The sequence below is a fragment of the Streptomyces scabiei 87.22 genome, assembly GCF_000091305.1.
Taxonomy (GTDB): domain Bacteria; phylum Actinomycetota; class Actinomycetes; order Streptomycetales; family Streptomycetaceae; genus Streptomyces; species Streptomyces scabiei.
The window spans coordinates 57672-173014 of record NC_013929.1 but is presented as its reverse complement, the minus strand read 5'-3'; the positions used below and the strand labels follow the sequence as shown (position 1 = coordinate 173014).

Below are 115343 nucleotides of genomic sequence, written 5' to 3'. Positions count from 1 at the left end.
CGGGACACCGCACGACTACGAGGTGCGGATCGTCGACGCGCGTACCGGCGACGAAGCGGAGCCCGGCGACATCGGCGAGATCTGGCTGCGGGGCCCCAGCCTCGCCCGGCAGTACTGGAACGACCCGGCGGCGACGGAACACGCCTTCCTGGCGAGTGGGTTCGTTCGCACCGGCGACCTGGGGACCGTGCTCGAGGGCGAGCTGTATGTGGCGGGCCGGCTCCAGGAGGTGCTGACCGTGGGCGGCCGGCACCTCCACCCGCAGGACGTCGAGCGTGAGCTGCGGGCGCGGTACCCCGAACTGGCCTCCGCCGGGGCCGCGTTCACCGTGCCGACGGCGGGTCTCGTCCCCGCGCAGGCGCTGGTCGTCACGCACGAGGTCCTCGGCCGCCCGGCCGAGGAGTGCCTGCGCGCTCTGGCCGACGGGATCCGGCAGACGGTGGTCCGGAAGTTCGGGGTCCCCGTCAGCGGTGTATGCCTGCTGCGGCGCGGCGGGGTGCGGCGCACCACGAGCGGGAAGATCCAGCGCGTGGTGATGCGACGGCTGTTCCTGGACGAGGAACTGAAGGTGCTGTACGCCGACCACGAGCCGGGCGTGGCGGAGGTGCTGCGCGAGCGACGCCGGAAGCGGGCCGCCTCCTGACGGCGGCCACCCACGGGTCGAGGCGCCGACCGGGGAGATTCCCGGTCGGCGCCTCGTCGGCTCGGGCGCCCGGCCGATCCGGACGCCCCGGCGGCTCAGTCCACCCCCACCGCTTCGGCGTACCACCCGGGCGCGGGTCTCCGCGTCGCGCGCAGCATCGTCTCCAGCTCCTGGAGAACGTCCCGGGAGCGGGTGGCGGCGGCGGGCACGATGTCCTGCATCAGGAAGTAGCCGTGCACCAGACCCGGCCCCGGCACATGACGGACCGGCACCCCGGCGACGGCCAGTTTGTCGGCCAGTTCGACGCCCTCGTCGTGGAGCGGGTCGAACTCGGCCGTAGCGACCACCGTCGGCGGCAGGTGCCGCAGGTCAGCGCTGAGCAGGTCGATCGCGGGATCGAGACGCCGCTCCAGGTCGGGGACGTACAGGTCGTAGTGGTACGCCATGTCGTCGACGGACAGCAGATAGCCCTCGGCGTGTTCGCCGGCCGCGGCGAACAGCAGCCGCGGGTCCACCGGCGGGTACAGCAGCAGCTGGGCGGCGAACCTCAGTTCGCCGGAGTCGCGCGCGTCCAGTGCCACACCGATCGCCAGGCTGGCGCCCGCGCTGTCACCGGCGAGCACGTGCTCGCGTCCGGGGAAGGCGCGACCGGCCCAGCGCGCCGCGGCGACGGCGTCGAGGAGGGGGGTGGGATAGGGGAACTCCGGTGCCCGGCGGTAGTCGGCCGAGACGACCACCGCACCCAGCGACGCGGCCACGATGCGGCAGACCTGGTCGTGGCTGTCGATGTCGCCCAGCGCCCAGCCGCCGCCGTGCAGATAGGTGACCAGCCGCCCCTCGTCCGTCCCCGGTGTGTAGACCCGGCACCGGAACGTCACCCCGTCCGCGGCGTCGACCGTCCGGTCGACGGCGGTGACGGCGTCGCGGGGGCCCCCGCGACGCCGGGGCTGGCCGGTCGCGTTGGCGAGATACCGCTCGCGGGCCTCGGCGACCCCGAGGTCACGGACCGGAACCGGAGGGCCGTCGGCGCGTTGCCAGGCGATCAGGTTGCGGAGTATGCGGTCCAATGGCATAGCAGCCCTCCCCAGGACTGGCTCGATGCGAAATTACGGCGCATACGAATGCCGCCGGAAATTGGTCAGCGGCAGCGGGATCTCACTGTACTCGACAGTCACGTATTTGTGCGGATGTGAGAAATGCATATACGGCGGTGAATCTCGCACATTGCGGCGGGTTGATCCGCGCCCGTAACCTGGCCGGGAAATTCGTTGGCGGGACAAGCCGCTCGAGTATCCGCGCGACTCAGCACAACAGAGAAGGAATTTGCCATGATTGTTCTGGGGTGCAACGGGTTCACCCGGGGCGCAGAACTCTTCGCCGAGCAGTATGGCGCGGTCGGCACCGAAAAGCATTACGTTCTCGGCCATGACGCGGGTGCCGCGCTGCTGATCGACGGCAAACTGGTGGCTGCCGTCGAGGAAGAGCGGCTCAACCGGGAGAAGAAGACCTCCGACTTCCCCGCCGACGCGGTGAAGTGGTGCCTCGAAAAAGCGGGGATCGAGTTCTCCGACGTCGATCTCATCGCCATACCGTGGAAATTCTCCGACCAGGTCTTCGACGCGATGATGGCCGAACTGGCCGGGGCTCCGCTGAAGCCGGCGGACAAGGTCCTCCGGCTGAGCCACCTCGGCGCGCTGTTCGACGGGGCGCTCGGCCCGGACGCGATCCTCGCCGACTTCGCCGCACGCACCGGGTTCACCCCGGATCCGGACAAGGTGGTGTTCGTGCAGCACCACCTCGCGCACGCGATGACCGGCTACTACATGGCGGGGCAGAAGGACACCGCGTTCCTGATCAGTGACGGCCGCGCCGAACTGTTCTCCTCCCTGATCGGTGAGATCCGCGACGGCCGCATCCGGGTCTTCGACGAGTCGACGATCAGCGCGAACGACTCGCTCGGCAACCTCTTCGCCTCCATCACCCGGTACCTGGGCTTCGTGCCCAACAACGACGAGTACAAGGTCATGGGCCTTTCCGGGTTCGCCGAGCCGCCCTCACCGAACCCGTTCCTCGAACACATCGTCCAGCTGCACGAGGACGGGCGCTACACCCTCTGCCGGCCGCACGACCCGGAGAACGGCCGCGCCTTCGACGACCTGTTCGCGAAGTACTTCGGACCCTACGAGGACACCGTCGAGTACAAGGCCAACCTGGCCGCCGCGGCCCAGGAGATGCTCACGGTCGTCACCAGCCACCAGCTCCGCGCGCTGGAGGCCCGCACCGAGCTGAACCACCTGCTGTTCGAGGGCGGCCTCGCGCTGAACTGCGTGAACAACACCAAGCTGCTCGAAAGTTCGCGCTTCGAGGACATGTCGGTCAGCTTCGGTGCCAGTGACACCGGAGTCGTCATCGGCGCCGCCGTCCACGCCTGGGCCAACCACCCGGACACCAGCGCCGAGGTGAAGTTCGCCGGCTCGGTCACCCCCTACCTCGGGCCGGAGTACGACAGCGACACCATCGAGCAGTCCCTGCGCGAGTTCACCGGGCGGGTGCGGTGGACCCGGCTGGCCGAGGACGAGGTCGTCGACCAGGTGGCGAAGCTGCTCACGGAGAAGGTCGTGATCGGCTGGTTCCAGGGCCGGCTGGAACACGGTCCGCGCGCCCTCGGACACCGCAGCATCCTGGCCAACCCCAAGTTCCCGGACATCAAGGACGTCATCAACACGCGGGTCAAGCACCGCGAGCCGTTCCGGCCGTTCGCGCCGATCGTGCTGGAGTCGGACGCCCCGAAGATCTTCGAGATGGGCCGCAAGAAGCGTTCGCCGTACATGACGTTCGTCTTCCCGGTGCGGCCGGAGTACCACGACATCATCCCCGGCGCCACGCACGTGGACGGCACCTCCCGGGTGCAGACGCTCACCGACGAGGACGCGCCGCTGCTGACGTCGCTGCTTCGCCGGTTCACCACGCTGACCGACGTGCCCTGCCTGATCAACACCTCGTTCAACGTGGCGGGCGAGCCCATCGTGTGCTCGCCGGCCGACGCGGTGAACTGCTTCCTGGGCACGGAGATCGACTACCTGGTGCTCGGCAACTACCTCGTCACGAAGACGGACCGGTCCGCTTGACGTCTGTGGCCCTCGCTCCGGGACACCGGTGAGCGGCGTCCCGGAGCCGGGGAGGAGAAGGGAGCCATTGGGTGAGTACCGTTCACGAGACGACCGTGGACCTCGCGACGGTCGTGCGCGACCTTGAACAGCTGGCCGCGGAGCTGCGCGCCCCGCGGCTGCGGCGCATCCCCCCGGAGATCAGCGCGGCCTGCGACGCACTGTCCTGCGCCGCCGTCCTGCTGCGCAGCCGGCAGCACGTCCCCGGCGGCGACGCGATGCGCGGCGAACTCCTCTTCGACGCGATCGCGTTGGCCCGCAGCACCGTCGAGGCGACGAAGGTCGCGTGCCGTGAGCGCGCGGGGGCCCGCGTGCGAGGTTCCGGCGCGTGACCGGGACGGTGACGGCGGTCAGCCGCGACAGCGGGCACGCGTTCAGCAAACCGAACCGGGAGAGCATCACCCTGCTGGCCGGCCTGGGCGTGGCGGGCGACGCCCACGCCGGTCGGACGGTCAAGCACCGGGTGCGGGTCGAGCAGGATCCCACCCGGCCGAACCTGCGCCAGGTCCACCTGATGCCCGAGGAGGCTCTTGAGGAGTGGGGCGCCGCGGGGTTCCGGGTGGTGCCCGGAGCGTTGGGGGAGAACATCACCACCCGCGGCATCCACCTGCTCGGCCTGCCCGTCGGCACCGTCCTGCGGATCGGCCATGACGCGGTGCTGGAGGTGACCGGCCTGCGCACGCCCTGCAAGCAGATCGACGACTTCCAGGACGGCCTGCTGAAACACGTCGTCGGCCGGGACGACGCCGGTGCCGTCACGCACAAGGCGGGAATCATGAGCGTCGTACGGGCGGCCGGTGTGGTGCGCGCCGGTGACGCGATCGAGGTGGAACTCCCCCCGGAGCCCCATCTGCCGCTCGGCCGAGTCTGATCGCCAGGCCGCGGCCCCCTCGCCCGACCGCCCGTGTGCCGCCCACACGGGCGGTCGGCATGTCCGCGACCCGGCGTCGGCGGGCCCCCAGAAAGCATCCAGATTCTGGCCAGTCGCAGATGTGAGGCTGTGCCGGGCTTCCGGTCGCTCCTGAGCCGCCATCCCAGGCCAGGGTGCGCAGAGCCGCACGCCCCAGACCGACGAACCGGAGTTGACGGATGTCACAGGAGATTGTGCCGCCCAAGGCCGTGCCGGTGAGCACGGCAGCTCCCGTATGGGACCCGGAGACTCTCCGACAGGAGGTCGCCCGGCTGCTGGACATGGACCTGCGCCCCGAGCACGACGACGTGAACCTCTTCGAACTCGGCCTGCACTCCATGCAGCTCATGGTTCTCACCAACAAGCTCAACCGCGCCGGTGCCCGGGTCGACTTCCGGCGGCTGTCCGAGGAGCCCCGGCTCTCGGCGTGGTACGCGCTGCTGGCGAACACGGCCGCAGGCGCGCCCGCGCCGGAGCCGGCGGACCGCCGGGCCGCCCGGGACGGCGTCCTCGACACCGGGGAAGCCTTCGCGCTCACCGCGGTGCAGCAGGCGTACTGGATCGGACGGAGCGACGACCAGGCGCTGGGCGGCGTGGGGTGCCACGCGTACCTCGAGATCGACGCCCGGGACGTCGACGCCGGCCGGCTGGAGCGGGCCGTGCGAGCCCTGCTGGATCTGCACCCCATGCTGCGCGCCAGGTTCGAGGCCGACGGGACGCAGCGGGTGCTGGCCCGGTCCCCCTGGCCCGGCCTGACCGTGCACGACTTCGGCGGCCTGTCCGCGGAGGCAGCCGCCCCCGCCCTGGAGGAGCTGCGCGGCCGGCTCTCGCACCGCCGCCTGGACGTGGGTGCCGGTGAGGTGCTGGACCTCCAGCTCAGCCGGCTGCCCGGCGCCGGACACCGGCTGCACCTCAATGTCGACCTGCTCGTCGCCGATGTGCACAGCATCCGGCTGCTGCTCGCCGACCTGGCCGCGCTGTACGAGGACCCCACGTCGGTGAGCGGGCCGGCGTACACGTTCCAGCGGTATCTCGCCGAACGCGCCGAGACCCGGCGGAGCGAGCGCGAGACGGCGCGCGCCTACTGGCAGCGGCGGCTGCCGGAGCTGCCCGGCGGTCCCCGGCTGCCGCTCGCCGTCGAGCCCGCCGCCCTCCCGGTCACCCGCTTCGTGCGGCGCACCCACGAACTGGCACCCGGCGAGTGGCGCGCCCTGCGGCAGCGGGCCGCTCGGGCCGGTGTCACCCCCGCCGTCCTGCTCGCCACGGCCTTCTCCGAGGTCCTCGCCCGCTTCAGCGGCGAGGACCGGTTCCTGCTCAACCTGCCCCTCTTCGACCGCGATCTCGAGGCGCACCCCCAGATCGGGCGCATCGTCGCCGACTTCACCAGCCTGGTCCTGCTGGAGGTCGACCTCATTCGCGGGGACGACTTCGCCGAGCGCGCCCGAGCCGTGCAGCGGCAGCTCCACGAGGACGTGGCGCATGCCGCGTACACCGGTGTGGACGTGCTGCGCGACTTCGTCCGCGCCGACGGGGACGCGCCCCGCAGCGCGCCCGTCGTCTTCGCCTGCAACCTCGACGCCCCGCTGGTCCCGGACGCCTGCGCCGCCCGGTTCGGGGAGCTGACCTGGATGCTCTCCCAGACCCCGCAGGTCTGGCTCGACCACCAGGTCTACGCCACCCGGGACGGGGGGCTGCTGCTGGCCTGGGACACCGTCGACGACCTGTTCCCCGCGGAGATGCCGGCCGCGATGATGACGGCCTACACGACGCTGCTGCGCGACCTGGCCGGCGACGGCCCCGTCGAGGTGGATCTCACCCTGCCCGTCGCCCAGCGGCGCCGCCGCGACGAGGTGAACTCCGAGGTCCGCGAGCACAGCGGTCGCCTGCTGCACACGGCCTTCTTCGAGCGCGCCGGACAGCGCGCGGCCGAGCCCGCGCTGCTGTGGCAGGACGACGGGCGGCTCACCCACGGCGAACTGGCCGAGCGGGCCCTGCGTATCGCGGGCTCCCTCGCCCGGCGAGGCGTCGGGCCGGGCACGTCCGTGGTGGTCACCGCGCCCAAGGGCCCGGACCAGATCGCCGCGGTCCTCGGCGTCCTCGCCGCGGGAGCCGCCTACGTACCCGTCGGCGTCGACCAGCCGGCCGCCCGCCGCACCCGCATCCTGGAGCTCAGCGGCGCCCGGCTCGTCCTGGACGGCACCGGGCTGCCCCGGTCGCCGGGGGGCGCCGCCGAGGTGCTCACCCTCGACGAGGCGCTGGCCGGCGAACCGCTCGACGCACCGGTGCCCGCCGCTCCGGACGACACCTCGTACGTCATCTTCACCTCCGGTTCCACCGGCACGCCCAAGGGCGTCGAGGTGAGTCACCGGGCCGCGGTCAACACCGTCGAGGACATCGACGAGCGGTTCGGCATCGGCGCCGGCGACCGGGTGCTGGCCGTCTCCGCCCTGGACTTCGATCTCTCGGTGTGGGACATCTTCGGGCTGCTGTCCGAGGGGGGTGCCCTGGTCCTGGTGGACGAGTCCGACCGGCGGGACGCGAGCCGGTGGCTGGCCCTGTGCGCCCGGCACGGGGTGACGGTCTGGAACAGCGTTCCCGCGCTGCTCGACATGGCGCTCACCGCGGCGGACGGGAACGCGCTGCCCGCCTCGCTGCGGCTGGCCCTGCTGTCGGGCGACTGGATCGGCCTCGACCTGCCCGGACGGCTGGACGCCGCGACGCACGGGCGATGTCGCCTCGTCGGGCTCGGCGGCGCCACCGAGGCCGCGATCTGGTCCAACGCGTACGAGGTCACCGAGGTACCCGCGCACTGGGTGTCCGTCCCCTACGGAAAGCCGCTGCGCAACCAGAGGTTCCGTGTCGTCGACGGCCGGGGCCGCGAGTGCCCCGACTGGGTACCGGGCGAGCTGTGGATCGGCGGCGACGGTGTGGCCCTCGGGTACCGCGGGGACGCCGCCCTGACGACGGAACGGTTCCCCGTGGTGGCGGGGGAACGCTGGTACCGCACCGGCGACCTGGGCCGCTACTGGCCCGACGGGAACCTGGAGTTCCTGGGGCGGCTGGACCACCAGGTGAAGATCAACGGCTTCCGGGTCGAACTCGGCGAGATCGAGGCCGCTCTGCAGTCGCATCCCGAGGTCTCCTCGGCGGTCGTCGTCACCGTCGGCGACCGCCGCCGCGAACTGGTCGCCGCGGTCGTGGAGCGCGCCCCGCACGACGCGGGCCAGGACAGTGGCGCCGAGGACGCCGGCCCGTCGCCGCACGCGGACAGCGGACCCGCGCCCGAGGCCGACCCGCTCGAACAAGGGCTCGTCGAGGCGGTACTGGCCGAGGTGATCGCTCCCCTGGTGACGCCCGCCACGGCCCCGGCCGGGACCCTGCCGGTGCGCGCCGAACAGCGCCCCGTCCTGGACGCCTGGCTCGACCGGCTCGCCCGGCAGGAGGTCGTCCGGCGTGACGGCGCCGCGGTCCGTCCGGGCGCGCGCTGGGCCGAGGTGCGCGCCCCGGGGCGGTTCGGGGAACTGCGGGAGCGGACGGCCGGCAGCCACCTGGAGCCGGTGGCGAACGCGCTGGCCTGGGCGGCGCCCATGCTGACCGCCGTCCTGACCGGCGAGGCCCACGCCTCGGTGCTGCTGGACGACCCGGTGCTGTCGCCGGAGGGCCTGGCCGACGCGATGCCGGCGACCCGGGACTGCCTCGCGGCCATCGCGGCCGCCCTGCGGGCCGACGCCGCGGACGCCGCGCAGCCTCTGACGGTCGGCGAGTGGGACGCGATGAGCGGGCTCGGTGCCGGACGGCTGCTCGCAGCTCTCCCACCCGGCTCCGTCGACTACACACTGCTCGGCTCGTCCCCCACGCTCCTGGCGGCGGCCGACGCTCGGCTCGCGGACTCCGGCCACCGGGTGCGCACCGTGCACCAGGGCGGTGCCGCTCTGCCCGCCGCGCACCTGCACGCCTACGACGCGGTGGTGGCTGCGAACGTCCTGCACCGCATGCCGAGTCCGGAGACCGCCGCGGCCACCATGGCGCTGCTGCTCAGGCCCGGAGGCCGGCTCCATGTGCTCGAACGCACCCACCTCACCCCGCTGGCCCTCCTGATCGCCCTGCCGCTGGAGGCGGAGGCCGGCCGGCTCCGGCCCGGCGGCCCGGGTGGGTCCTGGCTGCGCTCCGGTCAGCGGTGGGCGCGGGCCTGCGTCGCTGCCGGGCTGGTCAACGCGCGCGTGGAGCGCGCCGAGGCCACCGGAGAGGTCCTGCTCACCGCGGAACGGCCCCGCACGGCCCGCGGGGCCGACGTGGAGGACCTCCGCCGCTGGCTGGCCGACCGGGTGCCGGCCCACATGGTGCCGGGACACTTCGCGGCGCTGCCCGTGCTGCCGCTGAGTGCCAACGGGAAGGTCGACCGGCGCGCCCTGCAGAGCCTCCTCGCCGCGCTGACCGACTCGCCGCGGGAGTCCGCCGAGCCGCCGCGGGGGGCCATGGAGCAGACCGTCGCCGACCTGTGGACCAAGCTGCTCCCGGTCGCCTCGGTGGGCCGCGACGAGAACTTCTTCGCGCTCGGCGGGGACAGCCTCCTCGCCACCCGGCTGGTGACAGAGGTGCACCGGGCCCTCGGCGTCGAACTGCCCATGCGGGACGTGATGCGGGCGCCGACCGTCGCCGCCCTGGGCGCGCTGATCGAGGGGCTGCTCGGCGCGGCCCAGGACAGGGAGCCGGGGGACGAGGCCCTGGCCGGTGACTTCGAGGAGGGTGTGCTGTGACCGTCGGTGAGCTGATCAGCGAGTTCGAGCTGGCCGGGATCCAGCTCTGGCGGGAGGGGCGGCAGCTGCGCTTCCGGGCGCCGCGCGGTGCCATGACGGACGAGCGGCTCGCGGCCCTGCGCGGCAGCAAGGAGCAGCTCCTGTCCGAGCTGCCCGACCGGGTCCCGTCCGGAGCGGCGGGCGGCGCGGCCCCGGGCGCGCCGGCGAGCGCGTGGGTGGCGGAGCCGGAGGCCCGCCACGAGCCCTTCCCGCTGACCGACATCCAGTCCGCCTACCTGCTCGGCCGGGACGCGGCCTTCGACTACGGCGGCGTCTCCTGTCACATCTACCTGGAGTTCCGGCGCCCCGCCGACCTGGACCCGGACCGGCTGCAGCAGGCCTGGGACAGCCTGGTCGAGCGCCACGACATGCTCCGCTCGGTCATCGCGCAGGACGGCACCCAGCGCATCGCGCCGGCCCTCGCCGACACCCGTATCCGGGTCACCGACCTGCGGGAGGCTTCCGCCGAAGCCGTGGGCGAGGCGACGGCCGCCGTCCGCGAGGAGCTGTCCCACCGGGTGCACCCGGCGGGCGAACGCCCCATGTACGAGGTGCGGCTGACACGGTTGGCGGACCACAGCCTGCTGCACCTGTCGATGGACTTCATGACGCTGGACTGGATCAGCATCCAGTTGCTGCTCACCGAACTGGACCGCCGCTACGAGCGGCCCGGATGCCCGCTCCCGCCCATCGACGCCACCTTCCGCGACTACGTCGCAGCGGAACGCCGGCTGCGCGACACCGAGCGCTATGCGCGCGACCGCGCCTACTGGCGGGGCCGGGTCGACGAGCTGCCCGCCGGACCTGCCCTTCCTCTGGCCGACGGTCACACCCCCGCCGACACGCCGCCCCGGTTCCGCCGCCTGGCCGCCTCGCTGACCGAGGACGCGTGGAAGGCGCTGAAGGCCAGAGCGGCCGCGCACGGCATCACCGCGGCCAACGCCGTGCTCGCCGCGTACGCCGAGACGATCGGCCGCTGGAGCGCGGGCGAGCGGTTCAGCCTGGGGCTCACCGTCCTGAACCGCATGCCGCTGCACCCTCATGCGGACCGGCTGCTCGGTGACTTCACCTCGGTGAGCCTGCTCGCGGTGGACCAGTCGGGGCGGGCCGCCTTCGCCGACCGGGCCCGTGGCCTCGGCGAGCGGCTGTTCGAAGACCTCGACCACCGGTTGTGCGGCGGTGTCGAGGTGCTGCGCGAACTCGCCCGGCGGCGCGGTCGCGAAGCCGCCCTGATGCCCGTGGTGTTCACCGGTGGTATCGGCGTCGTGGGCCGGGCCCTGGGGGAGGGGGCCGAGAGGCTCCGGCCGGTGTACGGGATCAGCCAGACGCCGCAGGTGTGGATCGACTGCCAGGCCACCGACCAGTTCGGCGGCCTGGAGGTCAACTGGGACGTCAGGGAAGGCGTGTTCCCCGACGGCCTGGTGGACGAGATGTTCGCGGCGTTCGCCGGACTGCTGCGCCGACTGGCGGAGCAGGACGGGCCCTGGGCCGCGGCCGATCCGCTGGGCCTGCCCGCGGCGCAGCGGGCGCGTCGGGCCGCGGTCAACGCCACCGCGGCCGCCGAGCCCGGCGGGCTGCTGCACGAGCCGCTGGTGGCGTACGCCAGGCACAACCCCGGCCGGACGGCGGTCATCGACGCCACCGGTTCGATGACGTACGGGGAGTGGCTCGGCCGCGCAGCCCGGGTGGCAACGGAGCTGCGGACCGCGGGTTGCCACCCTGGGGACTTCGTCGCCGTCCTGATGGACAAGGGCCGCGATCAGGTGGTCGGCGTCCTGGGCGCCCTGCTCGCGGGCGGGGTGTACGTGCCGGTGGACGTCGCGCAGCCTCAGGTGCGCCGGGACCGGATCCTCACCGGCTGCGGGGCGCGGTACGCGGTGGTCCGCGACCCCGACCTGGCCCGGACGCTGCCGGCCGGCTGCCGCCCGGTCGACGTGTCCGGTGCCGCGCCGCTGCCGTCGTCGGAGACTCCCGTCGAGCATCCGGTGGCGCCCGGCGACCTCGCCTACGTGATCCACACCTCGGGCTCCACCGGTGAACCCAAGGGCGTGATGATCAGCCACCGGGCCGCCGCGAACACCGTCCACGACATCAACCAGCGCTTCGCGGTGGGGGACACCGACCGCGTCCTCGGCCTCGCCGCGCTCGGCTTCGACCTGTCGGTGTACGACCTGTTCGGGCCGACGGCGCTCGGCGCGGCCCTGGTACTGCCCGACCCGGCCCGCCGCGGCGATCCCTCCCACTGGGCGGACCTGGTGGAACGGCACGGGGTGACGCTGTGGAATTCGGTGCCCGCCCAGTTGCAGATGCTCGCCCACTATCTGGACGCCGAGCCGCGCGGGCTGGACCGGCTGCGCCTCGCGCTGCTGTCCGGTGACTGGATCCCGCTGGCGCTGCCCGCCCACGCCGGGCGCCATCTGCCGGGCGCCGAACTGGTGAGCCTCGGCGGGGCGACCGAGGCCGCGATCTGGTCGATCCACCACCGCATCCGCCGCGTCGAGCCGCACTGGCGCAGCATCCCGTACGGCACCCCGCTCGCCAACCAGGGGTTCCGGGTCCTGGACGGCGCGCTGCGCGACCGCCCCGACCTGGTCGCCGGCGAGCTGTACATCACCGGCGTCGGGCTGGCGGAGGGCTACCTCAACGACCCGGAGCGCACTGCCGAGCGCTTCCCGCGGCACCCGGAGACCGGGGAGCGCCTGTACCGCACCGGCGACCTCGGACGCTATCTGCCGGACGGCGAGATCGAGTTCCTGGGCCGAGCCGACCAGCAGGTCAAGATCCGGGGGCACCGCATCGAACTCGGCGAGATCGACGCGGTCCTCGGCGAGCACCCGGCGGTCGGTTCCAGCGCCGTCCTGGTGGAGGGCACCGAGGCACTGGAGCGCTCGCTGGTCGCCTTCGTGGAGCCGGCGGTCCGCACCGGAGGTACCGACTCCACGGTGGCGCGCGCCGTCGCGGCGGAGGCCGCCGCGGTGAACGCCGGGTACGGGCAGGGGCCCGCGCCGGACCCGGGGCGGATCGCCGGGTACGTGGACCGGCTGAACCACGCCTTCGTGCTCTCCATGGCCGAGGCCCTGGCCCCGTCCGGCCTCTTCGCGGGCGAGGAGGCCCGCTCGGAGGCGGAAATGGCGCGCCGGCTGGAGGTCGACGAGCGTCACCACGGGCTGCTCCGCCGCTGGCTGCACGCCCTGGAGCGGGCCGGCCTCGTCCGGCGCGAGGGAACCGAGGGCACCTGGCGCGGTGCCGCCGCGCCCGAGCGCGCCGAGGTGGAGCGGGCCTGGGCGGACCTCGCCGCCCACGCTCCCGCCGAAGTCTGTCCGCCCCCGCTGCTCGCGTACTTCCGCGCTCACTCCGACGTCCTGCCCGCCCTGCTGCGCGGCGAGGAGGAGGCGGTACGGCTGTTCTTCCCCGGCGGCAGCCAGGACATCGCACGTGCCTGGTACGCCGACAACCTGGCCGCAGGACGCCTGCTCGAGACGCTCGCGGCCGCTGTCCGCGGCGTGGCGAGCGAGGTGCGGGACCGGCCGCTGCGGGTGCTGGAGGTGGGGGGCGGCATCGGGGCGGCCACCGGACCGGTGCTGGAGGCGCTGGGCGACCGGCCGGTGGAGTACCTGTTCACGGACGTTTCGGAGTACTTCCTCACCGACGCGCGGCAGCGGTTCGGCTCCCGGCCCGGGACGAGCTTCGGCCTGTTCGACATGGACCGGGACCCCCGGGAGCAGGGCCTGCTGCCCAACTCCTTCGACGTGGTGCTGAGCGCGGGAGCGCTGAACAACGCCCGGGACACCGCGCGGGTCATCGACCGGCTGCGGACGCTGCTCGCCCCGCGGGGCTGGCTGTGCCTGCTGGAGATGACCCGGGAGCACCCGGAGATCACGGCCACCCAGGCGTTCATGATGGAGGAGCCCGAGGACCTCCGGCGCGAACGGGGGAACCTGTTCGTCCACGAGGAGGAGTGGCGGCGGCTGCTGGTCGAGGCGGGCGCTGAGGACGTACTGAGCCTGCCCGGCCCCGACGACCCGTTCGCCGCGCTCGGCCAGGGCGTGTTCGCCGCCTCCTTCAAACAGGACCGCGCCGAGCTCGATGCCGAGGAGGTCGGCCGGTGGGTGGCCGAGCGCCTGCCCGTCCACATGGTCCCCGCGCACATCCAGGTGGTGGACGCGCTGCCGCTGACCTCCAACGGCAAGGTCGACCGCAAGCGGCTGCTCGGCTGGGTGCCGCGGCGCGGTGAACGCGCGGCCGAGCGGACGGCCGAGCCGCCGCGCCCCGGAGTGGAACGGCGCGTGGCCGAGCTGTGGGCCGAGTTGCTCGGTGGTGAACTCCCCGACCGGGAGCGGGGGTTCTTCGACGCGGGCGGCGACTCGCTGCTCGCGGCGCGGCTGGTGGGGCGGGTGCGTGCATGCGTGCCGGAGGCGGCCGACGTCTCCTTCGACGTTCTGCTGCGGGCGCTGCTGCACACCCCGACGGTGGCCGGCCTGGCCGGCCGGCTGACGGCCCCCGCGGGTTCCGGCGGCGGGACCCCGGCCCGGTCGGCCGCGGGCGCGGTCCGGCGGTCCGCGCTGGTCGACCTGGGCGGCGGCGGGTCCGGTCCGCTGCGGCTGCTGGTGCACGAGGGGCTGGGCACCCTCGTGCCGTACCGGCCGCTGATCAAGGAGCTCACGGCCGACAGCTCCCTGCTGGGGCTCGCCGTGCCGGACAGCGACGGCTATCTCGAACTGGCCCCGCACCGGCTCGTCGAGGACCTCGGCGCCGCGTACGCCCGCGAGGTGCTCGCCGCCGGGCATCGCGAGGTCGAGGTGGTGGGCTACTGCTCCGGGGGGCTCATCGCCGCCGAACTGGCCCGCGCGCTCGGCGAGGGCGGGGTCGTGGTCCGCGGGCTGACCGTGGTGTCCAGCTACCGCATCCCGTACCGGCTGGACGACGAGCTCATGGTCGACTATGCCTTCGCCCGCGTCATGGGCGGTGACCTGGACGCCCTCGGGTGGCCCGCAGACGAGGGCGAGATGGGCCGGGCGCTCGCCGCGGCGCTGGCCCGCTCGCCGAAGGCGCTCGCACCAGGGGCCTTCGAACTGCTCGACGGGGACGAAGGGCTGGACGCCGTGGCGCACCGCTTCCGGCTGCTGGCCCGGCGCTCCCGGGACGAGCGGCGCGCGGAGCTGCACCGGGCGCTCGCCCGCACCGAGGCGGGCCTGGGCGACGTCGGCCAGGTGGCGGCGCTGCACCGGGTGTTCTCGCACACGGTCGAGGCGGTCACGGCCTACGATCCGCTGCCCTACGCCGGCGACATCACCTTCCTGCGCCCGCTCGCGCCGACCCACTTCATCCCCGGCTTCCAGGACGACATGACGGGCTTCTGGCGGGAGATGTGCCTCGGCGAGCTGACGGTCGTCGACGTGCCCGGGGACCACTTCACCTGCGTCCAGCCGCCGTACGTGGCGCGGACCGCCGCGGCGCTGACCCGGCGGACGGGAGCCGGGCGGTGAACGGCGCGGGGTGCGGCCCGCTGCGCGTCGTGGTGTGCGGCACCCGCTTCGGGCAGGTGTACCTGTCGGCGCTGCGCCGGTGCCCCGAGCGTTACCGCCTCGTCGGCGTGGTGGCCCGCGGCGGGGCCCGGTCGGTCGCGCTCGCCGAGGAGTACGGCGTCCCGCTGTACTCCTCGGTCGACCAGTTGCCCGGGGACGTGGACGTCGCCTGCGTGGTGGTCTCCAGCTCGGTCGGCGGCGGCCAGGGCGCGGAGCTGGCCCGGCAGCTGATGGAGCGCGGGGTGCATGTCCTGCAGGAACACCCGGTGCACCCGGCCGAGTTGGCGGACTGTCTGCGCACGGCGCGCGGCACCGGGACGCAGTACCTGCTGAACACCTTCTACCCGCACATCGAGCCCGTGCGGCGGTTCGTCGCCGCGGCGCGGCGGCTGGTGGAGCTGCGGACGCCGGTGTTCGTGGACGCGATGAGCGCCGTCCAGGTCTCCTTCGACCTGCTGGACATCCTCGGTGAGATCTTCGGCGGGGTGCGGCCCTGGTCCCTGGGCCCGGTCTGCGCGGCCGGTGACCGTCCGCTCACCTCCGTGGACGCCACGGTCGCCGGCGTCCCGCTGACCCTTCGGGTGGAGAACCGGATGGAGCCCGGTGACGACAGCACGAGTCTGTTCCTGCACCGCGTCACCGTCGGCACCGACGCCGGGAACCTGACGCTGGTCAACACCCACGGCCCCGTGGTCTGGAGCCCGGTGCAGCGGACCGCGCCGGACCCGGTGGGCAGATTCGTGCCCGGCCCGGGCGCCAGCGCCGAGCTGCTGGGACCGGACGGCGCGCCGTCCTGGAAGGCGGTGCTGGAGGAGGCCTGGCCGGCGGGGGTGGTGCACGCCCTGGACGAGCTGGCGGCGCGGATCGCCGAGGGCGCCGACCCGCTGCGCGGGACCCAGCGCCATCTGACGGTGGCTCACGCCTGGCAGGAGCTCACCGGCGCGCTCGGCTATCCGCAGGTCGCCGTCCCCCGGCCGGGACCCGCGGTGACTGCGGCCGACCTGCTCCCCGCCGTGGGGTGACAGGGATCTGGGCCCCGAGTACAGTTATCGTACGCGTACAAATACTGCGTACGACAAACATGGAGGAGCAGTGAAAGAGAAGGGTCCGGACCGGGGACGAGTGCTCCTCGCGGTGGCCTTGGCGCAGTTCACGGTGACGATGGTGATGTCGATCGTCAACGTGGCGCTCCCCGCCATTCGCAGCGGCCTGGGATTCGCGCCGGAACAGCTCTCGTGGGTCATCAACGCCTACGCGCTGGTGTTCGGCGGGCTGCTGCTGCTGGGCGGCCGGGCAGCCGACGTGTACGGCCAGCGGCGACTGCTGGTCCTCGGCGCCGTGGTCTTCGCCGCAGCGTCGCTCGGCGGGGCACTGGCCCAGAACCCGACGCAGATGATCGTCGCCCGGGTGGGGCAGGGCCTGGGCGCCGCCGCCATGGCGCCGGCCGCACTCGCGGTGCTCACCACCACCCAGCGGGAGGGCCCCGAACGCACCAGGGCACTCGGTGTGTACGCCGCCGTGTCGGCCGTCGGCGGGGCGGTGGGCGTGCTCGCCGGCGGGCTGCTCACCGAGTACGGCGGCTGGCGCTGGGTCATGTTCGTCAACGTGCCGCTGGCCCTGGCCGTCGCCTGGCTGGCAAGGCGGCACGTGCCCGCGGGTGCCGCCGCGGGGACGCGCCGGCTCGATGTCCTCGGGGGCGTGCTCGGCACCGGGGGCATCGGACTGCTCGTCCTCGGCGTCGTACGCACCAACGAGTACGCCTGGAGCTCGGCGACGACCCTCGGCACCCTCGCGGGGGCGGCGGTGCTGCTCCTCGCCTTCGTCCTGGCCGAGACCCGGTCGCGGGTGACCGACCCGCTGGTCCGGCTGGGGCTGCTGGCCCGGCGTGGCATCGGCGGTGCCAATCTCTTCCTGCTGCTGGTGTGCGCGGGGCAGTTCGCGGGCTTCTACTTCGTCTCGCTCTACCTCCAGCAGGTGCTCGGGCTGAAGCCGGTCACCACCGGTGCGGCGTTCCTGCCGTTCTGCGCCGGAATGATCGCCGGCAGCGCTGTCTCGACCAGGCTGCTCGGTGCGCTGTCGGCCAAGGCCCTGCTGGTACCGGGCGCCCTCGTGGCGGCCGCCGGATTCGGCTGGTTCGCCCTGATCAGCCCCACTGGCAGCGTCCTGGCCGACATCCTCGGACCGTCCCTGGTCGCGGGTTTCGGCATCGGGGTGTGCTTCGTGCCGCCGACCGGCGCGGCCACCCAGGGGCTGCCGCCCCACGAGGCGGGCATGGCATCGGCGCTGCTCAACAGCGCCCGGCAGATCGGCGGCGCGCTCGGCCTGGCCGTGCTGGTGACCGTTCAGGTCCAGCACACCCGCGGCGCTCTCCGCTCGGGCGAGTCACCCGAGGAGGCCATGACCAGCGGGTTCGGGCTGGGGCTCGGCCTGGCCGGGGCGATTTTGGCCGTGGCCGCGCTGGTGGCCGCCGTCGTCCTGCCCGGCCGCTCCCGCGAGGGCGCGCCGGCCGAGCCGTCCGGTCAGGCCGGTCTCCCTGCGACGGAGGTGCGGCGATGACCACCCGGGCGGAATCCGCCGGGCGTCCGCTCACCGGGCTGCTGCGTCCGCACCGGCTCGGCCTGACCGCCGTCCTGCTGCTGCAGATCGTCAGCGCCCTCGGGGGCCTCGCCCCGCTCGTCGCCGTCGTCGAGTTGGGGCGTGCGCTGCTGCTGCCCGGCCCGGTGGACAAAGACCATGTATGGACGGTCGTGACCGTCGGGGCGGTCGGACTGCTCGTCCGCGTTCTGTTCGGAGCCCTGTCCTCGGGCATCGGACACCTCATCGACGGCGAGCTGCAGCTGTCCGTGAGGCGGCTGCTCGCCGAGCACCTCGGCCGGGTGCCGCTGGGCTGGTACGCACGGCGCAGCTCCGGCGAACTCGGCCAGGTGGTGCAGAACGACGTGGCCGCTCTGCACCCGCTGACCGCGCACACCCCCGGGGAGATCACCTCCGCGGTCGTGGTGCCGCTGGTGTCCCTGGTCTACCTGTTCGTCGTCGACTGGCGGCTCACCCTGATCGCCCTGGTCCCGGTGGTGCTCGGCCTGGTGCTGAACCTCATGCTCATGTCCGACAGCCGCAGTCGTGACCAGCTGGCCCTGGACGCGGCCATGGGCCGGATCGCCGGCTCCGCCGTCGAGTTCGTCGAGGGCATCTCCGTGGTGAAGGCATTCGGCGGAGCCGGCCGGGCACACCGTGCCTTCATCAAGGCGGCCGACGACTTCGCCGACTACTTCCTCGGCTGGGTGAGCGGCGTGGCCGCCCTGGGTGCCCTGGCCTCCCTGGCGCTGTCCCCCACGTTCGTCCTGGTCGTCATCCTCACCGGCGGGACGGCACTGATCACCGCTGACGCCATGCCGCCCGCCGACCTGCTGCCGTTCCTGCTGCTGGGGCTCGGCCTGACCGCCCCGATCGCCGCGCTCGGACACGGCCTGGACGACGTACAGGCAGCCCGGCGGGCGGCCGGCCGGATCCAGGAGCTGCTGCGGGTCGCTCCCCAGCCCGAGCCGGCCACGCCCGTGCCACCGCGCGGTCACCGGGTGGAGCTGCGCGACGTCGTCTTCTCCTACGAGCCCGGACGCGAGGTCCTGCGAGGCGTCGACCTCGTCCTCGAACCCGGCACGGTCACCGCCCTGGTGGGGCCCTCCGGGAGCGGCAAGTCCACCCTGGCCCAGCTGCTGCCGCGGTTCTTCGACCCGACGCGCGGCAGCGTGTCGCTCGGCGGCGTCGACCTGCGCGACATCGGGTCACGGGACCTGTACCGCCTGGTCTCCTTCGTCCTGCAGGACGTCCGGCTGCTGCGCACGAGCGTTGCCGAGAACATCGCCCTCGCGGTCCCGCACGCCGACCGCGACGACATCGTCCGCGCGGCAGGACTGGCCCGCATCCACGACCGGATCCTCGAACTGCCCCGCGGCTACGACTCCGTGATCGGCGAGGAGGTGGGGCTGTCCGGCGGCGAGGCCCAGCGGATCTCCATCGCCCGGGCCCTGCTCTCCGACGCCCCGGTGCTGGTGCTCGACGAGGCCACCGCCTTCGCCGACCCCAGTACGGAGTACGACGTGCGGTGCGCCCTCGACACGCTCAGGGAGAACCGCACCCAGCTCGTCATCGCCCACCGCCTGGAGACCGTCGCCGAGGCGGACAAGGTCCTCGTCCTCCAGGACGGCATCGTGGTGGAGCAGGGAACGCCCGCCGAACTCCTGGCACAGGACGGGAAGTTCGCGGCGATGTGGGAGGCACAGCGGACATGGCCCGACAGCGCGCCGCCGGCCCGGGAAGCGGCCGCGGAAGGAGGAGAGTACCGATGATCTCCCTGTTGCTGAGGGTCCTCGGCGACGAGCACGCCGGCCCGCTGCGCCGCACGCTCTCCCTGATGACCGTGGCCGCGGTGGCCGAGGGTCTGGCGTACGCGCTGCTGGTCCCCATCCTGCGCGCCCTCTTCGGCAGTGAACCGCAGCACGCCTGGGGATGGCTGGGCGCCTTCGCCGCCGCGGCGAGCGTCTGCGCCCTGCTGCGTTACCGCGCGGACGTGTCGGGCTTCCGCGCCGGTGCCGCGCTCTCCCGCGGACTGCACCACCGGCTCGGCGACCATCTGGCCCGGCTGCCCCTGGGCTGGTTCACCCCGCGCCGCGTGGGCGACGTGACCGTCCTCGCCAGCCGCAGTGTGCTGCAGGTGATGGCCGTCCCGGCCCACCGCCTGCAGCCGCTCATCTCCGCCGGGGTGCTCCCGCTCACCGTCGTCATCGTGATGCTGTGCTACGACTGGCGGCTCGGCGTGGCCGCGGTGGTGGCCAAGCCCGTCGTCGCGGCCGCGCTGATCTGGACCGGCCGGGCCACGGCGGCCCACGACGCGGAGCGCGCGCGACGGGGCGACGAGGCGGCGGGACGCGTCGTCGAGTACCTGCGTGCCCAGCCCGTACTGCGCGTGGGCGGCCGGACCAGCGAGCGGTTCCGGCTGCTGGACGACGCCCTCGACGGCCAGCGACGCGCGGTACGGCGTTCCGCGCTGTCGGCGCTGCCCGGCGTGCTGGGGCTGTCCTTCACCGTGCAGGCGGTGTTCACCGCGCTGCTGGTGCTGGGCACCTGGCTCGCCCTCGGCGGCCGGATCGAGCCGGCCGAGGTGCTCGCGCTGCTGGTGCTGGCCGCCCGCTGCGTGGACCCGCTGCTGTCGCTCTCCGACCTCAGCGGCCAGATGCGGGCCTCCCGAGGGGAGTTGGAGCGGCTGGACACCGTGCTGCGCGAACCGCCCCTGGCGGAGCCCGGGAAGCCGGTCGAGCCCCGCGGCAGCGGTCTCGTCCTCGACTCGGTGGTCCTCCGCCGAGGAGGCCGCACCGTGCTCGACGGAGTCTCCCTGACCGTGCCCGAGGGCAAGCGGGTGGCGGTGGTCGGCCCCTCGGGGGCGGGAAAGAGCACCCTCCTGCAGCTTCTTGCGCGCTTCCACGACGTGGACGCGGGCGCCGTACGGCTCGGCGGCGTGGACGTGCGCGACATCGGCACCGAGGACCTGATGAGTCGTGTCTCCGTGGTCTTCCAGGACGTCTACCTCTTCGACGGCACCATCGAGGAGAACGTGCGTCTGGGCCGCCCCGATGCCGATGAAGCCGACGTCCTCGCCGCCGCCGAGGCCGCCCGCCTGGACGAGGTCGTGGCCAGGCTTCCGGACGGCTGGGCGACCAGGGTGGGCGAGGGCGGTGCCGTCCTGTCCGGCGGGGAGCGTCAACGCGTCTCCATCGCCCGGGCCATGCTGAAGGACGCCCCCGTCGTCCTGCTGGACGAGGCGACCTCGGGCCTCGACCCGGAGAACGAGCAAGCCGTCCAGGACGGCCTCGACCGCCTGCTGGCGGGTCGGACCGTGGTCGTGGTCGCCCACCGGCTGCGCACCGTCCGAGAGACCGACCTGATCGCCTTCCTGGACGGCGGACGGATCGTCGAACAGGGCACCCACGAGGAGCTGTTGCGCCGAGGCGGCCGCTACGCCCAGTTCTGGCAGGTTTCCCTGACCCCCGTACCGAGCGAGTGAGGCGGAGATGTCGACCGACCCCCTGATACCCCACCGCACCGGGACGGCGGTACGCCGTCCGGTGCCCCGCCGGTGTGCCCGAGCTCAGGTGCTGTGCTTCCCGCACGCCGGCGGTGCCGCGAGCCACTACCGGGCGTGGGCCGCGGACGCCCCCTGGGACGTGGAGTTCGCGGTGATCCAGTACCCGGGACGCGAGGACCGGTACGACGAACCGGCCCCCACGGACATGTCCGAGCTGGTCGGCCCGATCACCGCCGAACTCCTCGCCGACCGGCACGAAGGCGCGCACCTGCGCACCGTGCTCTTCGGGCACAGCATGGGAGCCGCCGTGGCGTACGAGGTCGCCCGGGGACTGACCGCCGCCGGCCGACCACCTGCCGCCCTGGTGGTGTCCGGCCGGCCCGCTCCGCCGCTGTCCCGGCCGGGCACCGTGCATCTCGGCAGCGACGACGACCTGTTGGCCGACCTCCACCGGCTCGGCGGCACCAGCAGCCGCGTCCTGGACGACGCGTCCCTGATGGCCGCCGTCCTGCCCACCATCCGCCGTGACTACCAGCTCATCGAGACCTACGGGCCGCTGCCCGGCGTGCCGTTGCGCGCCCCGGTCACCGTCCTGCGCGGCGACCGGGACCCCGAGGTCGACGAGCGCGAGGCCGCGGCGTGGCGCGAGGCCACCGAGGGCCCCTGCGAACTGCACGCCCTGCCGGGGGACCACTTCTATCTGGAGGCGCACCGCCTGCAGATCCTCGACCACGTCGTGGCCCGGGCCCGCGGGACAGCGGACGTCACGCCCCAGCGGTGGCCCAGCATGCCGTGAGCCGTAGGGCCGCGGCACACCGCGACCAGCCCGGGACCCGATCACGGCCCGGCCGACCCATCCCAGCGGACCTTAGGGGGACCCCGATGAGCAAAGACCTTGTGAGACCGCCCGCCGAGATGATCCGGCGGTACCGGGAACGCGGGTACTGGACGGACGAGACACTCGGCGAGTGGCCGTACCGGACCCCCGACCACAGCGCCCGGATCGCCGTGGTCACCCCGGACCGCTCCCTGACCTTCGGCGCACTCGACCTGGCCGCCGACCGTACGGCCGCGGGACTGCGGGCCCGCGGACTGCGGGCCGGCGAGCGCGTGGTCGTGCAACTGCCCAACTCGCCCGAGCTGGTGGTGCTCTCGCTGGCGCTGTTCCGGCTGGGTGCTGTGCCGGTGTTCGCGCTCCCCGCCCACCGGGAGGCGGAGATCACCCACCTGGTGGACACGGCCGAGGCCACCGTCTACGTCTGTCCGTCGGAGACCGTGGACGGTGACTACGCCCGGCTCGCCAAGGAGGTCGCGGCCCGCTGCGGCACCCTGCGGGAGGTGCTGGTCGCGGGTGGCGGCGGTGCGTTCACGCCCCTCGACGAGGTGGACGCGGAGCCTGTCGAACTGCCCGCGCCCGACCCGCTCGACGTGGCACTGTTCCTGCTCTCCGGCGGCACCACGGGCCGGCCCAAGCTGATCCCCCGTACCCACGCCGACTACACGTACCAGTTGCGGGAGAGCGCACGGCTGTGCGGCTTCGGCCCGGACAGCCGCTACCTGGCGGCGCTGCCCATGGCGCACAACTTCGCGCTGGCCTGTCCGGGCGTGCTCGGCGTGCTGCGGCTCGGCGGAACAGCCGTACTGGCACCGGTCCCGACACCGGACGTGTGCTTTCCGCTGGTCGAGCAGGCCCGGGCCACGGCCTCCTCCCTGGTTCCGCCGCTGCTGCGCCTGTGGCTGGAGGCCGCGGAGTGGAACGACTGCGACCTCTCGTCCCTGGGGCTGCTCCAGGTGGGCGGTGCGAAGCTGGACCCCGACACCGCGCGGCGGGTGCCCGCCACGCTCGGCTGCAGGCTGCAGCAGGTCTACGGAATGGCCGAGGGCCTGCTCAACTTCACCCGCCTGGACGACCCTTCGGACGTCGTGTGCAACACCCAGGGACGCCCGATGTCGCCGGCCGACGAGATCCTCGTGCTGCGCCGGGACGGCCGGCCCGCCGCCCCGGGCGAGCCGGGCGAGCTGCTCACCCGCGGCCCCTACACCCTGCGCGGCTACTACCGGGCGTCCGACCACAACAGGACGAGTTTCACCGAGGACGGCTACTTCCGCACCGGTGACCTGGTGACCCGCACCACGGACGGGAACCTGGAAGTGGTGGGCCGGGTCAACGACGTGGTCAACCGGGGCGGCGAGAAGGTGCCTGCGCTGGAGCTGGAGGAGCATCTGCTCGCCGACGACCGCATCAGGGCCGCCGCGGTCATCGCGCTGCCCGACGAGCTGATGGGGGAGAGCACGTGCGCGTGCGTCGTGCCCCACGACCCGGGTGATCCGCCGACGCTCCGCGAGGTACAGGCGGCCCTGAGGACGCGCGGGATCGCCGCCTACAAGCTGCCCGACCGCCTGGTGGTGCGGGCGAGGCTGCCGCTGACGGGCGTGGGCAAGGTCGACAAGAAGGCGCTGCGCGCCCAGGTGCTCGACGAGGGACCGGTCGGCTGAACCGCCGCTGTCCGTGGCCCGCCGCGGGCGGCGGCGGGCCACGGACGCGCTGCCGGGTCAGGCGCGGGCGATCAGGCCGTCAACCACCGCTTCGAGGCCCTGGTGATGGGTGTCTCGGGCGGTGAGCTCGGCCCACCGGTCGGCCAGGGACGCCAGCCGCGGGAAGGTCTCCGCCGGCAGGGTGGCGAGTGTCTGGTCCCGGTACGAGGGCCGGGCGCTCTCGGCCTGGTGGCGTGCTCGGGTCACACGGATCATCAGCTCACCCACCGTGTAGTACCAGACGGTGCGGTACGCGTCGACCGCCTCCTCGGGGGTGAGGCCGCAGTCGACGGCGGCGTCCACGATCGCCTCGACGATCCACAGCGCGGAGGCGGCCATGAGGTTGTCCGTGGCGAGCACCTCGACGATCCAGGGGCAGTCGGCGAGCACGTCGTGCAGGAGCTGTCCCGCCGCGATCATCCGCTCCCGCGGATCCTCGGGCAGCTCGGGGTGCGGGATGTTCTGGGCGTGCGCCTCCAGCAGGAGCAGCAGGAGCTCGTCCTTGTCATGCACGTGGTGATAGATCGCCATCGGGGTGCTGCTGAGCTCTTTGGCCAGGCGCCTCATCGACAGGCTGTCGGCACCCTCCTCCGCCAGCAGGCGCTGTGCGGCCGCGATGATCGCTTCCTGTGACAGCCGGGGGGGACGGCCGGTTCTGCCGACGCGTTTGGTTCGAGACTCCATCCGTCCCTCTTCCTTCACGACTTGATGAGCGATTCCGCGGACGTCATGGCCCGACGGAAGATGGTGATCTGGTCGGGAAGAGAGCCCGGACCCCATGGCACGGTGGCCCCGCCCGGCGCCGGAAGGAGGCCGGGCCGCCGGGGACCGCATCGGACACCGTGCGCGTGGACCGCTGTCGGCTGCCCTGATGTCCGCAACCCGGTGATGTGCTCGAAACACGCCACAACTTGCGCGGTTACCCCTGAGGTTTTGTTGAAACCACACCGTATCACCAGATCTCCTCACGATATCGGGGCCCGATACCGGCCCGTCGCCTGCAGCGAGCGGACGCTCACAGCGCCGAGATCTCGTTCAGCAGGTCGTCCAGGCCGAGGGATCCCTGCGACAGCGCCGCCATGTGCCAGGCCTTGAGGTCGAAAGCCGCACCGTGCCGGGCGCGGGCCGCCTCCCGGCCCTGGAGCCAGACCCGCTCGCCGAGCTTGTAGCCGATGGCCTGGCCTGCCATGCCCAGGTAGCGGATGATTTCGCTCTCGACGTAGTCGGCAGGACGGCTGCTGTGGCCGGCCAGGAACTCCTCGGCCAGTTCGGGGGTCCAGCGCTCCGTGGGGTGGAAGGGGGAGTCGGCCGGTATCCCCAGTTCCAGGTGCATCCCGATGTCGATGACGACGCGGATGGCGCGGTGCATCTGGGCGTCCAGGTAGCCCAGCCGCCGTTCGGCGGAGGACAGAAAGCCCAGCTCGTCCATGAGGCGTTCGGCGTACAGGGCCCAGCCCTCGGCGTTGGCACTGACGACGCCCACGGTGGTCTGGTACCGGGAGAGGCTGTCGGCGACGTGCGCCCACTGGGCCAGCTGCAGGTGATGGCCAGGTACGCCCTCGTGGTACCACGTGGTGACCAGGTCGTAGGCGGGGAAGCGGGTCTCGCCCATCGTCGGCAGCCAGGTGCGGCCGGGGCGGGAGAAGTCCAGCGACGGCTCGGTGTAGTAGGGGGCTGCGGCGCTGCCCGGCGGAGCGATGCACGACTCCACCCGGCGGATCCGTTCGGCCAGCTCGAAGTGGGTGCCGTCCAGGGCGTCGATGGCCTCGTCCATCAGGGACTGGAGCCACTGCCGGGTCTCCTCGACCCCTTCGACGGCCTCGCCGTGCCGGTCGCACCAGGACAGCGCCCGCCACGGATCCCTGGTGCCCGGCAGCACCTTCTCGGCCTCCTTCCGCATCTCGGTGAGCAGCCGGTGGAACTCCGCCCAGCCGTAGGCGTACGCCTCCTTCAGGTCGAGGTCGGTGCCGTTGTGGTAGCGCGCGAGGAGGCCGTAGCGTTCGGGGCCGACGATGTCCGGGGTGCCCTCGACGGCCGGGGCGTAGCTGTCCCTTAACCAGGTGCGCAACTCCACCAGCGCGCCGGTGGCGATGCGGGCGGCCGCGGTCAGTTCGGCGCGCAGTCGCTCGGGACCCGGGTCGGTGAACCGTGCGAACCAGCTACGGTCCGCGCCTATCCATTCGGTCAACTGGCCAATGACAGCGGCGACTTGGCGGGGTCCTGCAGGAAGGCCGCGTCGGCGGCCGGTGTCCAGGGCGGCCCGGTAGCCCCGCAGCGCGTCCGGTACGGCGCGCAGCCGCCGGGCGATCGCCGCCCAGTCCTCGTCGGTGTCGGTGGGGTTGAGCGTGAAGGCGGTGCGGACCTCGTGCAGCGGTGAGCTGATGTTGCTGACCGTGCGCAGCCCCTCGCCTGCCTCGTGCACGGCGAGTTCGGCGGTGAGCCGCTCGCGCAGCAGGCGGGCGCAGCGGCGCTCGACCGCGCTGTCCGCGCCGGGCGTTGCCTCGGCCTCGGTGAGCTGCTTCAGGGTGGCGCGGGCGAGGCCGGCCACCGCATCCTGGCCCGCAGGTGAGAAGTCGGGGAGCTGGCCGGAACTCGCGGTGACGCCGATATACGTCCCCATGATGGGGTCGAGGTCCACGAGAGCGTCCACATAGGCGTCCGCGATCTGGCGGGGCAGCCGACTTGCCTCGGGAATGGTGGAGTTGGACATGCGGACCATCCTGTATGGGTCAGTCCGCCTTGTCACCACCGAATGCGAGGACGCTCCTCGGTGCCGAAGGCGGGCTGGCCGGCGGGCCGATCGATGGCCTTGCGGAGAGTAGTATTATACGCGTATACTGACCGCGTGCGGAAGTGTCACGGGGGATGTGTCACTGGCCTTGCCGTAGGCTCCTCATGAGCTGCGACGGTGGGAGTGTCGTCCCCCGTCACCCCGCCGTCGCTTTCTTGACTTCTTATTCGACGCCTGCCCATTCTTTGAGCGCTGACCGTTGGCTGCTGGCTGGTTCTGAGCGGTTGTTGAACGTGGCGTGATTGAATGCAATATTGTTGCCGACTGCTCGGTCGGTGTGGTGGACTCGTCGACAGAGCGATCATTGATACGGGGGAAATAATGCATGGTCGGATTTCAGTGATAGTGGGATGCTCTTCTCGCGGGGTTGAGCGGATCGACTCCATGTCTTCTGCCGCCCGTTGAGGGCGATGATCATGTCGTGCGTTGTGCGACCACAACGCTGTCCGCTGTCTGTCTGAACCCTGTGTATCGGTATGTGCGGGTGACGCTGCGTCCCCATTGATCCGGGATGTTCATCGCTGTCACCCTGTCATGCCTGTTTCTCGTAGGCCTGCTCCACCTGCCCGGCTTTCCGTGAGGCGAGGACTGCGGCCGTCGGCGAGCTCACCCCTGCTCGGCCGGACGTGGCGTCGCCCTGTACTCGGAGGAAGTGACATGAAGGCCCATTACCGCACTGCCGTGGTGCACACCTCCCGTGAACCGCTGGACATCGCCGTGGGGTTCGCCGCCTCAGGCCTCTTCGACACGACCATGGTCCACGAGACCGCGGGCGAGTGGTCCATAGCCGGCGGAGTCGCCGCCGAGGTGATAGTCGATTCCGAAAGCATCAGGTGCACGAGAGACGGTGTCACCAGAGCGGAACCCTGGTCCGGCGACCCGCTCACCTCGGTGAAGAACTTCCTGGCCGACCTGCCGATCCATGATTGGACGGCGTACGGCTGGTGTGCGTTCGAGCTCTCCCACGCCATCGCCGGAATGGCGGGAGAAGAGGGAACGCTTCTTCACCTCGTGGTCCCACGGACAGAGCTTCGACTGGCCGACTCCCGGGTCTACCTGCGCAGCCTCGACAGCGACGCGCTGGCCGCCGCCGAGAACATGGTGGCCCGGATCGCGGCGGAGTCCACGCCGACCGAATTACCGACCGTTCCGGCCGACCTCGAAATCGGTGCGGACGCCTATCGTCGGAGTGTCGCGTCGCTCGTCGCGGAAATCCGTGCGGGCAAGCTGCAGAAGGCCATCCTTTCCCGGGAGATACCCGTAGCCGCCCAGATCGACTTCCCGGCGAGCTATCACAAGGGACGCCTGGAGAACACGCCCGCCCGATCCTTCCTTTTCGACATGGGCGGGCTGCGCTGCTTCGGGTTCAGCCCGGAGACCGTCGTAGAGGTCTCCGCCGACGGCCGCGTGTCCAGCCAGCCGCTCGCCGGCACGCGAGCTCTGACCGGGGATCCCCAGTTGGACCAGAAGCTCCGGGACGACCTTCTCGCGGACCCCAAGGAACTGCACGAACACGCCATTTCAGTGAAGGTTGCGGTCGACGAACTGATCGGCCCGTGCGAGCCGGAGTCGGTCGTCGTCCAGGAGTACATGTCGATCAAGGAGCGTGGTTCGGTCCAGCACCTGGCCTCCCGTGTGGTGGGGCAGCTGCCCCAGGGCGCCAGTTGCTGGGACGCCTTCGCCGCCGTCTTCCCGGCCGTCACGGCCTCCGGAGTGCCCAAGGAGTCCGCCTACCAGGCCATCAGCCGGTACGAGCGGAACCGGCGCGGCCCCTACGCGGGTGCCGTGCTGAAAGTCGGCGAGGACGGTGCCATGGACGCCGCCCTGGTGCTGCGCAGTGTCTACGCGCAAAGTAGCCGGACCTGGTTGCGGGCCGGCGCCGGCATCGTCGAGCGCTCCACACCGGATCGTGAACTCGAGGAGACGCGGGAGAAGCTGCGGTGTGTCGCCGCGTCGTTGGTGGGGTGCGCCGACCGCGCCGGAACCACGGCCCTCCGCACGGACGCCGTCCGTTCCGGAGCACGTGGCTGATCGAGCGATATCTCTGCTGGCGAGGAGCGGACCGATGGCTGGAGGCGACAGCACGATGCTGACGGTGAGGGAATGTCTCTCTGTTCAGTTACTGGGCCCCGTGCGTGCCTGGAGAGGCGACACGGAGGTCGTCCTGGGTCCGCCGAAGCAGCGTGCCGTCCTCGCGCTGCTGGCCGACCGGGCCGGTGACGTGGTGAGTATCGAGCACATCATCGACGCGGTCTGGGGAAGCGATGTCCCGCAGACCGCCGCCAACGGTGTGCACACCTATGTGGCCGGGCTGCGCCGGGTCCTGGATCCCGGCCGCAGCAGGCGGGGCAGCAGCTCCGTGCTGGTCTCCGCGGCCGGGGGCTACTGCTTGCGCGTCAGCCCCGACGTGGTGGACCTCACCCGGTTCACCCGGTGCCACGCACAGGCCCGCCGGGCCCGCGCGGAAGGCGATCTCAACGGGGCCCTGAAGCTGTACCAGGAATGCCTGTCCCTGTGGCGCGGCGAGGCGTACGGGGGCATCCCGGGGCCGCACGCGGCCATGGAACGCACTCGGCTGCAGGACCTGCGGATGACGGTCGTCGAGGAATGGGCGTCGGACATGCTGCGGGCGGGACGCCAGGGCGAGGTCGTGGCAGACCTGTCCGCGGCGGTGGCCGAGGAGCCGTTGCGGGAGAAGCTGCGCTGGCTGCTGATGCTCGCCCTGTACCGCTGCGACAGGCAGGCTCACGCGCTGGCCGTCTACACGGAGACGCAGCGGCTGCTCAGCCGGGAACTGGGCATCGAGCCGGGCGCGGAGCTGGCGAACCTGCACCAGGACATCCTGGCCGGACGCGAGGTCGCCGCCTGCCGGGACGAGTCCCGGGCTCCGGTCGCCGCCCTGGTGGGCAGCGCGCCGCACGATCGTCCACGCCCCGCGCAACTGCCGCCGGTGGCGAGGGGCTTCGTAGGCCGTGGGACGGAACTGAGCGACCTTGAGGAGCTGTTGTCCGAAGACGTGTCGCGCTCCGGCGCCGCCATGACCGTGGCCGTCGTGGACGGCCTGGCGGGCGTGGGCAAGACGGAGTTCGCCTTGCAGCTGGCCCACAGGCTCACCGACCGTTTCCCGGACGGCCAGCTGTTCGTCGATCTCGGCAGCACGGGCCTGCGGGGCAAGCGGCTCACGGCGTCGGAGGCGCTCGGCCAACTGCTGAGCAGTCTCGGCGTCGACGATGACCGGATGCCCGGCGATCCGGCCGGGCGGATCAGCCTCTACCGCAGTCTGCTGCACGGGCGGCGGATGCTGGTGGTGCTCGACGACGCGCTCAGCGCCGAACAGGCCCGCTCGCTGATCCCCGGCGGCCCGTCGATCGTGCTCGTCACCAGTCGGCATCGGCTCACCGGACTCGTGATCCGGGACGGGGCCCACCCGATCACGCTCGGTCCGCTGTCCGAGCGCGAGTCGACGGAGCTGTTGACCTACCTGGGCGGGGACCGGCTCCGGCACGAGAGGGCGGCCACGACACGCATGGCGCGCATCTGCGAGGGGCTCCCGCTGGCCCTGCGCAGCGTGGTCGAGGCACTGATCGCGGCACATGACGTCCCGACGACCACGGCTGTCAGCCGCTACGCCGACAGGCGCCGACTACTGGACCACCTCACCGTGGAGGGCGACGCGGCCGCGAACGTGCGCACGGTGTTCGAGGCGTCCTACCGGGCGCTGCCCGAGGAGGCAGCCCGCATGTTCCGCTACTTGGGCCTGTCCTCCGTCGGCCCGATCACCCTGCAACAGGCCGCACTTCTGGCCGACACGAGCCTGACGACCACTCGGCGCCTGCTCGACGTACTCGCCGACCGGCATCTGCTGGAGCGGACCTCCCAGGGCTGCTACCGGTTCCACGGCCTGATCGGAATCTACGCCGCCGAGTGCGCCGAGTACGAGCCGAAGAGCCACCGTGACCTCGCACTTATCCGACTGCGTGAATGGGAGGACGACTTCGTCTCGCGCCGCGTGGCGGCACTGGAGCAGAACAAGACGCCCCAGGTGACGATGGTCTGACCGGCCCCGTGACGGAAGAGGCGGGGCCTGGTCCCCCGTCCCCTCCCCGCGCGGTCGAGCGAATCCCGGCTGCCGCACCCCACCGGCCGGCCCCGGCGGGCGCGGCAGCCGGCCCTCGTCAGGCCGGTCCGGCCAGTCGGAAGCCGCCGTCCGCCGAACGGCGCACCGATACTCGGGAGCGCAGCAGCGCGGTCTCCTCCCAGGCCGGCGCCGCGATGCCGGGGCGGCGGACGGCGTCGAAGGGGAGCGCGTCACCGGCGCCGCACAACTCACCTTCGTGGCCCACCTCCTGAGCGCGGCCATTGCGGTCCAGGACGCGCGCCCGGACGTGCGGCACCGCGGTGCCGAGTGCGCCCGGCGACTCCGCGTCGCCCGTCGGCCGGACCTCTCGGGAGGTCCAGGGCAACGCGCCGTCGATGGGGGCGAAATCGGCGCGCAGCCGCGTACCCGGCAGTGCCGCGAAGTGCCGGGCGACCAGTGCATCCGGCACCGGGCCGCCGAGGAGCTGCACGAGCCGTGGCCGGATGGGGAGCGTCGCCACGACGGCGTCGTACTCCTCGGGACTGAACACGGCGGCGCACAGCATCCCGTCGCGTGCCACCGGCGCCCCGGTGTCCGGCAGCGCGCGCAGCGAGCCCCCACATGCGAACGCCCACCACATCGCGGACACGGCGCGCGGGTCGGCCGGAGGGCCGGCCACGAAGACCCGGTGCGGCGCGGGGCCCGCCGCCCGGATCCGCTGTGCGGTGGCGAGCCGCCAGGCCCGGTGGTCGGTCAGGTAGCCGACGGGTCCGTCGGGCCCGCCGCCGGAGAGCATCAAGTAGGCGGCTTCCCTGGGGTGGGACAGGGGGAGCGCCGACTCCCGCCGGTGAGCGGCGGCGAGTCGCGTGGTCCCCTGGTCGTCGAGGGGCAGCGCTGCGAACCGCCGCGGCCACGCGCCCCGGGTGGAACGGCTGCACAGGACGGTGGAGGCGCCGCTGATGGAGGCGATCGCGCGCAGTTGCGCCCGGTTGTGGCCGTGCGCGGCCGGCACGCACACCCCTCCCGCCTTCAGGACGGCCAACTGCGCCACCAGTGCCTGCTGTGAGGTTCCCCCGTCATGCGGGAGCCGCTGATCAGCTGGTCAGCAGGGGTTGACGGGTGTTCAGATTCGTTGGTTCGGCCGTCGCCTGCTCGGCGTAGTACTTCTCCTCGAACTCGATCGGGCTGAGGAAGCCGAGCCGTTCCTGGATGCGGCGGGAGTTATAGAAGCCGTCGATGTACTCGAAGAGCGCGAGATTCGCCTCGGCCCTCGTGGTGAAGGTGCGGCCACGGAGGCCCTCGGTTTTGATGAGCATCCAGAGGTTCTCCGCGAGGGCGTTGTCGTACGAGTCCCCGACGGAGCCCATGGACGCCTCAACTCCCGCCCGCATCAGCCGGGTTGTGAGCTTGATGGACGTGTACTGACAGCCGTGGTCGGCGTGGTGGATGAGCTTGCCCGGCTCGACCTCGCGGGACGCGAGCGCGTACTCCAGCGTGGTCAGGACCAGGTCGGCGTCCGCGCGGGCGGAGGTCTCCCACGCGACCACCCGCCGGGAGAATGCGTCCCGGATCGCGGAGAGCCACAACGGTCCCTCGCCGGTGGAGACCATCGTGAGGTCGGTGACCCACAACCGGTTCGGCGCCGGTGCGGTGAAGTCCCGGTTGACCAGGTCCGGGGCGAGGCTGGCCTTGGGATCGCGGCGCGTGAAGCCCTTCCGCCGCGGGCTGATCCCCGCGATGTCGGCCTCGCGCATCAGGCGCTCGACCCGCTTGCGGCCCACGCGTGTGCCCTCGCGTCTGAGGACGGCGTGCACGCGCGGCGATCCGTAATTGCCGCCGGACTCCGCGTGGATCTCCTTGATCCGCTCGGCCAGTTCGACGTCGCGGCGTCGCCGTTCGCACGGTTCCTTCTCCGCGCGGCGCCAGCGGTAGTAGGTGGAGGAGGGGATGTGCAGTTCCCGCAGGACGCACTCGACTCCCAGGCGGGGATGCTCGTCAACGAGCGCCGTCACCTGGGCCGGGTCGGGTCGAGTTGCGCCGCGAAAAAAGCCGAGGCCGTCCGCAGGACGTCGTTGGCCCGCTTGAGCTGGGCGTTCTCCTTGCGCAGGGCCGCGAGCTCGGCGCGTTCGTCGGTGGTGAGACGGTCGTCGCGTTCGCCGGCGTCCGCCTCGGCCTGGCGGATCCAGCCGCGCAGGGCCTCGGGGTGCACGCCGAGGTCGACGGCCAGCTTCTTGATCTGCGGCTTCGGCTCGGTGGTGCGGTACATCCGTACCGCACGCTCACGCAACTCGAGCGAGTATTTCCGGGGTGCAGCCATGGTCACAGGTCCTCTCATGAGTCCCATCTGACCCGCTGTCAACTTCCTCCGCATCTCGGGGGAACCTCACTGGTGGTCGTCACAGTGGATGATTACGGGATCGCCGAGCTGGACTCCAGCGTGGATCAGCACCGACGCCAGCTGCGTGGCCCGTAGTTCGGCCTTGGCGAAACTCAGTTCGCCGCGGGCGTCCTGTATGGCGACCGCGTCGGGACGGCGTCGGGCCGCCCGGGTGAACAGGGCGTCCAGGGTGTCCTCCGATGACGAAAGCGGCCCCCCGACCACAGTATGGCGCGTGCCGGGGCCGGAGGCATGCGCCATGCCGAGGGCGGGTGCGGGGCGAGGTATCCGTACGGCGCGCACGTGGCTTGGCGTCATGGCGCGGTCAGTGGTCACGGGGCTTCCTCCCAGTTGGCATGGGACCAGCCTGGTCGTACCGTCTGGGGAAGTTCTTGATGAACGTCCCCCTCCTCGGATGGCGGCCACGAGGCAGCGGCGCGGTCCTGCAACAGGGGGTGCCGGAACGCGGCCGGGTGCCTACGCCCACCTTTCGGAGGGCCACGGCCTGTGGTGACCGATTCGCGCGTGCTGCCATCGAACGGCCGGCGATCGCGTGCAACGAGTGCGTTGCACGGAGGTGCCCGCGGTGCCCGCCTTCGGGTTACCCAGACGAGAACTCTGGTCTCGCAGCGCTGCAGCTCGTCGGCCCATCCTCGGGTTTGGGCTTGATCCGCTTTGACGGACATTCGAGATCAGGGGTTCTGCCCCGGGAGGATGTCCATCATGGAGAGCATGGGGAAGAAGAAGCCTCGGCCTCGCCGTTCGTTCACGCCGGAGTTCAAGGCGGAGATCGTCGAGCTGTGCCGGCGTGGTGACCGCTCGGTCGGTCAGATCGCCAAGGACTTCGACCTGACGGAGACCGCGGTGCGGCTGTGGGTCAGCCAGGCCGAGGTCGACGCGGGCGAACGCGATGGCCTGGCCAGCAGTGAACGCGAGGAGCTGGCCGCGTTGCGGCGGGAGAACCGCCGGCTGCGCGAGGTCGTCGAGGTCCTCAAGCGTGCGACGGCTTTCTTCGCGAAGGAGACCCGGTGACGGTGCACCCGTTCATCGAGGCGGAGAAGCGTGCGGGTCACAGCGTCAAACGGGCGTGTGAGCTGCTGAAGGTCTCCCGGACCGCCTTCTATGCCCGCCGCACCGCAACGCCCGGTCCACGCGCGGTCCGTGACGCCGAACTGGCGGCACAGATCACCGATGTCCACACACGATCGCGGGGAACCTACGGTGCCCCGCGCGTCCATGCGATGCTCAAGCGGGCGGGCGCCGGGTGCGGGCGGCGCCGGGTCGCGCGGCTGATGCGGGCAGCCGGCCTGCAAGGCAGGCATCGCAGACGGCGGCACCTGACGACGGTCCCCGATCCGAAAGCTGTTCTGCGGCCCGATCTCATCGCCCGCGACTTCCGGCCCGACCCCGACGGGCTGGATACCCGCTGGTGCGGCGACATCACCTACATCGCCACGGACGAGGGCTGGCTCTACCTGGCCACCGTCATCGACATCGCCTCCCGCCGCGTGGTCGGCTGGGCAACAGCTGATCACCTGCAGACCGATCTGGTCGCCGATGCCCTCACGGCCGCCTGCCGACAACGTCGCCCCACCTGGCCGGTGATCTTCCACTCGGACCGCGGCTGCCAATACACCAGTCAGCAACTCGCCGCACTGGCAGAGCAGTTGGGAGTCCGCCTGTCGGTCGGCCGCACCGGACAATGCTGGGACAACGCACTCGCCGAGTCGTTCTTCGCCACCATCAAACGCGAGTTGCTCGACACCACCGCCTGGCCCAGCCGGGCCGCCGTCCGCACCGCGATCTTCGATTTCATCGAGGGCTGGTACAACTTGCACCGTCTGCACAGCAGCCTCGGCTATCGCAGCCCCGCCGAATACGAGACCGCACTCGCAGCCTGACCACCACACCAACGGTGTCCGTCAAAGCGAAACAAGCTCACCGGTCTCCGGCGCGTCCAGGAGGACCTTGCGTCGGTCCTCCAACTCATCGGCCCGCAGTGCCTCGCGCTGCCGGTGCACCTATCGCACGAGAGGAGGCCCTTACGGCATCGTGCGCGAGGACAGGGCGGACGCCTTCGGCCGGTCCACGGCGGCCGGGCTGTCCCGTCCGGGCTTGGTGGCGTACGCGGAGTCTTTCGACGTCCCTGGCGTACGCACCACCCCGGACTCCCTGGCCGACGACTTCCGCCAAGTCCCTCGCCACGCCCGCCCCTTCGGCGGTCGTGCTGCCTGCGGTGCTGCGGATGCTCGCGCCGACGCACCTGGACCGAGGCGGTGAAGCGGCCCGCGCACCTCGGCCGAGGCGGCGAGTGTGCCCGCGCACCTCGGCCGAAGCCGCCTCGCCCCGCCCCGGACATGACGGTGGGGCGGCACCAGGCCGCCCCACCGAACCCCCGTTGCCCGCTTCGGCCCGGTCAGCGCAGGAGCGCGCCGAAGCGGGCGCCCGTGGCGGGCGCCGAGAGGTCGCCGGCGCCGAACGCGAGGGACGACGTGGCCGTGAGGCCGGTCGCCGTGCCGCGCAGCACCCAGACCGCGCCGTTCCAGCCGTTCTCGGCCTCGGAACCGGCCGCGAGGTCGGCGTGGCCGTCACCGTCGACGTCCAGCAGTGCGCTGCTCGCGCCGAACTGGTCGTCGCTCTCCGCGGCTCCGGCTACCCCGGCGGTGTCCTGGTGGAAGATCTGCGTACCGGCGCCCGTGACACCGGAGGCGCTGCCGGGGACCAGGGCGACGGACCCGGCGTCGGTGAGGTCGCCGATGTCCTCGCCCGGGATGCCGAGGGCGATGTCGCCGAAGCCGTCACCGTTGACGTCCGCCACCGAGACCGTGGAGCCGATCCCGTCGCCTTCCTCCTCCGCGCCGGGGAACCCGGGCAGGTCCTGGTCGAAGGTCTGTACGCGCTCCTCGGACAGGCCGGAGGCCGCCCCGAACGCGATTCGGACCTTGTCGCCGCTCCAGCCACCGTTCCCGTAGTTGCCCACCACGACGTCGTCGAACCCGTCGTTGTTCACGTCCCCGATGCCGGTGCCCGTACCGGTGGCCGTGCCGTCCGCGGGGACCCAGCCGCGGGTGAAGCCCGTGCTGCCGCCGCCGAGGAACAGACGGTTGCCCCACTGGCCGTCGCCCGCGTACTTCCAGGCGACGATGTCGTCCTTGCCGTCGCCGTCGCCGTTGACGTCACCGGCCCGGGTGGAGCGGATGGGCCCGCTGATCGAGTCGCCGTCCTCCTGACAGCCGCCGTTGGTGGCGCAGGACGCGTCGCCTGCGTCGTCGCCCCACCAGTCGGCCCTGTCCAGCAGCGGCAGGATGGCGGTGGGCTGTCCGGCACGGGTGACCGGGCCCTTCCACACGGTGGCGTCGCCGCTCGCCGGGTCGTCGCCCGCGCCGGACAGGGCACTTGAGGGCGGCGGCCTCGTTGGGGAAGTGTCCGCGGGCGCGGACGGCCTTGCGGATGCGGGCGTTCACGGACTCGATCGCGTTCGTCGAGCAGATGACCTTGCGTATCTCAACGTCGAAGGAGAGGAAGGGCACGAACTCGGCCCAGGCGTTCTCCCACAGTTTGATGATCGCCGGATACTTCCGGCCCCACGCCTCCTGGAACTCCAGGAACCGCTCCGTCGCCGCATCCTCGCTGGGGGCGGTGTAGACGGGCTTGAGGGCCTTGGCGACCTTGTCCCAGTCCTGGCGGGCCGCGTAACGGAACGAATTGCGCAGGAGGTGGAGCCGTACGGAAACAAGATGTCTCCTTCTGTGGTGTGCCTCGTTGACCTGGTATGGCGTTGTTGGAGGGGAAGCACGGTCGACTCGCCGTGCGGTTCGAGGTGTTGCTGCCACATCTGGACGAGCGGCAGCGGAGGCTGCTGCTGGCCACCGAGGCGAGACTGCTGGGGCACGGCGGTGTCCGGGCGGTCGCACGGGCCGCGGGGGTGAGCGAGACCACGGTCCGCAGGGGAGTCTTCGAGCTGGAGGCGGGCGAGACCACGGCGTCCGCGGGGCGGACCCGGAGGCCAGGCGGGGGCCGCAAGCGTGCGGAGCAGGTCGATCCGGCTCTGCTGCCCGCGCTGTTGGCGCTGGTCGAGCCGGATGAGCGGGGCGATCCGATGTCGCCGCTGCGGTGGACGACGAAGTCGCTACGGATCCTCGCGGACGAGCTGACGGGCCAAGGCCATCCCGTCTCGGCGATGACGGTGGGCAGGCTGCTGAAGGACAACGGATTCAGCCTCCAGGCCCAGGCTAAAACCTTGGAGGGCGAGCAACACCCGAACCGGGACGCCCAGTTCCGCTACATCAACGAGCAGGTCAAACGACACCGGGCCGACGACGAGCCCGTCATCAGCGTGGACACGAAGAAGAAGGAGATGCTCGGCCAGCTGCCGAACCCCGGTCGGCAGTGGCGCCCGAAGGGTGACCCGGTCCGGGTCGATGACCACAGCTTCTTCTCCGGGCCGACGGGCGAAGCCGCCATCCCTTATGGAATCTACGATCCTTCGGCGGACACCGGCTGGGTCAACGTTGGCGTGGATCACGACACCTCGGTCTTCGCGGTCGCCTCGATCCGCCGCTGGTGGCAGGCCCGGGGCCGCCATGACTATCCGCAGGCCAGCCAGCTATTGATTACCGCGGACGCGGGTGGCTCCAACGGCTACCGCTACCGCCTCTGGAAGGCGGAGCTAGCCGAATTCGCCGCCGAGACCGGGCTGGCAGTCACTGTCTGTCACTTCCCTCCCGGCACCTCGAAGTGGAACAAGATCGAGCACCGGCTCTTCTCCCACATCACGATGAACTGGCGGGGCCGCCCGCTGACCAGCCACGAAGTTGTCGTCAACGCCATCGCGGCGACGAAGACCCGCAGCGGACTGCGGGTCGAAGCCGAACTCGACACCGGGCGCTACCCCCTGGGCATCGAGGTCAGCAAGGCCCAGCTGAAGAGCCTGCCGATCGAGTACCACGACACCCACGGCACCTGGAACTACACCGTCCGCCCCGACGGCCCCTGCGACGGCGAGCCCACACCCCTCACAGACCGTGACGCTGCCCGCCGACGGGTCCTCGACCTGCTGGCCGAGCCGGCCCTGACCGGGATGAGCCGCGAGGACCTGACCGCCCTGGCCGGCAAACTCACGCCCGAGCTGGGCCCGCTTCGCGAGGAACGACTGCACCGCAAGCGCGGCGGCCCGCGCCGCCACGGCGCCGGAGACAACAAGCGCCCGGTCCTCGCCCCCGCGGACCGCATCCTGCTGAGCGTGATCTACCTCCGCCACGTGTGCTCGCAGAACCTCCTCGCCGAGATGCTGGGTCTGTGCCAGCGCACCCTCGGCCCGTCCATCAAGGAGATCCGACGCCTCCTCCAGGAACACAGCATCTCCATCACGCCCACCACGCTGTGCTTCTCAAGCAGTCAGGAGCTCGAGGATTTCGTACGCTCCGGGACCCCGGTCACCGCCCGCCTCCAGCGCACCCACCACCTGGCCGACCCTGCCCTGACCGGCATGGACCGCACCGAACTGGCCCTGCTCATCGACCAGTTGTCGCTTCAGCAAGCCGCCCTGATCGAGCGGCGCCGCCACCAGCATCGGGGCGGACCACGCCGGCCCGGCACCCGCGGCGGCGTCTTCCGGCAGAAGATCACCGATGCCGAACGCCTCCTGGCCGCAGTCCTCTACGAGCGCAAGCTCGGCACCCGACAAGTCCTGGCAGACGCCTTCGGCGTCAGCCTCGGCACCCTCAACAACGCGCTCAAAGACGCCCAACCCGTCCTCCGCGAAGCCGGGATCACCCTTCCTCCCGCCCCGACCCGCTTCGCCACCGGCGCCGAACTGCTGGCATCCATCGACAGCAACACGCCGACAGGTTGATTCTTTACGGCTCCACCTCCTGCGGGCCTCGTTCCGTTACGCGGCCCGACAGGACTGGGACAAGGTCGCGAAGGCACTCAAGCCCGTCTACACCGCGCCGACCGAGGACGCGGCCACGACACGGTTCCTGGAATTCGCCGAGACCTGGGGCAAGAAATACCCGGCGATCGTCCGCCTCTGGGAGTCCAGCTGGGCGGAGTTCACGCCTTTCCTTCAGTTTGACGCGGAAATACGCCGCATTGTGTGCACGACCAACAGCATCGAGAGCGTCAACGCCCGCATCCGCAAGGCCGTCCGTGCCCGCGGGCACTTCCCCACGGAGCAGGCCGCGCTCAAGTGCGTCTATATGGCGGTCATGAGCCTCGACCCGACCGGCGCCGGCCGCAAACGCTGGACCATGCGCTGGAAGGGCGCCATGAACGCCTTCGACCGGGGCGACCGTCAACCAGGTCGTGCTGGCCTGGCAGTTGGGCGGCCCGCTCCCGATCGTGCCACTCGCGGGGGTCTCCTCGGTGGCGCAGCTGGAGGAGAACCTCGCCGCCGTGGACCTGGAGCTGACCGCCGAACAACGCCACCGGCTCGACGCGGCGCACTGAACCGGCGCGCGGCCCGCTGACCTGGCGCCGGCCCGTGCACTGCCGGCGCGCCGGGACACGAGGTGACCGGGCGCTCCGGTGTGGTTCGCCTTCGCTTTCGTCTGCTTGCCCTCCCGGGAGGCGAGGTAACTTTCTTCGGCCGGGTCCCCAGCGTGCTCGGCCTCGCCACCCGGCTCGGCCTCGCCAACACCACCTTCCGCCGCAACTTCCCCGACATCTGCGCCGGGACGGCGGTGCTGGACGCGGTCCGTCTGGAGCTCGGTGTCGATGTCGCTGCGGTGACCACCATGCAGATCCGTGAGGTCGTCGAGCGGCTGGTCGCGGCCGGCCAGTGGAAGCCGGGCGACCCGGGAATCATGGTCGTGCTGGACGCCGGATACGACGCCCCGCGCATCGCCCACCTGCTGGACGGCCTGCCCGTCGAGATCCTCGGCCGACTCCGTTCAGACCGGGTGATGAGGCGTCCGACACCCTCCCGCGAAGAGTTTCACCTGGCCAACCCCAAGGGCGGCCGGCCGCCCAAGCACGGCGGCGGGTTCGTCTTCGGCGACCCCACAACCTGGGGCACCGAGAAGGCCGTGACGGCCACGGACACCCGGCTCTACGGAAAGGCCACCGCACAAGCGTGGGACCGACTGCACCCGCGGTTGACCCGCCGGGCCGCCTGGCTCGACCACAACGGCCCGCTGCCCATCATCGAGGGAACCGTCATCCGCCTGGTCGTTCAGAAGCTGCCCAGCGGCGGAGTCAACAAGCCAGTCTGGCTGTAGTGGTCACGCACCGGCGCCACCCAAGTGCACGTCGATCGCTGCTGGCAGTCCTTCCTCCGCCGCTTCGACATCGAGCACACATTCCGCCTGTTCAAACAGACCCTTGGCTGGACCAAGCCCCGGCTTCGCAGCTTCGAAGCGGCCGACCGGTGGACCTGGCTGGTGATCGCCGCCTATGCCCAGCTCCGGCTCGCCCGACCGCTGGCCGCCGACCTGCGCAGGCCCTGGGAGAAGCCGACCGAGGCCAACAAGCTCACGCCCTCCCGCGTCCGGCGGGGGTTCAGAAACCTGCGCACGAAGACCGGCTCCCCCGCCGGTGCACCGAAACCATCTCGTCCCGGACCCGGAGGACCTCCAGGCTCGAAGAATCGTCAGCTGGCCACCCGCCGTGGAGTGGGGAGAGTTCTCGCGACCGGCGAGGCATACACCCGTCCGGCCCATCACAAAGTTGGCACCAAGCCCCGACGTCAAACGTCACACCCGCCCCGGCAGTGAGATCTTCACGGCAGTCGGGTTGGATAGCGATGCGGCGTGACAGCCAGAAGCGGGGGGAAGGGAATTGTTCACGTTCCTTGTGCTGGGCTTTGTGCTGGTCGCCCTCGCCATCGTCCTGGCCGCCATCGGGGTGCACGCTCTGCTGCTCGGCCGTATGCCCGGTCGATGGCTTCAGCAGCAAGTACGGCAACCCAGATTCTGGGGAGCAGGGGCGATCCTGATACTGATCAGCTGGAACTTGCGCTCCCCATCGCTTCTGGTCGTCGGTGTCGGCCTCATCGCGATTGGACATGCAGTGAAGTCCTCACGATGAAGCCGGGCCGACCCTTGAGGTTAAAACGCCAAGCTGAGCGCGGCCTACTCCGCCCGTCGGTCACGTCGCGTACAAGGACGAGCCCGGGGTGCAGGAGTCGGTGACGGGGAGCTGAGTCCGCCAGTTCGGCGGGTGTGATCGTCTGCGGACGGTGCGGAGTGGAGGCCGGGGCCGGTGGTCCCGGCCTTCCCGCTGTTCGCTTCTGATCGGCTGTGGCACCCCGACCCGTCAACCCACCCATTACAGGATCACCAATAGTAAGTGAGAGTCTTAAAACACTCAGTGGCGTTACAAGTTGACTGAGTGGATTCGGCTATGATTGTGGGTGGTTCAGATCATAGGGAGGGTGAGTGAGTCAGTCACCGCAGGAAGAGGGCGCGATCAACGCGACCACGGCGCGGAACAGCCTGTACTCGCTGGTGAAGCTCGTCGAAGAGGAGGGGCGCACCACGTTGATCACCAAGCACAAGGTGCGCGCTCTGCTGGTGCCGCTGGACCGGTTCCCGGCAGCCCGGAGGACCGATGCCTTCCCGGCTCACGTGCTGAGTACGGCGCAGAGGGACTTCGGTGACCTCGTCACGCTGGCGGCCCAGGGTCAGCCGCAGGTGCTCCTGCGGAACACGACCCCGGTCGCGGTGCTGCTCCCCGCCGACTCCTCTCCTGATGCCCTCTCGTCCGACACGGCTGCGTACCCCGGCGCGGCGTCCGCAGGAGGTGCGGTGAACAGTCAAGGCAGCCAGGACCGCGGCAGCACGCCCCGCAGGCTCGCCACGCTCGGTGACGCCATCGGTTCCGTACTCACCGACGGCCCTGTCGGCGGCCCCACCTTCGGGCTGTCAGGCCTGGACACCGCCACCGGCGGTCTGCAGCGGGGCAAGCTGACGCTCGTAGCAGCCCGCCCGAGCGTCGGCGGAAGCCTGCTGGGTCTGGCGGCCGCACGGAAGACGGCCCTTGTCGACCACGACATGGTCCTGTACGCGGCCTCGGGGCCGAACCGGGACGACATCTTCCGCCGTATCATCTCCGCCGAGACCGGCGGCGAGTACGCGCGTCTCAAGCAGGGCCGCCTTACCCAGCATGAGCAGAACATCGCCCACCAACTCGTCCAGGCCGGCGACCTCCTGATGATCGACGACGGCAGCGACCTGACGGCCGAGGACATCAGGGAGACCGCCCCGCACATGGAGGGCCTGGCCCTCGTGGTCGTCGACCGCCTGCAGACCGTCCACAGCGCTCGCCTGCCGCTGTCCGGGGAGCGTCTCCCGGCGGCCTCCCAGGTACTGGCCACTCTCGCGCGCACCCTGCACGTACCCGTGCTCGCTATCGTGGACAGCGACGACCCCGCACTCCTGGATCTCCTGGACGCCGACGTCACGTTGACCCTCACGCCGACCGAGGACCCGGCCCGGGTCCAGGTGACGGTCACGGAGCGCGACTTCGGCACGATCGGTTCTGCGTACCTTCAGCCCGATCTGGTCCACGCCCGCTTCCTCGACGCCGGTGCCGCGCCCCTCGAACACACCGACAGCCCGGCAGGACCGGGACTCTCGGCGGCCGTCGGCGAGACGGCAGCGCGGGAGCTGGCCGAAGCCGCACTTCCCTACACGGCCGGCGGACACCAGGGGATCCCCGCCGCCCTCACCCGCGAGCTGGCCGCCTGGCGGACCGCGGTCAAGAGCGGCGACCAAGGCGCGCTGACGGCACTCCTGCCGTCGCTGCTCCAGGCCGCCGCCACGGTCTCCCAGTGGCCGGACACCCACGAGGGCCACCGCCTCGCCAACGCGCTTCGGCCCTACGGCACGTCCCAGTCCGCCGGCACTGCCGGAGGCGCCGGGCAGCCCCAAGCCACTGGTGCAGCTGTTCACGCCCCGGTGGACAACACACAGGCCCGGGCCAGCGTGCCCGAGGACGGGGAAGAGGACGGCGAGGACGGTCTGGCGCCGGGGGATGAGGAGGACGAACCCGAGGGCCACGTCTTCCCTGCCTTGAAGATCCTCAAGGACTCGGTCGGCCGCTCGAAGATGCACCCGATCAAGGTCATCCGCAAGGAGGAGCGCGACAGCGGCCCGTGGCCGCTGATCACCGAGCACATGGACGGCGAGCCTCGCTGGGTCCACCCCGGCGTCACCGCCAGCCGCGTTCCCCACATCCGGGCGAACGGCAAGCGGGTGCGCCGCGACCAACTCGACGTGCCTGAGTCCTTCGGTGAGGGCGTGCTGTGCCTGATCGACCGCAACGGGTCCTTCCCCTCCGCCTGTTCGGCCGTTCCCCTCGCCCCGAACAAGCTCCTTCACACCGGCCCGCTCGACGAGTACGACAAGGCCGGCGCAGGCATCTACCTCATCGACATCCCGGAGTGGGCCCGCACCGACATGCCGCACCCCCTGGGGCGGATCATCGACCGTCCCGACGAGAACGGCCACGTGTGGGTCACCACCCCCCACATCAAGCAACTGATGAAGCTCGTCCGGGACAACCACCTCGCCGCCATGCCGGCCATCCACGATTCCTGGACAGGCAAGGCCAACGAGTCCCTCTTCAAGCCCTTCTACGAGGCCACCCGCAAGGCACGCACCGAACTCGTCCAGGCCGGCGGCGACCCCTACAAGGCGTACAAGACCCGCCTGTCCATCGCGCTGCGCCTGTTGTGGCCCAAGCGCCCCGCACAGCGCTCACCGTTCTGGCGGCCGGACTGGCGCATGAGCATGGTCGCCGAGGCATCCGTCCGCCACTGGACCGTCGCCTTCAAGGCCGTCCAGGAAGGCCACACACTCGTCGCCCTGCGCAACGTCGACCAGGCCATCTTCTGGACTCCGCCCGGCACCCCGCCGTCCACGTACCGGATCGGCACCGGCTTCGGCGAAGTCAAGCGCAAGTTCGTCCAGGCCGGCCAGACCATCCTCGAAGGTGACGACTGATGGCCGGTCCCACCGGACGCGGCAACTCCCTGGGCGCCGCCCTCAACGACCTCCTGCGCACCCAGGTCACCCCCCGCCACCGGCTATCGTCGTACAACGCCAAACACTGGCACGCCCAGCTCAGTCAGCTCACCGCGACCCACCGCGGCCAGCAGGCCCTGGCGGACGCCGGTCTCCACGTCACGGCCAAGACGCTCATCAACTGGCTGTCCGACGCCGAGTACAACGTCCGCCGCAGCTACCTGGACATCATCCACACCGCGTACGAGAACGTCGCCGTCGTCCCTGCCGACCCGATCCCCCGTCACATCAAGCGAGGCCAGTACGAGATCAGCGGCATCGTCAAAACCGGGGACGACGAACGCACCCGCGGCACCGTGGACGCCGCGCCCCTGCGGATCGACGGCACCCGGGGCCAGTGGGACGCGATCGAGGAACTCTGGTTCGCCGGCGAACTCTCCGATGACGAGTTCGAGGACCACTTCATCGACGACGTCATCGTCGAGGACATCGGCGAAGGCACCGACGGATGGGAGTTCCCCGGCGCCTCGTACGCCGTCGAGGTCAGGTAACAGCACGCGGTGAGTTCATGAGCTTGATTCTTGACTCGGGGTTATTGGAGTTGCCGAGGTCAGGTGCCCAGGGCGCGCCAGGATTTTGGCCTGGAGATCCGGCACCGGTCGAGGTAGCTCTGGAAGGCGGTCGGTCGTCGGGAAGGGGGTGCCTTCTCGGTTGGTGGGAGACCACTGAGGCGCTCGATGTTGATGGCGATGGCCGTCAGAACGTGCTGGACATGGGCTTTGCTCTGTCCTTCGGTAGCGGCAGCGGCAGCGGCAGCGGCAGCGGCAGCGGCGCATGCCGTGTCCGTGGTCGAACTCGTTGACCGTTCCCTCGACTCCGGAGCGGACCGCGTAGCGGGTCTTCCACTCGGGCGTCTGCTGCTCGGCACGGACGCGGAGTTGCAGGTCGCGGAGCTCGCGCGGGGGAAAGCCCACGGTGCGGGCGCTGTCGGCGGTACTGGTGCACTGGGCGCGAGCCGGGCAGGGGCGGCACTGGCTCTTGGTGAATCGTGCCACGATCAGCGGGGCCGCGGTGGGCGAGGAGGTCGGGTAGGGGCCGTACCTGCCCGCTGACCTGGCCCTGGGGACAGGCGACCTGCTGACGGTCGTAGTCGATGTGGAGGTCGTCCGCCCCGTCCCGCTCCACGATGCCCAGGCGGCGAAGGAAGTTCCTCTCCGGCTGCGGCTGACGGGCCCCGGGAGCACCGTCGTCCGGACCGCCCGCCCCTTCGGGGCCAATGCCGTGACTTGGTTCGAACGCTATTCGAACACCTCGCTGTTGGACTGCTGCCAGCCCGAAGGGAATCTCCGGGTTCGTCCCGCTGCCCCGCCGCCGGCCGTCGAGCGCACCCGGCAATCCGGTCCGTGAACGGCGGCTGTATCCCGGTACATGTGGCACCGGTTCCGGCGCCCCCGTGCACGCGAGCCGGGCGGTCTGCGGGAGACAGTTCCCGCAGACCGCCACCACCGCCGCCGTCTTTGGCGGCTACTTCTGGTCGATCGGCAGGGCCAGGTCGGTGACCTGGAACTTCTTCGGGAAGGAGCCCTTGTCCGTTGCCTTTCCGGTCAGCAGGTTCACCCCGTACAGACGGTGGACACCGGCCGTGGCGATGGCGGCGAAGCCGCGGTTCGTGCCGCTGGTCGGGTGGTAGTAGATGTCGAACCCGGCGTCCAGGGCCGCGTCGACACCGAGGTTCCCGGTGGGCGCCAGGGTGCCGGCGTTGGCCGGGGACTGCAGTGAGATCCGGTCGGCCATGGTGTCGAGGTCGAACAGGGTCGTCGCCGTCGCGGTGCTGAGGTCGTTGTTGGTGTAGGCGGCGCCGGTGACACCCCGCGCGGTCGACGGCGGCGTGGTCGGGTTGGTGAGCGTTCCGTCGACGGTGGTGGTCAGCGGGGCGGCGGGGTCGTCGATGTTGTGCCGCAGGTTCTGCCCGGTGTCGGAGACGACCCGCAGCCGGTTCGCGGCCGGGTTGAAGTCGACACCGAACGCGGTGCCCGACAGCGCCACCGTCAGCTGGGAGACCTTCCTCGCCTTCGCGCGGGCGTCCAGGGTGTAGATGCCACCCCTGTCGCCGACGCCGTACAGCTTCCCGTTCTGCACGCGGAAGTCGATCCCGACCAGCCTGCTGTCCCCGGCCAGCCCGGAGATCTTGCCCAACGACCAGGCATGGGCGGGCCTGTCGACGTCGAACTCGACCAGCCGCTGACTCTCCGTCAGGCCGATCGCGGTCAGCCCGCCGCCCCCGGCCGAGGCCGGGACGCTGCCGAACGCGAGCGCAGGGGCCGCACACGAGGCCGCCAGCACGACGGCGAAAGCCGCCATCACTCGTTTACGCATGTTCTCTTCCCTTTCCCGATGCCCCGGACAAGGTCGCCCGGAGCTCTGCAGGGAATCCGCCGCCCCGCCAGGCGCGGATGGGAGTCCGCCGCGACCGCCACCCGTACGGCCCCCTCGTCTCACCCGTACGGCCCCGCGCATGCCCCGGCCTCGCGATCACACGCAGGACCGTCACCGGCCTCGCCGACCGGCTCCCGACCGTCGCGCCGGACCTGCCCGGGCACCCGGACTACCCCCGCATCCTCGCCGCCTTCAACCACGCGACCCGGCCGCTGCGGGCCAAGGACGTCTGCGAAGCCTTCGGCCACGAACTGCTGCCGAAGAGCGTCGAAGGCACCCGCGCCAAGCTGAAACGCCTGGTCAAACTCGGGATCCTCACCGAAGCCGACACTGGCAACTTCGCAAGGAAGTAATAGCGGCGAGCACCGCTGTCAATGCCACGAGCGCGCCGAGTGCGGCTTTACGTGCTTTCTCCTCCTGATCGTCGGTATGCGGTATCGCTCGAGGCGGTCACTGATGCAGATGCGCGCGGACCAGAGGTCTGGTGCGAAAGGTCCACGAGTTCCTGGTAGCTGAACACCCGGTTGCGGACCGCCTCGAAGCCGGGCACGGTCTGCTCGAACATCGCGTTGGTGTAGTCCGCGAGCCCGCTGCGGTGGGTGAGGAGGTGGCGCACCGTGATCCGGTCGTCGGGCAGCGGGCCGGGAAGATGACGGTTCACCGGAGCGTCGAGCTCCAGCCGCCCCTCCTGGACGAGTTGGAGCAGCACCACGCTGGAGAAGGTGTTGCTGACGCTTCCGATGCGGAAACGTGCGCGGACGTCCATGGGGACGCCGGTCTACTGGTGGTACAGCAGCCGTACCCCTGCTGAACAGCCAAGACGGTAGTTGGCGCGGCCTTCTGGCGCGGGATGGTCCGGAAATGGTCCGGATCTTGGTACGTGCTGGCGCGGGCGGCGGGAATCGAGCAGGAGCGGGTAGCCGTGGGAGTGATCGGTAGCGGGTAGGGCGCTCACTCGGGTGGCCCTGTGTTATCGGCTACGGCCGGTGGTCGTCGCAGAGCCATCCGCGGGGTAGAAGCGCGCGCGGCAGGGCTGCACGCTGCGGGAACTCATCACCGCGGCACAGGACACCGGACACTGGGCCGCCGCGGGAACCTCCGAGCAACTCGCCGACTTCGTCGAGGAATGCTTCCGCGCAGGCGTCCTGGACGTGATCTCACTGGGCGGTCTCGCGGACCCGCGCCAGCACGACCTCGTCGCCAACGGCCGCTTCGATCTGGGCCTGGGCCGCTCGGGCGGCCGTCCGCCGGGACAGCCGGCCGCACCGTTGCCGAAGGCGACCCCGGTCGTCGACGGCCGCACTCCGAACGGCCTGTTGATTCCGCCCCGTTTCTCCTTCGAGCATCTGCTCGGGTCACCCCGTATCGCGCTGCAACGGAGGCTGCTTCTCCTGCAGGGCGCCGAGTCACAGGACTACGCGGAGCAGATCGACGACCGACGGCCATGGTCCTGGAGGCGGTGGAGGGTTACCGGCCCTTCTTCCAGCCTTCCGAGTTCCTCGACAAGCCGTACGTCAGCGTCTCGGCGGACGTCGTCGTCGCCGAGAACGACGACACCGCCCGCGCACTCGCCACCGGCTACGGTCCGTGGGTCCGCAGCATCCGCACCGCCGAGGGCGCCATCGAGTACCCGACGCCGGAGGAAGCGCGCGCCCACCCATGGACCGGCGAGGACCGGGCCCTCGTCCAGGATCGCCTCGACACCCAGTTCGTCGGCTCACCGGGCCGGGTGGCCGACCAGCTCGAACAACTCCAAGAAGCTACGGGTGGTGAGGGCCGGCACGGCCAGGTCGGAGTCCGCGACGGACAGAGTGGTGGCAGACCCAGCCCGTGACTGCAAGGCGTTGCCTTCCACGGCCGGCACCCGCACGGACACGCCGCCGCTGACGGTCCAGCAGATCGCCGTGGTGGTCGCGTGGACCGTGGACGTACGGGTGCGGTGACCTGACGGCGCCGACTACGAGGCTCCGCACCTGGCCAGGGTGGTTCGTGCCAGCCGACGTAGCCAGGCGTGGGCGTGGTCGGTGTCGTAGCGCTGATGCCATGACAGGTATATCGGTGCCGACGGCAGTTCGAGCGGGAGGGGGAGCACCACCAGGCCCAGGTCGGCGGCCGCCGGCCGCGTGGTGGCTTCGGGGACACTGATCAGGTTGTCGGAGCCGCGCACGAACTCCAGCGCGGCCGCTTCCGTGGGCACTGTCGCCACCACGCGGCGGGAGAGGCCGAGCCGCGCGAGGGCGTCGTCGATGGCATTCCCGAGGTTTCCACGCCGCGAGACGGTGATGTGCTCGGCGGCGGCGTACCGCTTCGCGGTGACGGTGCCGACGCGGGTGAGGGGGTGCCCCTGCCTCATGACGATGACGAGGTGGGTCTCGCCCACGTTCTCGACACGAATGTCCGGTGCGTTCGGGCGGTTGGCGTTCGCCTCCAGGTCGACCTCGCCGCGCCGCAACTCCGGGGTGTCGGTGCTCGATTCCGCGACGAAGCGCAGTCGCACGCCCGGCGCCTGGTCGCGGACGGCGGCGAGCAACGCGGGGCCGCTCAAGGCGACCAGGGAATCGTGCCAGCGGAGTGTGAACGTGCGCTCCAACGTTGCCAGATCGAGTTCACGGCTCGGTGCCAGCACCCCCTGGACCTGGTGCAGCAGCTCATGCACCTGCTCCCGGACGGCGATCGCATACGGCGTCGGGGCCATCGTACGGCCGGTGCGCACCAGGATCTGATCCCCGGTCGTGCGCCGAATCCGGCCCAGGCTCCGGCTCATCGCGGGGGCGGTGACATGCAGACGCGCCGCCGCCCCGGCCACACTGCCCTCCTCCAGCAGCGCGTCCAGGGCGGCGAGCAGGTTCAAGTCCAATTGCATGTGGGTAATCCTAGACGTGCCTGACATGCATTTGAAGTTAACTGTGGGGCTGCATACCGTTGAGGCGAAAGCGCAGGAAAGAACGCGCAGTTGGGCCCTCGACCGGACTCAACACCCCTTCTCAGACGGGAATACCACCATGCCCGAAACGCTCCAGACCACTGATGTCGCCGTCTCCGACGCGGACCTGCTCGCCCAGACCGCGATCGCCGTACGTGAGGCGGGTTCGGCGCTGCGCCAGCGCTTCGGCGAGGTGACCAGCCCGCAGAGCCGCGAAGAGTTGATGCGCGCGCTCGCCGTCAACGACGACGCGGCCCTCGACATCCTGCGTCCCCGCCTCACGGGCCTGCTTCCGACGGCCGGCTGGGTGGAGGACGAACTGGACGGCGGGGCGCTGCCGCCCGGCGAGTGGTGGGTCGTGGATCCGGCCGAGGGCAACGTGAACCACCTGCACGCCCTGCCGGAGTGGGCGGTGACCGCCACCCTCGTGCGTGAGAACCAGCCGGTGCTCACCGCGGTCCACCTGCCGTTGACCGGAGAGACCTACACCGCGCTCACCGGCGCGGGCGCGCACCTCGACGGCCGGCCGCTGCATGTCTCCCAGAGCGCGGACCTCGCCCTGAGCATCGTGGCCACCAGCCAGGCCCGGCCGGACGAGGACGAAAAGGTCGTGCGGCGCGTCGGCTCCTCGATCACCGCGATGCTCTTCGACGCGCTCGTCGTGCGCGTCGCCGTGCCCGCCACCTTGCACCTGCTGAACGTGGCCGCCGGCCGCATCGACGCCTTCTGGCAGTTCGCCGGCGCCCGCGCGGACCTGCTTCCCGGAGCGCTGCTCGTCACCGAGGCCGGTGGACGGATCTCCGATGCCGAGGGCCGCCCCTGGACCCCGCAGAGTCAGAGCTTCCTGGCCGCCGCGCCAGGCGTCCACGCCGAGGCCGCAGCCACGCTCTCGCGCTGACCGCGCACCACACCCTGCACGCACGGAAGGACCAGATCATCATGACCACGATCGCAGTTCTCGGAAACGGTCGCGTCGGCGGCAACCTGGCGGCAGCCCTCGCCCGGGCGGGACACGAAGTGACCGTGGCGGACCGCACGTCGGGCGTCGCCGCCGTCCGGACTGCCCGGATCGTCATCAACGCCACCCCGGGTGCCGGTTCGCTGGACCGGCTCGCCGCTCTGCGTGAAGAACTCCGGGACAAGATCCTCGTCGACGTCTCCAACGCCACCACCGACGGACCGGACGGACTGCCCGCCGATCTGCTCCACCCCGGCTCGAGCCTCGCCGAACAACTCCAGGAAGCGCTCCCCGAAACGCGCGTCGTCAAGACACTCAACACCATGCTCTTCCCGGTGATGACCTCGCCGGCCACGCTCGTCCAGGCTCCCACCGCGTTCCTCTCCGGTGAGGATCTGCAGGCCAAGCAGACCGTCCACGAACTGCTCACCGACCTCGGCTGGCAGAAGGAATGGATCACCGACCTCGGCGGGATCCAGACCGCCCGCGCCACAGAGGCCGCGATCCTGTTCGTACCGCACGTCATCCGGTCCGCCGGATTCACACCCTTCGCGATCTCAATCGCCCGCTGACTGTCGAGCTGAGCCGGCTGGAGGTGGCCGGAGACGGCACGTGGCGTCGATGGTCTTTGTACTTCTGCCACTCGCGCACCGCAGGCTCGTACACGCTGTCAAGTCGCTTGAAGAGCGCGCCCAGATCAGTAGTAGGAGCCGGTCATCGCGGGGTAGTTCGTGTATCCCTCCGCGCCCCCCGCGAAGTACGTGTCGCGGTCGGCGAGGGGACTGCGAGCCGCCAAGGCCAAGGGCGGCCAGGGCGGCCGCCTTCCCGCTGCCCCGGGCGACATGGCCGTCGACCTACGCACCGCGTACCTGGAGGGTCGCGCGAGGGGATCGCTGTTGATCTCCTCGCCCTGTCCGTCATGTAGTAGCGGACGGCCCGGTCCGCCGAGCAGACGGCGAGGTCCCGGTCGCCGCAGTCGTAGAGCACCCCGCGTTCAGGCTCAGGACCCAGGGGAAGTCGAGCAGATGGGCCTGGCGGCTTCACCGGCGTCGAGCTCCAGACAGGTGACGACGGCCTCGTCCGACTCGACGACGGCGGACGCCCCGTGGCCCAGCGCGTGCGCCTTGCGCGCGTGGACGTCGGCGAGGAGCGGCACCATGGTGGACGCGCTCTCCTCGCCGGGCGCGGCCGACGCGGCGAGTTCCTCGTAGACGGCCGCGCACTCCGTGAGCGCGTCGAGGGCCTCGCCCGGTTCGCCCGCGCTGGTCAGCGTGGAGCCCAGGCCGTACAGCAGGTTGCCGAGCATCTCCTTGGCCGCGTGGTCGGCCGGGTTCCGCTCGATCAGGCCGTACATCAGCCCCCGGGCCTCCTGCTGCAGGGCCACGCCCTCGGCGGGCCGCCCGCCGAGCATCAGCACCTGCGCCTCGGTGAACAGCTCGCCCACGCGCCGCTGGAGAGCGGTGTCGCCGGGGTCGCCTGTGCCACCTGTGCCGCGGCCGTCATCGGGTGCACCCGACCGCGACCGCCGACGCCACTTCATCCGACTTCCCCCTCAACGCCCACGGGGGTTTCATCCCCTCCCAACTGCCGTGCAAACAGGCTGAGTTCTCGACCCGGGGCGAGAAGGGCCTACGCATGACGATTACGGGAGGGGGCGGTCACAGGCCTGGACCAATCGCATGGCGCCCGCCATGATGACGCCGCCATGACAACAGTGTCGGGCGGGTCCCGTCCGGCGGGTCTCGTGGATCTCGTGGATCTCATGGAGGGTCACCGTGCGGGGAACCTTCGTCAGGGCGGCGCTGGCCGCCGTGTTCCTGTTGTCGCCGCTGGTGTCCGTCCCCGCGGACGCGCAGGAGCCCGCCGGTGCCGCGGTGTCCGCCGCCGGCTGGACCGCCCCGCTGAGCACGCGGGGCCGCTGGATCGTCGACGCGGACGGCGACCGTTTCAAGCTGCGGTCGGGCAACTGGCACGGCGCGAGCGGGACTTGGAACGGCTCGGGGAGCGTGGACGAGGACGCGAACCATCACGCGGGGGAGAACTCCGGCCGGACACCGCTGGGCCTCGACCGCGCCCCGGTCGCCGAGATCATCGCCGGGTTCCGGGAGATCGGGATCAACAGCGTCCGGCTGCCGTTTTCCAACGAGATGATCCACGACGGCGTCCCCGTCACGGACGACGCCGTCGCCGCCAACCCCGCCCTGCGCGGCCGGACCCCCCTCCAGGTGTACGACGCCGTGGTTCGCGACCTCACCGCCGCCGGTCTCGCCGTCATCCTCAACAACCACACCAACACCACCCGTTGGTACTGCGGGGTCGATGGCAACGAACGCTGGAACGCGAGCCGTTCGGACCGGGAGTGGGAGGACGACTGGCTGTTCATGGCCCGCCGCTACCGCGACAACCCGCGCGTCGTCGGCGCGGATCTCTACAACGAGGTGCGCCGCGACATCTGGGACGACGCCAACTGGGGCCTCGGCGACGCCCACGACTGGTTCGCCGCCTCCCAGCGCGTCGGCGACCGCATCCTGACGGAGGCCAACCCCGAGCTGCTGATCATCGTCGAGGGCATCAACTGGACCGGCGTCCCCGTCGACGGCCTGCCCCACGAACGCCCCACCCTGGAGCCCGTACGCCGTCTCTCGCACACCCTCGTGGACTCCGGCAAGCTCGTCTACTCCGCCCACTTCTACGACTACACCGGCCCCCGGCACAGCGGCGCCACCGGGATCGGCGAGACCAGCGACCCCCGCTACCGCGATCTGACCCCGGCCGAGCTGGTCGACGTACTGACCCGGCAGGCGTTCTTCGTCACCGGCGAGCAGAACCGGCACTTCACCGCCCCGGTCTGGATCAGCGAGTTCGGCGTCGGGGGCCGGGCGGAGACCGGGGTGCGGCCACGGGCCTGGTTCGAGAACTTCGTCGACCAACTCATCCGTACCGACGCCGACTTCGCGTACTGGCCCCTCGTCGGACGGCACGAGAACCGCACCGGCAACGGCTGGGCCCTGCTCCACTGGGACGCGGCTGGCGACCGTATGGGCGTGTACGACGGTGACGACTGGCGGGCCGCCGCCTGGGCCCGGCTGACCGGGGCCCCGGGCCGCACCGGTCACGTCGACCCGGTGCCGGAGTGGGTGATGCTCAGCCCGGACCACGGTGACTTCGTCGCCTCGCGGCGCATGCGCGCCCTGCCCGACTGGGACCCCGGGGCCCGTAAGGCCGTCTGCCCGGACGGGCTGCGCCTGCTTGGGCTGAGCCACACCGGCAATCGGGGCCTGTGCTCGGACGTGTCCGCCGGGCCCGGGTGGGACCCGGCCGCCGGGCACCGGGTGGTCGTCGACGAGCGGTATGTCGTACCGGGCCGGGACTGGGCGGGCGGCTACACCAAACTCCAGTGCCCCGACCGGCACTTCCTCACCGGCTACAGCGTGCGCGGGGCGGCCGTGTCCGCCGCGCTGTGCGTGCCCGCCGCGCCCGGCCCGCCCCTGGGCACCGGTGGGCACACGGTCTGGTTCGACCGGGGCGACAACCGAGGCTCCGCCCCCAAGGGCGGTGACTTCGCCCAGGGGCACTACAAGGGGCAGTGCGCGGACGGCGAATACGCCGCCGGGATCGCGTACACGGGCCGTGTGGGCTCGTCGCGCACCCCGGACGCGCTGTACTGCCGACCGCTGGGCTGAACGCTGACGCCGCGCACGTCCAAGCCCGCGTCGCGTGCGTCTTGGCTTGTCGTTTATGTACCGTCCGCGTCATAGGGTGGGGGGATGGTTCCAGACGGCGTCTGACCGGCTGGCAACCTTCTGAAGTTCGCGGGCACTTCGGAGTGATATGGCCTGCATCACGGTGTCGAGGAGGGCTCGGGCTTCGAGGGGTTGCAAACCACGGCCGGATCGACATCGGCCGGCTGCGGACCGTGCTGGCGGACCGCTGGACCTGACTCCTGATCGTCGCGCACACCCAGCTCCGGCTCGCCCGCCCCCTCGCCATGGACCTCCGCCGGCCCTGGGAGAAATCCGCCACCTCCGACCGGCCCACCCCGGCCCGGGTCCGCCGGGGGTTCAGGAACATCCGCGCTCAGCTCGCCTGCCCGGCCCGTGTTCCCAAACTCGGAGGCACCGGCCCCGGACGGCCACGCGGTGCCAAGAACAAACACCGAGCCCCCCGCTACAACGTCGGCAAAACCTTCAAACGCCCCGAGACCCTCAAGGCCATCGGCAAGCCAGGAAGATCTTGGTAGATAAGGAGCAAGTTGAAGCTCCACGGCTTCCAGGACCTGCGCCGTCGGACCGGCCGCGAACGACTGGTGGAGGGCACGCTCCTCGTCGCCCACGTCGCCGCGTACGTCACCCTCCTCCTGACGACCATGCCGCTCACGCACGCACTCGTCTTCGCGGCGCTCCACCAGGCCTGGTTCGGGCTGCACCTGGGCATGGCCTTCGCGCCCCACCACAAGGGGACGGACATGCCCGACCCCGACGGCGAGAAGGGGGGACACCTGCGGCTCCAGGTCCTCACGTCCCGCACCGTCAGGGGCAGCTTCCTCACCGACTGGTTCCGCGGGGCCTCAACTACCAGATCGAGCACCACCTGTTCCCCGGCATGCCCCGCCCGCACCTGAGGCTCGCCCAGTCCATGGTGAAGGCCCGCTGCCGCGACCCCGGCATCCCTACGCGCAGACCGACCTCGTCGACTCCTACCGTCAGGCCCTGCGGCACATGTGGGAGAACCGCTGCGTGCCGACATATGAGGAGCCGACGCCTTGCGCCACTCCGGACGCCGTCGCGGCGCACATAGGCTGGTGCACATGACCTCAGTGGAGGAGGAACGCCCGCGCGCACTGCTCGCGGGGGCTTCGCGGCGATGGGTGCGGCTGCTGCCGTGGGCCGTGGCGTTCGTGCTGTGCGTCGCCCTGCTGCCCACGACCATCGTGGTCCTCAGCGCCGACTACGGCCTGACCGGAGGCGTCGCCGGCGCTTTGGCCGGCGCTTTGGCCGTCGCGCAGGCCGCGCCGCTGCCGCTCGCCGTCGTACGGCCGCTGCAGGCCTGGTACGTGGTCTTCGTCGCGGACGTCGCCGGGGCGCTCGCCCTGCTCACCGTCGACTTCCAGGAACGGCTGCTGTGGCCGTTCCCGCCCATGGAGATCGTCGGGTACGTCGGCCTCTGCCTCGCCCTCGGGCTGCGCGAGCGGCGTCGGACACTGCTGCTGGTGTGGCTGGCCACGGCCGCCGCGAACGTGGCCCTGGGGTTCGTCGCGCCCCATGGCTTCGGTGCCATGGGCCTGCTGTTCACCATCCTCGGGGGCGTCGCGCTCCTGCTGGGCGGTGCGCTGCGCGAGCGGTCCGAGGCGCAGCGCAGGCTGGTCGAGCAGGAGACGATCAGCGAGGCCGAGCGTGGCCGGCGGACGCTGCTGGAGGAGCGCGCCCGGATCGCCCGTGAGCTGCACGACGTGGTGGCACACCACATGTCCGTCATCACGGTGCAGGCGGACACCGCGGAGTACCGCCTCGACAGGCTGCCGCCGGACGTGCGGGAGGAGTTCACGTCCATCGCGGCGACCGCGCGCGAGTCGCTCGGCGACATGCGACGGCTCCTCGGCGTGCTGCGCAACGAGGAGGCGCACGGCGAGCTCGTGCCCCAGCCGGGCCTGGCGCAGATCGGGCAGCTGGTGGAAGTGACGGCGAGGGCCCGCGGGCCGGTGGAGTTCACCCCCTGCGACGTCGAGGTGCCCGAGGCGGTCGGCCTGTCCGCGTACCGGATCGTCCAGGAGGCTCTCTCGAACGTCGTGCGGCACGCGCCGGGTGCCCGCACGCAGGTGTCGCTGTCGGTGACGGCGTCCGATCCGCAGGACGGTGCGCGGCTCACCGTCCTGGTCGTCAACGGACCGCCGCCCCAGCCGCCCGACGGGCCGCTGGAGGTGGGCGGCACTGGGCACGGCCTCGTCGGCATGCGCGAGCGGGTGCGGCTCGTCGGAGGCAGCCTGGACACGGGGCCGCTGCCGGACGGCGGCTTCCGGGTCGCCGCCCGACTTCCCCTGAACTTCCTTGACTGAAAAGGACTTCACATGACGACGCGCGTCATCATCGTCGACGACCAGGCCATGGTGCGGGCCGGCTTCGCCGCCCTGCTTGCCGCCCAGAGCGACATCGACGTGGTGGGCGAGGCCCCCGACGGCGCGCAGGGCGTCGAGCTGAGCCGGCGTACCCACCCGGACGTCGTGCTGATGGACGTGCGGATGCCCGAGATGGACGGGCTGGAGGCAGCACGCCGCCTCCTGGAGCCGGCACCCGGTGTGACACACCGGCCGCGTGTCCTGATGCTCACCACCTTCGACGTCGACGACTACGTCTACGAGGCGCTCCGGGCGGGCGCGAGCGGATTCCTCCTCAAGGATGCGCCGCCGGCCGACCTCATCGCGGCGGTCCGCGTCGTGGCCTCGGGCGACGCGCTGCTCGCCCCTTCCGTGACGCGCCGCCTCATCGCGGACTTCGCCAGGCAGCGTCCCGCCGTCCGGGGCAAGCCCGCGCTGCGGCTCAAACGCCTGACGGAACGTGAGACCGAGGTCCTCACGCTGGTGGCCCGCGGGCAGTCGAACGGGGAGATCGCGCAGACGCTGGTGCTGGCTGAGCAGACGGTGAAGACACACGTCAGCCGTGTCCTGACCAAGCTCGACCTGCGCGACCGCGCCCAGGCGGTGGTCTTCGCCTACGAGTCGGGGCTGGTCGCTCCGGGCGAGTAGGACCGCCCCCGCCCCTCCTCCACCCCCTACCGCGGTAGCACCCCCACATTGGCTCCCCGGTATGACGCCCGGCGCAAGGCCGTCCCCGCACTCTTCACCCGTCACAGAGGGTGCATGTGAGAGGGAGACGGGACATGAGGCTACGCAGGGGCAAGCGGCAGAAGGCGGACAACCGGCCCGAGGTCTCGGCCGCCACGGTCCCTCTCGCCGTCGAACTGCGCGACGTCCGGCGGCAGTACGGCCGCGGGGCGGGCACGGTGCACGCCCTCGCGGGCATCGACCTCGCCCTGCCGCGCGGCACGTTCACCGCGGTCATGGGCCCGTCCGGGTCCGGCAAGTCCACCTTCCTGCAGTGCGCCGCCGGGCTCGACCGGCCGACGGCGGGATCCGTGCGCCTCGGCGGCACGGAGATCACCGGCATGAGCCAGAACGAGCTCACCGAGCTGCGCCGCAGCCGCCTCGGCTTCGTCTTCCAGGTGTTCAACCTGCTGCCGTCGCTGACCGTGGAGCAGAACGTGCTGATGCCCGTGCGCCTGGCCGGGCAGCGCCAGGTTCGGCGCCAGGCGCAGGCGGTGCTCGCCCAGGTCGGACTCGCCGACAAGGCGAAGCGCCGGCCCGGAGAGCTCTCCGGCGGTGAGCAGCAACGCGTGGCCGTCGCCCGCGCCCTGGTCACCAGCCCCGACGTGATCTTCGCGGACGAACCCACCGGCGGCCTCGACACCGGCACCGCCGCCGAGGTCCTCGGCCTGCTGCGCAACGCGGTGGACGCTCTGGGCGCCACCGTTGTCCAGGTCAGCCACGACCCGGCCGCGGCCGCCTGGGCGACCGTGTGCGGTTCCTCGCCGACGGCGCCTTCGCCGACCACCTCGAGCGCGGTTCGGCGGAGCAGATCGCGGCACGGATGGCCGTGCTCACCTCGCGCGCCTCCCGCTCCGGTGCGATGGCGAGGGCGGCGGCGTGACGCGCCCCAACGGACTCGCCCGTGAGGCCGTGCGCTTCAAGCCCGCGTCCTTCGTGGGGACCTTCCTCGCGCTGTTGATGTCCGCACGGATCGTCTCGGCCTGCAAAATCCTGCTCGAGACCAGCCTGCGCGCCTCCGTGCCGCCAAAACGGTACGCGAACGCGCCGGTCGTCGCGGCGGCGGACCAGAACACGTACGTCGTCACCGGCAACGGCGAGGAGCGTGATGACGGTCCTGGACCGCCGCCGCGAGCTGGGCATGCTGCGCCTCGCCGGCTCCACCCGGCGTCAGGTGATGACGATGCTCCGCCGGGAGGGCCTGCCGGCCGCTGTGGTGGGCGTGGTCCTCGGCTCCGCGATCGCCGCGGCCACGCTGATCCCGATGATGAGCGGCGTGACCGGTGACATGCCGTACGTGCCCCCGCTGGTGTACGGATGCTTCGCGGTCGCCGCCGGCGGCCTGGCCCTGCCGGCGGTCACGCTGCCGGCCCGGGCCACGCTGCGCCGCTGGTCCTAGCCCATCCGGGGCGGCAGCCGGCATCGCATCGGCCCCCGTACCCGGCTCCCACCCCGTATCGGCTCCCGTCCCTCGGGCCGCGGAGCAGCGCACACCGTGCCGCGGTGGCCCTTGCCCGCGTCCGGCACAAGCCGCGGGGCGGCAGCGCCACATGCCGTGCGCGCCCCCCACTGCCCCCTTCCTCACCCGGGCAATGACGGAAAGGACACTCATGACCACAACCCTGGCTCCCCCGGCCCCCATCGGGAAGGCCGCTGTCGGAGCCCTCGGTCTACTGGCACTGTCCGCCGGCGCTCTGGAGTCGGTGGTGTCACCGACGATCCCGCTCCTGGAACGCGAACTGGACATGAGCCAGTCCGAAGGGGCGCTGCTCAGCATCGTGCTCCTCATCACCGGGGCACTCATCACGCCGTTGGCAGGCAAGTTCGGCGACCGCTACGGCGGGAAACGGGTCCTGATCCGGCTGATGGCACTTGTCGCGGTCGGCGGCACGGTGTCCGCCCTGGCCCCGAACCTGCCCGTGCTGCTGCTCGGCCAGGTGCTGCAAGGGGCGATGGTGGGCGCGCTTCCCCTGTCGTTCATCGTCGTGCGCAGAAACCTGCCCCCGGGAGAGTCGAAGGTTGCCATCGGGGTGGTCAGCGGACTCTTCGTCGGGGGAGGGATGGTCGGCATGCTGTCGGCCGGGCCGGTGGCGGAACAGCTCCCCCGGCACTGGATGTTCGCGCTGCCCACGATCGCGGTCATCGGGGCCACCCTGCTCGTGAACAGGCTCATGCCGTCCGACCAGCCGGGCGGGTCCGACGGCGCCGACATCGACTGGCCCGGCCTGCTACTTCTGAGCGGGACACTGGTCACGCTCATGCTCGTACTCGCGTTGGCGCCCGAAGCGGCCTCGCAACCACTCGTGCTCGGCGCCCTCGTCGTCTTTCTGGCCGTCTTCGTCACCGGTTGGGTGTCCGTCGAACGGCGTGCGGCCTCTCCGATGATCGATCTGCACATGCTGGCACGGCCCGCGATCTGGAAGGCGTGTGCGCTGACATTCGTGATCTGCCTCGGCACCTCGATGGCGGTCTATCTCGTTCCGCAGCTGCTCGACGAGCGCGGCGACGGGTACGGATTCAGCGCCGGCGCCACCGAGATCGGCTTCTTCCTGCTGCCCGGCGCCGTCGCCGCGACGCTGGCCGGGCCGCTCGGCGGTATCGGGGACCGGCGTTTCGGCTCGCGTGCCGTGGTCAACACCGGGGTCGTCATGATGGCCGTCTCCCTGGTCGTCCTGGCGTCCGTGCACACCGAGGTCTGGCACCTCGTCGTCGGCAAGGCGCTGATCGCGCTGGCCAACGGCCTGTGCGTCACGGCGATGATGACCAGCACTGCCACGGCCGTCGATGCCAAGGACACCGGCATCGCCACCAGCCTGATCCTGGTGAGCCGCGTACTCGGCTACGCCGTGGGCGGGCAGCTCGGTGGTGCGCTCCTCACCGCCGCAACCCCTTCCGGGTCGCAGGTCGCGGCCGAATCGGCCTACGTCACCGGCTTCGTCGTAGCCGGCGTCGTCACGTCGCTGGCCCTGTTCGTCACTCGCACCATGCCCAAAGGAGTCAAGGAATGACCCTCACCGATCAGCTGACGGATGTCCCTAGCACGCCGAGGCGCAAGGTCCTGATATCCGGGGCCGGCATCGCGGGGCCCGCCCTCGCGTTCTGGCTGAACCGCTACGGATACGCGGTCACGGTCGTGGAGAAGGCACCCACCCTGCGTGGGGGTGGCTATCCCATTGACGTGCGCGGCACCGCACTGGAAGTCGTCCGAAGGATGGGGATCCTGCCGCGGCTGCGGGACGCGCACATCGACCTGCGGCGGCTGACCTTCCTCGACTCGGACGGCAGCGAGGTGACCTCCCTTCACCCGCATGCCGTCACCGGCGGCGTCGCGGGACGGGACCTGGAGGTACGGCGCGGGGATCTGACACAAGCGCTGTACACGGCGGTCCGTGACGACGTGGAGTTCCTGTTCAACGACTCCATCGACACCCTCGACCAGGGCGAACACGGGGTCGACGTCACCTTCCACGGGGGCGGCAGCCGTACGTTCGACATGGTGTTCGGTGCGGACGGCATGCACTCGCGCACCCGGGAGATGCTGTTCGGCCCCGAAGAGCAGTTCCACCGCTACCTCGGCTACTGCTTCGCTGTGTTCACCATGCGCAACACCTTCGGGCTCTCCCACGAGACCGTGATGTGGAACGCCCCGGGCAGGGCCGCGGCACTGTACGCCGTGTGGGACGACGACGAGGTGCACGCCTTCCTGAACTTCGCCCGGCCGGAGCCGCCCATGGACGTGTTCCGGGGCCCGCAGGCCCAACGCGACCTGGTCGCCGAGGTCTTCGCCGACGCGGGATGGGAGGTCCCGGGCATGCTGGCAGCCCTGCGCGAGGCGGAGGACCTGTTCTTCGACGGGGTCAGCCAGATCCGCATGCCCCGCTGGTCCAGCGGCAGGGTCGCGCTGGTCGGCGACGCCGCGTACGCGCCCTCGTTCCTCACCGGACAGGGCACCAGCCTCGCGCTCGTCGGCGCGTACATGCTCGCCGGCTGCCTCGCGGACCGGGGTCACGGCGCGGGCTTCGCCGCCTACGAACGCGACACCCGGCAATTCGTGACCGCGAACCAGGGGCTGGTCAGCCAGGGCGGCGCCACCCTCTTCCCCACCACCGCCCAGGCCCTGGAGCAGCGCAACGAACGACTGCGCAGCCTCAGCGCCATGCCCCCGGCGGAGGGAAAACCGGCTCATTCGGCGCTCACTCTGCTCGAGCCCCTGCGCCCGGCATGACCGCCGAGCCGGGTCGGGCCCTGCTGGCTGATGGAGCTCCATCTGGAACAAGTCGAGCCGTTCCGTCACCGGCCCGTGTCATGTCGTCAGCGCGGGTCGACGCGCGGCCTGGACGTCGTCTCCGGCCTCCACGGCCAGGACGTAGTCGAAGCCGAGCTGGACCAGGTGCGGGGGCAGCGAGGGAACGATGGGGGACACAGGCAGCTCCTGACGTACGGTCGCCGTGCCGATCACGGTGACGTGCCAGCAGGGTCGGCCCGCCAGCCTGTGGACAGAGGACAGAGAACCCTCCACCCTGAGCCGGAACGGACGAACCGGGGCTGCAAGGGTCAAAGCAGGCCCCCTTGTCGATTCGTGGTCGGCCCGACCACGGACCCCTTGCCGATGCGGCGCGGGCCGCCAGGAGCGCACGTTTCTCCTAATCCAGGGTGTGAGCGGTTCGGTCTGGTCCCCACAAGGGGCCGACAGGCGGCTTGCGACGGACGGCGGAACGCCTTCGGCCCTCTTGGTCCTGGAGACCCGCTTTGAGATTGGTGCCGCTGTCCACCCGGTGGGTTCCGTGGCGGTGACATGGGCGTCGGGCAACGCCTGTTGCCAGCCTGGCCCCAGAGGCCTTCGCATAGAGCGGCGAGACCCGGCGCCTTCGCCACCGCCACGGAACCCACCCCCGTCGGTGCATCGCGGTGATGACGCGGGCACCGGGCTGATGCCTCCGTTTCCCCGGGTCCTTCGAGGCCTCTGTCAAGAGCGGCACAGCCCGGTGTCTCCGTGATCACCACGAAACTCACGGCTGCTGGCCGGACGTTGACCGTCACGGCGCGAGCCCGCTCCAGGGACTACCTCTTGCTTCCATCCGCGAGCCCGTGAGCTCTGCAATAGACCGAGCCCCTGGGGTGCGCTGGTGTCGCGAACGGCTACTGAGATGGCGGACCTGTGAGTCCTGGGATTAGGGCGCCGCGTGACCCGCATGTGCTCGTGACCTGCACAAACGAACGGATCCAGGAGGACAGCTTGAACGTGTCCTGCGGCATCGACTGGGCGGAGCGCCACCACGACGTCGCCTTCGTCGACGACACCGGCACCCAGCTCGCCAAAGCCCGCATCAGCGACGACGCAGCCGGCTACCACAAGCTCCTGGACCTCTTGGCCGAACACGGCGACAGCCCGGAGAACCCGATACCCATCGCCGTCGAGACCAGCCACGGCCTGCTCGTCGCCGTCCTGCGCACCGGCAGCCGCGAGGTCTTCGCGATCAACCCGCTGGCCGCCTCCCGCTACCGTGACCGCCACGGTGTCAGCCGCAAGAAGTCCGATCCCGGCGACGCCCTGGTCCTGGCGAACATCCTGCGCACCGACCGGCACGCGCACCGGCCGCTGCCCGCCGACAGCGAACTCGCCCAGGCCATCGCGGTACTGGCGCGCGCTCAGCAGGACGCGGTCTGGAGCCGCCAGCAGGTTGCCAACCAGGTCCGCTCACTGCTGCGCGAGTACTACCCCGCCGCACTGCACGCCTTCCAGGGCAAGGAAGGTGGCCTGACCAGGGCAGACGCCCGGGTGATCCTGACCCTGGCCCCAATCCCGGCGAAGGCTGCCCGGCTGAGTGCGTTGTGGCTAACCGGATTTCGTTCGAGGTGTGCGGCGCGGGTGATCATCTGGACGGAGGTTCGGGTGCGGTCGCGGGCATGAGAGAACGGGCCCCTTGGTAGTGACGCGGTTACGACACCAGCACGACCAAGGAAGCCCGTTGCCCGATCAGTTGAGCAGCATCTCTGTGCCTGCGTCCACCGCGGTCACCCCTGGGTGTGACTGCTACGTGCACCGGTTCGGTTCGCTCGCTCCGGGACGGCGGGCAGCCTGCTATCCCAGTGACATGACGGATGCGGAGTGGGCCGAGGTCCGCGCCGCGATGCCGGTGCCGGCCTGGCTCCTGAAGCGGGGCGGGCGCCCCGAGGCGTACTGCCACCGGACAATGCTCGACGCGGTGCGCTACCTGGTCGACAACGGCGTGAAGTGGACGGCTCTGCCGGTCGATTTTCCGTACTGGCGGGCGGTCTACGACTTCTTCCGCCGCTGGCGGGCCTACGACTATGCGCGTGAGCTGTACGAACGCCTGCGACATTCGGCGAGGGAACGCTCAGGCCGCAACGCCGAGCCCAGTGCCGGGATCATCGACAGTCAGTCGGTGGACGCCTCCGAGACCGTCGGCGAGGACAGTCGCGGATACGACGGCGGCAAGTCACGTGACGGCCGCAAGCGTCACATCCTGACCGACACCGAGGGTCTGCTCCTGGAAGTGACCGTGACCACGGCCGATGTGCACGACTCCAAGGCCGCCCCCGCACTGCTGGAGACGTTCATGCAGCAGCCGGGACGGCTGCTGCAACTGGTGTGGGTCGACAGTGCCTACCAGGGTCCGGCGCTGGCGAGGGCGTTCGCCCGTCACGGAGTCCGGACCGAGGTCGTGCGCCGCTGCGACGGGCAACGCGGATTTGTCGTACTGGCCCGCAGGTGGGTCGTGGAGCGGACGCTGAGCTGGCTGGCCCGCTCACGCCGCCTCAACCGCGACCACGAACGCCGCCCCGACCACCACGCCCAGATGGTGTGGTGGGCCGCCGTGATCAGACTGTCCCGGCGCCTGGCCGCAGACGCTCCGCGCTGGCCGGAGAAGCGTCCCGGCCGACTGCCCCGGGCGCGGGCATGAACCGTCCGTCGTTCGCCCGCACCAGCCAGCCCCGCTTCTCCAGCACGTAGGCACGGTGCCGGATCTTCTCCACCTCGTTCTTGATCTCCGCTTCCCGGCCCACCGCCCGCGTCAGTTCCACCCCGTTCACCGGCCCCGAAGCGGCCACCATCGCGGCGAACACCTCCCGATACAGGCCGCTGAGCACCTCCTCGCCCATGCCCGACCGCCACACCGGCGGCCGCTCACCATGCCCCACGCCGGAGCCGCTCGACCCCAGGGCAGCAGCCATCTCGCCACCAGACGGCACCAGAACCGGCGTATTCACCGGGCTCTCCCCAGCCAGCACCGACACAAGTTCCTCACGCCCCACCCGGGCCCGCTCGACCCGCTCCCGCGCGGCATCCACCTCCGCCTGAGCCTGCTCCAGGACCTCCGTCCAGGACTCCAGATCCTGCCTCGCCCGCGCCTCACGCTGTTCCATCAACCTCAGCACCGACGGCATCGCACCCTCCTCGATCCACAACAAGCCGTCCGCTGCCTGCCCCTACCCCGCCGCGATCATGCCCCGCACACGACGAAGCCCCTGCTCACCGAACAGGGACTCCCTTTGCCACAACGCACTCAGATCGTCCCGAAGCCCGGGGAACCGCTGGAGCAGGTCGAACTCCTTCAGGTAGGTCCGATCGTCACCGTCCGGGGATTCCCCGGTCAGAGAACCCACAGTCAGGGAATCCAGGTACTCGCCCAGCGTCGACTCGGTGAATGCCGTGTGGTCCTTCTCCCTGTTGCCCTTGACGAGCTGCACCGGCAGCGACGGGGCGAGGGAGGCGATGTGACGGAACGTCCAGGTGCTGACGGCCGGCCAGTCCGAGCCCATCCGGCGAAACACCGCCGGGGTCTCGCTGTGCAGGTGGGCCATGGGTGTGCCCGTGGCCGCCGGCAGCGGTCGAAAGTCGGAGGCTTCTGTCACTTCTTCCAGCTCCTTCCGGTTGTTCTCCGGGTCCGTGCGGTCGCTCACCTGCCGCCGTCGTCAGCGGCCCGGGCGCGGTGACCGGCCGAGGCGGCACGGTGTCGGCGGCCTCGCGCCGCTCGGTGAAACGGTTCGCCGTGCGGTCGAGCCGGGCGAGGTATTTCGACAGGTCATCACGGGCACGTTCGCTGTCCGGGCCGAGACCGCAGCGCTCGAAGACCCGCAGTCGGCGCAGTACGGGCATGAGCACCTCGTCGTGATGCAGCCGGAGGTCGTAGATGCCCGCCACGGCGATCTGCGCCGACTTGCGCGCGAAGTTGTCGATCCCGTGGCCGGGCATCCGGAAGGACGTCACGACCCTGGTGACCGCACGCATGGCGGCATCGGGCACCAGGTCGAACGTCGCGTCGAGCAGGTCGCGGTAGAAGACATGTGCAGGTTCTCGTCCTGGGCGACCCGGGCCAGCAGTTGGTCGCAGACGGGGCCGCCGGAGAGGCGACCGGTGTTGCGGTGTGCGATCCGGGTGGCGAGTTCCTGGAACGACACGTACGCGAGCGCCTCGGCGGCCCCCGTGTACTCGAGTTCGAAGCCCGTGGCCAGGTGGACCATCCGGGCCCGTTCGAGGGCCACCGGGTTGACTGCTCGAGTTGCCAACAGGTAGTCCCGGATGACGTGGCCGTGGCGGTCCTCCTCCGCCGTCCACCGGTGCACCCAGGTGCCCCACGCACCATCGCGGCCGAAGTACTCAGCGATCACACGGTGATAGATGGGCAGGTTGTCCTCGGTCAGCAGATTGACGATCAGTGAGGTACGCACGGCCTCCGGCAGGTTGGACTGCCCGGGGGCCCATGCCTGCCCGCCGAGCACGCCGTCGAAGTCGAGGCCCCGGCTCCAGGGGACGTACTCGTGCGGGAACCACTCCTTGGCTGTCGCCAGGTGGCGGTTGAGGTCGGCCTCCACAACCGGTTCGAGGTCCAGCAACAGTCGGATGTCGGCGGTGGGCACAGTTGTCATACGGCTTCCCTGAGACGGGGAGGGGAAAGACGGCGAGGGGAACACGCGAGCCGGATCCGCGGTGTCCGCTGCGAGCGCGCGAAATACGCGAAATACCTGCCCGCTTCTGCACGGGTGGCGAGGGGCCGCCGGCCAAGAAATCCGGGGCAGGCGTGACGCCATTTGAAGAGTACCCGCGAATTCTCGCGGGACCGGAAAATGTAGTCGGGATCACATTCACTCCGAACGTCGAATGAATACGGGATTTCGAGCGTGAACGTGAGGTGAACAATTCATGCACAAATCCCGTCCGCAATATCGAAGGGCTTCCCTAACGATCGGTCGGTCGGCATGATCGAGATGCATTCCGATTCGGTTTCCAGGAGAGAAAACATGGCCATGGTCAGTCCGCGCCAGTTGATCCAGAACCACCCCGACAGGGAATCCGGCACTCCCTCGAACTCCATCGAGGTTCGTTTTCTGCGGCCGGGTGACGTCAAGGCGCTCATCACGCTGGAGCATGCGAAGTGGGACCAGGACCAGGCGGCGGACCGCGTGGAGCTGGCCGCCCGTATCCAGGCGTTTCCGGGGTTGAGCATAGGGGCGTTCGAGACGGGCGGGGCGGCGCTGGCCTCGTTGTTCATGAAGCCGATCACGACCGCGGAGTTGGGCTCAGCGGCCACCTGGGCCGACTGCGCCCGGGTGGAGACGCCCCATCCAAAAGCCACCGGATCGCTCTTCGGAATCAGCCTGAGCAGTGTCGACGCGGACGCGGTGACCGCCATATTCGAGTTCTTCTGGCCGCACGCGCTCAAACACGGCTGGCGCGATATCTATCTCGGCTCCCCGATGCCCGGTCTCCAGGCATGGCGGCGCGCCAACCCGGACATGCCGGTGGAGGTATACATGCGCGAAAAACGTCAGGACCTTCCTCGTGACCCGCAGCTACGCTATTACCACAACAAGGGTTTCAAAGATATCGTGGCCTGCAAGTCCGGATATTTTCCACACACCGCGTCACTCGATTACGGGGCCATACTCCGCGGGCACATACCACTGTCTGCCGGTGCTCCGCTGTGGCGCCTCGTGCCGCTACCGTGGTTGAAGCAGATGCGGCGGCTCCTTTTCCGGCTGGTGTAGCCGACATGAACGCCGAGCACACCGTCATCATCGGGGCGGGCATGGCCGGGCTGCTGACGGCAGCGGTGATCGGGGCGACCGGTCGCCCGGTCACCGTCCTCGAACAGAACCGAAGCCATGGGATGCCTGCGCCGCGCGGCGGTGTCCCGCAGGGCCGCCAGCCCCATGTACTGCTCCACCGCGGGCTGTCGGCGATCGAGGAACTTCTTCCCGGGCTGCGCAAACAGTTGGTCGCCGCGGGCGGGGTGCCGCTGGACACGGGCGACCTGGCGTGGCTGGGCGAACGCGGATGGGCGCCGTTCGGCACACCGGCGCTCGAACTGGTCTCCGCCACCCGCCCGCTGGTCGAGCACCTGGTCCGGCAGCGGGTGGCGGAGCTGCCCGGGGTGGAGCTGCGCGGCGGTGCGCGGGTGCGAGGCCTGAGCCGCGGCGCCACCACGACCGGCGGCGGCTGGATGGTCGAGTGCTTCAACGCACCGCCCGTTCGGGCCGACCTCGTCGTCGATGCCTCCGGGCGCAGCTCCCGACTGCCCGACTGGCTGTCGCCATGGGGAATCGAAAAGCCTGCGACCACCGTCGTCGATGCCGGATTCGGCTACGCGGGACGCGTCTACGCCGCCCCACCCGACCACCTCGGCAAGGTCGCGGGAATCGTCATACTTCCCGTTCCGGGCGCACCGGCCGGCGGTGTGGCGCTACCAGTCGAAGACGGACGCTGGATGGTGGCGGCGGTAGGCGCCGGAGACCACCGGCCGCCCCGCGACCCGGCCGGTTTCGACGCCTTCCTGAACCGGCTGCGGGACCCGGCGCTCGCCGACTTCACCCGCAGCGCCCACCCACTCGGCGACATCACGGCCCACCGCCGCACCAACAATGTGCGGCGCCGCTACGACCGCCTGACGCACTGGCCCGACGGGCTGCTGGTCGTGGGCGACGCCTTGTGCGCCTTCAACCCGGTCTACGGCCAGGGCATCACCGTCGCCTCCACCCAGGCCCTGCTCCTGCGGCAAGCGCTGGCCACAGACGTGCGCCCGGGACGGGAGCGACGCCTGATGCGCCGGCTTCACCGGGCGGCGGACCTCCCCTGGGCCATCGCGACCGGCGAGGACCTGCGCCACACCGCCGGCCGCCCGGCATCCGGCCTCGACGCGCTGTTCGGCCGCTGGTCCGGCGAGGTGGACCGGCTCGCCGCACACGGCAACCTGAGGGCCCAGCGCGCCCTGGACCGCGTCTATCACCTCGTCGGCTCGCCCGCAGGCCTGCTCCACCCGGCACTGCTGGCCTCCGCCGTCCGGGGACGCCTCCTCGGACTACCCACCCCGGTCCCCCGACCGCCACTCACCACCGGCTCCGCACAGCCAGACCAGACGGACACCGACCGGCACCCCTCGTACCCACCGGCGCCATGACCGCCTTGGACTGCCCCAGCCCGTGCTCCGCATCTCAGCTGTCTGACGCATGCTCAGCTGCGCCGGGGCGGACCCCCTCTCAGGACCGCAGCTTGATCGAACCCGGCGAACCTGTGCGGCCACAACACCAACGACCGTGTGGATCAGGCCTCGACGCGTACCTCCTTGCGGACCTTGGCGGTGAGGGCGGCCGCGTCCTCGCACAGAACTCGCTGAGCAGTCGGCTCTTGCCCATGCCGGCGTCTCCGGCGACGTCGATCACGGCGGGGGCATCGTCCTGCCCCACACGGCCGATCACCGAGTCGAATCGTGCCAGGTCGGCAGCCCTGCCGACCAGCTTCGCCGTCTCGTCGAACGTCGGCACCATCGTGTCCCCCTCCATTGATGTCCCTCTCGATGTCCCACTCGGTGAGCGCTCCGGTCCCCTCGGACAGGACGCCCCGGAAGTCTGTGCGGTCGTCATCACGGCGGGGGTAGCACGGTGCGGTCCTGCCGCGGGTCGCGGCCTCGGTGGCAGTACCGAAACGACTGTGGTCATGGTTTGGCAGCCCCGTCTCGGCCCGACAGTCCACTTTGCATGCTTCGCTCACTTGCTGGTGCTGTCGACGAACGAGGTGTCGATCCGAGGGCGAACGAACGAGGTGTCGATCCGAGGGCGAACAGCGCCGCGCTGGGCGCCCACTGGGTCGTCACCAGTATCTCGTTGTGTGTCGTAGAGGCCGATGCGGTGTCTGTGCGCCGGTCCCTGGGGGCGACAAAGACGGTGATGACCGAGCCTTGATCGAGCAAGGAGCCGGCAGACGGACTCTGGCCGCAGACGCGGCCCCCTGTTTGCCTGAGGTCGCTGCAGAGGCCCGAGCTGCTGCGCACCAGGCGGAATCCGGTGGTCCGGGCTTGGGCCCGTGCGTCCGGCAGCGTTCTTCCGAGCAGGTCCGGAGCGGGCACTTGATGCTGTCTGGACTCGGCGGGAGAGTGGAGGGTCAACCAGACGGACGTTCCTGCACCGCCGAGTGCGATGACCAGCGAGACGGCCACGGCGTGAAGGACGCGGCGGGGGCGTGTTCGACGGCGGGGGTTCCTTGCCTTGCGTGTGGCGGCTGATGGTGGCTCGCTCCGCTCCAAGTCGAACTCGGTCCGCCCCGAGTCGATATGGAGGGTTGCGGTGGTTGGAGCTTCGGCCGTCAGAGAGGTCCGCACCGCGGCAACGGCGGCCCGCATCGCCGGAGCATCCTGGTGACGTTGTGCCGGGTCCTTCGCGAGCGCCTTCAGGACCAGTGCGTCCACCTCCGGGGGAATGCCGGGAACGATCTCCGAGGGGGCTCGCAGTGTTTCCCGGACCTGTCGGTGGGCGACCGAGAGGGGAGAGCCGCCATGGAAGGGAGGGCGTCCGGTCAGCAGCTCATGGAAAAGGCAACCGACCGCGTACAGGTCGCTGCGCGCGTCCGCGGGCTGCCCGATGGCCTGCTCCGGCGACAGGTATTCCGCGGTGCCGATCACTATGGAGGCCTGGGTGATCGCCGTCTCCTGGCCCGACATGGCCCGCGCGATACCGAAGTCCATCACCTTGACGGCGCCGTCGGCGGTCAGCATGACGTTGGCAGGCTTGACGTCACGATGGACGATGCCTGCCCCATGGGCGTGTTCCAGTGCCCGCAGGACGCCGTCCGTCAGCTCCAGCGCCTGCTGGAGCGTGGGGGGAATCTCGGAGCGCAACCTCTCGGCGAGTGTCGTCCCGGGCACATACTCCATCACGATGTACGGCAGGACGCCGCCGCCGGTGAGTTGTTCCTCGCCGCTGTCGTAGACAGCCACCACTGACGGGTGGTTCAGTGACGCCGCCGACCTTGCCTCGCGGCGGAACCGCTCGCGGAAGTACGGGTCGAAGGCCATATCGGCACGCAACGTCTTCACCGCCACCGTACGCCCGAGCCGCAAGTCCTGAGCCAGGTAGACCTCGGCCATTCCTCCGCTGCCGAGGCGGGAACCGACGCGGTAGCGTCCCGCCAATGTCTGACGCTGGATCACCTGTTCTCCTGTGAGCGCTCTACCGCGGGCGCGGTGGACGATACTGCCGGCCAAGCCGCGTGTGAGGTCCGGAGGGCCCGTTCGCGGAGCACGTGGTCGCCCCGAGTGGCCCCGGGCCCGCACCCCTTCGGCACAGGCGGCCGGACCGTAACGGGGAAGTCTGTGGAAATCTTGTGGAGCGCCCTGGCGGTGCCCATGCGGCCTCGGCCTGTTCTTCGGTTTGCTCCCGTGACCGGTCAGGGGGCGTCGAGGGGATTCTTCCGGTGCGGGAGGAGGGGGCCCGGTGACAAAGTTCTCGGGGCGGTGGTGCAGATGTCAAAGAACGCCCGCTCGCAACCGATCCGCACCTTTGGCTCAGACCAGAGCGAGGGGCAGCCCGGCGAGCTGACCAGCGCCGAGCGCGAGGAACTGCGGCGGTTGCGCAAGGAGAACCGCGAACAGCAGCAGACCATCGAGAAACTGAAAAAAGCGACCTTAGATTCAACCGGTCAGAGCAACAGCGCTGGTTGAGGACGGTATACGTGGCGAGACTGGGTCGGCCGGGGATGTCGGACGAGATGAAGGCCGACCTGTGGCGGCGGTGGAGGTCCGGGGAGTCGATCAGCGTCATCTCGAGACAGATCGGCAAGCCGCCCGGCTCGGTGTTCACCGTCCTCAAGCACCACGGAGGAATCGCTCCCGTGCCCCGCAAGGCGCGCGCCGGAAGCTTGACCATGGGCGAGCGGGAGGAGATCTCACGCGGGCTTTGTGCCGGCGATTCCTACCGGGCGATCGCCGGCCTGCTGGGCCGTGCGGTGTCGACGATCAGCCGCGAAATCAACAACAACGGCGGACGCGACGTCTACCGGGCAATCGCTGCGCAGGAACGCGCACTTGACCGCGCCCGGCGGCCGAAGCAGTGCCTGCTTGCCCGCAGGCCCGCGCTGAGGGAGACGGTGCTGCTTCTGCTGAGGGAGGAGTGGTCGCCGGCACAGATCGTCGGTCACTTGCGTCGGCATCATGGTGACGACCCGGGGATGGAGATCAGCCACGAGACGATCTACCGATCGGTCTACACCACCCGCTGGAAAGTGATCCCCCGCGAGCTGTCCAAGCGCCTGCGAACTGGCCGCCCGATCCGGAAGAACAAGCGCCACACGGTGAAAGGACAGTGGCGCTCACAGATCACCGATGCCCGACCAATCGAGGACCGGCCCCAGGCGGCGGAGGACCGCAGCGAGTTCGGGCATCTGGAAGGCGATCTGGTGATCGGCTCGAACAACAGCCAGGTCGCCACGCTGGTCGACCGGAAGCCACGGTTCCTCACGGTCGTGAAACTCGCCAGCCGCCACACCACCGTGGTCGTTCCCGCTCCGGCCGAGACCTACGAGCGCATGGATTCCCGACTACGCAGCACGCTGACCTGGGATCGCGGCATGGAACTGGCAGCCCACAAGCTTCCATGTGAGGCCTCATACCACGGCGGGCGCATGGAACCTGAGCACCTCGTCCGCTCCGCCAGAGCCGTCCGCACCCGCTCCAGCTCAGCTTCGAGTTCGTCCACCCGCACTGCCGCGGTCTTCTGCCGCGCTATCCGAAACCGCCTGCATCGACGGCATCCGCCACCCCACGGCATCTCGGCCAGGAACGGACCGAATCTCCCGCGGCACATGGGATCTCATGCCGACCAGCAGAATCCGCGTACGAGGTTCGAAGCAGAACGACCTCTGAGAGGGTGTGTCAGTCCTGCGCGATCACGACCACCTCGTCACGGCCGGTCCAGCAGCGTCGCTCGTTCTTGTCCGGGTTGATGCGCACTCCGTGGTCGGGAGCGGCCATGGCCCGGTCGTGGCGGCGGTAGCCGATGGCACATTCGCCGCGCCGCTGCGCGGCTGCGACGACCGTGGCGAAGGACGCCTCACAGCCGGGCAGGACGTATGACGACGCCGGCCGCAGGTGGATCTGACTGCCGGTGGGAGAGAACAGTTCCTCGAACACTGCGGCAAGGTGCCGATTCTGGGAAATCTGGGCCATTAGCAAGCCGATGAGTTTTCCACTGATGATCACATCCGCTCCGGGGCTGACGGGCGCGAGCGTCCGATTGCGGTCGTCGGTCATCTCTGTGACCACCGGCAGCTCCCGTCCCGTCTGCCGTTCCAGTAGTTGCAGAACGAGGAGCGTGACGAGGGTCCGGTTGTCGGCCTCGTCCGGCTGCTGTCCCGCCACGGGGTCCGGGCCGAGCACGACAACGCTGTCGTACGAGTCGATCTCCAGACAACGAAGTGTCTCGGGTCGGGTGATGTCTCCAGGCCGGAACGTGACGGTCAGGCAAGGTGCGGAGTGTGTATCGATGCCCCTGACCTGTTCGGCTGTCACCTCGTCCCGGTCCGCCACCACGGCAATGACCGAACCGTGCGCGGCGGACCGGCCCAACTGTTCGACAATGAGCGAGGCCCGCCGGTTCCATCCGAGGATCAGGAGCCGTTCGGGCCGGGCGTTCGCCGGCCGCCAGGGTGTCATCACCGACTCGTCGACCAGCCCGGAGCAGTCGCTGAGCCGTGCGGTGTCGTCGTCCCGCGTGATGACGATCAGCCGGTCTCCGGGGCCGATCAGGGTCTGCGGCGGCGGGTTGAGCAAGGGCCTGCCGTCGCGCAGCAGGCCGACCACGCTGGAGGTGGCGTAGGCCAGCAGCGTGTCGCCGAAGGAGCGGCCGGTCAGGGCCGGATCGAAGGCGAGGTAGAACTCGTCGCCGGCGAAGTCCAGGAGGTCGCGGTACACCAGGGACAGTCCGGGGCGGCGGGCGGACTGCACGATCAGCCGGGCGGTGATCGCGTCGCTCTCCAGAACGATGCCGCGCGATCCGGCGGCGAGGGTGGCCGCCAGCCGATACCGGTCGTCTCTGACGGCGGCGACGACGGGCGGCCCTTCCCCCTGGCCGAGTGCGGAACGCAGCGCCAACAGCGTCTTGACCACGTCCGGGTCCCCCGACGGATCGTCGTGGGGCAGTACCAGCACGGCGCTGGCCGCGCCGGGGTTGGTCAGGGCGAGCAGGACGGGATCGGTGGGGGGACCGCTACGGCAGATCAGCCGGGTGCGGCCGGTGGCCCCCACCTTGCTCCTGAGGGCCTCCTCCATAGTGGTCTTGTTCCGGTCCGCCAGCACGGCCACCGCGCCGTACCTCTGGTTGGCGTTGGCGGCCACCAGCTCGCTCACCACCGTGAACACCTGCTCGGACCAGCCCAGCACCACCGAATGTCCCTGCTCGAGAACGGTGGAGCGGCCCCGTCGCAGTGCGGTGAGCCGCTCAGTGAGTCCGGTGGTGATCAGGCCGACGAGAGTGGACACGTACACCAGGGCGACCAGGGCGAGCAGTACCGACAGCAGCACGCGCAGGAGCGGGCCTGTCGCTCCGCCGAGCCGCAGTGTCTCACCGGTGAGACGCCAGATCTCTGCCAGCCTCTCCGCGCGGGACGCCGGCGCATGTGGGTCCGTCCACACCAGCACGGCGCTCGCCGGGAGGACGACTACGAGGCAGCCCACAGCAAGCCAGCCGACGAGCGCGGAGGTGCCGCGTGCCAACGTGGTGTCGAACCAGTAGCGTGCCCTGCCTTTGAGTTCGGCCCTTCGTCCCACGCCTGCCCCCTGTTCCGCCGAGCTCCCGCGGCAGCGGCCATGCCGCTCCGGTTTGCCCCGCTGCTCCCCCACCGGCCGGCCACGGCCACAGCCACAGCCACAGCCACACGGAAGTGTGCCGACGAGGCGGCCGTGACATGCGGATCACCGCCTGTCTTTCATCCCTTCGGGGACGTCGCCAAGGGGCGAGGCTCTGTGGCCTTCCGACCCGGCGTCAGCGGTTCGACCTCGGCATCGCTCGTTCGGGGCAACGCTGCGGCGCAGGTGGGCGGGCCGGGTCGGCGGACCGGTACAAGTGCGTCATGACTGGAGATCACGAAGCCGTCGTGGCAGGTTCGGACCTGTCCAGGCGCAGCTTCGCAACGGCAGCGGGAATGGCTGCGGCGGCCACGACTCTGGCTGGTGGCGCGCCTGCTTCGGCGATGCCTGTACAGGCCGTCCCGGCCGCACCGGCGCCCACCCGGGGCGCGGACTTCGACAGGTGCCTGGCTGTGGCACGGGCCCTACTGGTCGTGGACGACAACGACCGGCCTTTGGTCCCACGCTACGAGCGAGTGCTCAAGGACGGACTGCCCGCTCAGCGGTCGGCAAAGCCCAAGAGGGTCCTCGTCGTCGGGGCCGGCCCGGCCGGTCTGGTGACGGCGTTACTGCTGAAGCGGGCGGGCCACCACGTGACCGTTCTCGAGGCGAACGGCAACCGGGCGGGCGGACGTATCAAGACCTTCCGCCGCGGCGGGCACGAACGGGCAGCTCAGCCTTTCGCCGACCCCCGTCAGTACGCAGAGGCGGGCGCCATGCGCCTGCCCTCCAGCCACCCGCTGGTGATGGGTCTCATCGACCAACTGAACCTGAAGAAACGGCGTTTCCACTACGTTGACGTCGACGGTGAGGGCCAGCCCGCCAACCGCACCTGGATCTACGTCAACGGCATCCGGATGCGGCGGGTGGACTACGCCCGGGCGCCCCGCCGCATCAACCGGTCGTTCGGCGTGCCGCGCGCCCGCTGGGACACTCCCGCCGCGGCCATCCTTCGGTCGGTGCTGGATCCGGTGCGCGACGAGTTCAGCACCGTGGACGCCGGCGGCAAGCGGGTCGACAAGCCGCTGCCGGAACGGGTGCGGGGCTGGGCCAGGGTCATCCAGCGATTCGGTGACTGGTCGATGTTCCGCTTCCTGACCGAGCACGCCGGGCTGGACGAGCGCACGGTCGACCTGATCGGCACGCTGGAGAACCTCACGTCACGCCTGCCCCTGTCGTTCATCCACAGCTTCATCGGCTCCTCCCTCATCAGCCCCGACACCGCCTTCTGGGAGCTGGAGGGCGGCACGGCGGTGCTGCCGGACGCACTGCTGGCGCAGGTGCGCGACACGGTCCGGTTCGACCGCCGGGTCACCCGCGTCGAGTACCACGATCCTGACCGTCCTTCCTCCGAGACCCCGCACGTCGGCCGCAAGGGCCATCGGGTGTGGGTGGACACGGTCTCAGAAGGGCGCGACGGCCCGGTCGTGCGCGAGCAGTTCACCGCGGACGCGGCCGTGGTCACCGTGCCCTTCTCCGGTCTGCGGCACGTACAGATCAGCCCCCTGATGTCGTACCGCAAGCGCCGCGCGGTCGCGGAACTGCACTACGACAGCGCCACGAAGGTGCTCCTGGAGTTCAGCCGCCGTTGGTGGGAGTTCACGGAGGCCGACTGGAAACGCGAGCTGGGCCGGATCGACCCGAAGCTGTACGACGCCTACCGCACCGGCCGCACACCCGCCGACGGCAGCCTGCTTGGCGTCCATCCCTCCGTGCCGGACGGCCACATCACCGCAGGCCAGCGCACCCACTACGCCGCCAACCGTGCCGTCTCCCGCGACCAGCCGCAGGCCGCACACGTCGTGGGCGGCGGCTCGGTGTCCGACAGCGCCAACCGGTTCATGTATAACCCCTCCCACCCGGTGCCCGGCAGCTCCGGCGGAGTGGTACTGGCCTCCTACAGCTGGGCCGACGACGCACTTCGCTGGGACTCCCTGGACGACGAGGCCCGCTACCCCCACGCCCTGTGCGGACTGCAGCAGGTCTACGGCCAGCGCGTCGAGGTCTTCTACACCGGCGCCGGACGCACCCAGAGCTGGCTGCGCGACCCCTACGCCTACGGAGAGGCATCCGTACTACTGCCTGGCCAGCACACCGAGTTGCTGCCCTCCATTCCCCTGCCCGAAGGCCCGCTGCACTTCGCTGGTGACCACACCTCCCTCAAGCCTGCCTGGATCGAGGGCGCCCTGGAATCGGCGGTCCGCGCCGCACTGGAGGTCCACACCTCGCGATCTGATGGGCAGCCTGCCTACTGAGCGCACTTGGTGTTCAGCAGCGAAGTCGCCGAAGCAGGTCCAACCCGGGGCGGCGGACAGTCGGGGCACGGCGGTGGCCTGGCGCTTGCGCAGCCGCAGCCTGGCGATGCCCAACTCATCAGTACCGTCAAAGATCCGCTTCACGCCACTTTGCTATCTGGGCTGATCAAGGGCCGTCGGGAGTGTAGTTGGGGGGAGTGGTGCTCGGTGGAGTCTTCGCCGAGCTCCCCTCCACCGAATGGAGCCGCCGCTGGTAATGGCAGTGGCGGGTGCTGCCTGGCGCCTGCGGTGCCAACGTGACCAGGTCGATACGTGTGCGCGAACCGGCCGGCTGGCTCGGCGGTTCGGAGCGAGGTGCAGCACCAGGAGCCTGCGCACCTCTGCCAGGGTGAGGGGGGTCAGGGTGGCGGAGGCGTTTCTGCAGCCCCCTTTGCCGCAGCATCGGCGGCCATGACCGCGAGGTAGGCGTGGGCGAGCATGGCCAGGGTGATGTGCCGATACCCGCCCGGGTAACGGCGGACTTCGTACTCGTCGAGGCCGTACTCGTTCTTCCAGCCTGGAAGCACTCCTCGATCTGCCAGCGCATCCCGTCGACCCGCACCAGGTCGGCCACCGTGGTCTCCAAGGGAGCGTAGGCAAGGAAGTTGGCAAGTACGCCTGCCCTCAACTGGAAGAGCAAGACATCCCCTCAGCGCCCCGCGATGGGGGTGTGGGAGGGGTTCTTCGCCGACCATGGACGACGTAGAACCCGAGATGCTGTCTCCTCAATTCCTCCTCTGCCGAGTCGCCCGCACATACCCCTCCTGACCGTTGCGTGCTTCCGCCCCGTCGGCGGGAAGGCGGCCAACCCCCTGGTCGGCATCGGAGTCGACGTCACCCCCGGCTTCACCGCCGCGGCCAAGGACCCCGGCCGTCTGCTCGGTGGCAGCCGGCGGGCACAGAACTGTGTCGAGGACGCGCGCCGCGCCCAACTGGACCCGCACGTCGCGCCCAGAGCGCGGCTCTATCTGGGCGCCCTCGGCGGGCAGCCCGTGGGCTTCGACCTCTCCCCCGCCAACGAGGGCACGATCGTCGGCGTCGCGGGGCTGGTCCTGGCGGTCACCGTCGCCATGACCACGGTGGTCGCCATCCGTCTCGTCCGCCCCCTGCGAGCCCTGACGGCAGCGGCACACCCGTGTCGCGGTCACCACCAAGGACGAGACCGGCTATCTGGCCGCCGCCTTCAACGACCTCACCGCACGCCGCGAACAGTTGGAGACCCAGCGCAAGGCCATGGTCAGCGACATCGCGCACGAGCTGCGGACCCCGCTGACCAACATCCGCGGCTGGCTGGAGGTCACCCGCGACGGGCTGGTCGAGCCGGACCTGGAACTCATCGCCTCCCTGCATGACGAGGCACTTCTCCTGCAGCACATCATCGACGATCTGCAGGACCTCGCCGCCGCAGACGCCGGCACCCTGGCACTGCACCGTGAACCCGTACGCGCGGACGATGTCGTCGCCCAGACGGTGTCGGCCCATCGCGCCCGGGCGGAGTCCTCGGACATCCGCCTGTGCACCCACACCGATCCCGGCCTCGTCCTGGACGCCGACCCGGTGAGGATGCGGCAGGTTCTGGGCAACCTGACCTCCAACGCGCTCCGGCACACCCCGGCGGGCGGCACTGTCACCCTCACCGCTCGTCAGGACGGCGACCTGGCCGTCCTGATCGTGGAGGACACGGGCAGCGGCATCGCCGCCGATGACCTCCCCCATGTCTTCGAGCGTTTCTGGCGGGCCGAGAAGTCCCGCAGCAGACGCACCGGCGGCAGTGGACTGGGCCTGTCCATCGTCCGCCAGTTCGTCGAGGCACACGAGGGAACCGTCACCGTCGACAGTGACGCCGGCAAGGGTTGCGTGTTCACCCTCGGACTGCCCCGGACCCAGCACACGGACCGGCGAACCCCGTGAGGTGCGCGGCATGAGGTGCGGCGGTGTGAGGCACGGCCGACGGCTGCCGCGCGGGACGCTGTCCGTCCCTCGGCCGACCAGTGACCGAGGACTCAACCCATCGTCTTGGCGCTCTGCGTCCTCCGTCGCTGCGCCGGCGTGATGGCGCCAGGCTCTTCCTGCTCGTCCGGGCGCAGGCACTCGATCAGGTAGTCGCCGGTGTCGGGGCAACGGGTCACTCCGTGCGTCTCGCTGCCGAAGCCGGGGAAGTGGCGGTCGAAGGACTCCAGGGCGCTGAGGTAGCGCAGGAGAGGGCCCTCTTCCTCCCCGATGCTTTCGCCCGGCATGAGGACCGGGATGCCGGGCGGCGTCACTGTGACCATCGCCGCGGCGATGCGGCCCGGCGCGTCCCCCAGACGAATCCGTTCTGTGCCGCCGCGGATTAGGCGCTCGTAGCACAGCTGGGGCGGGGCGACCGGCTCCGGGAGCTGCTGGAAGGCCCGGTCGAGTAGTTCAACCAGGCAGGCATCGCGCAAGTGGTCGTGCATCTCCTGGCAGAGATCGCGCAGACTGCGCCCTGTGTAGCGTCGCGGGTGCTCGGCGACCAGGGCGGGCAGCACGCGGTCCAGCGGGGCGTCACCGTCGTAGAGGTCCTTGAAGTCCATCAGGGCGTCCAGAAGCGTGCCCCATTTGCCCTTGGTGATGCCCATGGAGAACAGCACCAGCGTGGTGTAGCTGTCGGTCTTCTCCACGACGATGCCGCGCGTGGTCAGATAGGCGGTGAGGATGCGCGCCGGGATGCCCCACTCGGACATCACACCGGTCGCGTCGAGCCCCGGGCAGGTCAGGGTGACCTTGATCGGGTCGAGCATGCAGTAGCCGGCGGCCAGGCCCGGGAAGCCGTGCCAGTCCGCGTCGGATGCGAGGTGCCAGCAGGATGCCTCGGTCTGCAGCAAGTCCGCAGGAGCTTCGTCGAACGGCAGCCGCGTCCCGCTTGCGGGGTCAGTCACCTCATCCGGCTGCCACACTCCGCCGGCCCTGACTGAGCGGCGGAGAGTCGCGGGGGCGAACGCCCTGGTCGAGGCCTGGGAGGTATCCGAGCAGGACTGGCCGGGCTGGCGATTCCGTGGCTGTCCAGACCGGCGGGCAGCAGCAGGGTTTCCGCTCGGTCGAGGTGTCGACCCGCCGGACATTGCGGGACTCATGGACCCGTCGCCCCGCATTCGGCGGGCACGCACCGCCTCCTCGAGAGGCGGCTGGCATGGCAATGGTGGGGCACTGGCACGGTGGGCCCGGGGCGTGTGTTGCCTGCTCGTTAGTCGATCGTGCGCTGGCGGAAGGTGTCGATCGTGTCCCTTACCGCCGGTGCCTGCGGCCACTCCGCCCTGGAACTCGACGAACCGGCAGTCGCCCAGCGGCCCGGCGGTGAGGTGAACGCCAGGAGAAACTGGGTCCTGTGCCCGAAAGTACGGTGAAGAAACCAGGGAAATCAACCGTGTGTTCCTGCACTCGCCGGGCACGAGGAGCGACGGAGGTTGATAACTATGGTTCCCCTGCTTCTCGTTCTTCTGCTGGCCCTGATTCTCTTCGGCGCGGGTTTCGCGCTGAAGGCACTGTGGTGGATCGCCGTCATCGTGCTGGTCGTCTGGCTGCTGGGCTTCGTCATTCGCTCCGCGGACACAGGCGGCCGCAGGGGCCGCTGGTATCGCTGGTAACCCGCCAAGCAGCAGCACACCTGTGGGCTCCGGATACGTCCGGGGCCCACAGGCATGTCCCGGATCAGGACATCTCTCCGGGCAAACAGTGTAGCTACCACCTTGAGGTTCCCCCGTCATGCGGGAGCCGCTGATCAGCTGGTCAGCTGGTCAGCAGGGGTTGACGGGTGTTCAGATTCGTTGGTTCGGCCGTCGCCTGCTCGGCGTAGTACTTCTCCTCGAACTCGATCGGGCTGAGGAAGCCGAGCCGTTCCTGGATGCGGCGGGAGTTATAGAAGCCGTCGATGTACTCGAAGAGCGCGAGATTCGCCTCGGCCCTCGTGGTGAAGGTGCGGCCACGGAGGCCCTCGGTTTTGATGAGCATCCAGAGGTTCTCCGCGAGGGCGTTGTCGTACGAGTCCCCGACGGAGCCCATGGACGCCTCAACTCCCGCCCGCATCAGCCGGGTTGTGAGCTTGATGGACGTGTACTGACAGCCGTGGTCGGCGTGGTGGATGAGCTTGCCCGGCTCGACCTCGCGGGACGCGAGCGCGTACTCCAGCGTGGTCAGGACCAGGTCGGCGTCCGCGCGGGCGGAGGTCTCCCACGCGACCACCCGCCGGGAGAATGCGTCCCGGATCGCGGAGAGCCACAACGGTCCCTCGCCGGTGGAGACCATCGTGAGGTCGGTGACCCACAACCGGTTCGGCGCCGGTGCGGTGAAGTCCCGGTTGACCAGGTCCGGGGCGAGGCTGGCCTTGGGATCGCGGCGCGTGAAGCCCTTCCGCCGCGGGCTGATCCCCGCGATGTCGGCCTCGCGCATCAGGCGCTCGACCCGCTTGCGGCCCACGCGTGTGCCCTCGCGTCTGAGGACGGCGTGCACGCGCGGCGATCCGTAATTGCCGCCGGACTCCGCGTGGATCTCCTTGATCCGCTCGGCCAGTTCGACGTCGCGGCGTCGCCGTTCGCACGGTTCCTTCTCCGCGCGGCGCCAGCGGTAGTAGGTGGAGGAGGGGATGTGCAGTTCCCGCAGGACGCACTCGACTCCCAGGCGGGGATGCTCGTCAACGAGCGCCGTCACCTGGGCCGGGTCGGGTCGAGTTGCGCCGCGAAAAAAGCCGAGGCCGTCCGCAGGACGTCGTTGGCCCGCTTGAGCTGGGCGTTCTCCTTGCGCAGGGCCGCGAGCTCGGCGCGTTCGTCGGTGGTGAGACGGTCGTCGCGTTCGCCGGCGTCCGCCTCGGCCTGGCGGATCCAGCCGCGCAGGGCCTCGGGGTGCACGCCGAGGTCGACGGCCAGCTTCTTGATCTGCGGCTTCGGCTCGGTGGTGCGGTACATCCGTACCGCACGCTCACGCAACTCGAGCGAGTATTTCCGGGGTGCAGCCATGGTCACAGGTCCTCTCATGAGTCCCATCTGACCCGCTGTCAACTTCCTCCGCATCTCGGGGGAACCTCACCTTCCCGGGAACCGGGCCTCATGGCTGGGGCCCAGTGAAGCAGTGGAACCTGCGCCTCCAAACCACCGGACCCCAGCCACCCCGACACCCCGCACCCCGCACCCGACAAGCAGCATCTGCAGCCGCAGGCCACAGTGGCTCTACACCTCTTCCTGTCCGGCCCACGCCACCCTGCGCAGAATCAGCTGGTGAGCCCGCCCGCTGGACTGCTCCTACAGTGAGGTGTAGGAGCAGTCGCGCTCGCAGGCACTGAGAGCGCCCGACGACAGCGGACCGCGATGACAGCGGACATCGACGTCACGGCGTTCTTCGACGCCACGCCAAGCCCGTACCTGGTTCTCGACGCGGACCTGGTGATCCGCTACGTCAACGCGGCGTACCTGACGGCCACCGGGCGGACCAGGAAAGACCTGGTCGGGAGGCACTTCTTCGACGCCCTGCCCCAGAATCCCGGCGCCCTGGACGACGCGCAACGGAGCCCGAAGGCATCCCTGCTGCGGGTCCTGGACACCGGGGAAGCGGACACCCTGGTACTGCAGCGCTATGACATCTCCGCCCCCGATCAGCCAGGTGCGTTCGAGGAGAGATGGTGGTCCAATATCCACACGCCGCTTCCCGGGCCGGACGGCGCGGTGCAGTGGATCGTCCAGCGGGCCGAGGATGTCACCGCCTTCGTCCAGGCGCGCCGAGCGCGCGAGCTGGCCAGTGAGCTCACCGAGCGGGAGGAGGGCATGGCCTCTGAGCTGTACGTGCGGGCCCGCGAGGTGTACCGGCTGAACGAGGAACTGCGTCAGGCCCACGCCCGTGAACGGCGGTCGCCGTCACCCTGCAGGCAGCCATGCTCTCCGCGCCTGACCTGGACCGGCACCGCGACACCATCGCCGTGCGCTACCTGCCGGCGACCACATCACTGAACGTGTGCGGCGACTGGTACGACGTCGTCGATCTGCCCCCGACCGCTACTCGGCGGCTGTGGGGGATGTCGTCGGCCACGGCCTGCACGCCGCGGCGGTCATGGGCATGCTGCGCAGCGCCCTGAGCGCGGTCATCCGCGCCATCCCCAGCCCCGCCCAGGCCCTGGAAGTCCTCGGCCTGTACGCCCGCTCCCTCGAAGGCGCAACGGCCGCAACCGCGGTCAAAGTACTCATCGACACCCGCAGCAGGCTGATCATCTACAGCAACGCCGGACACCCGCCACCCGTCCTGCTCCACTCCGACGGGACCTGCGACCTGCTGGACCAGGCCACCGATCCGCCGCTCGGCGCCCGCCCGCACCACGTTCCGCGCCCCCAGGCCGGCCTGCCCTACATCCCCGGTGACACCCTGGTGCTGTACACCGACGGCCTCATCGAACGCCGCGGCGAGGACATTGACACCGGCCTCGCGCGCCTGACCACAGCCCTGGCCCAGGACCGCACCCTCGCCCCTGCCCAGCTGGCCGACACTCTGCTGACCCGCCTCGCCGTCGCCGGCGGCAGCCCAGACGACATCGCCCTCGTCATCATCCGTCTATACTGACTTCGGCTCGTTAGGGTGAAGTTTCTTGAACTCCCTGAAGGGCCTGGGGCGGTGGCTATATCCGTGGTGTTGTGAGGTATGCGGATGGGGGTGGGCTGACCGCTGCGGGGCGGCAGCGCCGGGAAACAGTACGGATGCAGGCAGCCGAGCTGTTCGAGCAGAAGAGCAAGCCGTCGGAGGTCGCACAGCACCTGCGGGTGAGCCTGAAGTCGGCTTACCAGTGGCACCAACTGTGGCGGGTCGGCGGTCGTGAGGCTCTGGCCTCCCATGGCCCGAGCGGATCGCGATGCCGACTGTCCCCTCGCTGTCTGGAGAAGCTGGCCGGGTATCTCGAGGAGGGGCCGGCCGAGCATGGCTGGGTGGAGGACCAGGTGTGGACCGCGGCAAGGGTGGCCACGCTCATCGGCAGGAAGTTCCACGTCTCCTACAGCGTCTCGGGTGCCACCAGGCTGATGCACCGGCTCGGCTTCAGCCCCCAGCTCCCCGCGCGGCGGGTCGCCGAGCGCGACGAGCAGGCCGTCACCGCCTGGAAGGAGGCGACCTGGGACGAGGTAAAAGAGCCCGGGCGGCCTGCGGAGGCTACATCTGCTTCGAGGACGAAGCCGGGTTCACCCGCCGACCGCCCAAAGGACGTACCTGGGGCCGGCGCGGCCGCACCCCGGTCGTGACCGTCAGCGGACGACGCTCAGGACGCCTGTCGGTGGCCGGACTGATCGCGATGCGGCCCGGCTCCCGCACCCGGCTGTGCCACCGCCTGCGTACCCACCCCGCCGGCAAAGGCGCACGTCGCAGCATGGGCGAGCGCGACTTCATCGCACTGATCGACGGCACCCACCACCTCGTCAAGGCGCCGATCGTGCTGGTCTGGGACCGCCTGAACACCCACGTCTCCCACGCCATGCGTGAGTTGATCGCCGAGCGCGAATGGCTGACGGTGTTCCTGCTCCCCGCCTACTCACCCGATCTCAACCCCGTGGAATGGGTATGGGCACACGTCAAACGCAGCCTGGCCAACCTCGCAGTGGTCGCCCTCGACCGGCTCGAAACGCTGGTCCGCAACCGGCTCAAGCGCCTCCAGTATCGGCCCCACACCCTCGACGGTTTCATAGCCGGTACCGGCCTGACCCTCGTCGATCCAGCGTCACCTTGACGAGCCGAAGTCAGTAACGCTGCGTCGCCCTCGACAGCGTGCGGGTCACCACTGAAGCTGTGATCGGCGCGGGTCTCACGTCCCAGTCTCCGGGCGTCCACGATCAAGGGGAAGCTTCAGGAGGCCGCGGCGACGCCGATGCCGATGGCGATGAACAGCCAGCCGGTCGTCAGCTCCCAGCGGTGGCGGATCTCGGGCCGAGCGAGGAAGGCCCGCAGCCGCGCGGCGACGGCGACGAGGGCGAACCAGTAGACGACGCCGATCAGGACGTCGAGGATGCCGAGGAAGAAGATCTGCTGCGCGGTCGAGCCGCCGTCGTGCACGAACTGCGGAAGGATGCTGAGGAAGAACAGGGCCGCTTTGGGGTTGAGCACGTTGGTGAGGAAGCCCTCGGTGAAGCCGGACCGCCGGCGGCCGCTGGACGGTTCGTCCGGGGCCTGGGTCCGCGGGGCTATGAGCCCGTCCGGGCGGGCTGCCGCTGCTGTTTCGGTGCGGCGCTCGTGGGCGGTCCGCCGGGCGGCCAGGACTGCCCGGATCCCGAGGTAGACCAGGTAGGCCGCGCCGAGCAGTTTGATGGCGTCGTAGACCACGGGTGAGCGGGCGGCGATCAACGACAGCCCCGCGGCGGCGGCGAGCATGTGCACGCACAGCCCGGTCTGGGCGCCCAGCGCCGCGGCGCGTCCCTTGGCGGGATGCTCGGCAGCCGAGCGGACCACCACCAGGAAGTCCGGGCCGGGGACCATGTAGGCCACCATCACCACACCGAGGAAGCCCGCCAGGTCGACCGACATCCGCTCTCCCCTTCGCTAGCCCCGTGGCCTGTTCGCCGCCGCGGGATTTCGTCATGGACGGGTCCTGATCTGCCGCGTCGGGCGCCGGCCGGCATGTCCGTCGCCGGCCAGCTGAGGCCCGCTCAGGCTGCGAGCGTTCGCCTGGCGACCACCGAGGTGACGGCTTCGTCGAGTATTCCAAGGCCCTGTTCCAGGTGTTCGTCGGCCACGGTCAGCGGCGGCAGGACCTTGGCCACTTCGTCGTGGGGCCCGGCCGTCTCCAGCAACAGGCCGCCCCGGTACGCGGCGTCGCACACCTCGCGGGCCGCGCCGGGGCGGTCGAAGGGCAGACCCCAGGCCAGACCGCGCCCGCGCGGGGCGGCCAGCCCGTGCCGTCGGGCCGTCTCGGTGAGGGCGCGGCGCACCCGTTCGCCCAGGGTGCTGGTGCGGTTCTCCAGAGCGCGGTCGGACCAGAACAGCTCCAGAGCGCGGGCCCCGGTGACGAACGCGGGGTTGTACCCGCGGAACGTGCCGTTGTGCTCGCCGGGCTTCCACACGTCGTACTCGGGGCGTATGAGCGTCAGGGCCATGGGCGTCCCGTACCCGCTGATGGACTTGGACAGGCAGACGAGGTCGGGAACGATTCCGGCCGTTTCGAAGGAGAAGAACGGTCCGGTACGTCCGCAGCCCATCTGGATGTCGTCCACCACGAGGAGTGTTCCGTGCTCTTGGGCCCAGGCGGCCAGGGCGCGCAGCCAGGCCGACCGGGCAGGGTTGACGCCGCCCTCGCCCTGGACAGTCTCCACCACCACCGCCGCGAGCGGCCCGTCCGCGGCAACACCGTCCAGTGACCCGACGAGCCGCGCCACCGACTTCCCCTCGTCGTCCGAGGAGTTGTCGAAGGGCACGGGGACGGTGTGCGGCAGTGGTACTCCGGCTCCGGCGCGCTTCGCCGAGTTGGCGGTGATGGCAAGGGCCCCGAGCGTCATGCCGTGGAAGCCGCGCTGGAAGTAGGCCACGGTGTGCCGACCGGTGATCTTCCGGGCGAGCTTGAGTGCGGCTTCGACGGCGTTGGTGCCGCCGGGGCCGGGGAACTGGACGCGGTAGTCCAGGCCGCGGGGGGTGAGGACCAGGTCGCGCAGGCGTTCCAGGAAGACACGCTTGGCGGTGGTGTGCATGTCGAGGCCGTGGGTGACGCCGTCCCCGGAGAGGTAGTCCAGCAGCGCGGCCTTCAGTTCCGGCGGGTTGTGCCCGTAGTTGAGGGCGCCGGCGCCGGCGAAGAAGTCGATGAAGGACCGTCCGGACTCGTCGCGCAGCACGGCGCCGCGTCCGGTGGCGAACACGGTGGGCCAGGCCCTGCTGTAGCTGCGGACCTCTGATTCCATGGTGGCGAAGACGCTCATGCCCAATTCCTGTCCTGGTGCGTGCGGGTGGGGTGGGTGGGTGGCGCGGCCGGGGTCAGCCGGCCACGGGGTGCTGGTGGCGCTGGTAGAGCACCAGGGCCGGCGCGGTGGGGTCTTGCGCGGTCCACAGGACCCGTCCGATCAGCAGGGTGTGGTCGAGCACGGTGGGCGCCTGGTCGAGGCGGCACACCACGGTCGCGGCAGTGGCCGTCAGGACCGGGCAGCCCTCCTCGTCCCGGTGGGGGACGCCGTCGAAACGTTCCGCCGGGGGCAGCCGGGCGAAACGGTGCATCAGATCCCGTTGCTGCCAGCCGAGGATGTTGACCGCGAAGCTGCCGTGCGCGCGGGCGTGCCGTACGGTGCGGCCGCTGGCGGCGAGCGAGACGAGGACCGAGGGCGGCTCGGTGGACAGGGAGAGCACCGCGTTGGCGGTGCAGCCGACCGGACCGTCGGGGCCGGCGGTGGTGATGACCGCGACGCCGGTGGCGAGCTGCGCCATGGCGGAGCAGAACTCCTCACGGCCGGGCAGCGCGGTGGGGGTGGTGGGCGCGGTCACGTCACCGGGTTCCTTCCGGGAGGCGGGTGGTGCGGCGGGCGCCGGGGGCGGGCCGGGCCGTGGGGGTCGGGCGGAGCGGGCCGGATGCGGCCGGGCGGGCCGTGTCCAGGGCGGCCTGGACGGCCTTGCGGTCGGTCTTGCCGTTGAGGTTGCGAGGCAGTTCGGGCAGGCGCAGCAGGGTGCGGGGCACCATGTAGGCGGGCAGCCGTTCCTGCAAAGCCGCCAACAGCGGGGCGGGGTCGGGAGCGTCTCCGGTGTAGACGGCCTCCAGGACGGAGGTGGAGCGTTCGGTGCGGGCCACGACCACGGCGTCGGCGACACCGGGGCACGAGCGCAGGGCCTCCTCGACCTCGCCCAGTTCGACGCGGTAGCCGCTGATCTTGACCTGGTTGTCGAGGCGGCCGAGGTGGACGAAGTCGTCACCCTCGCGGGCCACTCGGTCCCCGGTCCGGTACCACTGGGAGCCGGTCAGGGGACCGCCCTCGTAGGGGGTGAGTCCCGTGTCCGGCTCGCCGGTGGCGAACCGTCCCGGGTCGTCCACCGGGTCCAGGTAGCCGGGGAACCGTTGCGGGCCGCGTACGAGGAGTTCGCCCTGGTCGGCGGGGCGCATCCGCTCGTCGACGACGACGGTCTCGGCGCCGGGGTGGGCCGTGCCGATGGGCACGGTGCCGTTGGCGGTCTGCGGCCAGGTGGCCGGGTCGGCGGGCAGGCGGTAGCCGGTGCAGGTGACGGTCAGTTCGGTGGGGCCGTACAGATTCTCCAGACAGGCTGCGGGCGCGGCCTCGGCGAAGGCGCGGGCGTGCCGAACGGTGAGGGGTTCGCCGGCGAAGGCCGCGTAGCGCAGCGTCGGCATGGAGTCCGGCGGCAGTCGGCGCAGCCGGGCCGCGAGCGAGACGACCGACGGCACGGAGAACCAGTGGGTCAGCCGGTGCCGCCGGACGAATCCGGCCGGGTCCATCAGGTCGTCCGCGCTGGGCACGACGAGGGCCGCGCCGGTGCTCCAGGCAACGAACATGTCGAACACGGAAGGGTCGAAGGTGAGGCCGAAGGTCTGCGAGAGACGGCTGTCCGGCCCGGCGCCGCTGCGTTCGACCGCGTGGTCAAGGTAGGCGTCGGTGTTGGCGTGCCGGATAACCACTCCCTTGGGCCGGCCGGTGGAGCCCGAGGTGAACAGGACGTAGGCGGTGTCGTGCGGCCCGGGCCCGGGCAGGCCGCGCAGGTCCGGTGCCTTGGACGGGTCCGTCAGGGCGACTGGGAGGAGGGGCGCGGCCCGTCCCGCCGGTCCGCTGTCGCTGGTCGCGTCGGCCAGAACCAGTGCCGCGTCGGCCTGTTGTACGACGGCCTCGTTGCGTCCAGATGGAGCCGCTGGGTTGAGCGGCACCACCGCGGCGCCGAGCCGTTGCACCGCCAGGTAGGCCGCGTAGGTGACTGGGGTCCGTGCCGCCAGCAGGGCGACGCGGCGGGGCGGGGGCGCGTCGGCGGTGAGCCGGGCGGCCAGGGATTCGGCGTGGGCGCGCAGCTGCGCGTAGGTGAGTGTGGTGGTCCCGGCGACGAGCGCCGGGCGGTCCGGGTGGCGGGCGGCCGTGCGGGCGAAGCGGTCCCACAGGGTGAGCGTGGTCGGCACCGTGATCAGCTCCCCTGCCCGGCGTGTGACGAGACGTCGGTGAGTGCCGTGGGCACGCCGTAGCCGTGGGCGGCGTGCAGCGGGGAGGCCGCCGCCTCGAGTTCCGCGAGGGCGGTGAACGCGCTGGTGACCAGGGACGGCCGGGGGCGGCCCCGGCGGGCCGAGTTGGCGGCGAAGCGGAGCAGGCGGGGAAGTTCGCGCCACTTCGCGGTGGTGGCGTCGACGGCCCGGCGTTCCTCGGGGGACAGTGCCCCGTCCGCGGTCAGCAGGTGCGCGTCGCGGAAGATGTGGTGCTGCGCCGCCGCCCAGACGTCCTCCAGCACGCCCCGTTCGCCATCGTCCCGCAGGTCCGCCAGTACAAGCCGCGCGGTCTCCTCCAGCGCGCCGGCCCCCGTCAGCCAGGGTTCGCCGGGCAGGTGTTCCGCGGTCGTGCCCTGTTCCTCGGCCAGCCACTGGTACGTCTCTTGCGCCGGGGTGGGGACGGGGAAGCCGAAGGCCAGGGCGTTGCGCGCGCGGTGCACCTCCGACAGGCCCCGGGGGAAGGCCAGCAGGGCCGTCAGCTCGGCCCCGGACAGCTCTCCGGCGAACGGTTCCTGATGTCCGCCGCCGCTGAACAGGGCGGTAAAGCCGTCCACCACGTGCCATCCCCCGTCGGGCGTACGGCCGTCCACGAGGATCAGGTGGGGCGCGTGGGCGTCCGCCGCGCCGGACAGCCAGGGCAGCGCGCCGCTGTCGGCGACCGCCAGCACCCGGGCGTGCCCGGCCAGTTCGACGGCGATGCCCGTGAGGGCTGCCTCGGCGTCGGGGGCGCCCCGGTAGGCGAGCCTGCGCCCGTCGGGCAGGTTGTTCAGGGCGCGGTCGTGGTGTGAGAAGCGGCCGGTGGCCGGGTCGACCGCGAGCCGCACGGAGCGGGCGGTCAGATCGGCGCGGGCGGGGGCCCGCGCGGCCAGGTAGCCGGCGAGGTTCTCCGTGTAGCAGCTCAGTCCCCGGCTGATGGGGCGGGTGGCATCGGTACGCATCGGTTTCTCCACAGGACGGGTGTGGTGGTCAGGACGTTCGGGGCGCCGGGTCCGGGCGGCTGCGGGGGGCGTCCGCCGGGTGCGCGGGGTGGGCCTCGGGCGGTCCGAAGGCGCAGGCCACGGCGACCGGTTCGGCGCCGGCCGCGTCGTGCCAGGGCGGTCGTCGCCACTGCAGTGCCCCCCAGGAGCCGTCCTGCCCTTCCGGCCCTGCGCGCACCCGCCAGGGCGCGCCGGACAGGCCGGTGCCGCGCGCCTTCACGCACGCCTCCTGGACGGCCCAGATCCGGGCGAAGGCGACGGCGGCCCGCTCGGGCGGCTGGCTCGCCAGGCGTGCCGCCGTCCCGGGTGCGCAGCAGCGGCGCAGCAGCGCGGCCGAGGGCGGCCGGGGCACCTGGGCGTCGACGCCGACGTCCAGTCCGGTGGCCACGGCGGCGGCCGCGTACGGGCCGCTGTGCGAGATGCTCACCCCTGTGTCCGGGAAACCGGGAAGCCTGGGGCGACCGCCCGGCTCGGGGATCACCGGGGCGCGGGCGCCTGCCTCGCCGGCCGTCTCGGCGAGCAGCAGCCGCAGCAGCGCCCGGCCGGCCAGGTGTTCGCGGGCCCGCCAGGCCGCCATGCCGGCGGCCGAGCGGTACTCCTCGGGGCGCAGCCGCTGCACGGCCGCGGGCGCCGCCAGCACGGCGTCCGCGGGTGCCAGGGCGACGACAACGCCGGGAGCCGGTGTCCACAGGCGGGCCGCGGGAGCGCCGGGTGGGCCGTCCGCCCGGGCGGACGGCCGACGCCGGGCCGGGGACGCGGTGGCCGACGGGCGGGGGACGGTGTCAGGCAAGGGTGGTCTCCTGGTCCAGCAGGCTGAGCGAGCCGTTGGCCAGGTGCAGCCGGTCGTTGCCGTAGTTCAGCGAGGCGGACCGCAGATCGCGCAGGGCGCGCTCCAGGCCGAGCGGCTGGTGCCGCAGATAGCCGTGGCGCAGTCCGACCAGCTCGATCAGCTCGTCCACGGCGGCCGGGCATTGCTCGGAGGCCGTCACCTTCAGGGCGTTGACGAGCAACTGCCAGGGGGCGCCACCGCGTTCCCGATCGGGCAGCGAGACGTACACGCCGGTGGCGTGGCTGAGCATGGCCTGCACGGTGTCGATGCGCTGGCGGGCCCGGGACAGCCGGGTCAGCAGCAGCTCGCTCTTGAGGTCGCGGCGGCGGCGTTCCTCGGGGCTGCGCAGCAGCCGCAGGGTGCGGGAAAGGGCGCCGGCTGCGGTGCCCAGCCAGCAGGCGCTCCAGCCGAGGTGGGCCAGGGGCGCGAAGACGCATGGTGCGCGACTACCTGGCGGGAAACTGGGAGGCCGCGCTGGCAACCGCCCGCCGCATCGAAGTACGCAGCCGCACCCACCGAACGGCGGGCGTCCCCCACCTGCCGCGGGTGCTGGCTGCGGAGATGCACTGCGCCCGCGGGGACATCGCATACGCCCGTGCGTGGCTCGATCTGGTCCCCGACACCCTCACCCACCCCCTGGCTGCGCGCACACGCCTGGCCCTCCGGTACCAGTCCGGACGAGCAGAAGAGGCGCTGAACAGCGCCCGGCACGACGCGCGGCAGGCACGCAAGAACGGCCAACTCGCCGACGTCGAACGGCTGCTGCTGCGCATCCTGTCGCTCGCCGCGCTACAAGACCAGCCCCAGACGATCCAGCAGACCCTGGAGGAACTGGAAACCCTGCACGAGGAGGCCGCCACGCCGACGACCTATGAGGCTCTCCTCCTCGCACGAGGCATCGCCCATCGCAACACGGACAGCGCACTGACCGCCCACCGCTTGATCAGCCGCCGAGGTGACGTCCACCTGAGCATCGCCGCCAGCATGTGCCTGGCGGACCTCGCCGACACACCCCGAACCTGGCTGACCGAGGCCATGCGCAATGCCCAGCGCCTCGGCCTCGGAGGCCCATTCCGTACCGTCGTCACCCGCGTCACACAACGGCGCGACATCCCCGTTCCGAGATTCCGTCAAGCCCACCAGACTCTGAGCGAACCCGACATCGCGCTGGTACGCATGGTCAGTGATGGCGCGACCAACCGGCAGATCGCCGCACAACTCGCCTGCAGCCACAAGACTGTGGAACAGCGCCTGACCCGACTGTTCCGGCGCACCGGCACCGGCTCCCGGACAGAACTCGCCGCCTCGTGGATGAACGGAACCCTCACCCGGCCCGGCAAGGTCTCCGATCCGTCCAGCCCTGTCCCCCCGGACGACCGCTGAGCGGCGGACACGATTCCGCGCATCCGGATGGGTGCCGCCCCGCGGGGTCGTCGGCCGCCCCACCATTCCGGTGACCATCACCAGGCGGGCATTGCCTTTGTGATTGGTGGCCGGGCCGTTCAAGACATCGGGTCGTCCTTCATGGGCCCGGCGAACTGTTGGACCGCCGCCGCTCGGTGATCGAGCGCACGATCTCGTGGCCGTCCGACTACCGCAGACTCAGCCCCCGGCACGAACGCGATCCACGCAACTACCCGGCGTAATCCGGGATTAGGGGGTTAACAAGTCAAGTCCGAAGATCCTGTCTGCTTCGGAGGCCAGCCAGCAGGAGCGGCCAAGACCGCCTTCCCGCCGCGCTGTCCGGTGGGAGTCATCGAGGATGGGGGCATGACAGGGGAAGCGAGCGAGATCGTTCTGAGCAAGCAGGATCTTCGTGAGGTCACCGCGTTCGCTGCGGCATGCGCGGAGGGCGTCCTGGAAATATTCGAGGCTGATCAGCCGGACGACTTACGACCTCGAGACGCCATCAGTGCCGCGTGGGCATTCGCCCGGGGCGGCGAGCGCCGGAAATCTTTGCGCGACACAGCGTCGGCGGCTCTCAAGGCGGCCAAGAGCGCGGAGACTGCGGCTGCGCGCGAGGCAGCGTGGGCAGCGATGTCTGCGGCAGGCGCCGCCTATCTGCATCCGTTGGCCAAGGCCACCCAGGTCAAGCACAGTCTCGGAGCCAGCGCTTATGCAGCCCGAGCGGCCGAAATCGCCGCTGACGACGATCGGAGCGTCGGTGCTGAACACCTCAAGCGGATGATGCATCGTGCAACACCGATCGTCGTTGACGTGCTCAAGCGCTTCCCGACGGCGCCGGATGGCGGCGGACGGGTTGGCGAGCTGATCCGCATGCTGGACGCTGACCTTCGCACCCTCACTGAATCTCGGCGTTCGGATGGCGCGGCCTCGCAAGAAGGCGTGTCTGGCACTCGCTGACGCGGCCTGCGGCCGTCTTCCGAGTCACGCGGATGCTTGAAGCAGCGGTGTGAAGGCACGTTGCTCATCGAACGGCTGCCGGGTCTGGAGGCAGTGGTGAAGCTGTCCGAGGAAGCGGTTGAGCAGGTGGCGCTGGGCGGCGTTGTGCCAGTCGCCGTGCTCGCGTCGGCGGCGGTAGTGGGCGTTCGCTCCAGGAGAGGCATGGAGGGCTGAGAAGGCCCACAGGAACCCGGCGTGCATGAGCCGGTTGTTCTTGACGAAGCGGCGGCCGACGAAGCGTTTCTTGCCGGAGGCGCGGGTGATCGGGGCGGATCCGGCGTAGGACTTGAGTGCTCTGGCGTCGGCGAAGCGGGTCCGGTCATCGCCGATCTCGGCAAGGACACGGGCTGCGAGCTGGGGACCCAGGCCGGGGAAACTGAGCAGGATCTCGCTGTCGGCGTGCTGATGGAAGGCAGCTTCGGTGGCCGTGGCGAGGTCGTCCGCGGCCTGGCAGGTGGCGTCCAGCTGCTTGAGCAGGGCCAGCAGTTGCTGGCCGAAGGCGTCCTCGACGGCCGGGAGGTGGTGGGCGTACTCGGCGCGGAAGACGCTGCGCAGGCGTTCGGACTCGGTGTCGAAGGACCGGGTGCGTCCGCTGCGTTTGAGGGCGGCCCGGATCTGGGCGAGGCTCAGTGCGTTGTGGCAAAGGGAGTCCCTGTTCGGTGAGCAGGGGCTTCGTCGTGTGCGGGGCATGATCGCGGCGGGGTAGGGGCAGGCAGCGGACGGCTTGTTGTGGATCGAGGAGGGTGCGATGCCGTCGGTGCTGAGGTTGATGGAACAGCGTGAGGCGCGGGCGAGGCAGGATCTGGAGTCCTGGACGGAGGTCCTGGAGCAGGCTCAGGCGGAGGTGGATGCCGCGCGGGAGCGGGTCGAGCGGGCCCGGGTGGGGCGTGAGGAACTTGTGTCGGTGCTGGCTGGGGAGAGCCCGGTGAATACGCCGGTTCTGGTGCCGTCTGGTGGCGAGATGGCTGCTGCCCTGGGGTCGAGCGGCTCCGGCGTGGGGCATGGTGAGCGGCCGCCGGTGTGGCGGTCGGGCATGGGCGAGGAGGTGCTCAGCGGCCTGTATCGGGAGGTGTTCGCCGCGATGGTGGCCGCTTCGGGGCCGGTGAACGGGGTGGAACTGACGCGGGCGGTGGGCCGGGAAGCGGAGATCAAGAACGAGGTGGAGAAGATCCGGCACCGTGCCTACGTGCTGGAGAAGCGGGGCTGGCTGGTGCGGGCGAACGACGGACGGTTCATGCCCGCGCCCGGGGCAGTCGGCCGGGACGCTTCTCCGGCCAGCGCGGAGCGTCTGCGGCCAGGCGCCGGGACAGTCTGATCACGGCGGCCCACCACACCATCTGGGCGTGGTGGTCGGGGCGGCGTTCGTGGTCGCGGTTGAGGCGGCGTGAGCGGGCCAGCCAGCTCAGCGTCCGCTCCACGACCCACCTGCGGGCCAGTACGACAAATCCGCGTTGCCCGTCGCAGCGGCGCACGACCTCGGTCCGGACTCCGTGACGGGCGAACGCCCTCGCCAGCGCCGGACCCTGGTAGGCACTGTCGACCCACACCAGTTGCAGCAGCCGTCCCGGCTGCTGCATGAACGTCTCCAGCAGTGCGGGGGCGGCCTTGGAGTCGTGCACATCGGCCGTGGTCACGGTCACTTCCAGGAGCAGACCCTCGGTGTCGGTCAGGATGTGACGCTTGCGGCCGTCACGTGACTTGCCGCCGTCGTATCCGCGACTGTCCTCGCCGACGGTCTCGGAGGCGTCCACCGACTGACTGTCGATGATCCCGGCACTGGGCTCGGCGTTGCGGCCTGAGCGTTCCCTCGCCGAATGTCGCAGGCGTTCGTACAGCTCACGCGCATAGTCGTAGGCCCGCCAGCGGCGGAAGAAGTCGTAGACCGCCCGCCAGTACGGAAAATCGACCGGCAGAGCCGTCCACTTCACGCCGTTGTCGACCAGGTAGCGCACCGCGTCGAGCATTGTCCGGTGGCAGTACGCCTCGGGGCGCCCGCCCCGCTTCAGGAGCCAGGCCGGCACCGGCATCGCGGCGCGGACCTCGGCCCACTCCGCATCCGTCATGTCACTGGGATAGCAGGCTGCCCGCCGTCCCGGAGCGAGCGAACCGAACCGGTGCACGTAGCAGTCACACCCAGGGGTGACCGCGGTGGACGCAGGCACAGAGATGCTGCTCAACTGATCGGGCAACGGGCTTCCTTGGTCGTGCTGGTGTCGTAACCGCGTCACTACCAAGGGGCCCGTTCTCTCATGCCCGCGACCGCACCCGAACCTCCGTCCAGATGATCACCCGCGCCGCACACCTCGAACGAAATCCGGTTAGCCACAACGCACTGACCGCGACCTGGCAGTTTGCCCGTTTGCCGACCGCTCCGCAGTACTGGCGGGCCACCCCGACCGACGCGCTGCCGCACTTGGGGAACGACACGTCGTCGATCACCCACACCTCGGGCCCGACCACCCCGGACAACCGCTCGGCGATCCGCCGCCTGACCGGCAGCGGATCCCACGGCGACTGGTTCACCCACCGCGGTCGGCTGGGCCTGTCGTTCACCGGGGGAGGCTGTTGCCCCACAGCGACTTGTCGTCCGCGTTGTCCCTGGTCACCAGCCGAGCGGGCAGCTGGTCCTCCAGACCGTTGGGGATCTTCACGATGGTCGAGTCGTGGTCGGTCGGACCCGGCTTGAAGGTCCTGCCCTTCGCTGCGGCCTTCGCGTAGTACATCGCGTACTTGGCGTACAGATCGGCGGGCTGGGAGACGGTCGCGTCGATGTACCCGTCGCGGATGGCGTCGAGTTCCTGCGGGATGCCGTCGTTGGAGACGATGGTGATGTGGCCCTTATTGCCCGCAGGCTTGAGCAAGCCCTTCTGCTCGAGGAGCGCCAGGGTGGGCTGCAGGAAGACGCCGCCGGCCTGCATGTAGATGCCGTTCAGGTCGGGGTGCTGGGCGAGTAGCGACTGGAGCTTGGCGGAGGCGACGTCGCCCTTCCACTCGGTGGGCAGCTCGAGGACCTTGATCTTCGGGTACTTCTCCTTCATGCACTGCGCGAACGCCGCCGAGCGGTCGCGTCCGTTGATGGAGTCCAGGGCGCCCTGGAACTCGGCGACCTTGCCCTTGCCACCCAGTTGCTCGCCGAGGAACTCGCACGCCTTGGTGCCGTACGCCCGGTTGTCGGCGCGCACCACCATGTAGACGTCGCCCTTGTCGGGCCGGGTGTCGACACTGATCACCGGGACCTTCGCAGCCGACAGCGTGTCCAGGGTGGAGGCGATGGCGCCGGAGTCCTGGGGCGCCATGATGATGGCCTCGGCGCCCATGTTCTGGAACAACTGGACATTGGCGACGAGCCTGCTGACGTCGCTCTGCGAGTTGCTGACCGGCAGGGCGTCGACGTCCGCGGATCTGATGTCCTTCTTCAGGTAATGCCCGTAGGAGTTCCAGAAGTCGGAGTCGGCGCGAGGCAGGTCGATGCCGATGGTGGGCTCGTCGCCGCTCGAGGAGTCCGTGGTCTCGCGGTTGCATGCGGTGGCGAGCGCCATGATCGCTAGTACGGCGGCGGCGGTGGCGGCGGTGGAGCGGGGGCGAGCGAGCTTCATGGCCGTTCTCTCTCGAGTCAGGGCGGTAAGCCGTCGGGGCGACGGGGGGAAGGTGGCGTACTCGCCTGCGGGAGAGAGGCGAGGCCGGCGACCGGGCAGGCGACTGGTCGGCACAGGGGCATGCGCGGACCGCTCTCGACGTGGAGTGAGTGAGGGTCAGCCTGAGACCGAGACATGGGAGAACACCGGATCTGGCGACCAGTCCTCCGATGTATCTGGATTCGGGAGGACGCTACGCCGATGTCACCCAGGTTGGCAAGGGCCAGTGCGCCGGCTTGCGCGACACCGCCCACGGACTCCACCGCCCGCCGCACCCGTTACCGCACCGCGTGCCCACCTGCCCATGGGTAACCATCGGCAGTGAAGTGCGGCCGATGTTCACTGTCGGTCGACGCTCCTGTGCCCACAGCCGCCATCCAGCTATACATCCGATGAATGGGGAAGCGGCCGAAGTCTTGCATCGAGCCTGCCCGTCGCGCCGCCGGGCGCCCAGGCGGCGCGGCCCCCCACCGGCCCAGCCGACGTGACAGCGCCTCCTGAACAGCTCGTTGGTGTCCAATCACCGAGCAACATCAGGAGGCCCTGGTGCCGCAGTCTTCCGTGTCGATGGCCGGGCAGTCCAGTTCAATCACGCTGGAGTGTGACTGTCTGCGCTTCCCGTTCGGCCATTCCGCGGTCGCGAGCGTCCTGACCGGGGCGCGCTCCTCGCAGGAGGTGCGTGACACCGTGGAACAGCTGCGGCGCCCGATTCCGGCCGCCCTGTGGGACGAGCTGCGCGCCGAGGGCCTGCTGGCCCCGGACACTCCTGTCCCCGCAGCCGCGCCGACCGGGGAAGCCATGCCGTCGGAGGAGCCGTCATGAAGGTTCGCCCTGCACACCAAGGTCCGCGCCGATCTCATCGAGGGGTACGAGGCCGCGCACGGGGAGGTGCCCGAGCAACTGACCGTCGTCATCCGCGCCGTGGGCGTGGGGGAGTGGACGACCGGTACGGCCGTGCGGCTACGACCTGCCCGTCATCGCACGGCCGGCCACGCCCCAGGGTGGATCACGGCTTCGGAGCTGGCGGGAAGGGTGTAATCGCGGGACAGGCGTCGGTGCAGCATGAGCCAACCGAGGCTTCGTTCTACTACCCGCGCCTTTTGACGACGTGAAAGCCGCGGATTTCCGGGTTTCTATTGACGACTTCGACATCGATTCCGAGGTTGGCGCCGTGCTCGATGACGGTGATCGTGAAGTCGGTGTCGACCCAGCTTTTGGAGAGGGCGGGTACATTGTCTTGGCCTGGTCGAGAAGCTCTATCCCTACGGCGTTTTCGGACGCAGGAAAGGACTCCGTCCGAAGTGCGAACATCCGGGTACGCCTCTTCATCGGACTGTAGGCGCCGAGGTAGATCATGAGACGCCACTGCATCCCGACGGCGTTGGCCAGCGCGTCGACTTGGGTGACCGTGGCGATGCGCCGCTCAGCCGCCTCTTCCTACCGGCACCTTGATGCGGCAAGGATTTGCGTGTGGTCGGCTCGTCGTCCACGGCGGTCTCCATGATGGCCTTGAGGAGCCGGCATGCCTCGGCCGTCATCGTCACCGTCGGCAGCAGCTGCCCGCAGGCGCACGGATGACGGCCCGTTCCGTCCGGTGCCCCGTACGGGAGAGGGGGCGCCGAACGGAACTACGCGGTCCGGGAGGTGGGCACCGCTCAGGAGGTGAGCAGCGCGAGGTCCACGGCGTTGGCGATCGCCTGCATGCCGGCGCTGTTGGGGTGCAGATGGTCGCCGCTGTCGTAGGCGGGGAGCAATCGCGCCGGGTTGGCCGGGTCCCGGAGCGCCGCGTCGAAGTCGATGACCGCGTCGAAGGCGCCGCTGGTGCGGATCCAGTCGTTGACCTGGGCGCGGATGGCGGCCTTGGCGGCGGTCTGCGAGGAGTGCGGCAGGATCGTCCCGCCGATGATTCGGACACCGGCCGTGTGTGCCTGGTCGATCATGGTCTGGTAGCCGGCGATGATCTGGTCGGCGGGGGTGGGGGTGGTGGTGTTGTTGATGTCGTTGATGCCCTCCAGCACGATGGCGTTCTTCACGCCCGGCTGGGTCAGGACGTCGTGGGAGAACCGGGTCCTGGCCGCGATGCCCTGCTGCGCGCTAGGGCTGTCGGTGACCACGCGGTTGCCGCCGATGCCCGCGTTGACGACGCCGAGGCGCTGGCCGCCGGACTGGGCCTGGAGCCGCCGGGCGAGGTAGTCGGGCCAGCGCTGGTTGGCGTTGTTGGTGGCGCTGGAGCCGTCGGTGATGGAGTCGCCGATGGCCACGACGGTTCCCTTGGCCGTGGGTGACACGACGTCGAGTCCGGCGACGTAGAACCAGCGGGCCGTGGTGGTGGTGAAGTTCGTCGCGGCCTCCTCGGCCGCGTGGTTGCCGGTGCCCGCGGCGGACAGGTAGGAGGTCTGGTGGGCATCGTTGTGGTAGGTCGAGGCGCCGGTGGTGCCCGGGAGGTGGACGCTCACCAGCAGGTTCTGCTCCGCGACGACCGGCATCGGGATGACGTCGCTGGTCACTTCCTGCCCGGCTGGGATGGTGGGCGTGGCCGACCGGCCGAAGGTGACGGTACGCGTGGTGCCCGCGACCGCGGTGGCGCCGCTGGACTGGACGGCCACCGTGACGGCACCTACCGAGAGCGCAGCGGTGCTGCGCAGGTTGGACAGCCGGATGCGCAGCCCCGCGCCGGAGGTGTTGTTATGGACGACCATCCGGATGGTCTGCGAGGTGAAGGTCTGGCCGCCGCTGACCATGGCCGGGCCCCAGGTCGCCGAGCGCGGGCGCTCGGTCAGGCTCCACTGCTGGTTGGTCGTGTTCCGGCAGGTCCACTGGATGATCGCGTGGTCCTCCGCGGTGGAGTTGTCGGAGACGTCCAGGCACAGGCCGCTGCGGGCGGAGACGACCGCCGAACCGCTGAAGGTCCAGCGCTGGTTGCCGGCGCCGGTGCAGGGCCACTGGATGATCGCAGCCCCCGCGTTCAAGGAACCGTTCTGGATGTCCATGCACTTGCCGCTGTTGATGTTGACCAGCGAAAAGGTGCCGTCGCCGTGGTCGACCGCCTCCCACAACTGGCCGGGGCCGCCGGAGACCGTCTTCTGCACGACCCTCGCGCCGTTGGCCAGGGAGTCCGACAGCACGGCGGCGTTCTTGCCGCTGTGCGCCGCTGTCAGCGCGTAGACGTGGCCGCCCTGCGGCGCGCCCGCGGCCGAGGCGTCTGCCGCCGGGACCAGGGCGAGTCCGACAGCGGCCAGACAGGTGGCGGATGCCGTGGCTGTGAGTCTGGCGGCGAGTCTTCGGGTGGTGTGCATGTGCGGCCCTTCTTTGCTGGGTGGGGACGTGCGGCTCTTCCGCGTGGGGACGTGCGGGTCGAGGGGCTGGGGCGCTCAGGAGGTGACGCTCCGCAGCGTCTTGATCTTGTAGTAGCCGTCGCCGGTCTTGGTGAAGGTCCACTTCTGGTTGGCCTTGTTGAGCCAGGGCCACTGCAGCACGTTGCTGTTGTTCGCGGTGGTCCCGCCCTCCACGTCGGCGGCCTTGCCGCTGTGCCGGGCGACCAGCCGGTGGCGTCGCCGGGCAGCGTGGTGGACAGCAGTGCCGGCTGGCCGTCCGGCCGCCGATCCTCACGCCGCCCATGTTCGCGTAGCCGCCGGTGGCCGAGTTGGCCCGGATCCGTACGAAGCCCACGTTCCGGGCGGGCCGTTCGGCCACCTTGGTGGCGCGGTCGCCGGCCCAGGTGCCGGTGGCGACCTGGGTGAAGTTCGTGCCGTCGGTGCTGGTGGAGATGCACGAGATACGCCCAGGATGCCACCTTCCACAAGACCGCCGGGCTGGAGATGCGGGCGATGGAGGGCGCGCCGTCCTTCCTGCCCTCGCAGGAGCTCCCGGACGTCCAGTACGCCGCCTTCGCCCGCTCCCTGGACCTGACCGGCATCCGCGCGGTGAAGCCCGAGGACGTCGAGGCCGGCCGGCGCGCGGGCCTGGAGGCGGGCGGCCCCGCGGTGATCGAGTTCCTGACGGACCCGGCGGTCCCGCCGCACGCGACCCGGCAGCAGATGGAGACCACCGCCGAGTCGATCCTGAAGGGCGACGCGGACCGGGGGCCGATGGTGCGGCAGGGCTTCAAGTCGAAGGTGCAGGAGTTCTGCCGGGGCGCGAGAAGAAGTGACGCGACGCCACATGCAAGCGGGAGACTGTGGGTCAAGCCCCGAACGTCCACAGCAGGTTGGTGTGCTGCTGCCACGTCCACTGCTTGGCCACGGCGCCTGCGGCGACCATGCCGCCACCGTCGAGGACCAGTCCCGTGCTGCGGTTGGCGATCGAGTACTGGCCTTGGCCGCGGTGGGTGATGCGCCACTGCTGGGTGTTACTGCCGTCCCAGGCCTTCTGCCGGGCCGGGTCGCCGTTGCTGGTAGCGCCCCAGCCGTCGGCGACCATGCCGTTGGTGCGGTTGACGAGCCTGTAGTAGCCGTTGCCGAGTTCGATTGCCTGCCACTGGAGATTGGCGTGGTCTATCGACTCCCACTGCTTCAGGTTGGAGCCGCTGGCGACATTGCCGCCGCTGTCCAGCGCCCAGTGGTTCGTGACATTGTTCAGGCGGAAGTACTTGTCGGGCCTGAACGTCACCTTCAGTGATCTGATCACGTCATTGTTGCCGGTCACCCCGAGATCGGGAGTGTTCGAGGTGAACGTCCAGGCGGTGCCGGTGAAGTTGTCGCCGGAGTAGCCCGTCACCTGGTAACCGTCGGGCACCAGGATGGAAGAGGCCGCGGCGGGCGCCAGGCCGGCGGCGGACAGCTGGGAGGAGGTGTAGCTGCCCAGCGGCAGGACGGCGCGGGCGCCTTGATAGTCGACGTTCTGGAACACCGTCGCGGAAACCCTCACGGGCATGCCCTGGACCTCGACGCACACCACGGAGGCGTTGGCGTTCGGCGCGGTGGCCGGCACGGTGACGTTGATCTGGTCGGTGACGGTGTACGGGAGCGAGACCGAGGGATTGTTCAGCAGATAGACGCGGCTGATCGTGTTGTCGATCACTGGGATCCGGAGCTGGCCGTTCGTGGGCCAGGTGAAGACATGGGCGAAGAGCTTGCCGCTTTTCTTGGTGACCCTCCCCCATGCGGGTTCGGTGGCGAACGGGCTGCCGCTGGTGCCGTGAATGCTGTCGCTGTACGTCGACATCCATGAGGCCAGGCCGTTCAGGACGGTCTGGGTTCCCGCTGTGACCGAGCCATCGCCCTTGGGGCCGATGTTCAACAGGAGGTTGCCGTCCCGGGAGACCACCGTGACGAGTTCCTGGACGACATCCTTGACGGATCTGTAGGAGTTCTCCCTCCCCGCTTGGTAACCCCAGGCGCCGTTCATGGTGGCGCACCGCTCCCACGGCCGGCCCATCGGCTCGGCGGGTATCCCGAACTCCGCGACCGCGTAGTCACCGAGCCCGTGGTCGCGCTTGACCCGTTCGTTGACGATGAGGCCGGGCTTGCGGGCGATCAGCCAGTTGTAGAGGTCGACGCCGTCCGATTCCAGCCACCAGTCCTCCAGGGTCGGGCTGGAGGGCTCGGCGAACCAGTCGCCGTCGAACCACAGCAGTGCCGGGTCGTAGCGGTCCAGCAGCTCCTGAAGCTGCGCCTTCATGTCGGCGATGTAGGCGGTGCGGGCGGCCTGCGACGACATCGTCGTAAGACCGCTCTCGTGCCGGTCGGTCTGGGAAGGGTGGTTCCAGTCGAGGATCGAGTAGTACAGGCAGAACTTGATCCCGCGGCTCTCGCACTCGGTCTTGAGGTTCATGAGCGGGTCGGTCTGGATGCCGTTGAAGTCGCGCAGGTTGTACAGCTTGGTGCCGGTGGTGTCGGTGAAGCCCGCCACGTCGGAGTTCCACATCGCGTAGCCCTCGTGGTGCTTGGCGGTGATCACGAGGTACTTCATGCCGGCGTTCTTGGCCAGCTCGGCGATGGTGGCGGCGTTGAACTGGGTCGGGTTGAAGTTCTGGGTGACCTGGTTCTGGTAGTTCGCCTTGCTCCACTGCTGGCTGTCGAACGCCCACTCGCCCTGGCCGAGGTAAGAGTAGGACCCGAAGTGGATGAACATCCCGAACCGGGCCTGGTACCACCAGTCCATCTTCGAGGGGACGGTGTACGCCTCGGCGGTGGCGGGCCACAGGGCCTGCGGCAGTCCGAAGGCCGCCACTCCTCCGGCAAGGGCGGCGGCCTTCATCAGAGAGCGTCTGCTGAGGGGAGCTGAGGACATGGTGCGGCTCCATGTGTCAGGGAGAGGGAAGGCAGGCGTTACGAGCGGACGGCTTGGGCGCTCCACTCCGCGTCACACCCGAGGAGTCATCGGATTGATTTATATGAGTACGGCGGTGGCCGCGTCTAGGGGCAAGACGATAATCCCTGGCAGCAATGGGCCTCTGAAGGGTTCCGAAGAGGGAGGGAGCGCCGAGGTTGGGCTATACATCGGATCTCTTCAGGAGGTACAGGCCAAGGGCGGCCCGCGCGAACGGGACGAGACAAGCAGGTGGTCGCCGCGGTGAGCGTGGCCGCCCCGGCCTGCCGTCTCCATCCGGAGGCGGAGACGGAGAGATCACCCAAAGGTCCTGACCACAGCAGCGACCGTACGGCGGTCGCCGCGGGGTGACCCCGCCCACGCTGCCGGCGCACTGCCCGAGCCGCGCCCTGTCCCGCGACGTGGGCCAAGCCACGCGTCAGGGGTGGTGAGGCCAACCTGCGCGGTTCTTCGCCGAACAGGCGGCACGAGCCGCGACATGGCGCAAGGTCGGCCACACGAACACGGTCGGCACGGCCGCGGTCGGGGCACGGCGCCGCCCGCCATGCGCTCGACAACCTCTCGGCTCATCGGTGGCGAGGCCATGTCCTCATTGAGGATTATCCATCCTGAAGTGGTTGGTCGCGGGTCTGGTGTGGGCTGCGGATGGCGTTCTCGTGCAGGTGGAGTTCTTGATCGTGCCGGGGTGATCGTCTGTCAAGTCACTGGGTTCTTCCGGATTCGCTGACACCTTCGGTAACCGTTCCCCCGCTGGCAAGGGACACCGAGCGCGTCTTTGACTTGCTGGAACACGGCAACGGTTATGTGAAGGGACACTGACGTGCGTGCACGGGGCATCAACTACGACACTGGGTTCCTCCCTGGGGAGGAAATTAGCGTCGGAGACCTTCAGGTCGCGGCTGGAGGTCGTGCATCGCCTGGTGCCGCGGGGCGTGGCGGCTGAGCAGGGTGGCGTACTCGGCCGTGAGGCCCGCGAGAGTGGCCTGTGGGGGACTGGGGGTTCCGGTCGGTGGGCGTCTCGCATCGGCCGGGCTTGGTCAGCAGCACGTTGATGGCCCTGGCGACCACGAGGGTCTGCCCGCTGGCGGTGACCGATGTGCTGCTGGCGGAGGTGACGACGCGGGTGACGCCTTCGTAGCCGTATGCGCCGTACCTGAACCTGGGCGGCACCTCCGGGGAATCGCGCCCCGGTCCTCTGCGAAACATGGCATGTCTACGGCAGAACGAATAGGTACTTTGATGAGCGAAACGGCCTCTTCATCTCCCGAGATGAGCGCTTTCATCCGCGCTACCCGCCAAACGGCGGGCAAGTCCCGCCGTACGGCGGCGTGCCGGAGCCCGGCGTACGCGCGGATCATCGCCGTACGATCCGCCACACGCAGCATGAGGAGCACAGGCAATGACGCTCACGCCGCCCCCGTTCGACCCGGAACTCGCCGCCGCCCTGGAGATGATCAAGGACACGTTGCTGACCCAGCTGACCATGGACGAGATCGAAGCCACCCGTAACGGTCCCGGTATAGAGATGTGGGCGGACATGGACCTGACCTTGGGCGGGGCGTTCGAGGTCGAGGACCGGGTCGTGCCGGGTCCCGAGAACGCGCCCGACATCTCGCTGCTGATCTGCCGGCCGGTCGATCCGGCGACGGACGGTCCGCTGCCCGTGATCTACCACGTCCACGGCGGCGGCATGGTGCTCGGCAACAACCGCGTCGGCGTGGACGCCCCGCTGCGCTGGGCCAATGAGCTGGGCGCGGTCGTGGTGTCCGTCGAGTACCGCCTGGCACCGGAGAACCCGTACCCGGCGCCCATCGACGACGTGTACGCCGGGCTGCTGTGGATCGCCGACCACGCCGAGGAGATCGGCGCCGACGCCGAGCGGATCGTCATCACGGGGGCCAGCGCGGGCGGTGGCCTGACGGCCGCGCTGGCCCTGCTCCTCAGGGACCGCAAGGGTCCGCGCCCCGTCGGCCAGATGCTGATGTGCCCGATGCTCGACGACCGCAACGACACCCCCTCCGTGTACCAGATGGAGGGCCTCGGCGCGTGGGACCGCACGGCCAACGACACCGGCTGGACCGCGCTGCTGGGTGAGCGGCGCGGCGGCCCGGATGTCTCCCCGTACGCCGCCCCGGCCCGCGCGGACGACCTGACCGGGCTGCCCCCGGCCTTCCTCGACGTCGGCTCCGCCGAAACGTTCCGCGACGAAGTGGTCGCCTACGCCACCCGCCTGTGGCAGGCCGGCGGTGCCGCCGAGCTGCACGTGTGGCCGGGCGGCTTCCACGGCTTCGAAAGCTTCGCCCCCCAGGCGGTCCTCTCCCAGGCATGCCAGGCGGCCCAGGTGGCGTGGCTGCGCAGGCTCCTCGCAGAGTGACGGGGCTGGGTACCGGGGGGTGTGGCTGACGCGCGGCTGCCACCGCGCACCCGCCTGCCCACGCGTGGTGGGGGAGGCGGTTTCTTTCGCCGCGGGTTGCGCAGGGGGTTGGTCGCGTAGTTCCCCGCGCCCCTTCAGGGGCGCGTACGCGGCGGTCGCGCGGGGGAGGCGGCCCGTGCCGCACTCCCCCGCGCGACCTGTGAGCGTACACACTCCACGAAACGTGGCCCCTTGGCGCACCATGGGGCCATGAAAGAGCTGGCGGGGCGGCTGACCGCACTGGATCCGGATGCCGGCGCCGCCGTCCGGGTCATCGCCTACTTCGACCGGCTGGCCGAGCACCGGGCCGGTCTTGAGGCGATGGTGCGCGGGGTCGCCGTGCTGGCCGGGTGTCCGGCGCGGCTCGCCGACGCCGGGCGGCGGGTACGTCTGCGGGTCGAGACCGACGGGCACCGCCGGGACACGGACCAGTCTCCCGACCCCGCGTGGCCGTCCGCCGCGCTGTCGCCGGACGGTGCCCCGGCGCTGTGGCTGGAGCGGGCGGGGGCACCCAGCGTCGTCGACGCGGTGACCCTCGAACGGGCGGCGGCTGCCATCCGCGTCGTCCTCGACCGCACCCGTGGCCGCGCACCGACGGCCCACGCCGACGACCCGGCGCTCGTGGAAACCCTCCTCGACGCCACCGCACCCGAGCAGGTACGGCTGCACGCGGCCCGGCAACTGGGCCTGGACCCGGCCACCCGGGCCCGCGTGGCCGCGCCGTTCGACGGCCCGCCCCGCATCGTGAACGCCTCCGCCCGGCGTGGACCGATCCACCCGCACGCCCGGCCGTCCACCCCCGGGCCGGCACCGGTACCGGCCCGGGGCACCGCACCGACCCACGCCGGACCCGCCACCGCGGACCCGGGACCGGCGCACCTCGACGCCGGATCCGCCGGCACCGCCCTCCCACCGGGCCGGGTCGGTGTCGGCCCCGCCGTGCCCCTGCTCGAACTGCCGGACTCCTGGGCCGCCGCCCGCACCGCGCTCCGTTTCACCGCCGACGGCACCCCGCACGACCCCGGACCCCGGGTCGTGTACGCCGATGAGCTCGGCGGTATCGGGCTGCTCGCCGAGCTTGTCGTGCCGGGGGCCGATCCGCCGCCCGATGTGCGGGCGCTGGATGCGGCGGTCGCGGACGCGCCCTGGATGCTGACGACGTTGCACGCGGTCGCCTCGACGGCGAGCCTGCGGGCAGCCGCCGTCGAGGTCAACGTCCACCACTCCACGCTCCAGGACCGGTTGGGCCACGCCGAGGCGCTGCTCGGGTGGGCCGTCCGTACCCCACAGGGCCGACTCAGGCTGCAACTGGCCCTGGCCATGCGGCATTTGGGGCGCGCATAGGGGAGATGCAGGCGAGGTACAGGGGAGGTGACCCATACCAGGCGGTCACCGGACGGTCCGGTGAAAGCCTTCGGTCAGGGCCGCAGGTCTTCCGGGTGGTACAGCGCTTCGTCCAGGGGGTGCGGAAATCCGTCTTCCTTAGTTGTAGTGGCGCAGGAAGTAGCCCGGGTAGTTGTACGACTCGAAGCGAACCGAGCCCGACGCCGTGCCCGTCCGGGCGATGAACGTGGCGTCCTTCGCGAAGGTCGACGTACCGGCGAAGGTAGTTGCCGGAGCTGTCGCGGAACGAGTAGCCGCCCGCGTCGGCCAGTCCGGCGACGGCCGTGAAGGTGGACGCCTGTTTGACCGCGGTGGTGCTGGAAGTGCTCACCACGGGGAGGTTGATCAAGGGGCAAGGCCCACGTTCGGCGAGGCCTCCAGTCCAATGCGGCCCCCTGCACCGACAGCTTCCTCGTTCTGAACCGGTCTATCGCTGTGTCTGCCTGGTCCCCGCAGTGCACGGCGGCCTTCGCCCTGATCCTGTGTTCCAGGTCTGGAAACACAGGATCGGTACGAAGGCCGCAGACGTGTGTGTGCTGGTGCTGGCGCTCAGCGAGACGGGTTCGCCTGAGCTCGCCCTGCAGAACCGACGTTGCGGAGAGCAGCCGCCTTCTACCCCGCGGACGGCGGGCCCAGGAGCACCACCTCCAGCGCACTTCCCTCCGCAGGCCAGTCCGTGCGCGGCTTGTCCTGGTTTGCTGGCAGGGATTCCCAGCGGAGATAGTAGGTGCCGGTGTCGTTGCGGCCGGCCAGGTCGGTCTGCAGTCGCACCGCCAGGCCAGGGTAGGTGCCGCGCACATCCGTGATCTCGGCGGGCAGCGCCGGGGTCGCGGCCTCCGCCACGGGGTGCAGGCCACCGTCGATGACGATGCTCCGCGGTTCACCCGAGCAAGTGAAGTCGACGCGGATGTTGCCATCCTCCATCACCTCGGAGCCGAGCATGGACACTGTGAAGACGAGGCTGCCGCCACCGCCGAACCTCCAGCGGCCCTTCCAGTCGCTGACTTGGTGGATGTCCCACGCGCCTGATCCGTCGGGGCGCGCGACGTAGATCTGGGAGTTCCCGTCACCGTCGTACTTGTGATAGCTGATGATCGGAGTGCCCTCGGCGTCGAAGCCGAGCTTCGCGTTGCCGTTGAGCAGACCGCCGCCGTTGGGCACCGGGTCGATCACATCCGCCTCGCCGTACCGGAACGGGGTCGTCAGCGCAGTGCCGGCACTGTCGAACCAGTCGACGAGGTTCCTGCTCTTGGCGTAGCTCAGCCGACTGTTGGTCGCGGCGTCACCAGTGTCACGCCAGACCCAGATCATGTGGAACCATCCGTCTGGTCCGAGGGCGGGGTTCTCGAAGTAGGCGTTCCACGTCCCGCTCGGATTGTCGTCGGATCCCTCGCCGTCGAAGAGCGGCTCGTCGACCAGCCGCGACCAGGCGGAGGAGGCCTCGTCATACACGTTGAAGTAGGTCACGCCGTCACCTGACCCACCATTGCGATGGCTGAAGACGAGACTGCCGTCCTGGCGGTTGACGAACTCCGGATAGGTCACCGAGTTCTCGGTCGACGCATCGATCATCGTGGTCACCCGGGTCAGCGACGTCACGTCGCCGGGCACGGTGGTGCGGAAGTACACCAGCGCCACGTTGTGCATGTTGCCGGACACATGGAGGTTGCCGTCGCGGTCCAGTCCCATCGAGACGTAGTTGTGGCTGTCCCAGCCCAACGTCGAGGGGAGCACCTTTGTGGTCCAGCTGTCGTCCGAGAGGCTGCGGTGCGCGATCGTCATCCGGCGTGCGTCGTCGTAGTAGGCCACGTACTGATCGTCATTGTGTGTCAGTACCCGTTGCGTCACCGGCATGCCGGCCCACGTCGTGTCCACCGGGATCGTCTGGAGCACCTGCTGCTGGGCATCGGGGAAGTCGTAGGAGCCCTTGTCCACCGTGCAATCGAGCGTTCCCGGAGGTGAGATGGCCGGGGTGGAGGTCGTGAGGGAGAACGACTTCGCGCGCAGGTTGCCGGTGTTCGAGTAGAGGCCGGCGGAGCCGCCCACACGGGTCGGGTCGGTGGTGGGCAGCGTGTACGACGTGTCGACGAGGGTGGCCCCGGAGTCGCTGTTGCGCACCGAGACGGTGAAACGGGTCCCGGTGCGACCGAGGTTCAGTTCGAGAGATGTGCCGTAGGGCGCGTTCATGTTTCCCTGGGCCAACACGGTCGGTGTGGTGCTGGCCGCCATCTTCAGCAGCTGCCACTGCCCCGTGCGGGCCCCACCGGCGGTCGTCACGCGCAGGACGTAGTAGTCCAGCGAGGTCGTTCCCTGTACGTTCGCCGCGATACCGCTCCATTCCGCACCGGAAGGGGAGCTGCTGACGATCCTGATGTGAGCACTCACGGTGTACGAGCTACCGAGCTGGACCGGACGGTAGGTGGCGACAGCGTTCGTCGGGGTGGCAGCGGAGAGGGCTTCACCGGATGCGATCGACCACGTTCCTCGGTCGGAGGCCCAGTTCGCCCCGAGGGAGCCGTTGGCGCGTTCGAAGTCATCGGACCGCGTTGCCGTAGGTGTGATGGCCGGGGTGGAGGTCGTGAGGGAGAACGACTTCGCGCGCAGGTTGCCGGTGTTCGAGTAGAGGCCGGCGGAGCCGCCCACACGGGTCGGGTCGGTGGTGGGCAGCGTGTACGACGTGTCGACGAGGGTGGCCCCGGAGTCGCTGTTGCGCACCGAGACGGTGAAACGGGTCCCGGTGCGACCGAGGTTCAGTTCGAGAGATGTGCCGTAGGGCGCGTTCATGTTTCCCTGGGCGAGCACGGTCGGTGTGGTGCTGGCCGCCATCTTCAGCAGCTGCCACTGCCCCGTGCGGGCCCCACCGGCGGTCGTCACGCGCAGGACGTAGTAGTCCAGCGAGGTCGTTCCCTGTACGTTCGCCGCGATACCGCTCCATTCCGCACCGGAAGGCGAGCTGCTGACGATCCTGATCTGAGCACTCACGGTGTACGAGCTACCGAGCTGAACCGGACGGTAGGTGGCGACAGCGTTCGTCGGGGTGGCAGCGGAGAGGGCTTCACCGGATGCGATCGACCACGTTCCTCGGTCGGAGGCCCAGTTCGCCCCGAGGGAGCCGTTGGCGCGTTCGAAGTCATCGGTCCTGGTCACTTGGTCGACGGCCGACGCCGGAAAGGGCGCGGAAAGCGTGACCAGCATGCACGCCAGGGCGGCGGCACTGGCGATCAGCGTGGCCCGCAGCCGCGGCAGGAACCTTCGACGTCTTTGTGTCATGGGCATGATCGTTCCTTCTGTGTCGGTAGTACCTGACGTGAGACAGGGCTGCGGACGCATGGGCGAAGCCCGCCGCGGGTGACCGCCATGCCGCTGAGCGCCAGTTCGGCGGGTGATCGGCTCCGACAAGGCCTTCTCTTGGCAGTTCGCAGGACAGCACACGATGTCATGACTGGCCTTACAAACAGCATGTGTCGGCGGGGGTAACATAGGATGTATTACTGGGACACCATCGGTGGTCCGCCTAGGGCCTCGACAGAAATCGCCAGGTGAGCCCCGAGAGTGCAGCTGGCAGACGCGTCCGACCCCCAGGGCTAACTGCTCCGAACATAGGATATATTCAGCCGATAGGTCGGATTGCGCTCTCGCTTCACCGCCGTGCGCGTGCGGGCCCCGGGCAAGGCGGTCGACCGTCCGTCGCGGCCTGGGACTTGACCTTCCAGGGCCACTCTTGGCCGTGCCGGCACCACCCGTCCCCCTCGTGACCGCCGCCCCACACCTCCCTCACCGCTGAGTGATTGGCCGGGAACATGGTCCGGGCGGCCAATGAGGACATGGCCTCGCCACCGATGGGCCGAGAGGCCGTCGAGCGCATGGCGGGCGGCGCCGTGCCCCGACCGCGGCCGTGCCAACCGTGTTCGTGTGGCCGACCTTGCGCCATGTCGCGGCTCGTGCCGCCTGTTCGGCGAAGAACCGCGCAGGTTGGCAGGCGAGAAGGCAGGCCGGTTCCGATACCGCTATCGCTATCGCTGCATGCAGATGACATAGTGAATCGCGGATGCGGAGCCGTCCGCGACATGGGTGGGTCGGTAGGCTGCCTCGGTCCACGGTCGGCCACCTGACCCCCAAAACACCACCACGGACTCCGTGCAGCCGGACGCTTAGCCACGGCGATGCCCGCACGGCTGACCAGCGTGACGGCCTCAGCTGCATCGCGGCAGCAGCTGCTCCCCATCAGCCCAGGACGGGCCCCGGGTCGCCTCACGCGCCCGCATTCGTGACGGCGGGGGTACAGCGGCCCGCCAGAACTCCGGCCCGGCAGACGGCCGCTCAGCGCCACGGAGCCCCCTCCCCTCCGGCCTGGTTGTTGACGTAGTAGGTGCTGTTGGCCGCGGCCGCGCTGTCGGCACCGGCGAACAGCCCCGCAACCAGGGCGGCGGCCGCTCCGACGGCTGGGAGCTGGCGTGGTCTCAGGAAATCGCGCATGTGGTGGTTCCTTCGAGCTCGTCATTGAGGGACGGAACAGGTGAGATACGGACGACCGTCCCGGTCTGCACCGACAATCGGATCGGCCCGGGCGGATGGTGGATCGCGTGCGCTTCTTCGGTGCTGTACGCGGCCGGGTGGACGGTGCTCGGTCCGGACCACGGCGGCACGACCGTCAGTTCACGTTCGTGCCCTCCGGTCAGCTCGAGCCGGTCTGCCTCGCCGGGGCGCCGGGTGAAGGAAACCCGGTGACCCCCGCGAGTTCGCAGTTCGGTGAAGCTGACCGGGAGATCAAGGGGCCAGTTCGGCAGGATGCGGATCACGCCGTCGTGGCTCTGCAGCAGGCACTCGGAGATCACGGCGCCGGCCGCGAAGTTCTCGGTCCACACCCCCATGCGCGCCATGAAGTCGAAGGGTGTCGCGTCGTCGTACCGGCCGCCAGCGCACTGGACCCGTGCTGTCGCCGTGCCGTTGGGGATCGTGCAGTACCGGACGTGGCGCAGCCACCGCTCGAGGTCGAGCTGACCGAGCCGTGCCTCCTGCATGGCGACGAACACGAGGTCGTTGCCTCCCTCGGTGCGCTGGCGGCGGACCGTACGGCGGGCGATGTCGACCTGGTCGGCCGGTGACGAGAGCGAGACGGCTTCGCACGGGAAGACCGCCATCGCCGCGGCCGGGACGTTGTAGACGACGTCCGGGTCCTCGCCTGCGACGCTCACCCACACGGTGCCCTCGTCGGTCTCTGTCGTCGGCAGCGGGACAAGCTGGGACACCGCGGCGCGGGCGCGTTCCACGAGGTCTTCGGGCAGAGCGTCCCGTCCGGCGGTACGCAGCGCCTCGTCCGCGTCCACCAGTGCCTGGAAGGCGAAGGTGAAGAACACGATGTCGACGTGTCCGTCGACGTTGAGGCGCAGCCCGTCGGACAGGCCGTACACCTCCGGGACGACCGTGGGGTAGACGTGCAACCGTCCGTCGTCGCGGGCCAGGCGCTCGGTGCCCGCGTCGAGATAGTCGAGCAGGAACTGGGCGACGTCGACCAGGAAGGGTGCGATGCGGTCCGCCAGCAGGTCGACGTCACCGGTGTAGAGGTAGTGCCACCACAGGGTCTGCACCGCCCAGGCCGGGATGAACGCCTCCCACGCCCACTTCGGGCACAGGTAGGGCGCGAGCGTGGTCTCCAGCGGCCAGCCGATCAGTGAGAAGGCCGCACCAGGCATGCCGTAGTACTGCTCTGCGGTACGCCGGGCCTGTGGCAGCAGCGAGTCCAGCAGATCCAGGTAGGGGTGGTGGAGGTCCTCGTGGCCGGTGACGAACAGGCCCCAGTACAGCTGTTGCACGTTGTAGTTGAAGTGGTAGTCGCCGTGGAAGCCGGAGCCGATGTCCCGGTAGGTCCACGGGCCGAACAGGCCGGGCGCGACACCGCCGTCCCGCAGCGCACAGCGCGTCCAGTACAGGTTGCGGTACCACAGCGCCTCGAGTTCGTGGCCACCGACGTCGATCGCCGAGCGGGCCCAGAAGTCGCGCCATGAGGCCGTCGTCGCCGACCTGGCCGTGTCCTGGTCACCCATCTCGACGGCGACCGGGGCGGCCGACAGCGCCGACAGTTCGTCTTGGGTCAGATCGATCCGCAGGTTGAGTTCGCGGGTCGGTGCGACATGCGTGGCGAGGGGGTCGAGAGCGACGCGTCGCCCCTTGAAACCGGCGACGGTTCCGGCCGTGAGTTCGGTGTCGGAGGTGAGCCCGAGCCGGAATGCCGGAGTGTCGGGCAGAGCCTCGCCGGTGACGGGCAGGCCCTGCACGAAGGCGAGGTGATGGGACGACTGCTCGTGGGTGAGGTGTTCGTTCGGCGTGAACGCCGACTTCGGGCGCGTGTAGGCGTTGCCCGCTTCGATGGGGTCGGCGGGCCCGTCCGCGCCGTCGTAACCGAGCGGGTCGGGGAGTACGCGCAGGCCCCGTACCGGCAGCGTCGCGGTACCGTGCGCCGACCAGCGCACCCACGCGGTGTCGGAATCCGCCGCGACGAAGATCTCGACCGTGGACGGAGCGCCGTCGATGGTGAGCTGCACGCTGCAGATCCCGGTGGCGATGTCGACGTGATAGCCGAGGACCTCGCAGCGCCGGGTGTCGAGGCTGAGCAGGACCGAGCCGCACGGAAACGGCTTGGGGTACGGCGCCCCGTAGCCCTCCTCGGTGTCGGCGAGGTACCGGGCGAACTCCTCGTCCTCGTCCGGGCGTCCGTGCCGGGCTGCCTCCTCGGCGGCGGTGAGCACCTTGGCGAACGTCCCCAACCGGTCCGGGTCGACGACCTGGGCCCGCTTGTCCCAGACGGCGTTGTGGCCGAGGTGGATCACGATGGCGTCCGGCCGCGGCACGACGACCGCCCCGAACTCCCCGTTGCCCAGCAGGGCGCCCTCGAAGAAATCGCCGGCGGCCGGCGTGCGGACGATGGGGTGGCGGCGGCTCACATCGAGGCCGTCGACCGCTTGTGACAGTGGCGCGTACAGGGGGTTGGTGGTCATTTGAACACTCCGCCGAGCGCGATGCCCTTGGTGACGTTCTTGTGGAAGACGAGGTACAGCAGGATGATCGGGATGGACGCCAGCGAGAGCCCGGCGAACAGCGCCCCCTGGTCGGTCGTGTACTGGCCCTGGAACGAGAGCAGACCGACCGGCACGGTCTGCGACTCACCGGACTGCAGCAGCACCACGCCGAGTTGTGTCTCGCCCCAGACGAACACGAGCGTGAGCATCGCCACCGCCGTCACCGCTCCCTTGGCGAGCGGGAGGACGATGCGGACGTACGTGCGCCAGGCCCCTGTGCCGTCGAGTGCGGCTGCCTCCAGCAGCTCGACCGGGAAGTCGACGAAGAACGAGTGCATGATCAGCACGGTGGTCGGCAGGGCCAGGGCGCCGTACGCGATGCCGATGACCACCGGCATGTTGAGCACGCCGAACGCGTTGAACGCCTGGTAGTAGGGAACGACCATCAGCACGATCGGCAGAACGGTCGACGACACGAACAGCCGGGTGAACCAGATGCGGCTGCGGTCGGACAGGTGCGTCGCGAAGTACGCCGCCGTCACTCCGGCCCCGAGGTTGAAGACGAGCGCGGTGACGGCCGCGATCAGACTGTTGCCGAAGTAGTTGGTCAGTCCGGCCGTCCCGGCCGAACCCTGCCAGGCCCGCGCGTAGTTGCCGGGCAGGATCTTTCCGGTGATACCGAGGCCGTTCAGGTAGATGTCCGCGTTGGACCTGACGCTGAGCAGCAGGATCAGCACGAACGGCACGACGGCGAGCAGCGTCCAGAGCACGAGGGCGGCCCGTGCGGTGCCTCGACCGAGCAGATTACGCATCACGCCTCCTTCGAGCGGCTGGCCCGTACGCCGACGAGGCCGACCGCGATGAGTACGACTGCCGAGAGCACGGCCAGTGCCGACGCCGGGCCGAACTGCCCCTTCAGCAGCGCCTCCCGGTAGATCCGCACCGGCAGGATCGAGGTCGCCGTGCCCGGACCGCCCTGCGTCATCGCCCACACGGTCGTGAATCCGTTGAACGCCCACATGAACTCGAGCAGGGCCGTCATGACGAACACCGGCCGGATCATCGGGAGAGTCATGCTGAAGAACTGTCGTGCCGTCGAGGCGCCGTCGATGCGCGCGGCCTCATAGATGGAGACGGGGACCTGTTCCATCGCCCCGAGCAGCAGCAGGAACGCGAAGCCGACGCCCGCCCACACGGTCACGAACACCACCGGCCAGACGGCCGTGGAGGCGTCACCCAGCCACGCGTGCGCGTTGCCGAGTCCGATGTGGCCGAGGACCTGGTTGACGCCGCCCGAGTGCGGCTGGAAACTCGCCGTCCAGAAGATCGACACGGCGGCCGCGGGCGCGACACCGGGCAGGAACCAGATGACCCGGTAGAAGCGCCCGCCCTTCACGCCGTGGCTGACCGCCGCGGCGAGAAGGCTGCTGATGACGATCGTCGCCACCGCCGACGCGGCGGCGTACACGAGAGTGACGCCCAGCGACTGGTAGGTGTCCGAACTCTTGAGAACAGTGCGGTAGTTGTCCAGCCCCACGGAGTGCATGGGACCGAAGCCGACCCAGTCCGTGGTACTGATGCGTACCGTCTGGACGATCGCGCCGAGGACGAAGACGGCGAGCAGGACAAGCGCGGGCACCAGTGCCAGGCGGGTCACCAACGGTGAGGTGGTGGCCCTCGACCGGCGACCCGACCCCCTCCCGCCCGCGCCGGGACGCCTCGCGGATCGCGATCGCGCCCGGCTGGGCACGACGCCCGTGGACTTCGCGGCGTCGCCGGCGGCGGCCCCCGGGTCCGACGCCGTGATCACGGAATGCGTGCTCATACACCTCTCCTCGAACTGG

At 70.4% G+C, this 115343-nt stretch carries 78 protein-coding genes and 24 pseudogenes (1 of these 102 only partly in view); 57 read left to right on the top strand and 45 right to left on the bottom strand.

Annotated elements, in window-relative coordinates; all coding sequences use genetic code 11:
- Positions 1-643, top strand: partial view of a fatty acyl-AMP ligase gene (locus tag SCAB_RS00695; RefSeq protein ID WP_049875632.1) — the 3' portion only. The gene continues 1106 nt to the left of window position 1, outside the view; the window shows 643 of its 1749 coding nt (coding positions 1107-1749); its start codon lies off the left edge, out of view; its stop codon occupies positions 641-643.
- A 95-nt stretch (positions 644-738) separates the two neighbouring features.
- On the opposite strand, the gene SCAB_RS00690 is transcribed toward SCAB_RS00695, so the two are convergent.
- Entirely contained in the window at positions 739-1716 is a 978-nt protein-coding gene (locus tag SCAB_RS00690; protein ID WP_078580003.1) for an alpha/beta hydrolase, read from the bottom strand.
- Between the two features lie 255 nt (positions 1717-1971).
- On the opposite strand from SCAB_RS00690, the gene SCAB_RS00685 reads away from it, so the two are divergent.
- The 11 genes from SCAB_RS00685 to SCAB_RS00635 all read left to right on the top strand — a co-directional run bounded on the left by SCAB_RS00685 (position 1972) and on the right by SCAB_RS00635 (position 23616).
- Positions 1972-3771, top strand: coding sequence for a carbamoyltransferase family protein (locus tag SCAB_RS00685; RefSeq protein ID WP_012998114.1), 1800 nt, complete (start codon positions 1972-1974; stop codon positions 3769-3771).
- Between the two features lie 71 nt (positions 3772-3842).
- Positions 3843-4142, top strand: a complete 300-nt coding sequence (locus SCAB_RS00680; protein ID WP_041668772.1) for a hypothetical protein — start codon at positions 3843-3845, stop codon at positions 4140-4142.
- Positions 4139-4681, top strand: a complete 543-nt coding sequence (locus tag SCAB_RS00675) for an MOSC domain-containing protein (RefSeq protein ID WP_012998112.1) — start codon at positions 4139-4141, stop codon at positions 4679-4681. Before SCAB_RS00680 ends, SCAB_RS00675 begins: the two co-directional genes overlap by 4 nt.
- Before the next feature lie 218 nt (positions 4682-4899).
- A complete protein-coding gene (locus SCAB_RS00670; protein WP_012998111.1) occupies positions 4900-9477 on the top strand; it encodes a non-ribosomal peptide synthetase in 4578 nt (1525 codons plus the stop codon).
- On the top strand, positions 9474-15002 hold the full coding sequence (locus SCAB_RS00665) for a non-ribosomal peptide synthetase (RefSeq protein ID WP_012998110.1): 5529 nt from the start codon (positions 9474-9476) through the stop codon (positions 15000-15002). Before SCAB_RS00670 ends, SCAB_RS00665 begins: the two co-directional genes overlap by 4 nt.
- Entirely contained in the window at positions 14999-16063 is a 1065-nt protein-coding gene (locus SCAB_RS00660) for a Gfo/Idh/MocA family oxidoreductase (RefSeq protein WP_012998109.1), read from the top strand. Before SCAB_RS00665 ends, SCAB_RS00660 begins: the two co-directional genes overlap by 4 nt.
- 70 nt (positions 16064-16133) lie before the next feature.
- Positions 16134-17597, top strand: a complete 1464-nt coding sequence (locus SCAB_RS00655; protein WP_012998108.1) for an MFS transporter — start codon at positions 16134-16136, stop codon at positions 17595-17597.
- The gene (locus tag SCAB_RS00650; protein ID WP_012998107.1) at positions 17594-19387 is read left to right on the top strand and encodes an ABC transporter ATP-binding protein; all 1794 of its coding nucleotides are present in this window, start codon (positions 17594-17596) and stop codon (positions 19385-19387) included. Before SCAB_RS00655 ends, SCAB_RS00650 begins: the two co-directional genes overlap by 4 nt.
- Positions 19384-21099, top strand: coding sequence for an ABC transporter ATP-binding protein (locus SCAB_RS00645; RefSeq protein ID WP_012998106.1), 1716 nt, complete (start codon positions 19384-19386; stop codon positions 21097-21099). The genes SCAB_RS00650 and SCAB_RS00645 overlap by 4 nt, the downstream gene beginning before the upstream one ends.
- Positions 21100-21106: 7 nt before the next feature.
- Entirely contained in the window at positions 21107-21916 is an 810-nt protein-coding gene (locus SCAB_RS00640; RefSeq protein ID WP_046773375.1) for a thioesterase II family protein, read from the top strand.
- Positions 21917-22002: 86 nt separating this feature from the next.
- On the top strand, positions 22003-23616 hold the full coding sequence (locus SCAB_RS00635) for a (2,3-dihydroxybenzoyl)adenylate synthase (protein ID WP_037723807.1): 1614 nt from the start codon (positions 22003-22005) through the stop codon (positions 23614-23616).
- Between the two features lie 57 nt (positions 23617-23673).
- Here SCAB_RS00635 and SCAB_RS00630 read toward each other — a convergent pair whose 3' ends face one another.
- Together SCAB_RS00630 and SCAB_RS00625 are read right to left on the bottom strand one after the other, a co-directional pair.
- The gene (locus SCAB_RS00630; protein WP_041668771.1) at positions 23674-24339 is read right to left on the bottom strand and encodes a TetR/AcrR family transcriptional regulator; all 666 of its coding nucleotides are present in this window, start codon (positions 24337-24339) and stop codon (positions 23674-23676) included.
- Positions 24340-24670: 331 nt separating this feature from the next.
- Entirely contained in the window at positions 24671-26374 is a 1704-nt protein-coding gene (locus SCAB_RS00625; RefSeq protein WP_012998102.1) for a DUF885 domain-containing protein, read from the bottom strand.
- 729 nt (positions 26375-27103) lie between these two features.
- On the opposite strand from SCAB_RS00625, the gene SCAB_RS00620 reads away from it, so the two are divergent.
- Both SCAB_RS00620 and SCAB_RS00615 read left to right on the top strand, forming a co-directional pair.
- Positions 27104-28477 (top strand): salicylate synthase, encoded by a 1374-nt coding sequence (locus tag SCAB_RS00620; RefSeq protein WP_037723808.1) that lies wholly within the window; start codon positions 27104-27106, stop codon positions 28475-28477.
- 100 nt (positions 28478-28577) lie between these two features.
- Entirely contained in the window at positions 28578-30503 is a 1926-nt protein-coding gene (locus SCAB_RS00615; RefSeq protein WP_012998100.1) for an AfsR/SARP family transcriptional regulator, read from the top strand.
- A 118-nt stretch (positions 30504-30621) separates the two neighbouring features.
- Here SCAB_RS00615 and SCAB_RS00610 read toward each other — a convergent pair whose 3' ends face one another.
- The 4 genes from SCAB_RS00610 to SCAB_RS00595 all read right to left on the bottom strand — a co-directional run bounded on the left by SCAB_RS00610 (position 30622) and on the right by SCAB_RS00595 (position 33237).
- Positions 30622-31578: an AMP-binding protein gene (locus SCAB_RS00610; protein WP_078580000.1), complete on the bottom strand. Its 957-nt coding sequence runs from the start codon at positions 31576-31578 to the stop codon at positions 30622-30624.
- Between the two features lie 40 nt (positions 31579-31618).
- Positions 31619-32536 (bottom strand): IS3 family transposase, encoded by a 918-nt coding sequence (locus tag SCAB_RS00605; RefSeq protein WP_012998059.1) that lies wholly within the window; start codon positions 32534-32536, stop codon positions 31619-31621.
- Entirely contained in the window at positions 32533-32841 is a 309-nt protein-coding gene (locus tag SCAB_RS00600; RefSeq protein WP_041668893.1) for a transposase, read from the bottom strand. The genes SCAB_RS00605 and SCAB_RS00600 overlap by 4 nt, the downstream gene beginning before the upstream one ends.
- A 66-nt stretch (positions 32842-32907) precedes the next feature.
- Positions 32908-33237 (bottom strand): AMP-binding protein, encoded by a 330-nt coding sequence (locus SCAB_RS00595; protein WP_041668768.1) that lies wholly within the window; start codon positions 33235-33237, stop codon positions 32908-32910.
- A 387-nt stretch (positions 33238-33624) separates the two neighbouring features.
- Here SCAB_RS00595 and SCAB_RS00590 point away from each other — a divergent pair, with 387 nt between their 5' ends.
- The 3 genes and pseudogenes from SCAB_RS00590 to SCAB_RS48165 all read left to right on the top strand — a co-directional run.
- Positions 33625-33933, top strand: coding sequence for an IS3 family transposase (locus SCAB_RS00590; protein WP_041668767.1), 309 nt, complete (start codon positions 33625-33627; stop codon positions 33931-33933).
- Entirely contained in the window at positions 33930-34802 is an 873-nt protein-coding gene (locus tag SCAB_RS00585; protein ID WP_012998095.1) for an IS3 family transposase, read from the top strand. Before SCAB_RS00590 ends, SCAB_RS00585 begins: the two co-directional genes overlap by 4 nt.
- A gap of 136 nt (positions 34803-34938) precedes the next feature.
- A pseudogene (locus SCAB_RS48165) lies at positions 34939-35167 on the top strand (thiamine pyrophosphate-binding protein); the annotation flags it as partial.
- A gap of 150 nt (positions 35168-35317) precedes the next feature.
- On the opposite strand, the pseudogene SCAB_RS00580 reads toward SCAB_RS48165, so the two are convergent.
- Positions 35318-36298, bottom strand: a pseudogene (locus tag SCAB_RS00580) (FG-GAP-like repeat-containing protein); the annotation flags it as partial.
- Positions 36294-36623, bottom strand: a pseudogene (locus SCAB_RS44265) (transposase); the annotation flags it as partial. The pseudogenes SCAB_RS44265 and SCAB_RS00580, both read right to left, overlap by 5 nt.
- A gap of 50 nt (positions 36624-36673) precedes the next feature.
- Here SCAB_RS44265 and SCAB_RS00570 point away from each other — a divergent pair.
- The 7 genes and pseudogenes from SCAB_RS00570 (at position 36674) to SCAB_RS00545 (ending at position 44419) form a co-directional block, all read left to right on the top strand.
- Positions 36674-38755, top strand: a complete 2082-nt coding sequence (locus SCAB_RS00570; protein ID WP_041668763.1) for an ISAzo13 family transposase — start codon at positions 36674-36676, stop codon at positions 38753-38755.
- Positions 38715-39182: pseudogene (locus tag SCAB_RS44260) on the top strand (transposase); the annotation flags it as partial. The gene SCAB_RS00570 and the pseudogene SCAB_RS44260, both read left to right, overlap by 41 nt.
- Before the next feature lies 1 nt (position 39183).
- Positions 39184-39351, top strand: a pseudogene (locus SCAB_RS44255) (aldo/keto reductase); the annotation flags it as partial.
- Between the two features lie 227 nt (positions 39352-39578).
- A pseudogene (locus tag SCAB_RS00560) lies at positions 39579-40616 on the top strand (transposase); the annotation flags it as partial.
- Between the two features lie 64 nt (positions 40617-40680).
- Positions 40681-40929, top strand: coding sequence for a hypothetical protein (locus SCAB_RS00555; protein WP_041668762.1), 249 nt, complete (start codon positions 40681-40683; stop codon positions 40927-40929).
- 350 nt (positions 40930-41279) lie between these two features.
- Positions 41280-43847, top strand: coding sequence for a type II toxin-antitoxin system prevent-host-death family antitoxin (locus SCAB_RS00550; protein ID WP_012998091.1), 2568 nt, complete (start codon positions 41280-41282; stop codon positions 43845-43847).
- A complete protein-coding gene (locus tag SCAB_RS00545) occupies positions 43847-44419 on the top strand; it encodes a hypothetical protein (protein WP_012998090.1) in 573 nt (190 codons plus the stop codon). Before SCAB_RS00550 ends, SCAB_RS00545 begins: the two co-directional genes overlap by 1 nt.
- Before the next feature lie 15 nt (positions 44420-44434).
- Here the strand turns inward: SCAB_RS00545 and SCAB_RS44250 are convergent, their stop codons facing one another.
- Positions 44435-44923: a transposase gene (locus tag SCAB_RS44250; protein WP_231884876.1), complete on the bottom strand. Its 489-nt coding sequence runs from the start codon at positions 44921-44923 to the stop codon at positions 44435-44437.
- 469 nt (positions 44924-45392) lie between these two features.
- The gene (locus SCAB_RS00540) at positions 45393-46244 is read right to left on the bottom strand and encodes a DUF4394 domain-containing protein (RefSeq protein WP_041668760.1); all 852 of its coding nucleotides are present in this window, start codon (positions 46242-46244) and stop codon (positions 45393-45395) included.
- A gap of 77 nt (positions 46245-46321) precedes the next feature.
- Between SCAB_RS00540 and SCAB_RS00535 the strand changes: the two genes are divergently transcribed.
- Entirely contained in the window at positions 46322-46657 is a 336-nt protein-coding gene (locus tag SCAB_RS00535; RefSeq protein WP_012998088.1) for a hypothetical protein, read from the top strand.
- Positions 46658-46791: 134 nt separating this feature from the next.
- Here SCAB_RS00535 and SCAB_RS45815 read toward each other — a convergent pair.
- Positions 46792-47079 (bottom strand): annotated as a pseudogene (locus SCAB_RS45815) (serine hydrolase domain-containing protein); the annotation flags it as partial.
- Positions 47080-47494: 415 nt separating this feature from the next.
- On the opposite strand from SCAB_RS45815, the pseudogene SCAB_RS44240 reads away from it, so the two are divergent.
- Positions 47495-48078: pseudogene (locus SCAB_RS44240) on the top strand (LLM class flavin-dependent oxidoreductase); the annotation flags it as partial.
- Between the two features lie 40 nt (positions 48079-48118).
- Positions 48119-48247, top strand: a complete 129-nt coding sequence (locus tag SCAB_RS48950; protein WP_267889145.1) for a hypothetical protein — start codon at positions 48119-48121, stop codon at positions 48245-48247.
- A gap of 14 nt (positions 48248-48261) precedes the next feature.
- Here SCAB_RS48950 and SCAB_RS00520 read toward each other — a convergent pair whose 3' ends face one another.
- Positions 48262-49167: a LysR family transcriptional regulator gene (locus tag SCAB_RS00520; protein ID WP_041668758.1), complete on the bottom strand. Its 906-nt coding sequence runs from the start codon at positions 49165-49167 to the stop codon at positions 48262-48264.
- A gap of 139 nt (positions 49168-49306) precedes the next feature.
- On the opposite strand from SCAB_RS00520, the gene SCAB_RS00515 reads away from it, so the two are divergent.
- Both SCAB_RS00515 and SCAB_RS00510 read left to right on the top strand, forming a co-directional pair.
- Positions 49307-50125, top strand: coding sequence for an inositol monophosphatase family protein (locus SCAB_RS00515; RefSeq protein WP_012998084.1), 819 nt, complete (start codon positions 49307-49309; stop codon positions 50123-50125).
- Positions 50126-50166: 41 nt separating this feature from the next.
- A complete protein-coding gene (locus SCAB_RS00510; RefSeq protein WP_012998083.1) occupies positions 50167-50757 on the top strand; it encodes an NADPH-dependent F420 reductase in 591 nt (196 codons plus the stop codon).
- A gap of 428 nt (positions 50758-51185) precedes the next feature.
- Here SCAB_RS00510 and SCAB_RS00505 read toward each other — a convergent pair whose 3' ends face one another.
- On the bottom strand, positions 51186-51629 hold the full coding sequence (locus tag SCAB_RS00505; RefSeq protein WP_012998082.1) for a hypothetical protein: 444 nt from the start codon (positions 51627-51629) through the stop codon (positions 51186-51188).
- 331 nt (positions 51630-51960) lie between these two features.
- On the opposite strand from SCAB_RS00505, the gene SCAB_RS00500 reads away from it, so the two are divergent.
- The 11 genes and pseudogenes from SCAB_RS00500 (at position 51961) to SCAB_RS00450 (ending at position 63928) form a co-directional block, all read left to right on the top strand.
- Positions 51961-53868: a glycoside hydrolase family 5 protein gene (locus SCAB_RS00500; protein WP_012998081.1), complete on the top strand. Its 1908-nt coding sequence runs from the start codon at positions 51961-51963 to the stop codon at positions 53866-53868.
- Positions 53869-54089: 221 nt separating this feature from the next.
- Positions 54090-54425 (top strand): annotated as a pseudogene (locus SCAB_RS49195) (NF041680 family putative transposase); the annotation flags it as partial.
- Between the two features lie 12 nt (positions 54426-54437).
- Positions 54438-54996 (top strand): annotated as a pseudogene (locus tag SCAB_RS00495) (fatty acid desaturase family protein); the annotation flags it as partial.
- The gene (locus SCAB_RS00490) at positions 54993-56237 is read left to right on the top strand and encodes a sensor histidine kinase (RefSeq protein ID WP_049875630.1); all 1245 of its coding nucleotides are present in this window, start codon (positions 54993-54995) and stop codon (positions 56235-56237) included. The pseudogene SCAB_RS00495 and the gene SCAB_RS00490, both read left to right, overlap by 4 nt.
- Before the next feature lie 12 nt (positions 56238-56249).
- Complete coding sequence (locus SCAB_RS00485; RefSeq protein WP_012998078.1) at positions 56250-56924, top strand: response regulator; 675 nt, start codon at positions 56250-56252, stop codon at positions 56922-56924.
- 134 nt (positions 56925-57058) lie between these two features.
- Positions 57059-57885: pseudogene (locus SCAB_RS00480) on the top strand (ABC transporter ATP-binding protein).
- A gap of 222 nt (positions 57886-58107) precedes the next feature.
- A pseudogene (locus tag SCAB_RS00470) lies at positions 58108-58401 on the top strand (FtsX-like permease family protein); the annotation flags it as partial.
- 211 nt (positions 58402-58612) lie between these two features.
- A complete protein-coding gene (locus tag SCAB_RS00465) occupies positions 58613-60010 on the top strand; it encodes an MFS transporter (protein WP_041668750.1) in 1398 nt (465 codons plus the stop codon).
- Complete coding sequence (locus SCAB_RS00460; RefSeq protein WP_012998074.1) at positions 60007-61227, top strand: FAD-dependent monooxygenase; 1221 nt, start codon at positions 60007-60009, stop codon at positions 61225-61227. Before SCAB_RS00465 ends, SCAB_RS00460 begins: the two co-directional genes overlap by 4 nt.
- Positions 61228-62223: 996 nt before the next feature.
- A pseudogene (locus SCAB_RS00455) lies at positions 62224-62827 on the top strand (IS110 family transposase); the annotation flags it as partial.
- A gap of 270 nt (positions 62828-63097) precedes the next feature.
- Entirely contained in the window at positions 63098-63928 is an 831-nt protein-coding gene (locus tag SCAB_RS00450) for an IS5 family transposase (protein ID WP_049875623.1), read from the top strand.
- On the opposite strand, the gene SCAB_RS00445 is transcribed toward SCAB_RS00450, so the two are convergent.
- From SCAB_RS00445 to SCAB_RS44225, 3 genes and pseudogenes are all read right to left on the bottom strand, one after another.
- Entirely contained in the window at positions 63846-64412 is a 567-nt protein-coding gene (locus tag SCAB_RS00445) for a BAR domain-containing protein (protein ID WP_041668749.1), read from the bottom strand. The genes SCAB_RS00450 and SCAB_RS00445 overlap by 83 nt on opposite strands.
- Positions 64413-64454: 42 nt before the next feature.
- Positions 64455-64880, bottom strand: a complete 426-nt coding sequence (locus tag SCAB_RS48160; RefSeq protein ID WP_012998071.1) for a cupin domain-containing protein — start codon at positions 64878-64880, stop codon at positions 64455-64457.
- 106 nt (positions 64881-64986) lie between these two features.
- A pseudogene (locus tag SCAB_RS44225) lies at positions 64987-65894 on the bottom strand (acyl-ACP desaturase); the annotation flags it as partial.
- 330 nt (positions 65895-66224) lie between these two features.
- On the opposite strand from SCAB_RS44225, the gene SCAB_RS00435 reads away from it, so the two are divergent.
- Both SCAB_RS00435 and SCAB_RS00430 read left to right on the top strand, forming a co-directional pair.
- Positions 66225-67013 carry a hypothetical protein gene (locus SCAB_RS00435; protein ID WP_012998069.1) on the top strand — a complete coding sequence of 263 codons (789 nt, stop codon included), beginning with the start codon at positions 66225-66227 and terminating at the stop codon, positions 67011-67013.
- Positions 67014-67018: 5 nt separating this feature from the next.
- Entirely contained in the window at positions 67019-68422 is a 1404-nt protein-coding gene (locus SCAB_RS00430; protein WP_012998068.1) for an NAD(P)/FAD-dependent oxidoreductase, read from the top strand.
- Positions 68423-68956: 534 nt separating this feature from the next.
- On the opposite strand, the gene SCAB_RS47215 is transcribed toward SCAB_RS00430, so the two are convergent.
- The gene (locus tag SCAB_RS47215) at positions 68957-70447 is read right to left on the bottom strand and encodes a protein kinase domain-containing protein (protein ID WP_012998067.1); all 1491 of its coding nucleotides are present in this window, start codon (positions 70445-70447) and stop codon (positions 68957-68959) included.
- A 312-nt stretch (positions 70448-70759) separates the two neighbouring features.
- On the opposite strand from SCAB_RS47215, the gene SCAB_RS00420 reads away from it, so the two are divergent.
- Positions 70760-70957, top strand: a complete 198-nt coding sequence (locus SCAB_RS00420; protein ID WP_148274167.1) for a hypothetical protein — start codon at positions 70760-70762, stop codon at positions 70955-70957.
- Positions 70958-71004: 47 nt separating this feature from the next.
- Positions 71005-72237 (top strand): IS30 family transposase, encoded by a 1233-nt coding sequence (locus SCAB_RS44215; protein ID WP_197696205.1) that lies wholly within the window; start codon positions 71005-71007, stop codon positions 72235-72237.
- On the opposite strand, the gene SCAB_RS00415 is transcribed toward SCAB_RS44215, so the two are convergent.
- Positions 72167-74059 (bottom strand): CASTOR/POLLUX-related putative ion channel, encoded by a 1893-nt coding sequence (locus tag SCAB_RS00415; protein ID WP_012998065.1) that lies wholly within the window; start codon positions 74057-74059, stop codon positions 72167-72169. The two genes, SCAB_RS44215 and SCAB_RS00415, sit on opposite strands and share 71 nt — an antisense overlap.
- Before the next feature lie 302 nt (positions 74060-74361).
- On the opposite strand from SCAB_RS00415, the gene SCAB_RS00410 reads away from it, so the two are divergent.
- Positions 74362-76392, top strand: coding sequence for a flavin monoamine oxidase family protein (locus SCAB_RS00410; RefSeq protein WP_012998064.1), 2031 nt, complete (start codon positions 74362-74364; stop codon positions 76390-76392).
- A gap of 401 nt (positions 76393-76793) precedes the next feature.
- Here SCAB_RS00410 and SCAB_RS44210 read toward each other — a convergent pair.
- Positions 76794-77044, bottom strand: a pseudogene (locus tag SCAB_RS44210) (IS701 family transposase); the annotation flags it as partial.
- Between the two features lie 277 nt (positions 77045-77321).
- Here SCAB_RS44210 and SCAB_RS44205 point away from each other — a divergent pair.
- Positions 77322-78342, top strand: a pseudogene (locus tag SCAB_RS44205) (sensor histidine kinase); the annotation flags it as partial.
- Between the two features lie 92 nt (positions 78343-78434).
- Here the strand turns inward: SCAB_RS44205 and SCAB_RS00400 are convergent.
- Positions 78435-79514 (bottom strand): Orn/Lys/Arg family decarboxylase, encoded by a 1080-nt coding sequence (locus SCAB_RS00400; RefSeq protein ID WP_456293506.1) that lies wholly within the window; start codon positions 79512-79514, stop codon positions 78435-78437.
- A 156-nt stretch (positions 79515-79670) separates the two neighbouring features.
- Between SCAB_RS00400 and SCAB_RS48945 the strand changes: the two genes are divergently transcribed.
- Together SCAB_RS48945 and SCAB_RS00395 are read left to right on the top strand one after the other, a co-directional pair.
- Entirely contained in the window at positions 79671-79796 is a 126-nt protein-coding gene (locus SCAB_RS48945) for a hypothetical protein (protein ID WP_267889098.1), read from the top strand.
- A 69-nt stretch (positions 79797-79865) separates the two neighbouring features.
- Positions 79866-80036, top strand: coding sequence for a hypothetical protein (locus SCAB_RS00395; protein WP_041668748.1), 171 nt, complete (start codon positions 79866-79868; stop codon positions 80034-80036).
- A 142-nt stretch (positions 80037-80178) separates the two neighbouring features.
- Here the strand turns inward: SCAB_RS00395 and SCAB_RS00390 are convergent, their stop codons facing one another.
- Together SCAB_RS00390 and SCAB_RS00385 are read right to left on the bottom strand one after the other, a co-directional pair.
- On the bottom strand, positions 80179-81096 hold the full coding sequence (locus SCAB_RS00390; protein WP_012998059.1) for an IS3 family transposase: 918 nt from the start codon (positions 81094-81096) through the stop codon (positions 80179-80181).
- Positions 81093-81401, bottom strand: coding sequence for a transposase (locus SCAB_RS00385; RefSeq protein ID WP_041668893.1), 309 nt, complete (start codon positions 81399-81401; stop codon positions 81093-81095). The genes SCAB_RS00390 and SCAB_RS00385 overlap by 4 nt, the downstream gene beginning before the upstream one ends.
- Positions 81402-81749: 348 nt before the next feature.
- On the opposite strand from SCAB_RS00385, the pseudogene SCAB_RS00380 reads away from it, so the two are divergent.
- Positions 81750-82989: pseudogene (locus SCAB_RS00380) on the top strand (PP2C family protein-serine/threonine phosphatase).
- Positions 82990-83060: 71 nt separating this feature from the next.
- A protein-coding gene (locus SCAB_RS49530) for an IS630 family transposase (protein ID WP_422126112.1) occupies positions 83061-84139 on the top strand; the annotation gives its coding sequence in 2 pieces (ribosomal slippage) (positions 83061-83562 and positions 83562-84139; 1080 coding nt in all).
- A 116-nt stretch (positions 84140-84255) separates the two neighbouring features.
- Here the strand turns inward: SCAB_RS49530 and SCAB_RS00365 are convergent.
- From SCAB_RS00365 to SCAB_RS44200, 7 genes are all read right to left on the bottom strand, one after another.
- Positions 84256-84930 carry a LysE family translocator gene (locus SCAB_RS00365; protein ID WP_012998055.1) on the bottom strand — a complete coding sequence of 225 codons (675 nt, stop codon included), beginning with the start codon at positions 84928-84930 and terminating at the stop codon, positions 84256-84258.
- A gap of 122 nt (positions 84931-85052) precedes the next feature.
- Positions 85053-86312, bottom strand: a complete 1260-nt coding sequence (locus tag SCAB_RS00360) for an aspartate aminotransferase family protein (protein ID WP_012998054.1) — start codon at positions 86310-86312, stop codon at positions 85053-85055.
- 55 nt (positions 86313-86367) lie between these two features.
- Positions 86368-86868, bottom strand: coding sequence for a flavin reductase family protein (locus SCAB_RS00355; protein WP_012998053.1), 501 nt, complete (start codon positions 86866-86868; stop codon positions 86368-86370).
- Between the two features lies 1 nt (position 86869).
- The gene (locus tag SCAB_RS00350) at positions 86870-88492 is read right to left on the bottom strand and encodes an amino acid adenylation domain-containing protein (protein WP_012998052.1); all 1623 of its coding nucleotides are present in this window, start codon (positions 88490-88492) and stop codon (positions 86870-86872) included.
- A 5-nt stretch (positions 88493-88497) separates the two neighbouring features.
- Positions 88498-89511 (bottom strand): hypothetical protein, encoded by a 1014-nt coding sequence (locus tag SCAB_RS48155; protein ID WP_049875626.1) that lies wholly within the window; start codon positions 89509-89511, stop codon positions 88498-88500.
- A 28-nt stretch (positions 89512-89539) separates the two neighbouring features.
- Positions 89540-90340 (bottom strand): 4'-phosphopantetheinyl transferase family protein, encoded by an 801-nt coding sequence (locus tag SCAB_RS43560; RefSeq protein WP_049875625.1) that lies wholly within the window; start codon positions 90338-90340, stop codon positions 89540-89542.
- Positions 90333-90860, bottom strand: a complete 528-nt coding sequence (locus tag SCAB_RS44200) for an acyl-CoA dehydrogenase family protein (protein ID WP_012998049.1) — start codon at positions 90858-90860, stop codon at positions 90333-90335. The genes SCAB_RS43560 and SCAB_RS44200 overlap by 8 nt, the downstream gene beginning before the upstream one ends.
- Here SCAB_RS44200 and SCAB_RS00330 point away from each other — a divergent pair.
- The 3 genes and pseudogenes from SCAB_RS00330 (at position 90815) to SCAB_RS00325 (ending at position 92743) form a co-directional block, all read left to right on the top strand.
- Positions 90815-91762, top strand: coding sequence for a helix-turn-helix transcriptional regulator (locus tag SCAB_RS00330; RefSeq protein WP_061451818.1), 948 nt, complete (start codon positions 90815-90817; stop codon positions 91760-91762). The genes SCAB_RS44200 and SCAB_RS00330 overlap by 46 nt on opposite strands.
- A gap of 152 nt (positions 91763-91914) precedes the next feature.
- Positions 91915-92025: pseudogene (locus SCAB_RS47625) on the top strand (IS5/IS1182 family transposase); the annotation flags it as partial.
- Positions 92026-92149: 124 nt separating this feature from the next.
- The gene (locus SCAB_RS00325; protein ID WP_041670244.1) at positions 92150-92743 is read left to right on the top strand and encodes a putative immunity protein; all 594 of its coding nucleotides are present in this window, start codon (positions 92150-92152) and stop codon (positions 92741-92743) included.
- Positions 92744-92767: 24 nt separating this feature from the next.
- On the opposite strand, the pseudogene SCAB_RS00320 reads toward SCAB_RS00325, so the two are convergent.
- Positions 92768-93412, bottom strand: a pseudogene (locus tag SCAB_RS00320) (IS110 family transposase); the annotation flags it as partial.
- A gap of 118 nt (positions 93413-93530) precedes the next feature.
- Here SCAB_RS00320 and SCAB_RS46820 point away from each other — a divergent pair.
- The gene (locus SCAB_RS46820; protein WP_041668749.1) at positions 93531-94097 is read left to right on the top strand and encodes a BAR domain-containing protein; all 567 of its coding nucleotides are present in this window, start codon (positions 93531-93533) and stop codon (positions 94095-94097) included.
- Here the strand turns inward: SCAB_RS46820 and SCAB_RS00315 are convergent.
- From SCAB_RS00315 to SCAB_RS00305, 3 genes and pseudogenes are all read right to left on the bottom strand, one after another.
- Positions 94015-94845 (bottom strand): IS5 family transposase, encoded by an 831-nt coding sequence (locus SCAB_RS00315; RefSeq protein ID WP_049875623.1) that lies wholly within the window; start codon positions 94843-94845, stop codon positions 94015-94017. The genes SCAB_RS46820 and SCAB_RS00315 overlap by 83 nt on opposite strands.
- Positions 94846-95029: 184 nt before the next feature.
- A pseudogene (locus SCAB_RS48150) lies at positions 95030-95299 on the bottom strand (transposase); the annotation flags it as partial.
- A gap of 32 nt (positions 95300-95331) precedes the next feature.
- A complete protein-coding gene (locus SCAB_RS00305) occupies positions 95332-96378 on the bottom strand; it encodes a sugar ABC transporter substrate-binding protein (RefSeq protein WP_012998045.1) in 1047 nt (348 codons plus the stop codon).
- A 642-nt stretch (positions 96379-97020) separates the two neighbouring features.
- Here SCAB_RS00305 and SCAB_RS00300 point away from each other — a divergent pair.
- Positions 97021-97239: pseudogene (locus SCAB_RS00300) on the top strand (hypothetical protein); the annotation flags it as partial.
- Between the two features lie 152 nt (positions 97240-97391).
- On the opposite strand, the pseudogene SCAB_RS44180 reads toward SCAB_RS00300, so the two are convergent.
- The 5 genes and pseudogenes from SCAB_RS44180 to SCAB_RS00290 all read right to left on the bottom strand — a co-directional run.
- Positions 97392-97695 (bottom strand): annotated as a pseudogene (locus SCAB_RS44180) (IS5/IS1182 family transposase); the annotation flags it as partial.
- 45 nt (positions 97696-97740) lie between these two features.
- A pseudogene (locus tag SCAB_RS49525) lies at positions 97741-97958 on the bottom strand (tyrosine-type recombinase/integrase); the annotation flags it as partial.
- A 114-nt stretch (positions 97959-98072) separates the two neighbouring features.
- A complete protein-coding gene (locus tag SCAB_RS00295; protein WP_012998042.1) occupies positions 98073-99713 on the bottom strand; it encodes a GDSL-type esterase/lipase family protein in 1641 nt (546 codons plus the stop codon).
- 75 nt (positions 99714-99788) lie between these two features.
- Entirely contained in the window at positions 99789-99926 is a 138-nt protein-coding gene (locus SCAB_RS49325) for an RICIN domain-containing protein (RefSeq protein WP_012998041.1), read from the bottom strand.
- Positions 99927-100599: 673 nt separating this feature from the next.
- Positions 100600-102648, bottom strand: coding sequence for an alpha-L-fucosidase (locus SCAB_RS00290; protein WP_028796820.1), 2049 nt, complete (start codon positions 102646-102648; stop codon positions 100600-100602).
- Between the two features lie 1438 nt (positions 102649-104086).
- Here SCAB_RS00290 and SCAB_RS00285 point away from each other — a divergent pair.
- Together SCAB_RS00285 and SCAB_RS00280 are read left to right on the top strand one after the other, a co-directional pair.
- Positions 104087-105061: an alpha/beta hydrolase gene (locus SCAB_RS00285; RefSeq protein ID WP_005476706.1), complete on the top strand. Its 975-nt coding sequence runs from the start codon at positions 104087-104089 to the stop codon at positions 105059-105061.
- Positions 105062-105310: 249 nt separating this feature from the next.
- Positions 105311-106444: a helix-turn-helix domain-containing protein gene (locus SCAB_RS00280; RefSeq protein WP_005476707.1), complete on the top strand. Its 1134-nt coding sequence runs from the start codon at positions 105311-105313 to the stop codon at positions 106442-106444.
- A 141-nt stretch (positions 106445-106585) separates the two neighbouring features.
- Here SCAB_RS00280 and SCAB_RS44160 read toward each other — a convergent pair.
- The 6 genes and pseudogenes from SCAB_RS44160 to SCAB_RS00260 form a co-directional block, all read right to left on the bottom strand.
- Positions 106586-106832, bottom strand: a pseudogene (locus tag SCAB_RS44160) (AbfB domain-containing protein); the annotation flags it as partial.
- Between the two features lie 263 nt (positions 106833-107095).
- A complete protein-coding gene (locus SCAB_RS00275) occupies positions 107096-109813 on the bottom strand; it encodes a BNR repeat-containing protein (protein WP_231884875.1) in 2718 nt (905 codons plus the stop codon).
- 990 nt (positions 109814-110803) lie between these two features.
- On the bottom strand, positions 110804-110959 hold the full coding sequence (locus tag SCAB_RS47620; RefSeq protein ID WP_005476711.1) for a hypothetical protein: 156 nt from the start codon (positions 110957-110959) through the stop codon (positions 110804-110806).
- Positions 110944-113478: a glycosyl hydrolase family 95 catalytic domain-containing protein gene (locus SCAB_RS00270; protein ID WP_012998038.1), complete on the bottom strand. Its 2535-nt coding sequence runs from the start codon at positions 113476-113478 to the stop codon at positions 110944-110946. The genes SCAB_RS47620 and SCAB_RS00270 overlap by 16 nt, the downstream gene beginning before the upstream one ends.
- Positions 113475-114311 carry a carbohydrate ABC transporter permease gene (locus tag SCAB_RS00265; RefSeq protein WP_020114916.1) on the bottom strand — a complete coding sequence of 279 codons (837 nt, stop codon included), beginning with the start codon at positions 114309-114311 and terminating at the stop codon, positions 113475-113477. The genes SCAB_RS00270 and SCAB_RS00265 overlap by 4 nt, the downstream gene beginning before the upstream one ends.
- On the bottom strand, positions 114311-115324 hold the full coding sequence (locus SCAB_RS00260) for a carbohydrate ABC transporter permease (RefSeq protein WP_231884873.1): 1014 nt from the start codon (positions 115322-115324) through the stop codon (positions 114311-114313). The genes SCAB_RS00265 and SCAB_RS00260 overlap by 1 nt, the downstream gene beginning before the upstream one ends.
- Positions 115325-115343 lie beyond the last annotated feature (19 nt).

Excerpts from the sequence above, each read along its gene's own strand:
- SCAB_RS00690 (WP_078580003.1), bottom strand. The coding sequence starts at position 1,716 with ATGCCATTGGACCGCATACTCCGCAACCTGATCGCCTGGCAACGCGCC.
- SCAB_RS00570 (WP_041668763.1), top strand. The coding sequence starts at position 36,674 with ATGGCGTTGTTGGAGGGGAAGCACGGTCGACTCGCCGTGCGGTTCGAG.
- SCAB_RS00365 (WP_012998055.1), bottom strand. The coding sequence starts at position 84,930 with ATGTCGGTCGACCTGGCGGGCTTCCTCGGTGTGGTGATGGTGGCCTAC.
- SCAB_RS00630 (WP_041668771.1), bottom strand. The coding sequence starts at position 24,339 with ATGGAGTCTCGAACCAAACGCGTCGGCAGAACCGGCCGTCCCCCCCGG.
- SCAB_RS00270 (WP_012998038.1), bottom strand. The coding sequence starts at position 113,478 with ATGACCACCAACCCCCTGTACGCGCCACTGTCACAAGCGGTCGACGGC.
- SCAB_RS00400 (WP_456293506.1), bottom strand. The coding sequence starts at position 79,514 with ATGTCCGGCGGGTCGACACCTCGACCGAGCGGAAACCCTGCTGCTGCC.
- SCAB_RS46820 (WP_041668749.1), top strand. The coding sequence starts at position 93,531 with ATGCCGTCGGTGCTGAGGTTGATGGAACAGCGTGAGGCGCGGGCGAGG.
- SCAB_RS00430 (WP_012998068.1), top strand. The coding sequence starts at position 67,019 with ATGAACGCCGAGCACACCGTCATCATCGGGGCGGGCATGGCCGGGCTG.
- SCAB_RS00265 (WP_020114916.1), bottom strand. The coding sequence starts at position 114,311 with ATGCGTAATCTGCTCGGTCGAGGCACCGCACGGGCCGCCCTCGTGCTC.
- SCAB_RS00325 (WP_041670244.1), top strand. The coding sequence starts at position 92,150 with ATGACAGGGGAAGCGAGCGAGATCGTTCTGAGCAAGCAGGATCTTCGT.
- SCAB_RS00650 (WP_012998107.1), top strand. The coding sequence starts at position 17,594 with ATGACCACCCGGGCGGAATCCGCCGGGCGTCCGCTCACCGGGCTGCTG.
- SCAB_RS00670 (WP_012998111.1), top strand. The coding sequence starts at position 4,900 with ATGTCACAGGAGATTGTGCCGCCCAAGGCCGTGCCGGTGAGCACGGCA.
- SCAB_RS00590 (WP_041668767.1), top strand. The coding sequence starts at position 33,625 with ATGGAGAGCATGGGGAAGAAGAAGCCTCGGCCTCGCCGTTCGTTCACG.
- SCAB_RS00625 (WP_012998102.1), bottom strand. The coding sequence starts at position 26,374 with ATGGTCCGCATGTCCAACTCCACCATTCCCGAGGCAAGTCGGCTGCCC.
- SCAB_RS00360 (WP_012998054.1), bottom strand. The coding sequence starts at position 86,312 with ATGAGCGTCTTCGCCACCATGGAATCAGAGGTCCGCAGCTACAGCAGG.
- SCAB_RS00600 (WP_041668893.1), bottom strand. The coding sequence starts at position 32,841 with ATGGCTGCACCCCGGAAATACTCGCTCGAGTTGCGTGAGCGTGCGGTA.
- SCAB_RS00420 (WP_148274167.1), top strand. The coding sequence starts at position 70,760 with ATGTCAAAGAACGCCCGCTCGCAACCGATCCGCACCTTTGGCTCAGAC.
- SCAB_RS00520 (WP_041668758.1), bottom strand. The coding sequence starts at position 49,167 with ATGCAATTGGACTTGAACCTGCTCGCCGCCCTGGACGCGCTGCTGGAG.
- SCAB_RS00330 (WP_061451818.1), top strand. The coding sequence starts at position 90,815 with ATGGTGCGCGACTACCTGGCGGGAAACTGGGAGGCCGCGCTGGCAACC.
- SCAB_RS00620 (WP_037723808.1), top strand. The coding sequence starts at position 27,104 with ATGAAGGCCCATTACCGCACTGCCGTGGTGCACACCTCCCGTGAACCG.
- SCAB_RS00635 (WP_037723807.1), top strand. The coding sequence starts at position 22,003 with ATGAGCAAAGACCTTGTGAGACCGCCCGCCGAGATGATCCGGCGGTAC.
- SCAB_RS48155 (WP_049875626.1), bottom strand. The coding sequence starts at position 89,511 with ATGCGTACCGATGCCACCCGCCCCATCAGCCGGGGACTGAGCTGCTAC.
- SCAB_RS00450 (WP_049875623.1), top strand. The coding sequence starts at position 63,098 with ATGACGGATGCGGAGTGGGCCGAGGTCCGCGCCGCGATGCCGGTGCCG.
- SCAB_RS00435 (WP_012998069.1), top strand. The coding sequence starts at position 66,225 with ATGATCGAGATGCATTCCGATTCGGTTTCCAGGAGAGAAAACATGGCC.
- SCAB_RS00290 (WP_028796820.1), bottom strand. The coding sequence starts at position 102,648 with ATGTCCTCAGCTCCCCTCAGCAGACGCTCTCTGATGAAGGCCGCCGCC.
- SCAB_RS00535 (WP_012998088.1), top strand. The coding sequence starts at position 46,322 with ATGGGAGTCCGCCGCGACCGCCACCCGTACGGCCCCCTCGTCTCACCC.
- SCAB_RS00460 (WP_012998074.1), top strand. The coding sequence starts at position 60,007 with ATGACCCTCACCGATCAGCTGACGGATGTCCCTAGCACGCCGAGGCGC.
- SCAB_RS47620 (WP_005476711.1), bottom strand. The coding sequence starts at position 110,959 with ATGCGCGATTTCCTGAGACCACGCCAGCTCCCAGCCGTCGGAGCGGCC.
- SCAB_RS00385 (WP_041668893.1), bottom strand. The coding sequence starts at position 81,401 with ATGGCTGCACCCCGGAAATACTCGCTCGAGTTGCGTGAGCGTGCGGTA.
- SCAB_RS00285 (WP_005476706.1), top strand. The coding sequence starts at position 104,087 with ATGACGCTCACGCCGCCCCCGTTCGACCCGGAACTCGCCGCCGCCCTG.
- SCAB_RS00445 (WP_041668749.1), bottom strand. The coding sequence starts at position 64,412 with ATGCCGTCGGTGCTGAGGTTGATGGAACAGCGTGAGGCGCGGGCGAGG.
- SCAB_RS00280 (WP_005476707.1), top strand. The coding sequence starts at position 105,311 with ATGAAAGAGCTGGCGGGGCGGCTGACCGCACTGGATCCGGATGCCGGC.
- SCAB_RS00305 (WP_012998045.1), bottom strand. The coding sequence starts at position 96,378 with ATGAAGCTCGCTCGCCCCCGCTCCACCGCCGCCACCGCCGCCGCCGTA.
- SCAB_RS00545 (WP_012998090.1), top strand. The coding sequence starts at position 43,847 with ATGGCCGGTCCCACCGGACGCGGCAACTCCCTGGGCGCCGCCCTCAAC.
- SCAB_RS00465 (WP_041668750.1), top strand. The coding sequence starts at position 58,613 with ATGACCACAACCCTGGCTCCCCCGGCCCCCATCGGGAAGGCCGCTGTC.
- SCAB_RS00510 (WP_012998083.1), top strand. The coding sequence starts at position 50,167 with ATGACCACGATCGCAGTTCTCGGAAACGGTCGCGTCGGCGGCAACCTG.
- SCAB_RS00295 (WP_012998042.1), bottom strand. The coding sequence starts at position 99,713 with ATGCACACCACCCGAAGACTCGCCGCCAGACTCACAGCCACGGCATCC.
- SCAB_RS00485 (WP_012998078.1), top strand. The coding sequence starts at position 56,250 with ATGACGACGCGCGTCATCATCGTCGACGACCAGGCCATGGTGCGGGCC.
- SCAB_RS00395 (WP_041668748.1), top strand. The coding sequence starts at position 79,866 with ATGGTTCCCCTGCTTCTCGTTCTTCTGCTGGCCCTGATTCTCTTCGGC.
- SCAB_RS00275 (WP_231884875.1), bottom strand. The coding sequence starts at position 109,813 with ATGCGTCCGCAGCCCTGTCTCACGTCAGGTACTACCGACACAGAAGGA.
- SCAB_RS00515 (WP_012998084.1), top strand. The coding sequence starts at position 49,307 with ATGCCCGAAACGCTCCAGACCACTGATGTCGCCGTCTCCGACGCGGAC.
- SCAB_RS00645 (WP_012998106.1), top strand. The coding sequence starts at position 19,384 with ATGATCTCCCTGTTGCTGAGGGTCCTCGGCGACGAGCACGCCGGCCCG.
- SCAB_RS00410 (WP_012998064.1), top strand. The coding sequence starts at position 74,362 with ATGACTGGAGATCACGAAGCCGTCGTGGCAGGTTCGGACCTGTCCAGG.
- SCAB_RS00640 (WP_046773375.1), top strand. The coding sequence starts at position 21,107 with ATGTCGACCGACCCCCTGATACCCCACCGCACCGGGACGGCGGTACGC.
- SCAB_RS00315 (WP_049875623.1), bottom strand. The coding sequence starts at position 94,845 with ATGACGGATGCGGAGTGGGCCGAGGTCCGCGCCGCGATGCCGGTGCCG.
- SCAB_RS00260 (WP_231884873.1), bottom strand. The coding sequence starts at position 115,324 with ATGAGCACGCATTCCGTGATCACGGCGTCGGACCCGGGGGCCGCCGCC.
- SCAB_RS44215 (WP_197696205.1), top strand. The coding sequence starts at position 71,005 with ATGAAGGCCGACCTGTGGCGGCGGTGGAGGTCCGGGGAGTCGATCAGC.
- SCAB_RS00540 (WP_041668760.1), bottom strand. The coding sequence starts at position 46,244 with ATGCGTAAACGAGTGATGGCGGCTTTCGCCGTCGTGCTGGCGGCCTCG.
- SCAB_RS00685 (WP_012998114.1), top strand. The coding sequence starts at position 1,972 with ATGATTGTTCTGGGGTGCAACGGGTTCACCCGGGGCGCAGAACTCTTC.
- SCAB_RS00490 (WP_049875630.1), top strand. The coding sequence starts at position 54,993 with ATGACCTCAGTGGAGGAGGAACGCCCGCGCGCACTGCTCGCGGGGGCT.